At 56.4% G+C, this 115,343-nt stretch carries 93 protein-coding genes and 2 pseudogenes (2 of these 95 only partly in view); 77 read left to right on the forward strand and 18 right to left on the reverse strand.

The features are described 5' to 3' along the window. From HOP44_RS03880 to HOP44_RS03915, 8 genes are all read left to right on the forward strand, one after another. A protein-coding gene (locus HOP44_RS03880) for a YtxH domain-containing protein (RefSeq protein ID WP_172250718.1) crosses the window boundary here: on the forward strand, positions 1-94 show its 3' portion. Its footprint begins 212 nt before the window's first position; only the last 94 of its 306 coding nucleotides appear in the window; its start codon lies beyond the left edge, outside the window; the stop codon is at positions 92-94. A gap of 262 nt (positions 95-356) precedes the next feature. Beyond that, a complete protein-coding gene (locus HOP44_RS03885) occupies positions 357-932 on the forward strand; it encodes a hypothetical protein (protein WP_172250720.1) in 576 nt (191 codons plus the stop codon). A gap of 427 nt (positions 933-1,359) precedes the next feature. After that, entirely contained in the window at positions 1,360-2,328 is a 969-nt protein-coding gene (locus HOP44_RS03890; protein WP_172250722.1) for an ABC transporter permease, read from the forward strand. Positions 2,329-2,380: 52 nt separating this feature from the next. Then, entirely contained in the window at positions 2,381-3,256 is an 876-nt protein-coding gene (locus tag HOP44_RS03895) for a carbohydrate ABC transporter permease (protein ID WP_172193933.1), read from the forward strand. Between the two features lie 41 nt (positions 3,257-3,297). Then, the gene (locus HOP44_RS03900) at positions 3,298-4,923 is read left to right on the forward strand and encodes an extracellular solute-binding protein (RefSeq protein ID WP_172250724.1); all 1,626 of its coding nucleotides are present in this window, start codon (positions 3,298-3,300) and stop codon (positions 4,921-4,923) included. 96 nt (positions 4,924-5,019) lie between these two features. Then, entirely contained in the window at positions 5,020-7,488 is a 2,469-nt protein-coding gene (locus HOP44_RS03905; protein ID WP_172250726.1) for a heparinase II/III domain-containing protein, read from the forward strand. A gap of 68 nt (positions 7,489-7,556) precedes the next feature. After that, complete coding sequence (locus tag HOP44_RS03910; protein ID WP_172250728.1) at positions 7,557-10,883, forward strand: alpha-mannosidase; 3,327 nt, start codon at positions 7,557-7,559, stop codon at positions 10,881-10,883. Next, complete coding sequence (locus HOP44_RS03915) at positions 10,870-12,120, forward strand: glycoside hydrolase family 88 protein (RefSeq protein ID WP_246369562.1); 1,251 nt, start codon at positions 10,870-10,872, stop codon at positions 12,118-12,120. Before HOP44_RS03910 ends, HOP44_RS03915 begins: the two co-directional genes overlap by 14 nt. Before the next feature lie 341 nt (positions 12,121-12,461). Here HOP44_RS03915 and HOP44_RS03920 read toward each other — a convergent pair whose 3' ends face one another. After that, on the reverse strand, positions 12,462-13,262 hold the full coding sequence (locus HOP44_RS03920; protein ID WP_172250730.1) for an SDR family oxidoreductase: 801 nt from the start codon (positions 13,260-13,262) through the stop codon (positions 12,462-12,464). Between the two features lie 242 nt (positions 13,263-13,504). Between HOP44_RS03920 and HOP44_RS03925 the strand changes: the two genes are divergently transcribed. The 9 genes from HOP44_RS03925 to HOP44_RS03965 all read left to right on the forward strand — a co-directional run bounded on the left by HOP44_RS03925 (position 13,505) and on the right by HOP44_RS03965 (position 20,568). Next, a complete protein-coding gene (locus HOP44_RS03925; RefSeq protein WP_246369563.1) occupies positions 13,505-14,749 on the forward strand; it encodes a DNA polymerase IV in 1,245 nt (414 codons plus the stop codon). Continuing rightward, positions 14,746-15,087 carry a hypothetical protein gene (locus HOP44_RS22710; protein ID WP_246369564.1) on the forward strand — a complete coding sequence of 114 codons (342 nt, stop codon included), beginning with the start codon at positions 14,746-14,748 and terminating at the stop codon, positions 15,085-15,087. The genes HOP44_RS03925 and HOP44_RS22710 overlap by 4 nt, the downstream gene beginning before the upstream one ends. Before the next feature lie 45 nt (positions 15,088-15,132). Next, entirely contained in the window at positions 15,133-15,567 is a 435-nt protein-coding gene (locus HOP44_RS03935) for a YhjD family protein (protein ID WP_172250732.1), read from the forward strand. Positions 15,568-15,641: 74 nt separating this feature from the next. Beyond that, positions 15,642-16,688, forward strand: a complete 1,047-nt coding sequence (locus HOP44_RS03940; protein WP_172250734.1) for a phosphotransferase — start codon at positions 15,642-15,644, stop codon at positions 16,686-16,688. Between the two features lie 185 nt (positions 16,689-16,873). Then, entirely contained in the window at positions 16,874-17,392 is a 519-nt protein-coding gene (locus tag HOP44_RS03945; RefSeq protein ID WP_172250736.1) for a MarR family transcriptional regulator, read from the forward strand. Positions 17,393-17,678: 286 nt separating this feature from the next. After that, positions 17,679-18,188 carry a DUF2243 domain-containing protein gene (locus HOP44_RS03950; RefSeq protein ID WP_172250738.1) on the forward strand — a complete coding sequence of 170 codons (510 nt, stop codon included), beginning with the start codon at positions 17,679-17,681 and terminating at the stop codon, positions 18,186-18,188. 3 nt (positions 18,189-18,191) lie between these two features. Next, the gene (locus HOP44_RS03955) at positions 18,192-19,112 is read left to right on the forward strand and encodes a cytochrome c oxidase assembly protein (protein WP_246369565.1); all 921 of its coding nucleotides are present in this window, start codon (positions 18,192-18,194) and stop codon (positions 19,110-19,112) included. 74 nt (positions 19,113-19,186) lie between these two features. Beyond that, positions 19,187-19,813, forward strand: a complete 627-nt coding sequence (locus HOP44_RS03960; RefSeq protein WP_172250740.1) for a DUF4241 domain-containing protein — start codon at positions 19,187-19,189, stop codon at positions 19,811-19,813. 176 nt (positions 19,814-19,989) lie between these two features. Further along, positions 19,990-20,568 carry a hypothetical protein gene (locus HOP44_RS03965; RefSeq protein ID WP_172250742.1) on the forward strand — a complete coding sequence of 193 codons (579 nt, stop codon included), beginning with the start codon at positions 19,990-19,992 and terminating at the stop codon, positions 20,566-20,568. A gap of 74 nt (positions 20,569-20,642) precedes the next feature. On the opposite strand, the gene HOP44_RS03970 is transcribed toward HOP44_RS03965, so the two are convergent. After that, positions 20,643-21,563, reverse strand: coding sequence for a DMT family transporter (locus tag HOP44_RS03970; RefSeq protein WP_172250744.1), 921 nt, complete (start codon positions 21,561-21,563; stop codon positions 20,643-20,645). Between the two features lie 144 nt (positions 21,564-21,707). On the opposite strand from HOP44_RS03970, the gene HOP44_RS03975 reads away from it, so the two are divergent. From HOP44_RS03975 to HOP44_RS04000, 6 genes are all read left to right on the forward strand, one after another. Further along, on the forward strand, positions 21,708-22,598 hold the full coding sequence (locus HOP44_RS03975) for a LysR family transcriptional regulator (RefSeq protein WP_172250746.1): 891 nt from the start codon (positions 21,708-21,710) through the stop codon (positions 22,596-22,598). Between the two features lie 39 nt (positions 22,599-22,637). Next, positions 22,638-22,985, forward strand: a complete 348-nt coding sequence (locus tag HOP44_RS03980) for an Imm51 family immunity protein (RefSeq protein WP_172250748.1) — start codon at positions 22,638-22,640, stop codon at positions 22,983-22,985. A gap of 245 nt (positions 22,986-23,230) precedes the next feature. Further along, a complete protein-coding gene (locus HOP44_RS03985; protein ID WP_172250750.1) occupies positions 23,231-24,121 on the forward strand; it encodes a DUF6612 family protein in 891 nt (296 codons plus the stop codon). Between the two features lie 166 nt (positions 24,122-24,287). Continuing rightward, complete coding sequence (locus tag HOP44_RS03990) at positions 24,288-29,765, forward strand: diguanylate cyclase (protein ID WP_172250752.1); 5,478 nt, start codon at positions 24,288-24,290, stop codon at positions 29,763-29,765. Between the two features lie 428 nt (positions 29,766-30,193). Beyond that, a complete protein-coding gene (gene metE / locus HOP44_RS03995) occupies positions 30,194-32,632 on the forward strand; it encodes a 5-methyltetrahydropteroyltriglutamate--homocysteine S-methyltransferase (protein WP_172250754.1) in 2,439 nt (812 codons plus the stop codon). Beyond that, positions 32,632-34,539, forward strand: coding sequence for a bifunctional homocysteine S-methyltransferase/methylenetetrahydrofolate reductase (locus HOP44_RS04000; protein ID WP_172250756.1), 1,908 nt, complete (start codon positions 32,632-32,634; stop codon positions 34,537-34,539). The genes metE and HOP44_RS04000 overlap by 1 nt, the downstream gene beginning before the upstream one ends. A gap of 120 nt (positions 34,540-34,659) precedes the next feature. On the opposite strand, the gene HOP44_RS04005 is transcribed toward HOP44_RS04000, so the two are convergent. After that, a complete protein-coding gene (locus tag HOP44_RS04005) occupies positions 34,660-35,064 on the reverse strand; it encodes a CBS domain-containing protein (RefSeq protein ID WP_172250758.1) in 405 nt (134 codons plus the stop codon). A 198-nt stretch (positions 35,065-35,262) separates the two neighbouring features. Here HOP44_RS04005 and HOP44_RS04010 point away from each other — a divergent pair, with 198 nt between their 5' ends. Further along, on the forward strand, positions 35,263-35,538 hold the full coding sequence (locus tag HOP44_RS04010) for a hypothetical protein (protein WP_172250760.1): 276 nt from the start codon (positions 35,263-35,265) through the stop codon (positions 35,536-35,538). 157 nt (positions 35,539-35,695) lie between these two features. Next, the gene (locus HOP44_RS04015; RefSeq protein WP_172250762.1) at positions 35,696-36,583 is read left to right on the forward strand and encodes a DUF6612 family protein; all 888 of its coding nucleotides are present in this window, start codon (positions 35,696-35,698) and stop codon (positions 36,581-36,583) included. Positions 36,584-36,796: 213 nt separating this feature from the next. Here HOP44_RS04015 and HOP44_RS04020 read toward each other — a convergent pair whose 3' ends face one another. After that, positions 36,797-38,431: a PucR family transcriptional regulator gene (locus HOP44_RS04020; protein ID WP_172250764.1), complete on the reverse strand. Its 1,635-nt coding sequence runs from the start codon at positions 38,429-38,431 to the stop codon at positions 36,797-36,799. Positions 38,432-38,601: 170 nt separating this feature from the next. On the opposite strand from HOP44_RS04020, the gene HOP44_RS04025 reads away from it, so the two are divergent. The 7 genes from HOP44_RS04025 to HOP44_RS04055 all read left to right on the forward strand — a co-directional run bounded on the left by HOP44_RS04025 (position 38,602) and on the right by HOP44_RS04055 (position 48,244). Beyond that, entirely contained in the window at positions 38,602-39,846 is a 1,245-nt protein-coding gene (locus HOP44_RS04025) for a Zn-dependent hydrolase (RefSeq protein WP_172250766.1), read from the forward strand. A gap of 26 nt (positions 39,847-39,872) precedes the next feature. Further along, positions 39,873-41,117 (forward strand): pyridoxal-phosphate-dependent aminotransferase family protein, encoded by a 1,245-nt coding sequence (locus HOP44_RS04030; RefSeq protein WP_172250768.1) that lies wholly within the window; start codon positions 39,873-39,875, stop codon positions 41,115-41,117. A 493-nt stretch (positions 41,118-41,610) separates the two neighbouring features. Further along, entirely contained in the window at positions 41,611-42,957 is a 1,347-nt protein-coding gene (locus HOP44_RS04035; protein ID WP_172250770.1) for a uracil/xanthine transporter, read from the forward strand. Between the two features lie 3 nt (positions 42,958-42,960). Continuing rightward, on the forward strand, positions 42,961-44,235 hold the full coding sequence (locus tag HOP44_RS04040) for an amidase (RefSeq protein ID WP_172250772.1): 1,275 nt from the start codon (positions 42,961-42,963) through the stop codon (positions 44,233-44,235). Positions 44,236-44,237: 2 nt separating this feature from the next. Beyond that, on the forward strand, positions 44,238-45,113 hold the full coding sequence (locus HOP44_RS04045; protein ID WP_246369633.1) for a fumarylacetoacetate hydrolase family protein: 876 nt from the start codon (positions 44,238-44,240) through the stop codon (positions 45,111-45,113). A gap of 237 nt (positions 45,114-45,350) precedes the next feature. Further along, a complete protein-coding gene (locus tag HOP44_RS04050) occupies positions 45,351-46,757 on the forward strand; it encodes an NCS1 family transporter (protein ID WP_172250776.1) in 1,407 nt (468 codons plus the stop codon). Positions 46,758-46,849: 92 nt separating this feature from the next. After that, complete coding sequence (locus tag HOP44_RS04055; RefSeq protein ID WP_172250778.1) at positions 46,850-48,244, forward strand: allantoinase; 1,395 nt, start codon at positions 46,850-46,852, stop codon at positions 48,242-48,244. A 470-nt stretch (positions 48,245-48,714) separates the two neighbouring features. Here HOP44_RS04055 and HOP44_RS04060 read toward each other — a convergent pair whose 3' ends face one another. Further along, positions 48,715-50,706: a beta-galactosidase trimerization domain-containing protein gene (locus HOP44_RS04060; protein WP_172250780.1), complete on the reverse strand. Its 1,992-nt coding sequence runs from the start codon at positions 50,704-50,706 to the stop codon at positions 48,715-48,717. 169 nt (positions 50,707-50,875) lie between these two features. Between HOP44_RS04060 and HOP44_RS04065 the strand changes: the two genes are divergently transcribed. Continuing rightward, positions 50,876-51,751, forward strand: coding sequence for a helix-turn-helix domain-containing protein (locus HOP44_RS04065; RefSeq protein WP_172250782.1), 876 nt, complete (start codon positions 50,876-50,878; stop codon positions 51,749-51,751). Between the two features lie 130 nt (positions 51,752-51,881). Here the strand turns inward: HOP44_RS04065 and uxaC are convergent, their stop codons facing one another. From uxaC to HOP44_RS04085, 4 genes are all read right to left on the reverse strand, one after another. Next, positions 51,882-53,354: a glucuronate isomerase gene (uxaC, locus tag HOP44_RS04070; RefSeq protein ID WP_172250784.1), complete on the reverse strand. Its 1,473-nt coding sequence runs from the start codon at positions 53,352-53,354 to the stop codon at positions 51,882-51,884. Then, positions 53,351-54,838, reverse strand: coding sequence for a UxaA family hydrolase (locus tag HOP44_RS04075; protein WP_172250786.1), 1,488 nt, complete (start codon positions 54,836-54,838; stop codon positions 53,351-53,353). Before HOP44_RS04075 ends, uxaC begins: the two co-directional genes overlap by 4 nt. Continuing rightward, positions 54,826-56,268 (reverse strand): tagaturonate reductase, encoded by a 1,443-nt coding sequence (locus HOP44_RS04080; RefSeq protein WP_172250788.1) that lies wholly within the window; start codon positions 56,266-56,268, stop codon positions 54,826-54,828. Before HOP44_RS04080 ends, HOP44_RS04075 begins: the two co-directional genes overlap by 13 nt. Positions 56,269-56,367: 99 nt before the next feature. Continuing rightward, on the reverse strand, positions 56,368-57,381 hold the full coding sequence (locus tag HOP44_RS04085; RefSeq protein ID WP_172250790.1) for a LacI family DNA-binding transcriptional regulator: 1,014 nt from the start codon (positions 57,379-57,381) through the stop codon (positions 56,368-56,370). A 154-nt stretch (positions 57,382-57,535) separates the two neighbouring features. Here HOP44_RS04085 and HOP44_RS04090 point away from each other — a divergent pair, with 154 nt between their 5' ends. Together HOP44_RS04090 and HOP44_RS04095 are read left to right on the forward strand one after the other, a co-directional pair. After that, entirely contained in the window at positions 57,536-58,594 is a 1,059-nt protein-coding gene (locus tag HOP44_RS04090; protein WP_246369566.1) for a LacI family DNA-binding transcriptional regulator, read from the forward strand. A gap of 183 nt (positions 58,595-58,777) precedes the next feature. Further along, a complete protein-coding gene (locus HOP44_RS04095) occupies positions 58,778-62,032 on the forward strand; it encodes an alpha-mannosidase (protein ID WP_172250792.1) in 3,255 nt (1,084 codons plus the stop codon). A 143-nt stretch (positions 62,033-62,175) separates the two neighbouring features. On the opposite strand, the gene HOP44_RS04100 is transcribed toward HOP44_RS04095, so the two are convergent. Further along, positions 62,176-63,054, reverse strand: coding sequence for an AraC family transcriptional regulator (locus tag HOP44_RS04100; protein ID WP_172250794.1), 879 nt, complete (start codon positions 63,052-63,054; stop codon positions 62,176-62,178). A gap of 171 nt (positions 63,055-63,225) precedes the next feature. Between HOP44_RS04100 and HOP44_RS04105 the strand changes: the two genes are divergently transcribed. The 4 genes from HOP44_RS04105 to HOP44_RS04120 all read left to right on the forward strand — a co-directional run bounded on the left by HOP44_RS04105 (position 63,226) and on the right by HOP44_RS04120 (position 67,773). Further along, positions 63,226-63,912, forward strand: a complete 687-nt coding sequence (locus HOP44_RS04105; RefSeq protein WP_172250796.1) for a rhamnogalacturonan acetylesterase — start codon at positions 63,226-63,228, stop codon at positions 63,910-63,912. Positions 63,913-64,043: 131 nt separating this feature from the next. After that, entirely contained in the window at positions 64,044-64,547 is a 504-nt protein-coding gene (locus HOP44_RS04110) for a GNAT family N-acetyltransferase (RefSeq protein WP_172250798.1), read from the forward strand. An 85-nt stretch (positions 64,548-64,632) separates the two neighbouring features. Continuing rightward, positions 64,633-67,023, forward strand: coding sequence for a helix-turn-helix transcriptional regulator (locus HOP44_RS22615; protein ID WP_219915562.1), 2,391 nt, complete (start codon positions 64,633-64,635; stop codon positions 67,021-67,023). 84 nt (positions 67,024-67,107) lie between these two features. Next, entirely contained in the window at positions 67,108-67,773 is a 666-nt protein-coding gene (locus HOP44_RS04120) for a DUF4386 domain-containing protein (RefSeq protein ID WP_172250800.1), read from the forward strand. Positions 67,774-67,894: 121 nt separating this feature from the next. On the opposite strand, the gene HOP44_RS04125 is transcribed toward HOP44_RS04120, so the two are convergent. From HOP44_RS04125 to HOP44_RS04135, 3 genes are all read right to left on the reverse strand, one after another. Then, complete coding sequence (locus HOP44_RS04125) at positions 67,895-68,257, reverse strand: hypothetical protein (RefSeq protein ID WP_172250802.1); 363 nt, start codon at positions 68,255-68,257, stop codon at positions 67,895-67,897. A 141-nt stretch (positions 68,258-68,398) separates the two neighbouring features. Further along, positions 68,399-68,938 (reverse strand): PadR family transcriptional regulator, encoded by a 540-nt coding sequence (locus HOP44_RS04130; RefSeq protein WP_172250804.1) that lies wholly within the window; start codon positions 68,936-68,938, stop codon positions 68,399-68,401. A 221-nt stretch (positions 68,939-69,159) separates the two neighbouring features. Then, entirely contained in the window at positions 69,160-69,759 is a 600-nt protein-coding gene (locus tag HOP44_RS04135) for a beta-class carbonic anhydrase (protein ID WP_172250806.1), read from the reverse strand. 250 nt (positions 69,760-70,009) lie between these two features. Between HOP44_RS04135 and HOP44_RS04140 the strand changes: the two genes are divergently transcribed. From HOP44_RS04140 to glnA, 14 genes are all read left to right on the forward strand, one after another. Beyond that, a complete protein-coding gene (locus HOP44_RS04140) occupies positions 70,010-71,533 on the forward strand; it encodes a carboxypeptidase M32 (RefSeq protein WP_172250808.1) in 1,524 nt (507 codons plus the stop codon). A 185-nt stretch (positions 71,534-71,718) separates the two neighbouring features. Beyond that, complete coding sequence (locus HOP44_RS04145; protein WP_172250810.1) at positions 71,719-72,681, forward strand: aromatic acid exporter family protein; 963 nt, start codon at positions 71,719-71,721, stop codon at positions 72,679-72,681. 236 nt (positions 72,682-72,917) lie between these two features. Then, positions 72,918-75,704 carry a DNA mismatch repair protein MutS gene (gene mutS / locus HOP44_RS04150; protein ID WP_172250812.1) on the forward strand — a complete coding sequence of 929 codons (2,787 nt, stop codon included), beginning with the start codon at positions 72,918-72,920 and terminating at the stop codon, positions 75,702-75,704. A 33-nt stretch (positions 75,705-75,737) separates the two neighbouring features. Beyond that, positions 75,738-77,912 carry a DNA mismatch repair endonuclease MutL gene (gene mutL, locus HOP44_RS04155; RefSeq protein ID WP_172250814.1) on the forward strand — a complete coding sequence of 725 codons (2,175 nt, stop codon included), beginning with the start codon at positions 75,738-75,740 and terminating at the stop codon, positions 77,910-77,912. A gap of 350 nt (positions 77,913-78,262) precedes the next feature. Further along, a complete protein-coding gene (locus HOP44_RS04160; protein WP_172251568.1) occupies positions 78,263-79,039 on the forward strand; it encodes a class I SAM-dependent methyltransferase in 777 nt (258 codons plus the stop codon). Continuing rightward, positions 79,032-80,015, forward strand: a complete 984-nt coding sequence (miaA, locus tag HOP44_RS04165; RefSeq protein WP_246369567.1) for a tRNA (adenosine(37)-N6)-dimethylallyltransferase MiaA — start codon at positions 79,032-79,034, stop codon at positions 80,013-80,015. The genes HOP44_RS04160 and miaA overlap by 8 nt, the downstream gene beginning before the upstream one ends. A gap of 39 nt (positions 80,016-80,054) precedes the next feature. Continuing rightward, positions 80,055-80,297, forward strand: coding sequence for an RNA chaperone Hfq (gene hfq / locus HOP44_RS04170; protein ID WP_172250816.1), 243 nt, complete (start codon positions 80,055-80,057; stop codon positions 80,295-80,297). Between the two features lie 240 nt (positions 80,298-80,537). Beyond that, on the forward strand, positions 80,538-83,345 hold the full coding sequence (locus HOP44_RS04175) for a PBP1A family penicillin-binding protein (RefSeq protein WP_172250818.1): 2,808 nt from the start codon (positions 80,538-80,540) through the stop codon (positions 83,343-83,345). Between the two features lie 228 nt (positions 83,346-83,573). Then, on the forward strand, positions 83,574-84,125 hold the full coding sequence (locus HOP44_RS04180) for a ribonuclease FAU-1 family protein (RefSeq protein ID WP_037288804.1): 552 nt from the start codon (positions 83,574-83,576) through the stop codon (positions 84,123-84,125). 40 nt (positions 84,126-84,165) lie between these two features. Further along, positions 84,166-84,849 (forward strand): ElyC/SanA/YdcF family protein, encoded by a 684-nt coding sequence (locus HOP44_RS04185; protein WP_172250820.1) that lies wholly within the window; start codon positions 84,166-84,168, stop codon positions 84,847-84,849. Between the two features lie 52 nt (positions 84,850-84,901). After that, a complete protein-coding gene (hflX, locus tag HOP44_RS04190; protein ID WP_172250822.1) occupies positions 84,902-86,188 on the forward strand; it encodes a GTPase HflX in 1,287 nt (428 codons plus the stop codon). 209 nt (positions 86,189-86,397) lie between these two features. Continuing rightward, positions 86,398-87,651 carry a methionine gamma-lyase family protein gene (locus HOP44_RS04195; RefSeq protein ID WP_172250824.1) on the forward strand — a complete coding sequence of 418 codons (1,254 nt, stop codon included), beginning with the start codon at positions 86,398-86,400 and terminating at the stop codon, positions 87,649-87,651. A gap of 89 nt (positions 87,652-87,740) precedes the next feature. Next, entirely contained in the window at positions 87,741-88,154 is a 414-nt protein-coding gene (locus tag HOP44_RS04200) for a MerR family transcriptional regulator (RefSeq protein WP_018977629.1), read from the forward strand. A 112-nt stretch (positions 88,155-88,266) separates the two neighbouring features. Then, on the forward strand, positions 88,267-89,595 hold the full coding sequence (glnA, locus tag HOP44_RS04205) for a type I glutamate--ammonia ligase (RefSeq protein WP_172193882.1): 1,329 nt from the start codon (positions 88,267-88,269) through the stop codon (positions 89,593-89,595). A gap of 1,001 nt (positions 89,596-90,596) precedes the next feature. Here glnA and HOP44_RS04210 read toward each other — a convergent pair. Further along, positions 90,597-91,460, reverse strand: coding sequence for a LysR substrate-binding domain-containing protein (locus HOP44_RS04210; RefSeq protein ID WP_172250826.1), 864 nt, complete (start codon positions 91,458-91,460; stop codon positions 90,597-90,599). A 130-nt stretch (positions 91,461-91,590) separates the two neighbouring features. Here HOP44_RS04210 and HOP44_RS04215 point away from each other — a divergent pair, with 130 nt between their 5' ends. Next, the gene (locus tag HOP44_RS04215; RefSeq protein ID WP_343059750.1) at positions 91,591-91,956 is read left to right on the forward strand and encodes a cupin domain-containing protein; all 366 of its coding nucleotides are present in this window, start codon (positions 91,591-91,593) and stop codon (positions 91,954-91,956) included. 684 nt (positions 91,957-92,640) lie between these two features. Here HOP44_RS04215 and HOP44_RS23230 read toward each other — a convergent pair. The 3 genes and pseudogenes from HOP44_RS23230 to HOP44_RS23125 all read right to left on the reverse strand — a co-directional run. Beyond that, positions 92,641-92,874: pseudogene (locus tag HOP44_RS23230) on the reverse strand (transposase); the annotation flags it as partial. Positions 92,875-93,249: 375 nt separating this feature from the next. Further along, a complete protein-coding gene (locus HOP44_RS04225) occupies positions 93,250-93,663 on the reverse strand; it encodes a type II toxin-antitoxin system HicB family antitoxin (protein ID WP_172250830.1) in 414 nt (137 codons plus the stop codon). Between the two features lie 36 nt (positions 93,664-93,699). Continuing rightward, positions 93,700-93,810 (reverse strand): annotated as a pseudogene (locus HOP44_RS23125) (type II toxin-antitoxin system HicA family toxin); the annotation flags it as partial. Positions 93,811-94,791: 981 nt separating this feature from the next. Between HOP44_RS23125 and HOP44_RS04235 the strand changes: the two are divergent. The 4 genes from HOP44_RS04235 (at position 94,792) to HOP44_RS04250 (ending at position 97,884) form a co-directional block, all read left to right on the forward strand. Then, complete coding sequence (locus HOP44_RS04235) at positions 94,792-95,034, forward strand: hypothetical protein (RefSeq protein WP_172250832.1); 243 nt, start codon at positions 94,792-94,794, stop codon at positions 95,032-95,034. A 415-nt stretch (positions 95,035-95,449) separates the two neighbouring features. Continuing rightward, entirely contained in the window at positions 95,450-96,373 is a 924-nt protein-coding gene (gene coaA, locus HOP44_RS04240; protein WP_172250834.1) for a type I pantothenate kinase, read from the forward strand. 40 nt (positions 96,374-96,413) lie between these two features. Further along, entirely contained in the window at positions 96,414-97,382 is a 969-nt protein-coding gene (locus HOP44_RS04245; RefSeq protein ID WP_246369569.1) for a D-alanyl-D-alanine carboxypeptidase family protein, read from the forward strand. A gap of 112 nt (positions 97,383-97,494) precedes the next feature. Continuing rightward, positions 97,495-97,884 carry a hypothetical protein gene (locus tag HOP44_RS04250; RefSeq protein WP_172250836.1) on the forward strand — a complete coding sequence of 130 codons (390 nt, stop codon included), beginning with the start codon at positions 97,495-97,497 and terminating at the stop codon, positions 97,882-97,884. 118 nt (positions 97,885-98,002) lie between these two features. Here HOP44_RS04250 and lexA read toward each other — a convergent pair whose 3' ends face one another. Further along, positions 98,003-98,629 carry a transcriptional repressor LexA gene (gene lexA / locus HOP44_RS04255; protein WP_172193878.1) on the reverse strand — a complete coding sequence of 209 codons (627 nt, stop codon included), beginning with the start codon at positions 98,627-98,629 and terminating at the stop codon, positions 98,003-98,005. Between the two features lie 309 nt (positions 98,630-98,938). Between lexA and HOP44_RS04260 the strand changes: the two genes are divergently transcribed. The 19 genes from HOP44_RS04260 to HOP44_RS04350 all read left to right on the forward strand — a co-directional run. Continuing rightward, positions 98,939-99,340 carry a LysM peptidoglycan-binding domain-containing protein gene (locus tag HOP44_RS04260; protein ID WP_172250838.1) on the forward strand — a complete coding sequence of 134 codons (402 nt, stop codon included), beginning with the start codon at positions 98,939-98,941 and terminating at the stop codon, positions 99,338-99,340. 145 nt (positions 99,341-99,485) lie between these two features. Beyond that, complete coding sequence (locus HOP44_RS04265; protein ID WP_172250840.1) at positions 99,486-99,686, forward strand: DUF896 domain-containing protein; 201 nt, start codon at positions 99,486-99,488, stop codon at positions 99,684-99,686. A 157-nt stretch (positions 99,687-99,843) separates the two neighbouring features. Next, complete coding sequence (locus HOP44_RS04270) at positions 99,844-100,374, forward strand: hypothetical protein (protein WP_172250842.1); 531 nt, start codon at positions 99,844-99,846, stop codon at positions 100,372-100,374. Between the two features lie 61 nt (positions 100,375-100,435). After that, the gene (locus tag HOP44_RS04275) at positions 100,436-101,245 is read left to right on the forward strand and encodes an HAD family hydrolase (protein ID WP_172250844.1); all 810 of its coding nucleotides are present in this window, start codon (positions 100,436-100,438) and stop codon (positions 101,243-101,245) included. 148 nt (positions 101,246-101,393) lie between these two features. Next, positions 101,394-102,335, forward strand: a complete 942-nt coding sequence (gene rnz, locus HOP44_RS04280) for a ribonuclease Z (RefSeq protein WP_172250846.1) — start codon at positions 101,394-101,396, stop codon at positions 102,333-102,335. Between the two features lie 6 nt (positions 102,336-102,341). Further along, complete coding sequence (locus HOP44_RS04285; protein WP_172250848.1) at positions 102,342-103,148, forward strand: HAD-IIA family hydrolase; 807 nt, start codon at positions 102,342-102,344, stop codon at positions 103,146-103,148. A 28-nt stretch (positions 103,149-103,176) separates the two neighbouring features. Beyond that, positions 103,177-104,004, forward strand: a complete 828-nt coding sequence (locus HOP44_RS04290; protein WP_172250850.1) for an Fpg/Nei family DNA glycosylase — start codon at positions 103,177-103,179, stop codon at positions 104,002-104,004. Between the two features lie 27 nt (positions 104,005-104,031). Next, positions 104,032-104,400: a cyclic-phosphate processing receiver domain-containing protein gene (locus tag HOP44_RS04295; protein ID WP_343059754.1), complete on the forward strand. Its 369-nt coding sequence runs from the start codon at positions 104,032-104,034 to the stop codon at positions 104,398-104,400. Beyond that, the gene (locus HOP44_RS04300) at positions 104,397-104,705 is read left to right on the forward strand and encodes a thioredoxin domain-containing protein (protein ID WP_172250852.1); all 309 of its coding nucleotides are present in this window, start codon (positions 104,397-104,399) and stop codon (positions 104,703-104,705) included. The genes HOP44_RS04295 and HOP44_RS04300 overlap by 4 nt, the downstream gene beginning before the upstream one ends. Before the next feature lie 122 nt (positions 104,706-104,827). After that, complete coding sequence (locus HOP44_RS04305; RefSeq protein ID WP_172250854.1) at positions 104,828-105,904, forward strand: SAM-dependent methyltransferase; 1,077 nt, start codon at positions 104,828-104,830, stop codon at positions 105,902-105,904. Between the two features lie 210 nt (positions 105,905-106,114). Then, complete coding sequence (locus HOP44_RS04310; protein ID WP_172250856.1) at positions 106,115-107,518, forward strand: protein kinase domain-containing protein; 1,404 nt, start codon at positions 106,115-106,117, stop codon at positions 107,516-107,518. 51 nt (positions 107,519-107,569) lie between these two features. Continuing rightward, a complete protein-coding gene (locus HOP44_RS04315; protein ID WP_172250858.1) occupies positions 107,570-108,544 on the forward strand; it encodes an SAF domain-containing protein in 975 nt (324 codons plus the stop codon). 12 nt (positions 108,545-108,556) lie between these two features. Further along, on the forward strand, positions 108,557-109,228 hold the full coding sequence (locus HOP44_RS04320) for a hypothetical protein (RefSeq protein ID WP_172250860.1): 672 nt from the start codon (positions 108,557-108,559) through the stop codon (positions 109,226-109,228). A gap of 1 nt (position 109,229) precedes the next feature. After that, complete coding sequence (locus tag HOP44_RS04325) at positions 109,230-110,075, forward strand: CpaE/TadZ family protein (RefSeq protein WP_172250862.1); 846 nt, start codon at positions 109,230-109,232, stop codon at positions 110,073-110,075. A 3-nt stretch (positions 110,076-110,078) separates the two neighbouring features. Next, a complete protein-coding gene (locus HOP44_RS04330; RefSeq protein ID WP_172250864.1) occupies positions 110,079-111,974 on the forward strand; it encodes an ATPase, T2SS/T4P/T4SS family in 1,896 nt (631 codons plus the stop codon). Beyond that, positions 111,971-114,049, forward strand: a complete 2,079-nt coding sequence (locus HOP44_RS04335) for a hypothetical protein (protein WP_172250866.1) — start codon at positions 111,971-111,973, stop codon at positions 114,047-114,049. Before HOP44_RS04330 ends, HOP44_RS04335 begins: the two co-directional genes overlap by 4 nt. Positions 114,050-114,085: 36 nt before the next feature. Continuing rightward, on the forward strand, positions 114,086-114,550 hold the full coding sequence (locus HOP44_RS04340; RefSeq protein ID WP_172250868.1) for an ABC transporter permease: 465 nt from the start codon (positions 114,086-114,088) through the stop codon (positions 114,548-114,550). 62 nt (positions 114,551-114,612) lie between these two features. Continuing rightward, a complete protein-coding gene (locus tag HOP44_RS04345) occupies positions 114,613-114,993 on the forward strand; it encodes a hypothetical protein (protein WP_172250870.1) in 381 nt (126 codons plus the stop codon). 3 nt (positions 114,994-114,996) lie between these two features. After that, positions 114,997-115,343, forward strand: the 5' portion of a protein-coding gene (locus HOP44_RS04350) for a hypothetical protein (RefSeq protein WP_172250872.1). The gene runs 205 nt beyond the window's last position; the window shows 347 of its 552 coding nt (coding positions 1-347); it begins with the start codon at positions 114,997-114,999; its stop codon lies beyond the right edge, outside the window.

Raw genomic sequence — 115,343 nt, forward strand, 5'->3', positions numbered from 1 at the left:
GCAGGAATCCGTGGAAGTTGTTCGCGAGTTCAAAGACGAAGCGGCTTCGGCGGCTTCGGATATCAAAAGCGAAGTCAAAGCGTTCAAATCCTGAGCGCAAATGGTTCGGCATATCCGCTTCCAAAGTTCCGCACCCGATACGGGTGCGGAACTTTTTTTTGAAAAACGAATTGGCTGTAAAGGAATCTCACTTGATATTAGATCAGCCTTAAGAAGGCTGATGGCTTGTATGATCTTCCTGATGAGTCTATTAGAATGGATTAACCGGTCGGATACTGCTCGCAAAAGAAGCCGAATCATCATATAATTATATGCCGGGCAACTTGCTTTGTAAGAAAATGAGCGGAGGGGTTTTAATGAAAAAGAGAAAGATAGCACTGGCTTTGCTGGCAGTGGCCGGAATTACGGGAAGTGCTCTTGAAGAGCGGGGTGAGGCTAGAGAGATTGGCAAGGCAGTAAATGGAAACGAACAAACGCAAAGGCTCCAGCTCGCCATTAAATCCAAGGCGGCATTGAAACTGGACAAAAATTTCGGCAAGTTTTTTGTGAAAGGCAAAGTCCCCGGTTTGGGCGTGTATCTGGGAATGCCCGAAGCTCAGGTGAAAACCTTGTACGGAAAAAAAGTGGATAGATTTTACGATATGGGGGGAGAATTTTATCAATACGAAAAACTGGATCATGTGTACTTCTGTTATAGTTACAGCAAAAATGGTCCCATTCTGTCCACAATCTATGTCCAAACGCCTCCTGTACAAAATTTAAAAGCAAGTCAGGTAAAAAAGATTTTGGGAAATAAGGGGGTCACTTATTTCGACGACGCCGTAGGGAGTTATATGTTGGCGTACGAATACGAGGAATATCATCTCTCTTTTGAATTGGACTCGCCAGCAGGTAACGTTTTTCTGGTGAAGATGCAGCGGAAATACGAATAAAACCCGAGACTCGGAAAGTTTTCAGACCTTAAGCCGTTTTTAGGACAGTCCCAAACATGGTTAAAGAGCACCGTATGCCGTTGGCCCAACTATGAGGTTAAGCGACGAAGCCGTCGGTCTCGGCCGGATAATGAAAAAGAGTGGTCCTGTTTGAAGTTCCTTCACAACGGATCGCTCTTTTTCATTTTGCGTAAATCGGCCGCACAAAAATCGAAACCCCGTCAAAAAACGTGAATCCCGCGCCGCTGCAAGCTTCCTCGCTATTTTTACTCCGGATTCACTCGGCAATCGCAAAAAACGTTAACCGCTCGAAACCTGACCATTGCCGAAAATTTAATGCTTCGGTACAGTGGGGATGCAGCCGATAGAAAGCGCTTGCAATATCGTTTCGCTGCTGGACGTATCATTCTATTTCGGAGGTGGGCAGATGGGCAGCCTGAATATCGGGGCGCGCAAAGACAGCGAGAAGCAGAGCCGTCTAAGAGAGCAAAGCGCTCTGGGCAAACGCCGGCGCTGGAATATGAACAAGCCTCTTCTGATCATGTTCCTGCCGATCGCGATTTTCTTTATCCTTTTCAAATACGTGCCCATGTTCGGATTCATTATCGCTTTCAAGGACTACAACTTCGCGGACGGCATGTTCGGCAGCCCATGGGTCGGGTTCGACAATTACAGGTATCTGTTCCAGAACCCCGACACCCTGGGCATTATCCGCAATACGCTGGTGCTGAGCGCACTGACCGTGTTCGTCGGATTTCCGTTCCCGGTCATTCTGGCGATTCTGCTCAACGAAGTGCGGCGCTCCTGGTTCAAACGCTGGACACAGACGCTGCTGTATCTTCCGCATTTCCTCAATTGGGTCATCGTGGGCGGGCTGGTGCTGATGATGTTCTCGATCGAGACGGGCTTCGTCAACAATGTGCTGGAGCGGATCACCGGCAGCGCGTACCCGTTTCTGTTCAATGAAGGTTCGTGGATCACGATCTTCGTCGCTTCCGGGATCTGGAAAGGCGCGGGCTGGTCGGCGATCATCTATCTGGCGGCCCTTACGTCGATCGATCCGAGCCTGTACGAAGCGGCGGGCATGGACGGGGCGGGCAAATGGAAGCAAATTCGTCATATTACCCTGCCCGGGCTGATGCCGACGATCGTGCTCATGTTTATTCTCGGCATCGGCAACGTTATGGATGTCGGTTTCGATCAGGTGTACGTGCTGCAGAATGCGGTAGTCATCAACGTGGCGGAAGTCATCAGTACCTGGAACTTCAAAGTGGGCCTCGGTTCGGGTCAGTTCAGCTATGCGACGGCAATGGGATTGTTCGAATCGCTGATCGGGCTGACGCTGGTGCTGGTGGTCAACGGGATCGCCCGGCGGTCGGGACGCGGACTGTGGTAAGATTCCGTGTCCGAAATTGCTCGCATCCGTCATACGAAAGGGGAGAACGGGGATGAAGCCGACAAACGGCGAAAAAGTATTTTACGGCATCAACTATATCATTCTGGCGCTAGCCGCCCTCAGCTGCCTGCTGCCGATCATCCATATCGCCTCGCTGTCGCTCAGCGGCAACGAAGCGATCACGCTCGGCAAAGTGGGGCTGTGGCCGCGCGACTTCACCTGGACGGCCTACAGCAAGCTGATCGAGGATACGAATATCGCCGGCGCTTTTCGCAACAGTCTGGTCATTACGCTGGTCGGCACGGCGCTGAATATGGTCTTCACCATCCTTGCCGCGTATCCGCTGTCCCGCAAACATTTCTACGCGAGACGCACCTTGACGCTTGCGATCGTCTTCACCATGCTGTTCACCGCCGGTTTGATTCCCAATTATCTGCTGGCGAAATCGCTTGGTCTGGTCGGCAATTACGGAGCGTTGTGGCTGCCGGGTCTCGTAAGCGTATACAATCTGCTGGTGCTGAAGTCTTTTTTCGAAAATATTCCGGAAGAACTGGAAGACGCGGCGCGGATCGACGGCAGCGGCGAATGGCGGATCATTCTGCAGATCGTGCTTCCGCTGTCGATCCCGGTCATCGCAACGATCGCGCTGTTCTACGGGGTGGCGCACTGGAACTCGTTCTTCAACGTGCTGATCTATATCAACGACCCGGAGCGCTTCAATCTGTCGGTGCTCGTGCAAAATATGATCCAAAGCCAATCGCTGATGTCGGAACTGGCGATGCTCGATCCGGACGCGTTCCGCAAGCTTACGCCCGAATCGATCCGTTCCGCCGGGATTATCGTAATGATTCTTCCCATGCTGATCGTGTACCCGTTTTTACAAAAATATTTTGTCAAAGGCATGCTGATCGGATCGGTCAAAGGGTGACGGAAGGCGCATCTACTCAAACACAAGAGAGGGGTAAGGGTATGAGCAAACAGAACTGGAGCAAAACGATGATGGGCGGATTCGCGGCGGTCACGGCGCTGTCGATGGTGCTGGCGGGCTGCGGATCGGACAGCGAAAAGCCGCAGGCGGCGGACGGGGAAAAAAGCGAGGCCAAAGAAGAAATTTCCGTCTCCATTTACGACCGCGGGCAAATCCCCAAAGAGGAAGGCACGTATTCGGATAACCGCTGGACCAAATGGATCAATGAAAACGGACCCGTCGGCGTCGATTTCGTGCCGATTCCCCGGAACGAGTCGCAGCAGAAATACAGCATGCTGTTCGCTTCCGGCGACGCGCCCGATCTGGTACTGGAATACGATACGGATTTCCTGAACTCGCTGTGGACGCAGAAACAGCTGCTGCCGCTCGACGATCTGGTCGAAAAAAGCAGTACCGAATACAAAGCGCTGCTGGAGAAAGTTCCGGCACTGCGGACGCTTGGCACGAAGCCGGACGGCAAACTGTACAATATCGGCATGGTTACCAAACCGGAAGTGCTCGGAGCGATGGTCATCCGGCAGGACTGGCTCGACAAGCTGGGGCTTGAAGTGCCGCAGACGACCGAAGAACTGTACGCGGTCGCCGATGCTTTTGCCAACCAGGATCCGGACGGCAACGGGGTCAAAGACACGTTCGGGATGAATCTCAGCCAGTTCGCTTCCTTCTACGTGGACGCCATGTTCCAGAACGAGATGTTCATTATCGAAGACGGCCAGCTGGTGCGCCAATTCGACCGCATCAAGCCGGCGTACGAGTTCAAGAAAAAACTGTTTGAGAACGGCATCGTGGACAAAGACTTCCTGTCGGACAAAAACGGCCAAAAAGCGGAGCAGGATTTTGCCAGCGGCAAACTCGGCATTTACCTGGCTTACCGTTCGGTGATCAGCAAAAACTTCGATACGCTCAAAAACACCGATCCGAATGCGAAGATTACGCCGATGGCGTTCCCGGAAAGCGAATTCGGCCGGTTCGGTCCCGATTTCAATCCTTCGATCCAGATGACGGGCGCCGTAAACGCGAACGCGAAGAATCCGGAAGCGGTCATGAAATATATCGACTTCATGGTGACGCCGTCCACGGTCGAGACGCTGTCCAACGGGATTGAAGGCGAGCATTATACGAAAGAAAGCGACGGCAAGATCAAACCGATCGACGAAAAGAAAAACGAAACGGAAATGGGCTATCTGAACGACTACCGGATGTTCATGCCGAAATATATCGTGGAAAGCAACAATGTGGACGGACGACAGCTGGATTCGACCGACCCGATCGATAAGGAGTGGCTCGCGATCGCGGCCGAAATGGATACCCTGTATCTCGATCCGGCGCATCCGCACCCGGGCTTCACGCACGCCAAGTTCCGTCCTTCGCTCGACAAAGCGATGACGACGACGTTCAACGACGGCTGGAACAACATGAACGATACGATGGCCAAAGCGGTCGTCAGCGGCAGCGGCTACAGTGTCGATCAAGGTGTGGAAGACGTCAAAAAATCGTGGTACGCATCCGGCGGACAGGCGCTCGAAGACTGGTACAAACAATGGTACCAAGACAACAAAGATTCCTGGATCTTCATGGAACAGCTCTACACGATGAAATTCGAGTAATTCTTGGGTCTCGTCGGACGGAGCCGGACAGTCATACGCTAAAAAAACGGCTTCGGGCGAATCTTCGCACCGGAGCCGCTTGCGGGAGGACGGAATATGCTCGTATACGATGAAAAGACGCTTGAACGGACAAGGCGGCTGATCGCTTCGGAACCTTCGGTAAAGCGGGGCTGGGCGGCCTTTGCGGCCGACAGGTCCGCGCGCGGCGGCAGATGGCTGGAGGAAGCGCGTCAGCGGATCGCCCTGCTGCGCGAACGCTGGCTGACGTATGGAGGCAGCAAACGGTTTACGCTCGGCAACGAAGTGCGGGAGCTAGCCAAGGAAGCGCAGAACCTGGCTTTTTATGCCCGGGTGGAAGGCTGCGGAGCGGCAGAACCGATTGTGCGCGGACTGATCGCGCTGCTCGGCGAAGAAGAAAGCTGGGTTTACCAGAGCGGCGGAGGCCGGCATTCCGATCTGTGGACGGCGGATATCGGCGTCTATCTCTCGTCGGCGTACGACGCGGTCAAGGAGTCGTGCAGCTTGCAGGAGCGCGAAGCGATCGAAGAGATGCTGTACCGCAAAGCGTACCTGCCGCTGTACGGCGACTGGCTGCATCCTCTTCGCAGGATTCATGCGCTCGATACGATGGGCCATAACTGGTGGATCGTCTGCGTATCCGCGGCGGGTCTGCTGCTGCTGACGATTCGGGGCCGGGTTCCGCACGCGGAGGAAGCGCTGCATACGATTACGGAAGGCATCCGCGAATGGTTTGCGTATCCGGGCAATGTGCTGCAGAACAAACAGGCCAATTTCGGTGCGGACGGCGAATATATCGAGACGATGGGCTATCTGGATTATGCGCTGGGCAATTTCCTGGTCTTCGAAGCGGCTTACCGGCGGCAGACGGGAGATGCTTCGCTCGGAAGCCTGCCAGTACTGGCCCGGATTCCGGATGTTTATATGCAGACGCTGTATTGGAAAAAAGCGGAGGAGCAAAGCGCGGCGGGCAAAGAGGTTACGGGAAACGTCGGCACTTTTCATTTCGGTGACGAAGGCGACCGCAGAAAGCATGCCTATGTCTGGCTGGAATTGGCCGACCGCTACCGGCATGGCGGGCTGCTGGGATTGTTCAACGATCTCAAAAGCGATCCGTCCGAGGCGGCGGAGTTTGCCTGCTATCCGGAAGGGCTGGCCGCGGACAAGCCTGTGACCGGCGATGAAGAAGGCATCACCGTATTCGCCCATTCGGGCTGCGGCTTCGTCCGCTGGAAGAGCGGCCAAGAGCAGGCGGTGCTGGCGGTCAAGACGGGAGAAAGCTGGAACCACAATCATCTGGACGCCGGTACGTTCATTCTGACTCTCGGCGGGCGCATCTTTGTCGACGATTCCGGACACTGCGCCTACTCCAAACCGCTGTACAACGCCTATTACAGACAGTCGACCGCCCATAACGTCGTCCTGCTGGACGGCCGGGGCCAGGCGCCGGGACTGATCGAGGAAGGGACCAAATTTCCCGGCTCGCTGCCCGATCGCTTGGACATGCCGGGTTACAAGTATCTGCTTGCGGACTGTACAGGGCCTTATTCCGGATTGTACCGAAGATTCTACCGGCACTTTCTCTGCCTGGACGGAGCGATGATTCTTGTCGACGACCTGCAGTCGGAACGCGGCGGAACATTCGAATGGCTGCTGCATATGCCGGCCGGACTGAAGATCGGGCAGGGCAGGGCGGAGCCGTATTTGTCCGTGCGCAGCGAAGAGCGCGAGATGCGGGTGATGCACCCTTTTCCTCAGAAAAAAGAATACGTACAGGCTCGAGGATACCTGCATGCGAAGCTTCGCGGCAGCGGAGAGGAAGATGTATTTCCCCAAGCGGATTATGCCAAGATTCGTTCCGCGTCGGTGGATGGACGAATCAAGTGGGTCAGTGTGTTTCTGCTGCCGGCTGCGGGAGAGTTCTGGACAAGCGTACAGCGGCTGGACGAAGCGGACTACGGTGCAGGGGCGCCGACGCCGAACGCGCCGCTGCCGCGGGGCGGCGGAAGCGCCGCGTCAGCGGAAAGTTCCTCCGACGGCGAAGACATCCAGGCGCTTCGCTTGAACCGCCCGGATAGAGGAAGCCTCGATCTGTTCGTCAATCCCCGGGCCGACGGCCGGGTGATGCACGACAATTCCCACGCGGTCTTCGGCGAACTTGAGACCGATGCGTTCCTGAGTACGCTCTCTCGAGATGCGTCCGGACGCATCTGCCGGGTTACTCTGCATAACGGCAGCTATCTCAAGCTGGGCGGACAGTGTCTGTTCAGTTCGCTGCTCAAAGCCGGCGCCGCGCTGGATTACGAGAACGGGCTGCATGCGGAAGTGTCGCTGTCCGCGGATGCCTGGTGTTATTTTGCGCCTGCCGCACCCAAGCCCGGCACGCCCGATCTTTCCGGTACCGAGGCGGCGCTGCCGTTTGACGCGCAAGAGCGGGCCCGCGGCGCGGGACTGCGTTTCGATCCCGATTCGGGACTGTGGAAACGCCGGATGGAAGCGGGGCAAAGCGGGTTCCGTCTGGTCTTCGACCTTCCATACGGCCTCTGACGGAATGTAGCTACCTTGAACCTGCCGCTCCAGCAGGCCCTTACTTCAATCGAACGGAGGTTTATTCGATGTTCAAAACCGAAGAAAAATGCAAAGCGCGTCTGGACGAACTGGAGACGCTCCGGCATCGCGTCGTACACGCGTTCGGAGAGCTGGAAGTTCTGCCGGACGAAGCGGGCGAGATCGCCGCTGCGCCGCCGTCCGCCGATACGGCGGGCTGGACAGGGATGCCGATCGGCAGCCGCTGGACCGGACGCGACCGCTATCTGTGGCTGCGCCTGGACGTTCGGCTGCCCGAGCTGGTCCCGGGGCACCGGCTCGTCGGATTGTTCGATTTCGGTCTGACGCCGCACGGGAACAGCAGGGGCTTCGAATCTTTGCTGTTCGTAAACGGCCGGCCGCGCCAGGGGGTCGATTCCAATCACCGGGAAGTGTTTCTGGACGATCTGGCCGGACAGACGGCGCAGCTGCATTTCCGGCTGTGGTCGGGACTTGAAGGAGGCGGTCCGCGCACCGAGCAGGAGCATTCGCTGGCCCGGGCGGACCTCTCCCTGCTGCATGAAGAAACGGACGATCTGTATTATACCGGCCGTGCGGTACTGGAGACCGTGCACGTACTCGGCGATACCCGGGCCGAGCGCCACGATCTGCTGCTTGCGCTGGACCGCTCGCTGAGCCGGCTCGATTGGTCCCGGCCGGGTTCCGAAGCTTTTCGGGCTTCGATTGGGCTAGCGCTCGCGGAATTGAAGCGCCGGCTTGTCGCCCTGCGCGCGGATTATCCGCAGCCGGCCGATCCCGTTACCGTGCGCTGCATCGGGCATACGCATATCGACGTGGCCTGGCTGTGGCGTCTGCGCCATACGCGGGAGAAAGCGGCCCGGTCTTTTTCGACGGTGCTTGCGCTGATGGAGCAGTACCCGGACTATGTGTTTCTGCAGACCCAACCCCAGCTCTACGCCTATATCAAGCAGGATTATCCGCAGCTGTACGAACGAATCCGGGAAAAGGTGCGGGAAGGACGCTGGGAAGCCGGAGGCGCCATGTGGCTGGAAGCGGACTGCAATCTGACTTCGGGCGAGTCGCTGGTGCGGCAGATCCTGCACGGGACCGCTTTTTTCAGGCGAGAATTTCAAACGGAAAACCGTTATCTGTGGCTGCCCGACGTGTTCGGTTACAGCTGGGCGCTGCCGCAGATTCTGCGCAAGTGCGGGATTACGTCGTTCATGACGACCAAGATCAGCTGGAGCCAGTACAACCGGATGCCGCATGATACGTTCGTCTGGCGCGGGATCGACGGTTCCGAAGTGCTGACCCATTTTATTACGACGCCCGAAATCGAGTTTCCGCAGGAAAGCTATTATACCTATAACGGATATGTCGTGCCGGAGACGGTGCAGGGGATCTGGGAGCAGTATCGGGACCGGCCGATGAATCGCGAACTGCTGCTCTGCTACGGCTACGGCGACGGAGGAGGCGGCGTGAACCGCGACATGCTGGAGATGCGGCGCAGGCTTGAACATATGCCGGGCCTGCCGAGAACCGTCACGGGACGGGCGGACGAATATTTCGAGCGTCTGGAGCGCACGGCGGCGGAGACCGAAGCGTACGTGCATACGTGGGACGGCGAGCTGTATCTGGAAAATCACCGGGGAACGTATACGAGCCAGGCCTGGATCAAAAAAGCGAACCGGCACCTGGAGCTTGCGCTGCGGCGTTCGGAGATGCTGTCCATCGCAGCCGACAGGCTGGGCGCGGACGCTTCCCGGGGCGATGGGCGGCAGATTGCCGAAGCGTGGGAAATCGCGCTGCGCAACCAGTTTCACGATATCATTCCGGGATCGTCGATCGCGGAAGTGTACAACGATGCCAAAGAAGAATATCGGGAAGCGGAGCGGCTGACGCATTCGGCGCAGCAGGCGGCGATTGAGGTTCTGCTGGATGCCGGAGCGGACAATACGGACGGCGATACGGCAAAAAGAACCGCATACCCGGGTACGCTGCGCTTTACGCTGTTCAACGATTCTTCCTGGCCAAGCGAAGGTTTGGCGGAGATTGCAGACCCCGAAGCCGAAGCAGGCTTGGCAGCGCGGGGGCAGTGGCGCACGCAGGACGGACGCAGGCTGGACGCCCAGCGAAGCGGCTCGGGCTGGTTGGTGGAGACCGGCGGCGTGCTTCCGCTCGGGTTTGCGGAGATTGTCTTCGAGCCGTCCGGGGAGCAGGCGCCGATCGACAGCGCCGGAGGAGAAAAGGAAAATGCGGAGCAGGCGGAGAACGGATTCGTTTGGGCGGACGGCTGCCTGGAGACGCCGTTTTATCTCGTCGAATGGGACGAAGCGGGACGCCTGCGGCGTCTGTATGACCGCGAACACCGGCGCGAGGTGCTGGCTGCGGGCCAGGCGGGCAATGTGCTTCAGGTATTCGAAGACAAGCCGCTGCAGTTCGACGCGTGGAATATCGATCTTTTTTATACGGAAAAAATGCGGACGGTCGACGACCTTCAATCCAGGCGTCTAAAAGAAAACGGACCGCTGCGGGTATCGGTCGAATTCGAATGGATCTATGGCGATTCGAAGATTCGTCAGGAAGTGCGCTTGTACCGCCGCAGTCGAAGAATCGATTTTGTGACCGAAGTCGATTGGAGAGAACGCCGCCAACTGCTCAAAGCCGCTTTTCCCGTCGATATCCGCGCCGCCGAAGCTTCCTACGAGATCCAGTTCGGCAGCGTCCGCCGCCCGACCCATTGGAATACGAGCTGGGATTACGCCCGGTTCGAGACGGTGGGCCATCAGTGGGCGGATTTGTCGGAACGGGGCTACGGGGTGAGCCTGCTGAACGACTGCAAATACGGATACGATATCAAAGGAAACACGCTGCGCCTGAGCCTGATCAAATCGGCCGAATATCCCGATCCCGATGCGGATCTGGGCGAGCACGCCTTTACCTATTCGCTGCTTCCCCATGCCGGCGACTGGGCGGAGGGCGCCGCGGCGCAGGAAGCGTGGGATTTGAACAGTCCGCTGTCCGTATGGCCGGGTTCTTCCCGGTTGGCGGGACAGTCTCTGCTGCAGTCTTCGGCCGCGCATCTCGCGATCGATGCGATCAAACCGGCAGAAAACGGGGATGGAGCCATCGTACGGGTACACGAATGCGAAGGCCGCAGCGGAGAAACGGAACTGTCTTCAGGTCTGGGCACGGCATCCTGGCAGGAGACCGACCTGCTGGAGCGCCCGATCGCCGAAGAACGAACCGATGCCTGGACCTTTGCCGTCAAACCGTATGAAATCCGGACGTTCCGGGTGCGATTCGGCGGTTCAGCTTCTTCTCAAGCGGAAGATGCGGACAAGAAACGGATGCCCGGCGGGGCAGAAAGAGGGGTTCACCATGAAGCACGATAACACGAACCGTCCCGCGGCATCGGCAATCCGTCCCGCGGCACCCGAAGACTCCTCTTCAGCCGAGCACGGGGAGACGGCACTTGCGGGGCAGTCGTCAGACACCGGCGGAAAGCTCCCGGTGTTCGAGCGGGCCGCCGCGTACGCTTTGCGGCAGATCGATGCCGGATTGGATACATTCGGGCCGTGCGCGTATCCGGCTCCGTCCAGTATAGGTGGCGTGTATCCGGCGATTTCCAATTTCGAATGGACATCGGGTTTCTGGACCGGCATGCTATGGCTGGCCTACGAACTGACCGCAGAACCCAAATACCGCCGGGCGGCCGAAAGCCAGCTGCCGGATTATCGGCTCCGTCTGGATGAACGGATCGGGACGAATACGCACGATCTGGGCTTTTTGTACAGTTTGTCCGCGGTAAACGAATACCGGATTACCGGAAATCCCAAAGCCCGGGAAGCCGGCCTGATCGCCGCGGATCTGCTGGCCGGGCGCTATCTGCCGCAGGCCGGCATTATCCAGGCCTGGGGAGATCTGAACGATCCGTCCGAGCGCGGGCGCATGATTATCGACTGCCTGCTGAATCTGCCGCTGCTGTACTGGGCCGGCGCGGAAACGGGCGATCCCCGTTATGCGCAGTATGCGCTCAGCCATGCGAGGCAGTCGGCCCGCTATCTGGTCCGTCCCGACCGTACGACCTATCACACGTATTATATGGATGCCGAGACCGGCAGGCCGAAGTTCGGCACGACCCATCAGGGTCATGCCGACGACTCGTGTTGGGCAAGAGGCCAGGCTTGGGGGATTTACGGGTTCATGCTCAGCGACCGGTATGCCGGCGGATCGGAATTCCGCGAGACCGCGCAGTCTCTGGCCGATTATTTCGCGGAAAGAACACCCGAAGACGGAGTGGTGTACTGGGATCTGGCGTTCAAGGAAGGCCGCGAACAGGAACGGGATTCTTCCGCTTCGGCGGTAGCCGCCTGCGGCCTGCTGGAGCTTGCGCGCCGTCTTCCGCCCGGCAGCTCGCAGAGCCGCAGCGCCGAGCGCCGGGCGCTCGATATCCTGGCCGCGCTGGACGCCGACTATACGACGCGCGATCTTCCGGGATCGAACGGCATCCTCAAACACGGCGTATACAACAAGCCCCGCGGGATCGGGATCGACGAGTGCACGATCTGGGGCGACTATTATTATTTCGAAGCGCTGGTCCGGGTACTGAAGCCGGATTGGCAGCCCTGATTGGGAGATCCGAAGTTCCCGGCTTTCTTGCGGTGCTGCGGTCGGGAAGCGGGCGCGGCGGAAACGGCGGGGCGGGAAAGCCGACAGGCGCAGAAAAGGCGCAACGGCTGCACGAGAAAAAAGGTTTGCGAAAAGGGGCCATGCTGCCCAGACAAAATCGACTTATGCTATCTTTGACAACCGGCACACTGCTGCTCGGGAAGCAAAGAATGAATCAACGTGTTTCCGAAACGTACACGAACGAATAAAAAAAGGAAGCCCAAGCTCGAGCGCGGCTCGGTTTGTGCTTCCTTTGTTGTTATGGCTTCGAATCCGAAAGCAGATGCTCGAAGAGACGCTGTTCAGATCTTCTGTTCCCACAGCTTCGCTTGGTACTCTTTGACCTGCTGTTCGGAAGCTTCCGGCCAAACGGTACGGAATTCATGCTTGTCCTGCGGAATAATCTCGACCATCTTGTCGATCATATCCTGCGGATCGAACTGCTGGGCCAGCATCTGCTCGCCCTTGAGCAGATCCGAGCGTTTGGTAAAGTTCTTTTTCTCGTCGTACCATTTTTCTTTTTCCTCGAACATCATGTCGTTGAAGCCCGTCTTGTACGGACCCGGATTGATCGTGGCCACCTGCACGCCGTAATCTTCGAGTTCCTGCTGCAGAGCCTGTGCCAAGGCTTCGAGGGCATGTTTGGAAGCGCAGTACGGGCCGAGAAACGGATTGACGCTCAAACCGGCGATCGAACTGGTGAATACAATCTTGCCTTTCTTTTTGGCCACGAATTTGCGGGCTGCGATCTGCGCAAGTTCGATAGCGCTGAAGAAGTTCGTTTCGAACACCTGTCTGACATTGTCCACAGGCACTTCCGCAAACGGTCCGGTATGACCGATCGCGGCGTTGCTGACGAAAATATCGAAGTCATGCCCGTTCACCTGCGCGCGGTCGAGCGGATTATTGACGTCGAGCTTGAAAACTTCGATGTCGAGTCCTTCGGAACGGGCGTATTCGCGGAATTCGGGCACCTGCGAGATCGTCTCTACGGTTGCAATCACCCGGTGTCCGGCGCGCGCCAGGCCGATCGCGGTTCCTTTGCCGAGACCGCTGCCCGCGCCGGTGATGAATATCGTTTTTTTGTTCGAAAAAATTGCCATGTCCTTATCCTCCTTCATCGTTCTTCCGAAATGGGATGGTTGAAATCGAACCTTGTGTCGCGATCGAAGCGAAAGCGAATCTTTGAACTTTTACCCGGCATCGGAATTACGAATCAGGACCGCTGCCGAAAAAAGAACGGAAAACTTGTTTACGGAACGTGTGTTCGGTGTATAATAAAAGTAAAACGACGGGGCGGACGGAAGGCCCGGATGCCAACCGTCGACAGATCGGAGGAAACCGTTTGGCAGCGAATCGCATCGTCATGCTGGTGGACATGGAAAGTTTCTACGCGGGGGTCGAGAAGGCCGGGAATCCCGCACTTCGGAAAGTCCCGCTCGCGGTAGTCGGAGACCCCGAGGTGCCTTCAAGCGCGGTACTTGCGGCTTGTCCTATTGCCAAAAGGTATGATATTCGTACGGGAGAACGGCTGGATGCGGCGCTCGCCAAATGCCCGGCACTGACGGCGGTTCGCCCGAGGATGCTTGCCTACATCGAGGTGTCGGCGCAAATCGCGGGCATTCTCGAAGCGTATACCGATTTGGTCGAACCGTATTCAATCGACGAAATGTTTGCGGACGTAACCGGATCGCTGCATCTGTACGGGGGCGATCCGCAGGAGCTGGCGCGGTTGATCCAGAGCCGTATTGCGATCGAAACGGGAGTTCGGGCGAGATTTGGCATCGGCGGCAACAAGGTCCGCGCCAAGCTCGCCTGCGATCTGGTCGCCAAGCGAACCGGCGAAGGCATTTTCTTTTTACATAAGCAGGAAGACTGGGAGCAGCGGATCTGGAGCGAACCGGTTCGCCGGATGTGGGGCGTAGGCGGCAGGATGGAGAAACATCTGCGCAGCCTGCGGATTTTGACGATCGGCGATCTGGCCCGGACGCCGCCCGACAAGCTGCAGAGCCGCTGGGGCGTCAACGGGGAAGTACTGTGGAGAATCGCGAACGGACAAGACGATTCGCCCGTGTCTCCCTGGACGGCGAGAGAACAAAAAGAGATCGGAACGACGATCACGCTTCCCCGCGCTTACCGTCTGCAGAGCGAAATCGAAACGGTGCTGCTCGATTTGTGCACCGAGATCGGACGCCGGGCAAGGAGGATGCGCCGGATGGGCGAAGTCGTCTCCGTCGGCGCGGGAGGCGAAGGCGGCAGGCACGAAAGCCGGGGATTCCGTCTGCGAGCCGCCCTGCCCGACCCCAGCGATATGACTTCGGAGCTCTTCGAGACGGCGCGCCGCCTGTTCCGCGAAGGTTGGGACGGCTGGCCGGTGAAGCGGCTCAGTCTGTCGCTGTCCCGGCTCGGTTCTTCGGAGGTTTATCAGCCTTCGCTGTTCGAAGACCGGGCGCGCCAGCGCGCGATTGACCGCGTCATGGACGAAATCAAAGACCGTTTCGGCGAGACGGCTATTGCCAGAGGGCGTTCGTTTACGGACGAAAGCCGGTCCAAAGACCGCGCGGACAAGATCGGAGGACATTACAAATGACCAGGAAACTCGAAGGCAACGGACTGTGGGAATCGAGCCGGATGATCCTGCCGCAGTACCGGGAACGAATCGTGCGGGCGGCGGCGGAGAGGGACGCGGAACCGGAAGCCGCGGTACACGAAGACCGGCTGGAAGAAATCGCGGAAGCGGTCAAGCGTTCGCTGGCGCTTGGACTGACCGTGCGATTGGAACTTCGCCAAGAAGAGGGACATGGAGCGGAAGGGATCGTGGTCGACGCCAGCCCGCTTCAAGGCATGCTGAGGCTGCGGCAGGAGTCCGGCAAGGTTCGCCGGATCGCTTACCGCCATATCACGGGCGCGTCGCTAAAAGAATGTTGAACCGGACGGGGTCCGCGGCGAATCGGGCAAAAAGGAGTGCTGGCCATGCGAGCGACGGAAGAAGATTTTGCCCTGATCCGGGCGATGCTCGAACTGCCTTACCTGATCAAAGTGCTGGATGCCGATATGAAGCGGATCGAATCTTCCCCGCTGCGCACGAAAAAGGCGCTGCTCAGGCAGATGGACCGCCTGCGGGAAGAAACGCGGCTGGAGATGCGCGAACTGCGCCACTCGCTTCGCGTCCGCGGGATCAAGATCGTGAAGCAGGATCGGCAGGAAGATCGCTTGTGCGCCGATTATGTATGCCGCGGGCATCATGACCGGATGCTGTTGATGTGGAGCCGGATCAAGGCGGATGTGGAAGAAATCGCGGAAGAGTGTCTGGAGGTGAGGGCGCCGAGCGGCTTCGCCGGGCGAATCCGTACGGCAGTTCCGGCGCATTCGGAGCTGGCGGGACCTGCGCAGCGGCAAGGCGAATGAATCTCGGCCGCCGTCTTCCTTTTGCCGGACGCGTCCCGTTATAATAAGAAGAAAACGCGACGGGAGAGGTTGGCATGGGGGGCACGGCAGGAGGAACGGCAAACGGAGTATTGGAGCAGGCGGTGAGAACGTATTGGCCGAACTATTCGGGAATTCCGGAAGCGGGGGCAAAAGGATGGAACAATACGACGCGGTTTGTGAAGCACGAAGGAAGCAAATACGTGCTGCGCGTCTACGAGACCCATCGCGAACCCGACCGGATTCTGTTCGAACACGAAGTGCTTCTGCATCTGGCGGAAGCCGGGCTGACGTTCCGGACGCCGGTTCCGCAGTCCGGTCTTGACGGATCGACGCTCGTCCAACTGGAAGACGGAAGCGGCCGCTACGCCTGTTTGTTCGGATATATCGACGGAACGCGCCCGGCGGACGAAGACCGTCGTCCGCTGCGCGCATTCGGCCAAGCGGCGGGTGAACTGTCCGCGGCGCTGTCGCGGATCGAGACCCGGCTGGCCCCGGCTTACCGGCCGTATTATGAGCTGGAACAAGCCTATCCGCTCTGTACGCCGGAACGGGTAGCCGCTTTTGGCTCCGGCTCCGGGCTTCCTGCCGGACTGTCCGGCGTAGAACCGGAACTTGGATATCTGTCCGCCGTCTACCGGGGAATTCTGCAGCAGACGGACAAGCTTCGGCATCTGCCGCATCAGCTTGTCCACGGCGACCTGAATGCTTCGAATATGCTGATTCGGACAGGCGAGCCGGATACAATCGAAGCGCTGCTGGATTTCGAGTTCTGCACGTATGATGTCCGGGCGATGGAAGCGGCCGTTCTGTTGTCGGGGCTGCCCCGATGGGAACGCGGACTGCCCGATCCGATGGCTCTGTGCGGAGACGGGTTCCGCCGGCACGCCCCTTTGGAGGCGGCGGAGATCGAAGCGGTTCCTCTGCTGATGCGGCTGCGCAAAGTGGACGTCTTTTTGCACTTCCTTACCCGGTACTGGGAAGGGACGGACGGCATCGAGGTATTGGGCGAACAGATTCTTTCCTTGTCGGGCGATTTGAAGCGAATGGACGACGAAGAAGCGGAACTGCTGCGAAGACTAACCCGTATTTTGTCCAATTGAGAATAGAGAACCGGCCGGATACCTCGTGTATCTGCCGGTTTTCTTTTATTTTCAACCTATTTTTCCGTAAAGAAGCAAAAAAATTTTTTATATTTCTAGTTGATTATCATTCTCAATTGAGATATATTGGTCACATCGGCAGTTCAAATTCAGTTATCCCATTATATCGGCAAGGAGTGAAAGCGATGGAAACCAGCCTATACCGCCGTCATGCGGCACCGGGGGAATTGTATGCACAGATCCTCGACTTCCTGCACCGGTACGAAAGTCATAGACAAACCGAACCTTCCAGACTTCGCGCCATGATCGAAGACGAGGAAAAAGGCAGCCGGGTCGGCAGCCTCACGGTCGTCAATGCGATCCAATGCATCGGACGGCATGAACCGATCAACGGAACAACCATTGCGGAGAAAATCGGACTTTCGCGCGCGGGCGTAACCAAGATCGGAACCCGTCTGGTACGCGAAGGCCTGGTCAAGCGCGAACGGATGCGTCATAACCGCAAAGAAATCTATTACCGTCTGACGCCGGAAGGCCGTGAACTCTTCGATACCCATCGGCAGCTGCTGGAGAACGAAGAAGAGCGGTTCCGCGTATTCCTCGGCGCTTACAGCGGCGAACAGCTTGCTTTCGTCGGCGAATTTCTGCGGCATGCGGGTGCCGAATTCGAACGTCAGCCGCTGACGGCGGGTGACTCCCGCTGAGTTCGGCGAGTGCAGCCGGAGCAGCGGGAACGAATAGCCCCCGCCTTTTCCATATCTAGAGTAAAAAAACAGCCGTGCAGGACGGAAACGTCTTTGCGGGCTGTTTCTTTGTTCAATAAGTTTGTTCAATTCAAAATAAGAACGAAAACCAAATCCTCGATTTTCGACTCGAAAGCAGCCGGCTTGAATTCGACCTGTCTCGAAAAGGGTATACATAAGTTAGGGCTTTTTTGTCGGCCCACGGCGGCGGTCGCACACAGCGATCCCGACTCAAGGAGGACAAGCCATGACAACCTTTTCGGAGCCTGCGGCAGCCCGTGACAAACGGGAAGCCGTCAGAGGCCATTCCCGCAGCCTATGGTCCGGCATCCTGTTCGGACTCGGCTGCGTCGCTTTTATCGACGAAGTCGTTTTTCACCAACTGCTGCATTGGCATCATTTTTACGACAAATCCACGACCGCCGTCGGACTGGTGTCGGACGGAGTGTTTCACGCGTTCAGCTGGTTCGCTACGGTAGCTTCCTTGTTCATGCTGGCCGATCTGCGCCGCAGGCGTTCCCTGTTTGCCGCGCGCTGGTGGGGAGGCCTGCTGCTGGGCGCGGGGTTCTTCCAACTCTACGACGGCATCGTGCAGCATAAACTGATGGAACTGCATCAGATCCGCTACGGGGTAGATCTGACCGTATACGATTGGACCTGGAACATTGCCGCCGTTGTGCTGCTCGTGGCGGGAGTGACCGCCACGTTTCGCACACGCGGCGAAGCTTCCGCTTCCGGCGGGAAAGACCGGGATTAAGACATGAATCAGCTCGAAGAAAACGTCAATCTGCAAACCGTTCATTCTATGCATGATCACGGTTCGGGAGGCAGCGAATTCGATGCGGGATCCGGAATCCCCGGCGGACTAACGGATATGCTTCCGCTGGTTCTTGCGGCAGTCCTGCCGATCGCCGCGTATCTGACTGCGGTCGTACTCACCAACCGCAGGTATAAGCGCTGGCCGATTCGGCGCTCCCTGCTTGGCTGCACCGGCATTCTTTTATCGGCCGCGGCGATTGCGGGTCCGCTGGCCGAAGCTTCGCATCATAATTTCACGCTGCATATGCTCGGCCATCTGCTGCTCGGAATGCTGGGTCCGCTGCTGATCGTCTTATCCGCACCGGCTGCGCTGCTGCTTCGCTCGCTGCCCCGCAGGCAGGCGCGAATGCTGTCGCTGCTGCTTCGAAGCCGGGCGGCGGCCTTTTTGACTCATCCGATTACGGCGTCCGCGCTGAATATGGGAGGATTGTGGCTGCTTTATGCGACAGGACTGTTCGCAGCCATGCATACGTCGCCGATTCTGTATGCCTTGGTGCATATCCATGTTTTTGCCGCCGGTTATCTGTTCACCGCTGCGCTTATTCCGGTTGACCCCGCCCCGCATCGGCCAAGCTTCCCTCTGCGGGCTGCGGTCATGATCGCGGCGTTTGCTTCACACGGGATTCTGGGCAAGTTCATGTATGCGTATCCGCCGGCGGGTGTCGATCCCGAGGATGCGAAGAGAGGGGCGCAGCTGATGTATTACGGCGGAGACGCCGTCGATCTGCTGCTGATTGTTCTTTTCTGCTCGGCGTGGTACAAACAAAGCGGACGTACCCGTCCTTTCTTTTCCCGCAAGGATTCGAAAGAAAGGATGCAAGCTTCCGTTCAAAAGCCGTCTAAAGAGGGTATACATAGTTGAAACGCTTACGTCCGGACGCCGGCCTTCCGCCGCTTCCGGTATCGCCTATTCCCAAAGAGAGAGGAAGAGATCAAATGTCGAAATTTCTGCAGGATTTGCTGGAACCTACGGGCGGGGCGCTGCGCCCGCAGCCGCTGGAGCCCGTCAAGGTCGTATCGGGACGGATCGTAGCCTGCGACCTGCTGACGTCGCCCGTGGAGGCTTTCGAATACGAAATCGCGCCCGGAACGTATCCGGTATATGCCTGGCACAGCGAACAGGAAGGTACGATTGCAGGCGCGGAGCTTCGTCTGTCCGAGACCAAGCCGGTTCGCTGGGAACTTGCCGTACGTCCGGGGCAGGACAAAGCTTCCCTTAAAGAAGACGAGCTCTTCGGTTATCCGGTCGATGCCGGACTCGGCAGCTTTGCCGATGAAGAAGCGATTCGCGCCGTTGAAGCGCTGGATCAGCGTCTGCAGGAAGAACTTGGAGACGAGTATATCAGTCTGTACGACGATCTCGTAGCCGATGTCCTGGAAGAACACGACGGCGTATGGGGCAATCTGCCTGCGGATGAAGAAAGCGGCCTGAATGTGATCCTGTTTACTTCCGGATATGGAGACGGGTTTTATGCGTCCTACTGGGGACTGGACGAACAGGACAATGTGGTGTCGCTGCTGACGGATTTCCAGGTCGTGACGGACAAAGAAAAAGCGGTTTGAGCTGTGGCAAAATAAAGGAACGACAAAAAGGCAGGCAGCGGAAATAAAAACGCGGCCTGCTTTTTTGCGTCGGTGTGGATTGGCGCTTCCGAACAATCGGCAAATATTCGTGCTATAATGCAGAAAAATTAGGGACAGCCTCGGGCAGCAGGCTTCCGAGCAGGAGGAATAGATCAGTGACAAACGATTCGACCAAACAAGCGGGAACAGGAACAGAAGAAATGGCGGCCAAACTGCATACCCTGCACCGTATAACGCGGCTGCTGGAGCAATCCGGCGTCGATTATGTGATCGGAGGCAGCGGCATGCTCTACGGTCTGGGATTGGTAGACCGTGTACGCGACTGGGATCTGATGACCGACTCCCCGGTATCCGAAGTGCGTGCCGCGCTTGACGGGCTTCGGTTGACCGAAGACTCGGCGCCAAGCGAGCTGTACGGCAGCGGCTGCAAGCTGCGGATCGAAGAAACGGAGCCCGAAGTGGAAGTGATCATCGGTTTTTCCATACGGGCGGAGGCGGGTTTCTGTCGGCTGCCGGCGCGGACGGGAGGGATTTGCGGCGGCCTGCGCATCGCCAGTCCGACCCTCTGGTTTGCGGCTTACGCCTTGATGGGCCGAACCGAGAAGGCGGCGCTGCTCGAAACGTATCTGATGGATCGGGGCGCGGAACGGTCGGCGCTGTCGCATCTGCGCGGAGAGCCTCTGCCCGCGGAGCTGTCGGAGCGGTTAAACCGTCTGCCTTCAAGAGAAGTTTAGATAGGGCCCGAAGCGCGGATCACTTGGGTACGGGGCAGGCGTGATCTTTAGCCCGCCCAGGCCTCCACCTGTTCTCAGAGCCGCCTTGCAATAGAAGAGCCTTCGGCCGCCGGTTCCGGCAGTGGAGACTTGCGGCGGTTAACGAGCCTAATGCTTCCTGCGATCATCAGCAGGCCGATCAGCAGAGTAGCCGTAGCCGATTCGCCCAGCAGTGCAATGCTGAATCCATTGGACAAGACAGGGATCAGAAACGTGTAGGCGCCGACGGTACTGACTTCTCCGGCGTCAATCAGCAGAAAATAAATCATCCATCCCCCGGCGATCACGAATACGGAGATAAACAGCAGAATCAGGATAAAAGAAGGGGACCAAACGATAGCACTCCAGCTTTCCGTACCGGAACCGAGCAGAAGCAGGACAAAGCCGCCGAGCAGCAGCTGCAGGGTAACCGCCCAGATCGAGTCGAGTCGAGGACCCTGTTTCTTCATATATACAGTACCAAGCGCCCAGCACAGCGCCGAAGCCAGTGCCAATGCGATGCCCAGTGGAGACAGATGGCCTTCGAGTCCTCCGAGGCTGATTACGGCGACACCGGCAAAACCGAGCACAAGTCCGGCGGTTTTGAATCGATTCAAGCTTTCTCCAAGCCATAACCGGGAGAAAATGCCCAGCAGAATCGGCTGCAAAAATACGAGCGTGGAAAACAGTCCGGCCGGAAGGTAACCGATGCCAATCGTCTGCAGCCCGTAGTAGCCCACGACGTTAAGAAGAGCTAGCAGAAGATAAGGACCGGCATTTTGTGTCCAGCGAAATGCGCTTATTCGGCGCAAAGCGAATGGCAGCAGAATCAGACCGCCGATCAGTGTACGCAGTCCGGAGAACAGCAGCGGAGGAGTGTGCGGCAGCGCCATTTTGGTCAGCGGCCAATTGATGCCCCAGACGAGTACGAGGAATAACACCATCCCCCAGGTTTGTTTTGGCGAAAAAGTAGGCATGTTCCATCTCCTTTTAGACTTTCGGTGCGCGAAACGGCGGCCAAGCCGGCGGTCCGCGCTTTTTTTTGTAGGCTCACTAAGCGTATACTTAAAACAGATATAAAGAAAATGAATGTTTTGCATAAAGGAGATAACGATAACGTTATGTCTATTACTCAAATCGCGGTATTCGTCCGGGTTGCCGAAACGCTCAGCTTCACCCGAGCGGCAGAGGAACTGCATATGAGCCAGCCTGCCGTCAGCCATGCGATTGCAGCGATCGAGACGGAGCTTGCGACCCGGCTGCTGCTGCGCGATCGTCGGCGTGGCGTAGCCCTGACCGCAATCGGGGAGCAGGTACTGCCCCAATTTCGCGCCATGCTGCAGCGTATGGACAAAGTCCACCAACAGGTCGCCGCAGAAAAAGGGATCGAAACGGGCCGGGTATCGGTTGGGGCTTTTCCTTCGGCGTCCGCCTATTTTTTGCCGACCCTGATCCAGGAAATCCGTGCCCATTATCCGAATCTTCATTTCGATCTGCATGAAGGAACGGCCGACGAGATTCGCGAAGGGCTGCACGAGCGCAAATACGATATCGGATTTGTACTGCTACCGGCGCCGGGACTGGATACCGTACAGCTGGCCGACAGCCGGATGCTTCTGCTGCTGCCCGACAGCCATCCCCTGCTCGTCCAAGAAAAGGTGGCGATTGGTGATTTGGAAGGAGAAGATCTGATCCTCTGCCGGGGAGGCCACGAAGTTGCCGTACTGCACGCCTTTGAGCAGGCCGGGGTTGATGCGCAGATTACGTTTACGACTCAAAATGTGAGTACGATGGTGGGCATGGTCGACCAGAAATTGGGCATCGGGATCGTATCGGAAATGGCTCTGTCCACACATCCGCATACTCTGCAGGTTCGTGATATCGTGCCGCCGATCGTTCGCGGAATCGGCGCCGCTTTGTCTTCGATCGAAGAAGCTTCACCGGCGGTGCGCTTGTTTTTGGAGACAGCGGTCCGTAAATTCGTGCGAACGCATGATCCCGTTTTGCAATGACCCGGAAGCGTTTCATCCAGGCTTGAGGAGGCAAATACAATGACGGAGAATCAGCGGAATACAGAACCTTTCACACGGGTTACGCATGGCGAGATCCAGGCTTCGGTAATTCTGGAGGCGGGCTCCTACAAGAACGAATGGTTTGAAAGGCGGGCGGAAGAAGGGGTCACGGGCAGCGGGTCCGATTGGGCGTCACTGGCGGACGTTTTTTTGCAGGAGAAAATGCCCCATCTGGACGGAATCGTCAAATTCGACCCGGAGAGCAGTATGTTTGCCGCTTATTCGGGTGATCCCGAATCGTTGAGATTGTTCATCTACGGGTTCAAGGATGCGTGCGAAGACGATGTCCTGATTCGAAGTTTGTTTTCACGGGCAATATTGGACTGAAGGTTGAGCCGCCCGGGACAAACCCGGTACAAGCGGAGTCTTAATCCGTGTTTGTATGAGAAAAGTCCCGCGTACACAATTCGTTCAAATGTCCGTTGCCGTTTGGCAGCCGTCTTGATAGGATAGGAAAGCTTGGTTTTAAGCTCTTTTTGGGCGTATAGGATCAAAATTGCGTTGCAAAAAGCCTTTTGGTTTAATAACCCAAAGAGACCAACAAACAGAAATACATACAGGAGGGGTACATAATGAAGAAACTTTGGACGGCCGCATTTTCGGCCATGATCGTCGCTAGCCTGGCGGCATGCGGAAACAATGAGGAAAAAGCCGCCGAACCGGCAGCTGCTCCGGCGGAGACGCCGGCAGCGGAAACACCTGCAGCGGAAACACCCGCCGCAGAAACGCCTGCAGCCGAAACAGCCGGCGTTCCGACAGCGGAAGAGCTGCTCAATAAAGCCCAGGAAGCCAGCAAAGAACTGAAAAGCTACAACATGGTAGCCGACGTCGATCAAAGCTACACCCTGAACGGCGAAGAAACGGTTTCCAAAACATCGATGAATACGGATATGATTGTCGATCCGATCAGCGCTTATCAGCAAATCACGACTGAAAGCGCGGGAACAAAAAGCGAAATCAAACAGTACATTACGAAAGACGCGATCTATACGGGCATGGACGACCAGTGGACAAAGCTGCCGGAAGAAAACCGTGAACAGGTAATGGCTTCGCTGGAAAGCACAGCCAACCTGGAAAATTCGTTTGAGCAGTTCAAGTCGGTTGCCGAAGATATGAAAGTGACCGAAGAAGGCGACGATTATATCCTGACCGCGAATCTGTCGGGCGACAAGATCAAATCGATGGCTTCGAAAGTACTGGGTCAATCCGGTACGGACGAAGAGTCGGCCGCCGCTCTGGATCAGATGAATATCGAAGAAATGAAGTTGACGTATGCCGTAAACAAAGAAACTTCTTATCCGACCCAATCGGTTGTCGACATGACAATGTCGATGAACGGCGATGCGGGCGAAGGTACGGAGATGAATATGAGCATGCATATGGTTATGGACAGCACAATTTCCAAGCACAACGAGATTAAAGCGATTGAAATTCCGAAAGAAGTTGTCGACGGCGCCCAATAACGGGACGTTTCGCCGCTTTTTCCGGGTCGGACCGGCCGCGCGTCAAACGCGGCCGGTTTTTTTGTGCGTACCCGGGGCTTTGGGCACATGAATATCTTCCCACGGTGTAGGTTATCGGATATGCTAGAAAAAAGAAAGAATCGTGCGGCCAAAGGTGGAATCGGACATGAAAACAATCGATCATTTTGACATCATAGAAACTTTTTCCGAATGTGGCCGCAAAGCTGTATACCGCGCCGTACGTAGAGAATCCGGTGAGAAAGTCATCTTGAAGGTTCTTTGCGCGGGTACCGCCGATGCGGAAGAGGTGCTGCGCTTCAAAAGGGAGTACCGTCTGCTAAAACGTCTGAATGAAGAAATCCGGGGCGTGGTCCGTCCGCTTCGGCTGGAAGAACGGGGCGGGCTGCTGCTGTTGGAAATGGAAGATATCGGCGGCATTTCGCTGGACCGAATCGGCAGCGAAGGATCGGTCGACCAACAGACACGGCTTCGGACAATGATCGAATTCATCGATATTTTGGGCGAAGTCCATACCCGGGGGGTGATTCACAAAGACATCAAACCGGCCAATCTGATCTGGAATCGTGCGGCCGGCGAACTCCGGCTGATCGATTTCGGCCTGTCCGCCGAGGCTGCGCAGGGCGAAGAAGTTTCGCCTCACCCGGTGCAGCCGGAAGGAAGCCTCGCTTACATGTCTCCGGAACAGACCGGACGGACCAATCGGAGGATCGATTATCGCAGCGACTATTACGCCCTCGGCGTTACTCTGTACGAAATGGCGGCCGGACTTCGGCCTTACCGCGAAGAGACGGCTCTGGAGTACTTGTATTCGCTGTTGGCCAAGACTCCCGTTTCGCCGTATGAAGCCGCACCGCAGCGTGTCTCGAAAGCTTTATCGGGTATCATCATGAAGCTGATGAGCAAGTCGCCCGAAGATCGTTATCAGACCGCGTACGGGATCCGGTCGGATCTGCAGCGCTGCCTGGCGGGGGAAGAAGAATTCGAACCGGGCTCCCGGGACACGGCGGCTCTTTTTCGCCTGCCGCCTTCCCTGTACGGCAGAAGCGAAGAGCTGCGTCTGGCGGAAGAAGCGTTTGCCGCATCTGCCGGCGCGGCGCCGAGACTGGTTCTGGTGTCGGGGGAAGCCGGAGCAGGCAAGACCTCGTTCGTGCGCGAACTCCTTCCCGCCGTAGTACGGGAGAACGGACGATTTGCCGAAGGCAAATGCGATGCCTATCAGCGCAGCTTTCCGCATGCGGCTTTCGTACAGGCGCTGCGCGGCTTGATCGTGCAGATGGCCTCGGAACTTGACGGCGTAAGGCCAAGCGATTCGGAGACGGCGAGAAGTCTGCGCCGGGAACTTGATGGCAACGGCGCGCTCATGCTGCGGCTGATCCCCGAACTTGAAGCCTGGATCGGCAGTCAGCCGGAGCCTGCCGGACTCGGCCCGGCGGAAGATACGAACCGGTTCTTTATGACGGCTGCCGCATTTGTGCGCGGGCTGCTGGATGGAGGACGTCCGCTGCTGCTGTTTCTAGACGATATGCACCGGGCCGATCCCGCCGAATTTGAATGGATGGAGCGTCTGCTGCTTGATCCGCAGCTGCGCGGACTCTGCGTCGTCTGCGCTTATCGTGCGGACGAGATCGGGGAGAATCATGCGCTGCTTCAGGCCGAAACCCGTATCCGTGCGAGGCGCAGCGTCACCAAGCTTCGGATCGGGCCGCTGTCGAAGCGGGAACTGGAAGCGCTGGCTGCCGATACGCTGCATACGGATGTCGAACGCGTCGCGCCTTTGGCCGAGTGGCTTCGGCAGCAGACCCGAGGCAATGCGCTGTTTGCCAGAGAAATGCTGCGGGAGCTGCACCGGGACGGACTTCTCTTTTTTGCCCCGCTGCAGGGCGGATGGGAATGGGATGCCCGGCGTGCCGCCGAAATTGAAGTCGGAGAAGATGTGCTTGAACTGCTGATGGAACGACTGCGGCATCTCGGACGGGATACGCTTGGCGTTCTGGCCTTGGGGGCGGTGCTTGGCATAGGGTTCACCCGGGAGGGACTGGCCGGGATCGCGGACGGCGATGCCGATCTGATCGACCGCTGTTTGAAGGAAGCGCTGAGCGAAGAACTGATCGTCGCGGATTGCACCGGCGTTTCCGTAGGAGAAACCCTTCCGGCCGGCGGGATATACGGGGCGGCAGAACTTCGTTCCTCCGATCATCTGCAGGTGCGTTTCCGTTTCCGGCATGACCGTATTCAGCAGGCCGCCTACGAGCTGCGAACACCCGAGGAAATCGGCCGGCTGCATCTGCGGATCGGTCGTATGCGGCTTCGCGAGATCGAAAATCAGCCTTCCGGCAGCGAAGAGCAGCACCTGGAAGCGGCCGCCCATCTGAACGAAGGCCGCTTCTGGATCGAAACCGAAGAAGAGCGGCTCCGGTTGATCCGGTTGAATATTCGGGCTGCGGCAGCGGCCAAGTCCGCTTACGGTTACGATACGGCCCTGCGCTTCACGGGTACGGCTCTCGAAATGCTGGGTACGGACCGCTGGGAAAGACATGCCGGGTTTGCCCGCGAAGTTCTTGTGCTTCATGCGGAATGCGCTTACTTGTGCAGACAGGTTGAAGAAGCGGATACGGCCTGCGGCGAGCTGCTGGTCCGTACTCGCGATTCGCTCGAAGCGGCGAAACTTTACGAGATGCAGGCCGCCTATTACTTTTATCTGGGCTTGATGCAGGAATCGATCCGCGCGGGAAGACAGGGCCTGGAAAAGCTGGGAATTCGTCTGCCCGAACGGGCCGGCATGCCTTCGGTGCTGTCCGAACTGGCCGCAGTCAAGCTCAAGCTGGCCGGAACTTCGATTCGCAGGCTGGAGAGCGGCGCCGAGATGAGCGATATCCGGGTCAAATTGGCGATGCGGCTGCTGATCGGCATATTCCCGCCTGCGTTTATCTCGGGCGAGCAGTCTTTGTTCGGCTTGATCGTATTGAAAAAAACGGCACTGACGCTGAAATACGGGATCGCTCCCGAGTCGGCGCTTGCTTTTACCGGTTATGCGCTGCTGCTGTCGGGGATGGGCGATATTCGCGGCGCCTACGATTTCGGCAGTCTGGCTCTGCGCATTAACGAGCGCTTCGACGACCTTCAATCGCGCAGCGCGGCGCAGGTCCTGTTCGCGCTGTTCGCCAGAGTATGGAAAGAGCCTTGGGACCGGCTGCCGGAAGCTTTCGGGGAAGCGATCGACTCCGGTCTCCGGTCGGGCAATCTGCTGTATTTGGCGCATGCCTGTTTTTATATTCATTTGTGGCATCCCGATTTGGACCTGAACGCCCAGATCGAAGAAAGCGGCCGCTATCTGGCGCTGATCCAAAATACCGGGCATCAGGAAGCGTTGGCGACAGCCCGCCTGGCGCGGCAGCAGTGGCTCGGCCTTGCCGGGCAGCTGGACGATCCGCTGTCGTTCAACGGGCCGGACTTTAATGAAGAAGCTTGTCTGAAACAGTTGGAACAAGCGGATTACCAGTCGGGCATCGCCATCTATCATCTCTACAAAATGAAGCAGCGGTTCACCTGGGGCCGGTACGAAGAGGCGGCCGTATCGCTGGAGCGGGCCGAAGCGGTGATCGGAGCTCTGGCGGGTTCGGCGTTTATGGAAGAGTTCTCGCTGTACGCTTTCCTGATCTGCGCCTATGCCGCTCCTTCGACGGATGCAGGGGTCCGCCGGCGAAGACAAGCCCGGATGCGGCGCGAATTCCGCCGTTTTGTGAGATGGCAGTCGCACAATCCGGCGAATTTTGATTGGCATGTGCGTCTGCTTCGGGCGGAACGGGCCCGATTGGCAGGACGAACGGAAGAAGCGCGCCTGCTGTACGATTTGGCTGCGGAAGAAGCGGAGCGCCGTGCGCCTGTCCGTTACAAAGCGCTCGGATTCGAGCTGGCCGCGGCTTTTCATCTGGACAAGCAGCATGCCGATTACGGCCAGTATCTGTTCGACAAATCGGTTTATCATTACGCAATCTGGGGAGCCGAAGGCAAAGTCCGCCAGATGAACCCGCGTCGTCCCCGCCCGTCTCCTCTTCGCGAAAGCGGGCGCCTGCGTCCGGGAGTCCTTACCGCTTCTTCGGAGAGTCTCGATCTCGACGCGCTGCTGCTCGCTTCGCAGGCGATCTCGAAAGAAATCGAACTGGATCATCTGCTGCAGGTGCTGATGGAGATTGTCATCAAAAATGCGGGCGCCCAGCGGGGATGTATCCTGCTGAGGCAGAGCCCGATGATGGTCGAAGGCCGGTATTTGGCGGAGCAGGACCGGATTTCGGTTACGGTGCGGGAGACGACGCTGTACGATCGGCTGCCGGAAAAGCTGCTGAAGTCGGTTGAAGAGAACCGGCAGACGATCATTGTCGATGATGCCGGCTCCGACGGCAGATTGAGCGATGATCCGTATATCCGGATGAATCGTCCCCGCTCGCTGGTCTGTATGCCGCTGATCAACCAGAACAAGACGGTGGCCGTGATCTATTTGGAGAACAATCTGGTCACGGGCGCTTTTACGCAGGAGCGAATGAAGATTATCAATCTGCTGTCCCGGGATATGGTCTTTTCGCTGGAGAACGCCAGTCTATACGAAGAACTCGAACAATCCGAAGCGAAATACCGCGAGCTGGTGGACAATATGCAGGACGGCATTTTTATGATTCAAGGCGGACGCTTCGTGTATGTCAACAATGCTTTGGCCGATATGGTTGGCTATCGTACCGAAGAAATGCTGGGTGCGCGGTACGACGCGTTTATCCATCCGAGAGATACGGAGCGGATCCAACAGTACTACCGGAACCGAATCGAAGGCAAGGAAGCTCCGCAGGAATACGAATCGGCTCTGCTGCATCGCGACGGCATACGGATGATCATGGCGATCCATAAAGTGGCCGGCGTGTCTTATCGCGGACAGCCGGCCGTGCAGGGAACGGTCAAAGACATTACCGCGCGCAAAAAAGCCGAGCAGGAGCTGAAACGGCATAAAGACCATCTTGAGGAAATCGTGGCCGAACGGACAGAAGAGCTTGAGCGCAATAACGAAGAGCTGAACCGTTCACTGAATCTGATCGAGAAGCTATCCGTTACCGACGAGCTGACCGGATTGTACAATCGGAGACATTTTAATACCGTTTTTGCCGAAATTATCGTCCGGGCGAACAGCGGAAGCAAAGCGCTTGCTTATCTGATGCTGGATATCGATTATTACAAAAAGTACAACGATACCTACGGGCATTACGAAGGAGACCACGTACTGCGGCTCCTGGGCGAAGTACTGCAGGGGCTTTCTCCGGAAGAACGCCATTTTGCTTTTCGTCTGGGAGGCGAAGAGTTCGGCGTGCTGCTGCCCGGCATGGAAAAAGAAGAAGCATGGGCCTACGCGGAAAAACTGCGTGCAGGCATCGAAGCCCTGGAAATCGCACATGTACAAAATCCGCAGCAGGGCATCGTGACGGCTTCGGTCGGTGTCGTGTGGGGACGCGGTCCGGGGCTGGACGGGGAAGAGCTGTACAAATTGGCCGACGAAGCGATGTACGTTTCGAAGCACGGCGGCCGCAACCGGGTGACGATGATCGAAAAGGACGGCGGAAACGTCCGGACGGCTTCGCCGTGAATCCGGCAGGACGCGCACACAGAGAGGATGACTCTTTGTCGGCGCGTCTTTTTTGGCGCTTCAGGCGTAGAGGCGGCCCGACAGCGCAAAGCGCCGAGGCAAAGTCCGAATCGGCTTATGCGTCTTTGCTATAGTAAGCCATAGCCTGAGGATATAGACAGAAAAACGGGACTGGAGGATATGAGAGGCGATCAGGTGGGAGAAACCTTATAGGGCAAGGGATTGCAGGCCAAAGACGCCAAAAGCGGTTTATTTCCGTTATCGGTAATTCCGAGGGCTGAACATGGAATTCGCCTATAACGCCTGTTGAAGAGCTTTCGCAGCCGATTGACACTTCGCCGCACGCTGACCTATGATCATACTCAAAGTCCAGGACGGGCCGCCGGAAGGCAGGTACCTCCCAATAACCGGCAGAGAGGAAGATTAATATGAGTCAAGCGAAAAGTTCGAATTTGGGGTATCCGAGAATCGGCGAGAAACGGGAATGGAAAAAACTGCTGGAGGCGCATTGGTCCGGCAAGATCGACTCGGCCGAGCTGGAAAGCGAAACGAAAAAACTGCGGTTGGAGTACCTGAAAAAACAGCGCGACCTGCAAACGGAACTGATTCCGGTCGGCGATTTCTCGCTCTATGATCATGTACTCGACACGGCGTTCACCTTCGGCCTCGTTCCGCAGCGTTTTACCGGCGGAGCGAACACGGCTGCGCATGACGGTGACTGCGGCTGCGCGGCAGGCTCGCATGACGAAGAAGCGGCCGCATCGGCGGATGCCGGAACGAAAGTTTTCGCTCCGGACGGGAACGGCGCTTACGGCCTCGACGCTTACTTCGCCGTGGCCCGCGGAACCAAAGCGTTCGCCGCTTCACCGATGACCAAATGGTTCGATACGAACTACCATTATATCGTGCCGGAACTTCAGGGGCTGACACCGAAGCTCACGGTTAACCGCCCGCTGGCTTTTTACCTTGAAGCGAAGGAAGAGCTTGGGATCGACGGCAAACCGGTCATCGTAGGACCGCTCACGCTGCTCAAACTCGCACGCGGCATCGAAGAAGGCAAATTCGATGCGCTGCTGGATCAACTCATTCCGCTGTATGCCCAAGTCTTGAAAGAATTGAGCGAAGCCGGAGCTGCATGGGTACAGATCGACGAGCCGATTCTCGTACTGGAGACAAGCGACGAAGATATCGCCCGTCTCAACAAAGTTTATGCCGCTTTCCGCGCCGCGGCGCCGGAACTGAACATCCTGCTGCAGACGTACTTCGAATCGGTATCGCGCTACGAAGAAATCGTGCAGCTGCCGGTACAGGCGATCGGTCTCGACTTCGTGCATGACCGGGGCCGCAACCTTGCCGCTCTCGAGCAGCACGGTTTCCCGCAGGACAAAATCCTCGGTGCCGGCGTGATCGACGGCCGCAACATCTGGCGTTCGGATCTGCAGGTGAAACTTGATCTGCTGGGACGGATCCAGCAGGCCGCACAGCCGAAAGAATTGTTCGTGCAGCCTTCGTCGAGCCTGCTGCATGTACCGGTTACGACCCGCAGCGAACAGGCGCTCGAGAGCAAGATCCGCGACGGCCTGAGCTTCGCCGACGAGAAACTGACGGAAATCGCCGTATTGGTCAAAGCGCTGAACGAAGGCGCCGAAGCGGTGGGTGCCGAAATCTCCGAGAGCGTAAATGCCGTTGCCGCGCTGAACGCTTCCCCGGAACGCAATGACGAATCGGTCCGCGACGCGCTGGGCAAGCTGGACGCACGCCGTCCGGAGAGACGCTCTCCTTATGCGGTGCGCCGCGACGTACAGGCGAAGCACTGGCCGCTGCCGCTGCTGCCGACGACGACAATCGGCAGTCTGCCGCAGACGACGGAAGTTCGCCAAGCCCGCAGCAAATGGAAAAAAGGCGAGTGGAACGAAGAGCAGTACGTGGAATTCCTGCATGCCGAAACGGAACGCTGGATCCGGATTCAAGAAGAGATCGGTATCGACGTGCTGGTGCACGGCGAATTCGAACGCAACGACATGGTCGAATACTTCGGCGAGCAGCTGGCCGGATTCACCACTTCGGGCTTCGCCTGGGTACAGTCGTACGGTTCGCGCTGCGTGAAGCCGCCGATCCTGTACGGGGACGTGAAGCTGCTCAGCCCGATGACGGTGACGGAAAGCGCCTATGCGCAGTCGCTGACCGACAAGCCGGTCAAAGGCATGCTGACCGGTCCGATCACGATCTATAATTGGTCGTTCGTCCGCGACGATCTGCCGCGTTCCGTCGTGCAGAACCAGATCGCGCTGGCGCTTCGCTCCGAAGTAAACGCGCTGGAAGAAGCGGGTATCGGCATGATCCAGGTCGACGAACCTGCGCTGCGCGAAGGTCTGCCGCTCAAAGCCGAAGACTGGCAGTCGTATCTGGATGATGCGGTCTACGCCTTCCGCGCTTCGACGACAAGCGTACAGGATGAGACGCAGATCCATACCCATATGTGCTATGCGGAGTTCGGCGATATCATTCAGGCGATCTCCGATCTCGACGCCGACGTGATCTCGATCGAAGCGGCGCGCAGCCACGGCGATCTGGTGACCGCATTCGAAGACGGCACCTACGACAAAGGCATCGGCCTTGGCGTATTCGATATCCACAGCCCGCGTCTGCCGGAGCAGTCCGAGATCGAATCGATCGCACAGCGTGCGCTGGAAGTGCTCGATCCGGCCCAGTTCTGGATCAACCCGGACTGCGGCCTCAAGACTCGCCGCGAAGAAGAGGTCATTCCTTCTCTCAAAACGATGGTGGCTTCCGCGGTCGCCCTGCGCGAACAGTTCGCGAAGGCCGGAGCGGCAGGAGGCGCCGGAGCAGTCGGCGGCAGCATCTAATGGGCCTGCTCGACGAACTGCGAACAAGAGTCCTCGTCGCCGACGGCGCGATGGGCACGCTGCTGTACTTGAACGGCATCGACCGCTGTTTCGAAGAGCTGAACCTGACACGGCCCGAGCAGGTACGCCAGATTCACCAGGCGTATCTCGGCGCAGGCGCCGAAGTGATCCAGACCAATACGTATGCGGCGAACGACCACAAGCTGAAGCGTTATAATCTGGAATACGAGCTGGAAGCGATCAACCGGGCGGGGGCCCGGTTGGCCCGTTCGGCCGCGGAAGGAACCAGCGCTTATGTGCTGGGTACGATCGGCGGCATTCGAAGCACGAAGCCGGGAGAAGTGACGCTTGGCGAGATCAAACGCAGCAACGAACGCCAGATCGAGTCTTTGCTCGGCGAAGGCGTGGACGGGCTGCTGCTCGAGACGTTCTACGATCCGGAAGAACTGCGGGCCACGCTTGCGCTGGCACGGCAGAAGACCGATCTGCCGATCGTCGCACAGGTATCGACCCAGGATTCGGGATTTCTGCAGGACGGCAGCACGCTGACCGAGATGTTTGCGATTCTCGAAGGACTCGGTGCGGATGTCGTCGGTCTCAACTGCCGGCTCGGTCCGTTCCATATGACCCGTTACCTCAAGCAGGTCCCGCTTCCCAAGCATGCGTTTCTGTCGGCCTACCCGAACGCGGGTCTGCCGGAGTATAACGAAGGGCGTCTGCGCTATCGTTCGGGAGCCGATTACTTCGGCCGCAGCGCGCTGGAACTGCGCGGAGAAGGCGTTCGCCTGATCGGCGGCTGCTGCGGGACCACGCCGGAGCATGTCGCGGCCATGGTGGAAGCGGTCAAAGGCGCGGCTCCGATCACGGAGAAGATAACGGAACGGTCTACGGATACGGACCCCGTTCCGTTCGGCCGGATCGAAGTCCGGGAGAAAGCCGAAGAGTTGTCCGGTTCGGAAGACGGTCCGCCTGCCGAGATTCCGTTCCACACGGCCGCTGCCGCCAAAGACCATTCGGTTATTGTCGAACTCGACCCGCCGCGTACCCTGCGGACGGAAGGATTCTTCAAAGGCGTGCAGGCGCTCAAGGAAGCGGGGATCGACGCGCTGACCATGGCCGACAACTCGCTGGCCAGCCCGCGGATCGCCAACGAATCGCTCGCTTCGGTCGTCAAGGAGAAATACGGGGTCAAGCCGCTTGTCCATGTCGCCTGCCGCGACCGGAACATGATCGGTCTGCAGTCGCATCTGATGGGGCTTGCCGCTTCCGGTATCAACCAGATGATCGCGATTACCGGCGATCCGTCCAAGGTCGGCGACGTGCCGGGCGCGACTTCGGTCTACGATTACAATTCGTTCGATCTGATCAAGCTGTGCAAACAGTTCAACGAAGGCCGTCTGCCGTCGGGCCGTTCGCTGGGTCTTCGGGCCAACTTCTCCGTCGGCGCCGCTTTTGATCCCAATGGGCGTCATCTGGATAAAAGCGTGCAGCGCCTGGAGAAGAAGATTGCGGCCGGCGCGGATTACTTTATGACCCAGCCGGTCTACGACGAGCGCCGGATCGAAGAACTCTACCATGCGACCAAGCATTTGAAACAGCAGATCTTTATCGGCGTCATGCCGCTGATCAGTGCGCAGAATGCGGCTTTCCTGCATAACGAAGTGCCGGGAATCCGTCTGACGGACGAAATCCTCGAGCGGATGCAGCGGCACGAACACGACAAGGAAGCCGCGATGCAAGAAGGCATGGCGATCTCGCGTTCGCTGATCGACGCTATCTTGGAATACTTCGGCGGCGTCTATATCATGACTCCGTTCCTGCGCTACGAGCAGTCGGCGGAGCTGACGCGGTACGTGCACGAAGCCGCGGCCAAGCGGGCGCTGAGCAAATCCCGGTTGGTCCAGTGAATGGATCGACGTTTTTTCTATCCCTATCCTCAAAAAAAGCTTTCCGAACCGTCTGCCGAGGCAGATGGACGGAAAGCTTTTTATTTGGTGCGTAAGCTTACTTTTATCTGGGTCAAGGTGCTAGTCCATGATCCCGTCGTTGTAATAATTGATAATGTCCCGGCGCCGGATAATGCCGAGGAAGATGCCTTCATGGTCGGTGACCGGAACGAAGTTCTGATCGGCCGCGAGCGTCAGCATGTCTTCCATATCCGCGTCGATCACGACCGATTCGTTGTGCCGGTACAGCTTGATGCTGCTCAGCGGCACTTCGGCCATTGTCGACAAATCGAAATTGAACGTATGCTTGAGCTTCCAGAGCAGGTCGCCTTCGGACAGAGTGCCGACATAACGTCCCGTTTCATCGATGATCGGAACCGCAGAATAATGATTTTCTTCCAGCAAATCCATTGCTTCCATCATGGTAGCGGAAGAAGGGATATACTTGACCTTGTCTTTGGACAGCAGAAAGCGTGAAACTTCCATATATGTATACACTCCTTAAGCGTCTTATTTCCGAAACCCTCATCTCTATTAAAACATAGTTGAAGGCTTTTTTGAACGCTTGGCGGGTTATACGACAAAAGCGTAACTATTTCGCGAGGCGCTGCGTTTATCCGGTGAATATCGGATAGACAAATCCGTTCCGAAAAAAGGTCTGCCGAAAGAGGGAGAGAAGCCGGTATGTCGAACCTCTCTTTGTCCCTATTGAGTATTCGCAAGAAACGGCGTGAAGGATATCCTTGTACATTCGAGTACGGGGATTTTATGATCGACGGACTGCGGCTGTACGATCGAGTGCTGCAGCAGTACTCCAATCTTGACGATATAAGCTGTCTCGGATTCGGGGCGGAAGCGTTTCGGCGCAAACAAATCGAGAAGCTGCTGCTGATCGGGAATGTTCCGCATACGGACTCGGCGGTTTTCATTGGCCGGCATCGGCAGAATGAACTGCTTTGAACGACAGACACAGCGGCAACGATCAGCGGAATGTAAATTTTGCGTTAAACAATGAAAGAACCCGTCTGTTCCACTCAAGGCTCGGATAAAATATAAACAGGAACCTGTCTGTACGTCTAGGAATTCCAGGGCAATTCGAGCCGGGAGGAAAACGAACATGAATAAATCGATGACCAAAAGCAACTTTAGCGCCGTATCCGGTTTGCTGCTCATGCTCACGGCATGCGGTACCGAAAATTCTGCCGAAGGCATATCTCCGCAGAGCAGGCCCGCCGCCGCTTCCGCTGTGCAGAATACGGATATGCCGGTGCCGTCCGCGGAAGAACTGCTGAAGCTGGCCGAAGCCGCAAGCCGTGAAGTGACCGGCTACAAGCTGCATACCGACCGGGAAGAGCATGTCATGACCGCTCCGGACGGCAGCCCTGATGCCCATTACCGGATTGTGACAAAACTGACCCTTAATCCTCTTGCCGCTTACCGCGAACTGGATCTTCTGCAGGAAGGCGATGAGCCGAAGCAGCCGCTTAAACGTTATGTCGGCGAGGAAGCCGTATATAGCGCTTACCGGGAGACCGGTTGGGTAAAAGAGAAGCGGGAAGATCTGCCGGCAACGCTCGAAAATCTGCGAGGGGCCGTAGATTTGCCGCAGCAGCTGCAAGCTTTGGCGGAGGCGGGCGGCGACAGAAGCGTTGCTGTGCAAAACGGGAACCCGCTGTTGACAGTCGTGCTGGAAGGTAATGAAAAGCGTGAAATCGCCGAGCAGTATATGCGGCAGTCCGACGATTCCCTTCCCCGCATGCAGGGGAATATTTCCAGATGGGACGTTCATCGACTTGAAGTAAGCTACGAATTCGACCGGACAAGCCTGCTGCCCGTTTCAAGTACGGTGAAGTTCGAATTGGCGATTCCGGAAGACGCCGAATTGCAGCCGGGAGCGCAAAGAAAATTCAATATGCGGGCCGATTATTCGGACTACAACAAGATCGACAGGATCGAAATTCCTGCGGAAGTTATACAGCAGGCAGGCGGTTCGGAAGAACCGTAACCGGCAAACGAAGGAGCTGGACGGAGATGTCCGGAAATACGCGGACAGTTTCTCGGGTTTTCAGGATCGGCTGCTGGCAGAACGGGGATACTGGCTTCGTTTCATCCGCGCCGTCCCGAATACGAGCGTGACTTGACGCAGGGCAGTCCGTTTTCCGGACAAAAAGATCGTGTTCCCGATAAAAAGGAACACGATCTTTTTTATGGACCGCCTTCATTTCTCCGACAGTCCGCCTTCCGGCAGCAGTGCCTTGATCCGGAACGCCATGCGCAGTCGCAGCGTTTCTTCCGGGTCTTTCAGGCTTCGGCCGATAATCTCTTCGCATTTTTCGAGCCGGTAGATGACCGTATTGCGATGGATGTACAGCCTTTTGGCCGTCTCCGCGAGCTGACAGTGCGTCTCCAGATAAACGGACAGCGTCTGCAGCAGCATCTGATGGTCTTTGAGCGTCTCGTCGGTGAAGCCCTGCATGGTGTCGGCATAAAATTTGTACAGATGTTCATACGGGATCATGCGCAGAATTTCGGGAACTTCTTTGGGCTGGTACAGTTCGATGAACTTGGACTTGCCGGCCATGCCGCCGAAATACAGCGCTTCGTTCGCTTCTTTGTAGGAGACGGGAACATGTACAAGCGGCTGGGCGTAGCTGCTGAAGCCGAACGACAGCTCCGAGGCGTCATGCGCCGCGATCCGATGCTGCAGCCGCCCCAGCAGGGCGACAAAAGACGGCTCGACCATTTTCCATTCTTCGGCAAGCGGCATCAGCAGGACATAGGCGCGGTCATGGATAAACAGATGAACCGGATGGGGAAAGTGAACCAGCTCGGCTTCGAGATGTTCGGCGATCCGGTCCTGCTCGGCTTTGTATTGGACGAACGAAGTCGTTTTGTCCGTGCCGCCGAGTTTGCCGACCGCGCAGATGTAACGCTGGTCGCCGGACAGTCCGAACTCCCGTCCGCGGCTCGCGATCTCTTCGCTGCCCGAGAAGGCTCCGCCGATGAAGTTGGCAAAAAATTCGTTCTGGATGCGGCGTCGGTTCTGTTTAAGCGCATTCTCTTTCATTAGTTCGAACGCGATGACGTTGGTAGCCTGCTCAATCGTGAGGATACCCGAACGGTCGGAAAGCGGTAGCGTACCGGCGATACACAAATAATGGAGCTGCTTATGCGTATAGACCGGAAACAGGGTCAGCGTCTCGCGGCCGCCGTCGAGCAGGGAAAAAGCGGAGAAAACCGAAGGCGACGCGTGGAATCGGCTTCCTCCGGTGAGCAGCGCTTCCAGTCTGCCTGCGGTGGACGCATGCGGAAAGCGGCCGAACAGGGGCTGAAGATAGGGACCGAGCAGCAGAACGGGCAGGTGCAGCAGAGCGGACAGCTGGTCCAGCAGTTTGGGGATGCCCTGCCCGCTCATGATCTGCTGGGTGAACTGCCGATGCGTCTGCATGGCGTTATGCAGTTCCGTTGTCCGCACATCGAGGATACGGCTCAGGGACTTGTTGACGATATCGCCAAGCGAAGGCTCGGGCGGAAGCTCCAGCAGCGGCAGATTCAGTTCGTCCGCAAGCTGCGCCGCCGTTTCCGGGATACGGCCCAGGTAGCGCTTGCTTTTGATGCCGAGCGCGGCGCATTCCTGACGTCCCATTTCCCGGATCAGTTCGAGCAGGGAAGGCAGATCGTCTTTGAAATGAAAAGCGGTGGTAATGAGCAGTTCGTTTTTTTTCAAATACGGAATGATATCCGGAGCGTCCATCATATTCACGGTCAGCACTTCCCGATTCAAGCCTTTTGCTCCCGCGGCGATGGCAGTTCCGTCAAATACGGGCAGTTTCAACAGGTCATCCAATTTCATGATTTCGTGCCCCTTTAGTTAACATGTCCAACAAAATCACTGATTCTTCTACACTTCCGTGAATGCTTTCAGCGTTGTTTTATTCTACAATGGATGAAACGGCTTTGCCAAGTTAATTAAACTAACACCGGTTGGAAAGCTTGAACTGACGGAATGGGGGAATTGCATTGATGATTGAACAGCCGAAGCCGTCCGCCTTATCCGAGCAGGTCGAAAAAATGATCGATTGGCTGGCTGCGCATGGCGGAGGCCGGGAAGAAGGAGTTACCCGTCTGCTGTACGACCCGGCCTGGCGCTCCGCGCAGCGGGCAATCGAAGCGAAAATGGAAGAGATCGGGCTGCTGCCGCGTTACGACGACGCCGGAAATCTGTTCGGCCGGATGGCCGGCCGGGATCCCGAAGCGCGCGTGGTGCTGACCGGTTCGCATGTCGATACGGTGACGGGCGGCGGCAAATACGACGGCGCTTACGGCATCGTCGCCGCGCTGATCGCGGCGGAACACCTGCTTGCGCATCACGGAGCGCCGCTCAAGCCGATCGAAGTCGTCTCGCTGTGCGAAGAAGAAGGAAGCCGCTTCCCGATGACCTACTGGGGTTCGGGCCACATCACCGGCGTGAAAAAAAGGGAAGACGCGGCCGGAATCGCGGACGCAAACGGCGTGCCGTTCGAAGAAGCGATGCGCGAAGCCGGTTTCGGATACGGCCTTCACCCCGAACCCAAACGGGGCGACCTGGACTGCTTTATCGAACTGCATATCGAGCAGGGCCAGATTCTGGAACGCGAAGGACAATCGATCGGTATCGTCAGCCATATCGTGGGCCAGCGCCGCTATGACATCACGGTAACAGGCGAGAGCAATCATGCCGGCACGACGCCGATGCGCTGGCGCCGGGATGCCATGTCTACCGCGGCGGAACTGATCCGCGTGCTGATGAACCGGGCGAACGCGGACCAAACGGGGCTGGTGGCCACCGTCGGCCGGATGGACGTCCAGCCCAATGTCGGCAACGTGATCGCCCGGGAAGTGACATTCAGCCTGGACGTGCGCCATGAAGACAGCGAGACGATCCGTGCTTTTTGCGAAGAGTGTTTCGGAGAATTCGGGGCGATCGCCGCAGCGCAGGGAACGAGTGTTGAGATTCGCAAGTGGATGGATGAAGAGCCGGTTGCGATGGACGCCGGACTGGGAACGGCCGCGGAATCTATTTTGCGGCAGCAGGGCATTGCGTACCGCCGGATGACGAGCGGAGCGGGCCACGATTCGCAGGTATTCGGCACCTTTTGTCCGACTGCGCTGCTATTCGTGCCGAGCCGCGGAGGCCTCAGCCATTCGCCTGCCGAGTTTACGGAGACGGAAGATCTGGAACGCGGCGTAAAGCTGCTGATCGACCTGCTGTACAAGCTGGCTTATTGAACGATAATCGAGGAGGACGACGATACATGACCACATACCGCGAAATTCAAGCCCCTTTGAGAACGATCATGACGCCCGGACCGGTGGAAGCCGATCCGAGAGTGCTGCGGGCGATGACGACACCGATTCTGGGACAGTTCGATCCGGCTTTTACGCAAATGATGAACGAGACGATGGATATGTTGCGGCAGACGTTCCAAACGAAGAATCAATGGGCGTTCCCGGTCGACGGCACTTCCCGTTCCGGCATCGAGGCGGTCCTCTGCAGTCTGATCGAACCGGGCGACAAAGTGCTGGTTCCGATCTTCGGCCGCTTCGGCCATCTGCTGACCGAGATCGCCGAGCGCAGCGGCGCGGAAGTCCATCTGATGGAATGCGCGTGGGGCGAAGTGTTCGATCAGCAGGCCGTCATCGACGAAGTGAAGCGGCTTCAGCCCAAGATCCTGGCCATCGTGCACGGGGAAACGTCGACGGGCTGTATGCAGCCGCTGGACGCGATCGGTCCGGCCTGCCGCGAGCTGGGCGTGCTGACCGTGGTCGACGCCGTCGCTTCGATCGGCGGAGTACCGGTCAAGGTGGACGAATGGCAGCTGGACGCCGTTATCGGCGGGACGCAGAAGTGCATCTCCGTTCCGTCCGGCATGGCGCCGGTGACGTACAACGAACGCGTGGAACGGATTCTGGACAGCCGTAAAAGAGTCGAACGGGGCGTTGCCCAAGCCGGCGACCGCCGGGAAGTGGCGCATCCGATCCGCAGCAATTATTTTGATCTCAGCCAACTGCAGGATTATTGGGGACCGCGCCGCCTGAACCATCACACGGAAGCGACGTCGATGCTGTACGCGCTGCGCGAAGGACTGCGCCTTATTTTGGAAGAAGGACTGGAAGAACGGTTCGAACGCCACCGGCTGCATGAACGGGCGCTGATGGCCGGCCTGCGAGGCATGGGCCTGACGCTGTTTAACAACGTGGCGTGGAAGCTTCCGGTCGTCACGTGCATCCGTATTCCCGAAGGCGTCGACGGCGAATCGGTACGCGGCATGCTGCTGAAGCAGTTCGGTATCGAGATCGCCAGCTCGTTCGGCCCGCTGCACGGCCAGATCTGGCGGATCGGCACGATGGGCTACAGCTGCCGGCAGGAGAACGTACTGTTCGTACTGGCGGCGCTGGAAGCCGTATTGATCCGGCACCGAGCACCGATTACGGTCGGGCGCGGGGTGCAGGAGGCGTTGGATGTCTATGAGGGAGTGGCGGCGTCAGTGGTCGTCTAGCAGAGTAGGAAATAGGGAGGGTGAGGAACGGGGCTGCGGGGGAATCCGTTTCGGTCGCTTCCTGTCTTTGAGAAATTTGATTATATGTAAATGGTGAGTTCTCAAAAACAGAGGCGAACGCTCCGCTTATGCTTCCGAAGTGCCTTTCTTCGAAAGGCTTTAGCTCCTACACGAGTTCCCCCTCCGCCCCCGAACATCCGTGCTTGGAGTTGGGTAAGGGAAAAGAGCAAGAGAAAGAGCAAAGATTAAGGCAACAAAGTCCTAAAAAGGTTAAGAGCAAAAACAGATATAAAGAAACATAAAAAAGCAAAAGGATTGCGGATTTTTTGGGATCATGGTTGTTAAAGGAAGTTCGATTCAGTGTCGAAACGAATCCCCTTCGCAGCCTTGAGGCTTCCGTAACGAATAGGAACTTCACTAAACAACCAAGGATTCCGGAATTCTCCGGAATCCTTTTGCGTAAAACAAGCAAAAGAGGGACGGAAGGTGAAACATGCGGCATCAAATCGCGCTGCGGTCGGGGCTGGCGGGACTGCAGTGGTTGTTTTTCCTGTTTACGAATACGGTGGTCATTCCGATCACGGTGGGAGCGGCGTTCGGGCTGCCGCAGGGGAGAATTCAATTTCTGATCCAATGTTCGTTTGTGCTGACAGGGCTTGCCTGCGCGGTGCAGGCGTGGCTCGGGCATCGGAGATCGATTATGGAAGGGCAGTCGGGGCTGTGGTGGGGCGTGATCTTGAGCCTGTGCGCCGCGGCGCCGTCGCTCGGCATCACGCTGCCGCAGTTGGGCGGAAGCCTGGCGGCCGGGATTCTCATCTCCGGCGTGCTGACCATCCTGATCGGCGTGTGCGGACTGGCGGCACCGCTGTCGCGGCTGTTCACGCCGGGCGTGATGGCGGTGTTTATGTTCTTGCTCGGCTGCCGGTTGAATACGATTTTTCTCGAAGGCATGCTGGGGATTTCGGCGGGAGATGCCCCGGATTCGGCACTGATCCGGCCCGGTATTTTCGGTCTGGCGGCGGCTGTCGCGCTGTTCGTGGCGGTGCTGTCGGTCAGAGCGAGGCCGGCGATTGCGCAGTATGCGCTGCTGATCGGCATTCTCGGCGGTTGGGCGCTGCATAGACTTCTGTTCGGTCCGCAAGCGCAGGCTGCGGAGAATCTGGAATGGGGATGGTTTCCGCTCGGGCAGCCGAACGGCGGGCTGGACGTCGGCGTGATCGCGATCGCGGTCATTGCGGGATTGATCAATGCGTCGAACACGTTCGGCGCCTTAAAAGGAACGGATCGTATTTATGAACGGGAAGCGGACAGCGGGCAGTATCGGCGTTCGTTTACGATCAGCGGGATTTTGGCGGTGTTTTCGGGACTGCTCGGCTTGGTGCCGTATGCGCCGTATGTCTCGTCTGTCGGATTTTTGCTGCAGACCCGAATTCGGGATAGACTTCCGTTTGTGCTCGGCGGGCTGCTGTTTGCCGTCATCGGGCTGATTCCGGCGGTGAGCGGGGTCTTGACGGCGCTTCCGCTGAGTATCGGAAGCGCCGTGCTGCTCGTTACTTATTTGCGGCTGCTCGGTTCGTCGCTGCAGTATTTCGGCCGGATCCGGATAGATCCGGCCAATCTGTACCGGACGGCAGCCCCGCTGTTTGTCGGCATTATTTTGATGGGGATGCCTTCGTCGTATTTCGCTTCGCTGCCGCCGCTATTGCGTCCGCTGCTCGGCAACGGGCTGCTGGTCGGCATCATCCTGGCGCTGCTGCTGGACCGGATGCGGTCGGGCGCACGGGAACCGGAACGGTCTGAAGCATACAGCGGCAACGAATCCAATACCAAGGAGGAATAAGAGATGAGCGAAACGGGAAAAAGACTCGAACATCAATCGAAAAAGACTGCAAAGCCGGCCTCGGCGTTCAATCGGACGGAAAAGGAATACGGCGGCGCGTTCGTCGATCGGCATGTCGAACGGGCGCCGACCGGAAGCGGCCCGCTGGACGGTCTGACTTTTGCGGTCAAAGACGTATTCGATGTCGAAGGCGTGACCAGCGGAGCCGGGAATCCCGATTGGCTGCGTACGCATGAACCGTCCGGCCGGACGGCTCCGGCCCTGCTTAAGCTGCTCGAAGGAGGCGCCCGGCTTCAGGGCACCACGCACACCGACGAGCTGATGTACAGCCTGAACGGTCAGAACTCGCATTACGGCACGCCGGTCAACCCGGCTGCGCCGGAGCGGATTCCGGGCGGTTCTTCCAGCGGTTCGGCCGTCGCGGCGGCGGCCGGGCTGGTCGATTTTGCCGTCGGCACGGACACGGGCGGATCGGTACGCATTCCTTCGTCCTACTGCGGCTTGTACGGATTTCGGCCGACGCACGGCGCCGTGTCCGCAGAAGGCGTTATTCCGCTGGCGGCAAGCTTCGACACGGTCGGCTGGATGAGCCGCGATGTCTCCGTTTTGCGCCGGGTCGGTCAGGTCCTGCTCGGCGGCAACGGTGCACGCAGCGAACGAGCGCAGCCGTTTACCCGTTTTTTTGCCGCGGAAGAAGCATGGGCGCTGCCGGAATCTTCCGATCGCAGGAAGCTGCAGCAGCAGCTCTGCGTTAGCGAAGGATGGGAAAACGGGCGGATCGAAATCGCGCTTACGGCCGAAGGGGAATCGTTGGGCGACTGGTCGGCGGCTTTTCGCGTGCTGCAGGGGCTGGAGATTTGGGAGCAGCACGGGGCGTGGATCGAGCGCGAACGCCCGGCATTCGGTCCGGGAATCGCGGAACGTTTCCAATGGACGAGCACTTTGCGCGCAGGAGACAGCGGGGCGGAAGCCGAACGGCGTCGGCGCGTACGCGGCCAATTGATCGACCTGCTTGGCAGCGACGGGCTGCTGGCCGTGCCGACCGCACCGGGTCCCGCGCCGCTTCTTGGACTTGGAGGTCCGGAAGCGGAAGCCTACCGCGCCAAAACGATGCAGCTGTCCTGCATCGCGGGCCTGTCCGGACTGCCTCAGGTGACCGTTCCGGTGCTGCGCGAAGACGGGCTGCCGATCGGATTGTCATGGATCGGAGGCCCGGGCACCGACCTGCGGCTGCTGGACTGGATCGCGGAGCGATTCGGCGGGGAGGTAAGGCCGTGAGAATGGCGACGATTCGGTATGAAGGAAAGGAACAAGCGGCGCTGATAACCGAGGCCGGATTGCTTCCGCTTGCGGCAGTAAACGAACGGGAGGGCACGGACTGGGAAACGGATCTGTGGAATCTGCTGCAGGCGGGCCGACTGGATTCGCTGCGGGATTGGTACGATCGAGGCGGAGCGCGGCGGCTGACAGCCCTGCCGAAGCTGGCCGAGCATGAAGTGACCTACGGTCCGCTGTATCGCCGGCCGGGCAAGATCATCGGGATCGGCATGAATTATCTGGCCAAAGCCATTGAACTGTCGGGGCGTCCGCCTGAAGACGAACCCGTCGTTTTTCTCAAACCGGACACGTCGCTGATCGGACCCGGCGAATATATCGAATGGCCTGCGGGAATCGGAGAAGTGACGGCGGAAGCGGAACTTGCGATCGTGATCGGCCGTCGCTGCCGCTCGGTCGGGGAAGCGGAAGCGCTGGAGTATGCGGCCGGCTATGCTTCTTCGCTCGACATGACGGCCAAAGAGATTCATGCGCGCAATCCGCGCTTCATGCAGCGGGCCAAAAGCTATGACACTTTCGCAAGCCTGGGCGCTTCGCTCGTAACGCCCGACGAGTATGAAGATTTGAATACGCTTGAAGTCGTTACACGACTCAACGGAGAGCCGGTACACCGGAATACGGTGGACCGGATGATTTTTTCGCCGAGCTATCTGATTTCGTTCTTGTCAAAGATCATGACGTTGAATCCCGGCGATGTGATCCTGACAGGGACACCCGGTTCGGTCGTCATCGGTTACGGAGACGTGGCGGAGTGCGATATTTTTAAACAGGTAAGTCTGCGCAACCCGGTCATAGCTGACATGGAATACAAGCCGCTGTAGCCGGGTTTTATCCTTCAAGGCATAAATAAACCGCTTACACCATGACATCACACTTTGTGTGATGTTTTTTTGTTTAATTTCAACAGCAAACCCTGCGATAATCTACGTTTTTGTCAATGAATTGTGCGGGAGAGGTGATAAAATAAGAAATAAGAAATGAGAGTAAGAAAACATTACATAAACAAGTGACGTTATCTTACCGGATTCAAAATCGTCTATAGAGGGAGCGTGCTAAGGATGTCCACGAATTTGGCAGGTCGAGTGTTGGAGGAAACGCAGCTGCATGAAGAGATCGGGTTGGACGACTCCCTGAAACCCAAACGGGAAAACGAAAGAACGGTCGGTCCGGTAGCGTACATGTTTATGTGGATCGGAGACGGCGTCAATCTGGGGAACATGACGCTTGGAGCAAGCTTGATCGCGGCGGGGATGGCAACGCTCAATGTGTTCCAGACTTTCGTGGCCGCGATCATCGCGATCGGCATTATTTCCGTCATCTTCGCGCTCAACGATCGCTTCGGTTATCGCACAGGCATCCCTTACGTGGTTCAGCTTCGCATGTCGTTTGGCATCAAAGGATCCGTGATTTCTTCGTTCCTGCGCGGCGTGCCCGCTATCGTCTGGTACGGCTTCCAGAGTTGGGTCGGGGCGACGGCGCTGAACGAGATCGTCAAAGTCCTCAGCGGCGGCGGGTTCGACAGCATCCCGATCTGCTTCGTCATCTTGCAGGGGATCCAGATTGGACTGTCGCTTTACGGCTTTCATGCGATCAAGTGGGTGGAGACGCTCGCTTCGGTCGTCATCATGCTGGCTCTCGTCTACGTGTTCGGGGTTCTGCTGAATTCGCACAGCGCGGCCATTGCCGATGTGTGGGTCAACACCGAAGGCACCTGGGGACTTCCGTTCTTCGCTTTTATCATGGTCTTCCTGGGCAACTACGCGGCGATCTTCCTGAGCGCGGCCGACTATTCCCGTGAGCTCAAGACGGGCATCAGCGACAAAAAGCGCGGCATGCTCTACTTCCTGCCGATCGTGGTCGCCTACGGTTTCGTTCTGACGATCGGAGCGATGATGGCGGCGGCGACAGGCATCTCGAATCCGGTCAAAGCGTTCGCGATTATCGTCGATAACCCGTATATCACCGTCGCGGTATCGGCCTTTATCGTCATCGGCGCGGTGGCTGTCAACATGGTCGCCAACATCGTGCCTCCGGCTTACGTCATCTCGCTCGTGACCAAGATGAAATACAAAGCTTCGGTTGTCGTAACCGGTCTGCTGGCGCTCTGTTCGTTCCCTTGGGTGCTCGTACAGGATTCTTCGGCGCAGGGGTTGAACACGTTCATTCTGATCTACTCGGCTTTCCTCGGTCCGATCGTCGCGATCCTGCTCGCGGACTACTACATTCTGCGTCGCCAGAAGGTCGATGCCATGGAGCTGTATCGGGAAAACGGAATCTTCGCGGGCTACAATCCGAGCGCGCTGCTCGCCATGGCGATCGGAGCGGGTGCGGCTTTCCTGCTGGTAGACATCGGCTGGGTCATCGGTTTTACGGCGGCGGGCGCGTCGTATCTGCTGCTGAGCAAATACGCTTTCAAAAGCTCTTCGTTCAAAAAAGGGACGATTTACGAGACTCCTTCCCATTGATGGCCGATCGAAAAAACGAATAAAGATCGAACTCCGGGGCGCGGCGGGACGTATGCGCTTCGGACGGATCGATCCCTAAGGAGAGATGTACCATGGAACGTTTGGACCTGATCGTTCGCGGCGGCAGCGTGGTGCTGCCGGGCAGCGTCACGAAAGCTGATATCGGAATCAAAGACGGGAAAATTGTTGCAATCGACGAACAGCTGAAATTGGAAGCGGAACGGGAGTGGGACGCGTCCGGAAGGCATGTCCTGCCGGGGATGATCGACGTACATGTCCACTTCAGCGAGCCGGGGCGCGAGCATTGGGAAGGGTTTACGACCGGTTCGGCCATGATGGCCGCCGGGGGCTGTACCACCTTTTTCGATATGCCGCTGAACGGTATTCCTTCAACCGTGACGGAAGAGGCGCTGCTGGACAAAGCCCGTCTCGGCAGCGAAAAATCGCTCGTCGATTTCGGCCTCTGGGGCGGACTGGTGCCGGGCAACGAAGACGATCTGCAGCCGCTGGCGGAATCGGGCGTGATCGGGTTCAAAGCGTTTCTGTCCACGACCGGCAACAAGGAATTCGAAGCGGTGGACGATATGACGCTGCTGACCGGCATGAAAAAGATCGCGGCGCTCGGCAAGATTCTGGCCCTGCATTCGGAAAGCGCGGCGATCACCAACTGGCTTAAGGAAGAAAAAGAAAAAGCCGGCCTGTTCGGCGCCGACGACTATCTGGAGACGCGTCCGATCATCGCCGAAGTCGAAGCGGTGGAGCGTGCGCTGTACTACTCGGAAATTACCGGCTGTGCGCTGCATTTCGTGCATATCAGCTCGGCCGCGGCCGTCGCGAAGATCGAAGCGGCCAAAGCCCGGGGCATGGACGTAAGCGTCGAGACGTGCGCGCATTACCTGCTGTTCAACCATGACGATCTGCGGGAAAAAGGAACGATCGCCAAATGCGCGCCTCCGCTGCGCGAAGCGGACGAGCAGCAGCGGCTGATCGCCCTGCTCGCGGACAATAAATTCGACATGCTGTCGTCGGACCATTCGCCTTGTCCGTACGACATGAAAGATCCGAAAGACTTCAATCTGTTCCAGGCGTGGGGCGGGATCAGCGGCGGGCAGTTCACCCTGCTGTCGGCGCTGGAAACGGCGCTTGCGCAGAACATTCCGCTTACCCGGGTTGCCGCCTGGACCGCTTCCAATCCGGCCGCCCGCTTCGGCCTGTCGGATCGCAAAGGCGCGATCGCCGTCGGCCTCGATGCGGACCTTGCGATCGTCGATTTGAACGAAGCGTTCACCGTGACGGAAGACAATTATTACGCGAAGCATAAACAGACCCTCTACATGGGGCATACGTTCCCGTGCAGCGTCAGCGGAACAATCGTGCGCGGCGAGATCGTCGTCCGAGGCGGCGAAGTAACGGCGGCCCCGCCGACGGGAAGCTGGCAGAAGCCGGCGGGGCTCGGGGCTGCGGCGGAAGAACTGTCGGCGACGTAGTCAATTCGGGTACGAAAAAAAGATACACCACTTCGAAGACCGGACAGCCTGCTTGACCAACGTTTGCAGTCTGCTTAATCTGCCCGAAAAACCGCTCTTTCGCCGCTTTGGCGAAAGAGCGGTTTTGACGTGAGTTTTTTCCAGGGGAGCTGTCCGTCACCCCATTTTAACGAATCCTGAATTCGTTAGACGGTGTTTGGAGGCAGTTTGAAAAACGTAACGAATCCTGCGATCGCTATTTGCTGTGTACGGGCGAACAAACGCAGCTTTTCACCTGTTAGCGATATGAGGGTTCGTTAGAGTCGCAAAAGAGCTTAAAAAGCCGAAATAACGTGATAGCGATTCGTTAGCCTGTTTTTGATCGATTGGGATTGGGCGCTTCGGCTGCTATCCTCGCTCTAACCGTCTTCGCCAGCCCCGCGATTCCTGCCTACAGTGACACTCAGCGTGCTCCTCCTTCAACCCATCCCTCAGAACTCCGCAACCACCATCTGATGGCACGACCACTCGGGTACGGTGCAGGCGATTTTTCCGTTCTCCTGCACAAAATCGAGCAGTGTGCGCTGCGGAGCAAGGTACAGCCGCTTGACCGGACGCGTCTCGGCGAGCGTCACGTCGGTGCTTCGCACGCTCGGCAGATCCTCGATCACTTCGGTATCTTTGCCGCGGCGGATCGGAGGAGCGTACAACAGATGCAGCACGCGCCGGTTCGAGTCCGGCTGCTCCTGCAGCGTGACGATTCCCTGCGCGGGCAGATTGACCGACAATGTACGCCCGCCGGCCGACGATTCCATCAAGCAGTCGAGCAGATGGATCAGGATCTCCTTGACCGGGAGGCTGCCATAAAGCGCATAATCCGCAAACAGATTCCACGCCGCATAAATTCCGTCTGCTCCCTGGGTAAAGCCCGGTCCGGCATCTATGCCTTGGGACGGAGCATGGCGATGCGAAGTGAAGGCGAAGAGGTCGCGGTTAAAATACGGATTCTGCCGGCTGCCCAGCGGGGTACCGCCTGACGCCAATCCGACTTCATACCCTTTCGCATATACCAGAAACCCGGCGTTCTTCAGTGAAGGAAGTTCGAACTCCGGACTCGCATAAGTCGGGTTGAACGGCGACTCTCCGATCCATTCCGCTCCAAGATCCAACGTAAAGCGGTCTCCCGCCGGTGTGAGTCCCGAACGTCCCGTCGCCAAAATCTGTCCGCCCGCCGCCGTGAAAGCGGCAAGTTTCGCTTTCAGTTCGGGCGTGACGGCAATCAGATCCGGTAGAACCAGAATCCGGTAAGACTGCAGATCGCTCTGCATATCCACGACATCGAACAAATAATGTCCTTCCAGCAGAATACGCACCGCGCCGGTATCGGCCGCCGCGACGGCTTCCCGGTCGACGGTGCCGTCTTCGAACGATGATCCGGCCGCTTCGGCGGACAACAGTGCGATATCGGCGACCGCAGAGACGTTCCGGCACCATTCTTCTTTGGCTTCGACTTCCGCATAGGCTTCGCCGATCAAAGCATAAGTCGCTTCGTCCATTTCGCCGAGCGGATGCAGCTGGTCTCCGACCGAGCAGCCGGCACCGTTCGCCAGAGTCAGGGCCGCTTCGTAACGCAGGGCATTGGGATGCTTGAAGCCGCCGAATTCGCCCCAGAATTGATGGAACTTGCCGGTCATGCCGAGCACGTCCATGCCAAGCCCCTGGGCATAACGGGCCGAGAGAGGGAAGTGGTCGTAACCCCAGCCGCCGGTCGGCAGCGATTCCAGTTCCAGATGGGTATTGAACGCAGCCAGATCCCGGCGCCCGCGCGCAATATGGCCGTTGTTGTGAAACAGCGGCAGCCCCGGCTTGGAGGCGTGCACGGCTTCGTCCATGGCGGCTCCGTATTTGGCATAGGTCTCTTCCCAGAGCATACGCATGTCTTCCATGCTGCGGGGGTCGGAACCCCGGCGGCGAATCTCGGCGACGCAGAACTGGCAGTAGCATTCGCGTACGCCGACGATATCGAGGAAAATGCCGTCCGCGTCATACCGGTCGACCACTTCCCGAACCTGTGCCGCCAGCATCTCCAGATAAGGCGTGTTCATACAGAACTGATGGTAGCCGGGTTCCATAAAATCGGCGGCCCAGTTGGTGCGTTCCTGCCGGTCGCGAATCAGCCATTCCGGATGACGGCGTGCCAGCTTTTCGTCGAGGCCCGCGGAGAGGTAGACCGGCGTACGGACTCCGATCTCATGCGCAGCTTCGATCTGTGCGCCGAGCAGGTCGAACGACAGATTCGGGTGGGTGTCGTTGGCTTCGGACGGATGGTAAGCCCAGCCGTGATGGCATTTGGAGAAGACGGTGATCGAGTCCACATGGCCGAGCTTGAGCATGTTCTGAAACTGCGTTTTGGAAAAGTAGAGGCCGATATCGGGCAGCGCTTCGGATGTGTGGAAATCGAGATGAACCTGGCGGAATCTCATGGAAAGTCCTCCTGTACGAACAAAATGGATGCAGATTGGCAAAACGGCGAACCGTACGATCTCTACTACTGTAACCGATCTTTTTGCCGAAAAAAGCTGACAATCCCGACTCTGTATCGTACAATCTCTACATCATTTACCGATGGGTTCAACAGAACGGAGGGAAACTGTGCGCGTGTTGGAACTGGATATTCCGCCTCTGCCGGAGATTGCCGCCGTCGGACACGGCATTTGGCGCAAAGGGATGAGGCATGCCGAGCGGGTCTTCGAAGCTTACGATCTGATCGTATGCGTGTCGGGGACGCTCTACATCGAAGAAGAAGGGGAACGCTACGCAATCGCTCCCGGAGAGATGCTGATTCTGGAAGCGGGACGCCGACATGGCGGTTATCGGGCAGTCGAATACGACACCGAAGTGTATTGGATCCATTTTCGCCAAACAGCCGCAGCCCGGATCCGGGAGAGCGAAGAGCTTGCGCCCGGACAGCCGCTGCCGCCCCGTACAAGCCAGGCAACGCAGCCGGGCCCCGGCAGTATCGCGGTTCCGAAATATGCGGCCGTCGATCTGGCGGCGCTTCGGCCGCTGCTGAACGGTATGCTGCGTTTGTACGAAACGCTGACGCTGGCCCGCTCTTTCGAGCTTCAAGTCGAGTTCGGTCAACTGCTGCTTCATCTGCGAAAAGGATTGTCGATCTCGCCGGGCCGCTCCCGCGCCGATCGCCTCGGCGAAGAAACGGCCGCTTATCTGGCGCGCTGCCTACGGCAGCCGTTCGATTCGGCTGTGATGGAGCGCGATCTGCATTATCATTTCGATTACCTGTCCCGCTGCCTCAAACGGTACACCGGGATGAGTCCGCTCTCTTACCGGCATCATCTGCAGATTGAACGTGCCAAACGCCTGCTTGCGCATTCCGACGATACGCTCGGCATGCTGGCCGAACAATGCGGATTCCGCGACGCCAACTATTTCGCCCGTTTGTTCAAGCGCGAAACGTCGCTGACACCCGGCGAATACCGCAGGCGCTATTCGGTGTTCCGCACTTGATCTCCCGCAGGCAAATATCAAAAAGCCGTGCTTGCGCACGGCCGGGTGGAGCCATCAACCGAACTTTTCTCTGCCAATGCTTCCAGCCCTTCGTTCACGGACGCGAACTTTTTCCGGCTGCGGTTCTTGTTCAAGCCCCGCCGAATCCGAAATAAGCGGCCGCATTGCCGTAGGCGATATCCTGCACGATTCCGCCCAGCAGTTCCGGATCGTCTGGCGCTTCGCCGCGCTGCGCCAGTTCGCCGAACCATTCGCACAGGACACGTCGGAAATATTCGTGGCGGGTGTAGGAGAGGAAGCTGCGCGAATCCGTCAGCATGCCCACGAACCGCGGCAGCAGCCCGTTGTCGGCCAGCAGTGTCATCTGTCGGCGCATGCCGTCCCTTGTATCGTTGTACCACCAGCCGGAACCGAGCTGCATTTTGCCGGGAATATCCCGCTGATAGCAGCCCATCAGCGCAAGCAGCGCCGGATAATCGCCGGGGTTGAGCGAGTAGAGAATGGTCTTCGGCAGACCCGATTCGGTCTCGGCCCGGTCGAGCAGGCTGGATAAGGATACGGTCAGCGGCAGATCGTTCAGCGCATCGTACCCGGTATCCGGGCCAAGCTTACGGAACATCGGCGTATTGTTGTTGCGGTAAGCGTGCAGATGCAGCTGCATCGTCCAGCCCTGCTTCGTATAGGCGGCGATCAGGCGCAGCAGCAGTTCGGTACGGTAAGCGGTTACTTCCTGCCCGGATAGAGACCCGCCGGACAGCCGCTTGGCGAAGATCGTTTCCAGCGTCTGCGGATCGGCGGCCGCGTATTTCAGCGTATCCAGCGCATGGTCGGACAGGCGGCATCCCCGTTCATGGAAAAAGGCGACCCGTTTATCCAGCAGATCGGCGAGCGCCGCAAACGAAGAAACGGAACGTCCGCATGTCTGTTCCAGACGCGCGATCCAATCGGGAAAACCTTCGGCGTCGATATTCAGCGCTTTGTCCGGACGGAAGGTCGGCAGTACGGCGAATCGGGATTCTTCTTCCGCCAGCAGGCGATGGTATTCCAGATCGTCCGCGGGATCGTCGGTCGTGCAGACGATCCGGACGTTCGAGCGGGCGATCAGCGCGCGTCTGGTGAAATCCGGTTCCTGCAGCCGGGCGTTGGCCCGTTCCCAGATATCGGGTGCGCTCTGCCCATCGAGCGGCGTATCGATACCGAAAAAGCGGCGCAGCTCCAGATGGGTCCAGCTGTAGAGCGGATTGCCGACCGTTCTCGGAACGGTCTCCGCCCAGGCGGCAAAACGGTCGTAATCCGAAGCCGAGCCGGTAATCCGCTGCTCATCGATTCCGTTAGCCCGCATCAACCGCCATTTGTAATGGTCTCCGTACAGCCAGGCCTGCGTCAAGTTGGCAAACGGGCGGTCTTTGTAAATTTCCCGCGGATCGAGATGGCAGTGATAATCGATGATCGGCATGGGGCTCGCGTAATCGTGGAACAGTTTTTTGGCAATATCCGTGGACAGCAGGAAATCGTCGTTCAGGAAACCGCCTTTTGCCGATTGCGGCGTGCCGCCGCCTGCCTCCGAACGGACTTCGCCCGGTTTGTTCGTGTTTGTATTCATAGCGTAACCCCCGTTTTGAAAATGGCCAGCTCGCGTACCTGATTCTGCTCGTTGCGCGTCGGACGGCCGCTTGCGACTTCGATCAGATAAGAGACAAAGTCTTCAAGCACTTCTTCCATCGGCCGCTCCAGCAGGGGCCCGGCGTTGAAGTCCATCCAATGTCCTTTTTTGGCAAACAGTTCGTTGTTGGTGGCGATCTTCACGGTCGGGACAAAGCTGCCGAACGGCGTGCCGCGCCCGGTCGTGAACAGCACAATCTGGCAGTCCGCTGCGGCCAGCGCCGAAGAAGCGACGAGGTCGTTGCCGGGCGCCTGCAGCAGACTGAGGCCTTTGCGCCGCAGTTTCTCGCCGTATTTGAGTACGTCGACCACGGCCGAAGTGCCCGCTTTTTGCGTACAGCCAAGCGATTTGTCTTCCAGGGTGCTGATACCGCCCGCTTTGTTGCCCGGCGAAGGATTTTCGTAGACCGATTCGCCGTGCGACAGGAAATACTGTTTGAAATCGTTGATGAGCCAGACGATGTCCCGGAACACTTCTTCATTTTGCGCGCGGGCCATCAGCACTTTTTCGGCGCCGAACATTTCGGGAACTTCGGTCAGAATCGTGCTGCCGCCTTGGCCGATCAGGAAGTCGGAGAAAGCGCCGAGCAGCGGATTGGCCGTAATGCCCGAGAAACCGTCGGAACCGCCGCATTTGAGTCCGACGTTCAGTTCGCTCAGCGGCACGGGTTCGCGCTTGTCGCCAAGCGAAGCTTCGTACAATTCTTCGAGCAGCTGCATGCCCGCTTCAACCTCGTCGCCGACTTCCTGGGCAACAAGGAACTTGACGCGCGATTCGTCGAAACGGCCCAGTTTCTCCCGGAATTCCGCTACGATGTTGTTCTCGCAGCCAAGCCCGAATACGAGCACGCCGCCCGCATTCGGATGCTGCACGGCGTCAAGCAGAATATCGCGCGTCATGCGGTGGTCGTCGCCGAGCTGCGAGCAGCCGTAGGGATGCTTGAGCACCGTTACATTGTCGAACGCGCCGAGATCGGGATGAAGAAGCTTGAACTCCGCGACGATCTGTTCGGCGATGCCGTTGACGCATCCGACCGTAGGCACAAGGAACAGATCGTTGCGGATGCCGACCTTGCCGCTGCCGCGGCGGTAACCGTCGAAGGTCAACCCGCGGGAGGGGTAGAGGACGGGATGCATGTCCGGAACATATTCGTATTCTTCTTCGCCGGCAAGCGTGGTCCGGATATTATGAAGATGGACCCATTCGCCGGCTGCGATATCTTCGACCGCGTAGCCGATCGGCGCGCCGTATTTCATGACGACTTCACCCCGGGCAATCGGAGCCGTCGCGATCTTGTGTCCCTGAGGTACTTCGCGCAGCGTTTCGAGCTTCAGGCCTTCGGCTTCAAGCGGCTCGCCGCCGTTCAGCGGGCGAAGAGCGACAGCCACGTTGTCGCGCGCATTCATTTTCATCAAAGTTCGCATGTCGTTGTTCCTCCTTTTACGAGTCGGTGCAGCAGTTCGCGGGGGGCTGAAGTTTCCAACTCCCGCAGCCGGTTCTGCACCGCGGCAGCGAGACCGTCCAGTTCGTTCAAGTCGAGTCCCCAGAGGGAAGTGTCGCCCAAGATCACCGGAACGAAGTCTGCCGGATCGGATGGGGCACGGTCGAAAATAGCGAGTACGGAAGCTTCATCCTGGCGTACGGCCCGGTCGCCCTTGTAGCCGTAGAGCAGGGCGGACAAAGCGAGTACGATGCCATGCGGCAGTTCGCGGCGTTCCCGAACGAAGCGAAGCAGAATCGGCAGCAGGCGCGATCTGAATTTCGATACGCTGTTCAGCGAGATCGAACGCAGCTCGTGCCGGATCGAAGGATTGCGGAAGCGTTCCTGCACGGCTTCCGCGTAGGAGCGAAGCTGCTCGAGCGGCAGATCGAGCATAGGAATCAGTTCGTGTTCGATCAAGGAGCGGACGTAACCGGAGAAAGCTTCGTCGTTCATCACGTCTTCGACCGTTTCCAGTCCGGCCAGCAGACCCAGGGGCACCATGGCCGTATGCGGACCGTTCAGCAGATGCACTTTGCGCTCGCGGTACGGCGTCATATCTTCGGTTACGATAACGTTCAAGCCGGCTTGTTCGAAAGGCAGCTGTTCGCGAATAGAATCGGGTCCTTCGATCACCCAGAGCAGATACGGTTCCGCGGTTACCGCCAGATCGTCCCGATAACCGAGCCGCTGCTGCAGTTCCTGTTCCCGGCCGCGGGGGAAACCCGGCACAATCCGGTCGACCAGACTGCAGCAGAACGTATTGTCCGTATCCAGCCACTTCTTGAAGTCTTCGCCGAGACTCCAATCATCCGCATGCTTCTTCACAATTTCCAGCAGTTTCTCGCCGTTGCGGTCGATCAGCTCGCAGGGAATCACGGTGAAACCGGGTCCGCCCAGCGAAAATCGCCGGTACAGCAGGGCGGTCAGCTTGCCGGGAAAGCCTGCGGGCGGCTCGTCTTCGTACCGATCCTCCGGCCGATACACGATTCCCGCTTCGGTGGTGTTGGAGACAATCAGACTCAGCTGCCGGTCGTCCGCAAGCGCCAGATAATCGGCATAATCCGTATAAGGATTGACCAGACGGCTAATGCTGGAGACGACTTCGGCGGAATCGACCGGCTGCCCCTGTTCGATTCCGTTCAGCAGCACGGTGAACAGATAATCCTGCCGGGCGAATGCGAAGTTCGTCTCTTTCGAGATCGGCTGAACCAAAACGGCGCTCCCGCCGAACAGTCCGCGATCGTTCATCTGCTGCATCTGCCAGTTGAAGAAGGCACGCATGAAATTTCCGCCGCCGAACTGGATTGCTTTTTCGGGGAAAACGGTCAGGTCTGTTCGGATACTGCGCGACAATCCGGGGAAACTTGTCATCTTTTTTGCTCCTTTGGAGTCATTTTTGCACACGTGAACATTTCGGGATGAAAAAACGCCGATTCCGGCTGCGCCGGCGAATCCGGCGCCGAAACGGAATCAGCTCCCGCCGGTGTCCGCCGGTTCGGCGACGGAACGCCGCCGGACCAACCGGCTGCCGAGCAGATGCTGAACCGGCTTCAGATCCGGGTGCTCCATATGCCGCAGCAGCAGCTTCGTGCCTTCCTCGGCAATCTCCGCCACGGATTTGCGAATGGTCGTCAGCGGGGGATTCGTATACCGCGCGAACACCATATCGTCGAAGCCGATCAGCGATATGTCGCCGGGAATACTCACGCCGCGGTCGAAGCAGGCATTCATGGCGCCGATCGCCATGTCATCGTTGCCGCAGAAGACGGCGGTTGGACGCTGCGGCAGATCGAGCAGGCGGTTCATCGCGCTATATCCGCTCTCGATACTGTAGTCGCCCTGGACGAAATAATTCGGGTTCGGAGACAGCCCGTGCGCGATCAATCCGTCCATATAGCCGGAGCGGCGTTCGGACGAAGACTTGAAGCCCGGCTTTCCTTCGATGATGGCGATCCGCCGGTGTCCCTGTTCGCAGGCATGGTCGGCCGCGGCTCTTCCGCCGACCCGGTCATCGGAGGCGACATTCGGAATCGACGGATCGTCCAACTGACGGTTGAGCACGACCAGAGGGATCCCCGAAGCCCGCACATGGTAAATGAATCCGTTGTCGAGTTCGCTCTGGCTCATGACCAGGATCCCGTCGTAACGGCGGGGATTGACGCTGCCCAGACTGCCGGGATCGTCGATGCCGCTGACCGTCAGCATGTAGTTTTTGTCCAGTTCCCGCCGGATGCCTTTGAGCGCCTCCGCGAGGAAGCTGGACGAAGTGCCCTGCTCGATACTGGAGAAAAACAGCCCGATCGTGTTGGATTTGCGCGTGACGAGATTTTTGGCGCTGTAGTTGGGCACGTAATTCATATCCGAAGCGATCTTCTCGATCCGCTCCCGCGTTCCCGGCTTGATGAGCGAACTTCCGTTCAGCGCGCGGGAAACGGTCGTATGGGAGACTCCGGCCGCCCGCGCAATGTCTTTGATCGTAATCATGGTTTGATCTCCCGCCTTTAAATGTTAACGTTTTCATCATAAAGCCGTCGGCGGGGGTTGTCAACGCGGAGAAGAGTGCGAAAAGCCGGTTTTTTGAGACGTATTTCTGTCTGTACAGCCGCTATAACACGTGTTATATTGGGTGCGAGGTGCTATGATGACTCCCAAATCGACAAATTCCAAAAGAACGACCAGTCAGGATGTGGCGCGTCTGGCCGGCGTCTCGCGCAGCGTGGTCTCGGCCGTACTGAACGGGACGCCGGGAATCGGCGTGGGCGAGCAGACGCGCGAAAAGGTGCTGGAAGCGATTCGCCAGTTGGATTACCATGTGGACGCGCGCGCGCGCGGAATGAAGACGGGCCGCAGCATGACGCTTGCCGCATTCGGCGATACGGGCCATCCGCTGTTTATGCGGCTGCTGGAAGGCATGCAGCGGGCGGGGGAAGCGCAGGGCTACCATCTGCTGCTCAGCTCGCCGGGGCGGGGAAAGCCCGGCGAAGCGCGCGCCGAACTGCTGGAACTTTACCATCAGCGCAGAATTGACGGAATTGTGACGCTTGACGATACCAGTTATGCAGATCCGGAGTGGGCGGAGCGGATCCGCGCGATCGGCGTGCCTTACGTATCGGTGGAAGGATATGCCGAGACGGAAAATATTCATTCCGTGCATGCCGATTACCGGGGCAGTATAGAGACGGCGCTCGACTATTTGCGGGCGAAGTCTCCCCGGTCCGTCTCCGCTCCGGAGTACGCGGAAGTATTCAGCGCTTCGCACGGCGGCCGAATCAACGAAGCGGAGCGGCAGCGCAGGCAGGGCTATGAAGACTGGTGCCGGAGGCACGGTTTGCAGCCGGCCGTGTCGCGCCATCTGCAGCAGGCCGACCGGGTAGACTGGACCGGCTGGTGCCAACGGCGCAGCGGGCGCAAGCAGGCTCCGCCGGTTCTGGTGAATTGGTCCAGTGCGGTTCCCGATCTGTACCGCGCCGCGCGAACCTGCGGATTGACCGTCGGCGGCGATCTGCGCGTGATGGCCGCCGACAATACGATTCAAGGCGACGTATTGAGCGTGCCGACGCTCAGCTGCGTGGAGATTCCTTATGCGGCAATGGGCGAAGCGGCGGTCGCCGGCGTGCTGAGGCAGGCGCAGGGCGAGAGCGGATCGCCTTCCAAGCTGCGGCTGCCCGCCCTGCTGAAGCCGGGCGAGAGCGCGTAATTCCGTTCGCCCATGCGGGGGGACGAATATCGGGCGGCGCAGTCCGCAGAAGATCGGCCGGAGCTTTGGCGGACAGAATTGAGAGTAGATGGTTTGGTCGGCAGCTTCAGAATTCAAGGCGGCATTCTTCGGAAGCCGCCCATTTCTTGGTCACATAACACGTGTTATACAGGGAGCGATGAGATGTTTTCAACCGAAGAAAAACTGGCTGCACGCATTCAGGAGCTGGAAGCTTACCGATACAGGGAGCCGATCGAACTCGGCGAATGGGCCGGGATCGAAGATGAAGAAGGAGCCAATGGCGCTTATCCGCCGGTCTCGTTCCGCGAAGGGCGGACGTATGCGATCGGCGACCGCTGGAGCGGGCGGGATCGCTATATCTGGCTGCAGCGCCGCGTAGAGATTCCGGCCGAATGGAGCGGCCGCCGCATTGTCGGTTTGTTCGATTTCGGCCGCACGGGCGATTTCTACAACAGCGGCTTCGAATCGCTGTTGTTCGTGGACGGGCATCCGTATCAGGGCGTAGATTCGAATCATTTGGAAGTTTTTTTGGAAGCGGATACAATCGGCCGGACACTCGAGCTGTCTTTCCGGCTCTGGTCGGGACTTGAAGGCGGCGGCCTGCCTACCCCTCAGGAGCATGTGATCCGTGCGGCGAGGCTGACATGGCTCGACGAAGCGGCGGACGATTTGTATTACAGGGCGCGAGCCGTGCTTGGCGTCTGCCGGGAACTGCCGGAGAATAACGCGCTGAAGCCGGAGCTGCTGTCTGCACTCAACCGCGCGTTTGGCGCGATCGACTGGTCCAAACCGGGGAGTGCCGGTTTTTACGACAGCGTAGAGGCGGCGGGCCGGGAACTGCAGAGCCGCTTATCCGGCATCCGCAGCGCGGAACATCCGGTCACGGTCACGGCGGTGGGACATACGCATATCGATGTGGCCTGGTTATGGCGGCTGACCCACACCCGGGAAAAAGCGGCGCGTTCTTTCTCGACCGTGCTGCGTCTGATGCGCCAATTTCCGGAGTACGTCTTTTTGCAAACCCAGCCCCAGCTGTACGCCTACATGAAGCAGGATTACCCGGAGCTGTACGAACAAATCGCCGAGCGGGTCCGCGAAGGACGCTGGGAGGCGGGCGGCGCGATGTGGCTGGAAGCCGACTGCAATCTGACGAGCGGCGAGTCGCTGGTACGTCAGATTCTGTACGGCACACAGTTTTTCCGGGATGAATTCGGCGTGGAGTGCAAGCATCTGTGGCTGCCCGACGTGTTCGGTTACAGCTGGGCGCTGCCGCAGATTCTGCGCAAATCCGGGATCGGGACGTTCATGACGACAAAGCTCGGATGGAACCGCTACAACAAGATGCCGCACGATACGTTCTACTGGCGGGGGATCGACGGCAGCGAAGTGCTGACCCATTTTATCACGACGCGCGCCAAACCTTTGTCCCAGGGCGTTACGTACAACGGGGTGATCGAAGCTTTTTCCGTGCAGGGGATCTGGGATTTGTACCGGGACAAAAATCTCAATACCGAACTGCTGCTGGCGTACGGCTACGGCGACGGAGGAGGGGGCGTCAACCGCGACATGCTGGAAATGCGCCGGCGCTTGGATACGCTGCCGGGTATTCCGAGCGTCAAGCCGGGCCGCGCGGACGACTATTTCGAGCGCTTGAACGAGACGATCCGGACCACCGGCGAATACGTGCACACCTGGGACGGCGAACTGTACTTGGAGACGCATCGGGGGACGTATACGAGTCAGGCGCACAACAAGCGGATGAACCGGAAGCTGGAAATGACCTACCGGGAAGCCGAATGGCTGCATGTGCTGCTGGCGGCGGAGCAGGGAGATTTCGGGAGTTATCCGGCGGCGGAGCTGCTGGAAGGCTGGCAAATCCTGCTGCGCAACCAGTTCCACGATATCATTCCGGGCTCGGCGATCCGGGAAGTGTACGAAGATTCGCGCGTCGAATACGAACAAGCGGAGCGGATCGGCGGAACTCTGGTGGAGCTTGCGGCGCGGCAGTTAACGCAGGATTCCGCGGCGGAACAGGCCGCTGCGCACCCTTCGAATACGCCGGTTGTCGCCGCGCTGGATCCCGCGACCGCGGCCTCCGGCGAACTCCGGGAGACTAATGCCGAACCGTCTGCCGGGGAAACGGCCTATACCGTGTTCAGCGGCGCTTTCTTCGAACGGACCGGCTTGGTGGACGTGCGCTGCGAAGACGCCGCCAACCGCTCCTGGACGGATGCGCAGGGCCGCGGTCTGCGCGCCCAGCCTATGGAAGGCGGCGAATGGCTCGTCGAAGTGCCGTCGCTGCCGCCCATGGGGAGCACGGTCATTTACGCCTCGGCTGCTGCAAATCAAGCCGGGCAAGAAGAACCTTTCGCCCGGGAAGAAGCACGGTTGACGACGCCTTTCTATGTGCTGGAATGGAACGAAGCGGGGCAGCTCAGCCGTATCTTCGACCGGGAAGCGCAGCGCGAAGTGCTCTTCGACGGCGAATGCGGCAACGTGATGCAGGTGTTCGAAGACAAACCGCTGGAATACGACGCCTGGAATATCGATCTGGACGATATGCAAAAAAAGCGCGAAATCACGGATGTAATCTCGATGGAGTGGATCCGCACCGGGCCGCTTGCGGCCGTGCTGCGCACGGTCTGGCGTTATATGGACTCTTCCGTCACCCAGGACATGAAGGTTTACGCGAGCCGGCGGCAGATCGATTTCGAGACGACGGTAGACTGGCGGGAACAGCATCAACTGCTCAAGGTGTCATTCCCGGCTGCGATCCGTGCGACCGAAGCGACTTACGATATCCAGTTCGGCAACGTCAAACGGCCGACGCACTGGAATACAAGTTGGGACTACGCGCGCTTCGAGAGTGTCGGCCATCAATGGGCGGATTTGTCGGAGCGGGATTACGGCGTGAGCCTGCTGAACGACTGCAAATACGGCTACGATATCAAAGACCACACGATCCGGCTGACCTTGATCAAGTCGGCGACCGATCCGGACTGGAGCGCCGATCAGGGTGAACATGTGTTCACCTATGCTCTGCTGCCGCATGCCGGCGATTGGGCGGAAGGCCGCACGGCGGAAGAAGCATGGTCGCTGAACGATCCGCCGAGAGCGGTCCGCGGAGCGTATACCGCCGGAGCAGGCCGCTCGCTGATCCGGACGGATACGGCGGGAATCGCAATCGATGCGATCAAGCGTGCCGAAGACGGCGGCGGATTTATCGTGCGGCTGCACGAATACATGGGACGCCGGATTCAGGTCAATATTTCCAGCGATTATCCCGTTTCTTCGTGGCGGGTATGCGATCTGCTGGAACGCTCGATCGAAGGCGAGCCGGAGAGCCTTGGCGCGCACAGACGGCAGCTGTTCAAACCGTACGAGATCATCACGCTGCGCGTGAATGTGCAGCACTGAGGACCGAGCCGGCGCTTCATCGGAAAATAGTCTTCGGCAATACGCAGAGAAGATGGAGCGGGGCGGGAAGTTCGGCAAGAAGCCGGGCGGAAGAAATTTCCGCCCGGCTTCTTTTTCGTACACGAACAGGAGTCGGCAGGTCGTCAGTCCGCTCCGCCCGCTGTCCGCTCCATATTCCGATATTCGCGCGGCGAGACGCCCGACAGGCGTTTGAACATTTTGCCGAAATGCGAAAAGTTGTCGAAGCCGGCAAGTTCGGAGACGAGCGTCACACTGTGCCGGGTCTCCCGCAGCAGGCGCTGGGCTTCCCGGATCCGGGTCAGATTGACGTATTCCGCGAATCCGAATCCCGTGACTTCTTTGAACGTCCGGCTCAAGTGGCTGCGGCTGATATAGAAGCGCCGCGCCAATTCGTCCAGCTCCAGCGGTTCTGCGAAATGCCGGTTGATATGACGTACGATTTCCGCGACTTTGCGCCGGACGGGCGTCGGCTCGGGGCGGGGAAGGGTGTCGCTTCTGCCTGAAGCCCGGGCGGCGAGCAGCAGCAGTTCCCCCGCCATATGGCGAATATGCAGGCGATAGCCGGCCGGACGTTCATGCAGCTCTCGCAGCAGCGACAGCAGCAGTTCCTCGGCGCGCAGCTTTTCCTGTAAATTGAGCGAAACGAGCGCATCCCCGCGGGTAAAAGGCGTCCGCAGCAGCTCCCGTTCTTCCGGCGGATATTCGTCGAAATAAGCGGGCGAAAAATACAGCACTACCCGCTCGTGATCGGGAATTCCGGAATCGGTACTTTTGTGTACGGCGTTGGAATCGATCAGGACAAGATCGCCCGCGGAGACCCGGTAGGCGCTGTCTTTGACAAAATAGTTGCGCTCGCCGCTGAACAGGTAATACAGCTCACAGCCGGCATGGTAATGGTTCTGCAGCATGGAGAAGTGTCCGATGCGGCGGTCGAACTCGGCCCGAACAAGGTCGTGCGGTTCGCCGTAACGCATCAGGTCGGGAAGCTGCTGAAGCTGCATGGGAAGCTCCTTTCGGCGCGTAGGAAGAATACGCTTTCATATTATGGGACTATTTTAGCAAAAAAAGCGGGGTTCCTGTCAAAAAGGTGCGAAAAGCGGAGTCAGCATGCAAATGGTGGGATAGCCTTGCAGAAAGGAAAGATTCCATTATACGGAAGTAGGGCTGCGGACATGGGCAAAACCTTTTATTTGGCGGGCGATTCGACAATGGCGGAGTATCCGCCCGAAAGACTGCCGATGCAGGGCTGGGGCGCAAAGCTCGATTTGTTTTTGGACAAAGAAGTGCGGGTGGTCAACGAAGCGATATGCGGGCGCAGCAGCAAAAGCTTTATCGGAGAAGGAAGGCTGGAGCGGATTCTGGAAGCCATCGGCGAAGGGGATGTGCTGCTGATCCAGTTCGGACACAACGACGAGAAGGATGATCCCGACCGGCATACGAGTCCGTGGAGTACCTATGCCGACACGCTGAAGCAATATCTCGACGGAGCAAGGGAGCGGGGAGCGCAGCCGGTACTGATTACGCCGATCTCCCGCCGTTATTTCGATGCCGACGGGCTGCTGACGCCGACGCACGGCGATTATCCGCGGGCGATGGAAGCGCTGGCGCAGCGCGAACGGGTGCCGCTGATCGACCTGACGGGCCGCAGCGCTTCGATATTCAAGGAAATGGGGCCGCAGCGTTCGAGAAGCTGGTTTGCGCAGCTTCTTCCGGGCGAGCATGACAACTATCCGGACGGAATCGCCGACGATACGCATTTGAACGAGACCGGCGCGGAAGCGGTGGCCAAGATCGCGGCCCAGGCGCTTGAAGCGGCGGGATTGGCTGCAGGCCTGCGACGAAGTATCGGAGGAGCTTGAAGCCGGCGACCGGCAGCGGAATATTTCGGCGCACCGCCTTTCCTTTTTGCTGGAGAGGCGGTCTTTGCCGTGTTAAAATTCGGGTGAACAGCCAACCGAACAGAAAAGACCGATAAGGAGGGCATAGACCTATGGAAATTCGACTGCTGCATCCCGGCGATGCGGAAGATTACTTGAATCTGCGCCTCGAAGCGCTTCGTCTGCATCCGGAAGCTTTCGGTTCGAGCTATGAGGAAGAGTGCGGCGACACGCCGGTCAAATACGAAGAGCGTTTCGCCGGGGGAGCATTTTTTACATACGGAGTTTTTGTGGAGGGCCAATTGTGCGGTTCGGCGACTCTCGTTCCCGCGATGCGCCATAAGCTGAGGCATCGCGCGCAGATCGTCTCGGTGTATGTCTCGGAAGGCCTTCGAAGGCGCGGAGCCGCCCGTGCGCTTCTTGCCGCCGTCTGCGGCAAAGCGCTGGAACTGGATAACATCGAACAGCTGCATCTGAGCGTCACGTCGACGAACCTTTCCGCCGTTTCCTTGTATGAATCGATCGGATTCGAGACTTACGGCGAAGAGAAACACGCGCTTAAGATAGACGGGAGATATTTGGACGAAAAGCTCATGGTCCGTTTTCTGCGGGGCTAAACCCCGGTGAACGGACGATCCGAAGACGAAGCGTGTACGGAAACGGCGGCATGCTGCCCAAAAATGAATCGGAAAGGAGTGCGCCATGCGCCCACCGCTGATCGAGACCAAGCTGTTTGTCCCTCGCATTCTTTCCGGTACGGTGGATCGCCCGCATCTGATCGGGCTGCTGGAAGCCGGAAGCAGGCGGAAGCTGACCGTGATTGCCGCTCCGGCGGGATACGGCAAAACCACACTGGCTGCGCAGTGGCTGGCCGCCTGCGGCCTCCCAGCCGCTTGGATCACGCTGGACGAAGGAGATAACGACTTCGCACGGTTCCTGACGTATTTCACCGCAGCGGTCGACCGGCACTCCGGGCGCCGTTCGGGAGAAGCGCTGCGGCTGCTGGAATCGCCGCAGCCGCCTTCGCCCGAAACGACGGGAACGGTGCTGATCGCCGGTTTGGATCAATCCGCCGATCCGTGCGTTTTGGTGCTGGACGACTATCATACGATTCGTGCGGAGACGGTGCACCGTCTGATCTCGTTCCTGCTCCATTATCTGCCGCCCCACATCCGCTTGGTTCTGCTGACGCGAGAAGAGCCGGATCTTCCGCTTGCCCGGCTGCGCATTCAAGGCGAAGTGAACGATATCGGCACGGCGGAACTTCGCTTCGGACCGGACGAGACATTCGCTTTTCTGAACGAGGCGGCGGGAATATCCGTTCGCCGCGAAGAGCTTTACGCTCTGGCCGAGCGGACCGAAGGATGGATAGCCGGACTGCAGTTTGCCGCTGCGTCGCTTCGGGATCGTCCGTTATCCGGTCAACAGCTGCAGGATTTCGGCGGCAGCCGAAGCGGGTTGACGGATTATCTGATCGAAGAGGTGCTGCACAAACAGCCCGAGTCCGTTCAGCGGTTCCTGCTTCGGACTTCGTTTTTGGAACGTCTTTGCGGCTCGCTTTGCGATGCGGTTCTGCTGGATGCTTCTCTTTCGGGCCAAAAGATGCTGCGGCTGCTCGAACGCGCCCATCTGTTTGTCGTGCCGCTGGACGATGAACGGCATTGGTACAGATATCATCCGCTTTTTGCCGAGGCTTTGCGCAGAAGATGGCGATGGCTTACCGATTCAGTGCGGGAAAAAGACGAAGAAGCGGAGCGGTATGCCCGCGCCAGTGATTGGTACGCGGGCAGCGGGCTGCTCGGTGAGAGTTTCGCCTACGCGGTTGGATCGGGCCGGTTCGAACTTGCCGCGAAGCTTGCGGAAGGAGAAGGGATGCCGCTGCATCTTCTCGGTGAAATGCGTTCTGTGCTTCGCTGGCTCGAGTCTCTTCCGCCCAGCATGCTTGATGAGAGGCCTTCGCTCTGGGTCTTGTACGGTTCCGCTCTGCTGCTGGCGGGCAGACCGACGGAAATCGAATCGAAATTCCAAGCGGCGGAGGCGCTCATGGAAGAATGGGGATCGGATACGCGGACACGGAATCTGAGAGGGCTGATTGCCGCTACCCGGGCTGCGGCTGTCGGTGTAGCCATCGCAGGGCACGCCGGATCCGCCGATCGGCGGCTTGAAGCGGCCGAAGATATCCTGCAGGCCGGCGAAGCGGAAGACAAGACATCCGCGCTCATCGAGCGGATCGTGGGGGACGGCGGACGCGCTTTGCGGCGTACCGAAGAATTGGAGGCGGTCATTCGGCTGTCGCAGCTGGCTATCCGGGATTTGGATACCCGCATGATGCCGATTCGAATGACCATGTACTGGCTGATTGGTGCGGCATCCCGTTTCCTTGGGTATAACGGGCAGGCGGAGAAGGCGTATTCCGCGGTTCTGAACCTCGATCGTAAACTCGGCGGAAGCCTGATCGGGGCGATGGCGAATACGGATCTCGGCAGATTGTACGAAGAAGAAGCCCGCCTGCATGAAGCGGAAGATTGTTACCGCCGTGCACTGGACAACCTGAGAGAGCTGCCTCTTCAAGCGGCCTACGAAGCCTGCCTTGGGAGAGCCCGGATCTTCCGGAAACGGAAAGAACCGGAAAAAGCGCTGGAGTATGTTCGGAAAAGCCGGGAGCTGGCGCGGCGCAGCGGAAATCCGGAACTGGAATTGGAAGCCCTGCTTCTGGCGGGGAGGGTTTGGTTGGATAGCGGGCAGACGGAAGAAGCCGAAGCCATGGCGTCGGAAGCGGACAAGAAGGTACACTTTCATCGTCTGCCCGACGGCTCTGCCAAAGTTGCGCGGTTCCGAACGTCGATTCTCGAGTATCGCTCTGCCCGGCGAATCGAAGGCTTTGCGTATCCGACGCCCGAGCCGCTGACTCTCCGGGAAACCGAAATCCTGCGGCTAATCGCCGACGGTCTGTCGAACGCCGAGATCGGAGCCAGGCTGTTTCTGGCACTCGATACGGTGAAAGGGCATAACCGGCGGATCTTTGGGAAGCTGCAGGTCCAGCGCCGGACCGAAGCGATTGCCCGGGCGAGAAAGCTCGGCTTGATCGACTGATCCACACTTAAGTGTCTAGGCTTGTTCCGCTCTTTCCGATATGCTGACGGAGATCACGATTCGAGAAGCGAAGGGGAGCGGACGATGAAGACGGCAAATGACAGGAAAAAGGAACAGGCGGCGGGTTTATTGTTTCTGGTGGCGACAGCGGCGTATTTGACAGGAAGCGGATGGATCGGCGGTACCCTCGGGCAGTCCGATTTCTTGGTGCATCTATCTTCGGAATCCTCAAAAATTCGGATCGGTTTATTTCTGGAAACGATCAATTCCGCAGCGGTGATCGCCATATCCGTACTGCTGTTTCCGATCCTGAAGCGATACAGCGAAACGACGGCCGTAGGTTATCTGTCGGCGAGAATCGTCGAAGCGGTTCTGCTGACAATAGGGATCGGGCTGGTCTTCGCCCTGCTGGACTGGAGCGGTTCCGCTGCCGAAAATGCTTTACAGCCTGCTGCTCAGACTGTGGGCGATTTGGCGGCTGCGGTGCAGACCATGACTTTTCAATTGGCTATGCTGTCGCTCGGATTGGGAAGTCTCGCTTTTTGCTGGCTGCTGTATCGCGAGAGACTCGTCCCCCGGCTGCTGGCGGGGTTAGGGATAATCGGTTATATCGCGTTGACGCTCAGCAGCTGTTTTTCGCTGGCCGGCTTGGAGCCGGGCGCGCTTTTGTTCATCCCCGGCGCGGTGTTCGAGATCGTATTTCCTGTATGGCTGATAGTCAGGGGACTGGATACAGGCAGGACGAAATAAGACGGACTGTCGCACGCCAGGCATTGGCTGTCTGTACACGTACCGCAACATCTGCAAAAGCCATAAAAAGAAACCCGATTCTCCAAGGAGAACCGGGTTTTCGTCAAGGCCGCGCCGCCCCTTATTTCGAAGCGCTCAAGCCAGGACTCGATGGCGTATGGTATGGCTCAGTAACGTCTATTCCGTTCGCGCGAACGGCGGCCCCGCCGAAGAACAAGCCCCGGAAAAAGGTTCCGCCAAAAATCCCGCGGTGGTTTGCACGGGCGCGGGTATAGCCGCTATGGGAATAAGGATTGGAGTTCGAACGCATGCCTGAATGAACGCTGTCGGTATTTTGCGATTTGTTCGGCGTACCGGTGTACGTTCGCTGACCGGTGCTGAATCCGCCGCGGCGTGCACCGGCTTGTTCCGGCACAACCGCCGAAGCGGCGAACAAAATCAGGAAAGACAAGATTATGGAGAATATTTTCTTGGATCGGTGCATAATAACCAAAATTCCTCCTAATAAGATCAATAGCGAAAAGCAAGAGTAAAGACCCTTTGCCTTTGTTTGATCTTATACGGAGGAACGGTAAGACTGTTTCAATTTTTAACGATTATTTACAGGTTTGATTGGCTGCGCCAATCAAACCGGCGCGGTCCACTGCCCGTACTCCTGCTCGACCCAATCGATCCAGTCGACGCTGGCCTGGGTACGCATAATGGCTTTTTGCAGCAGAATGTAATCCTCGAATCCGATATGGCCGGGATGGCGGTGTTCGGCCGGAATGGCTACCTGAATATCTTTGTAGTACTTCATTCGATCGACGTGGTATTTCCGGCGTTCCGCGAACATGCGGCGTACCTCGGAAGGTTCGGCCAAGTGGATGCAGAAACACTTCAGGTTGAATTCGTCGCGCATGACCGGAGGTGCCGTCGGCTCCGACAGCCACTCGTGCAGCTTGAGGGTGCCTTCGGGCGTAATGGAATACAGCTTTTTGTCCGGTTTGTCCGCCTGCTGAATCCATTTTGCGCTGAGCAGACCCTGTTCTTCCATACTGCCGAGCAGCGGATAAATCTGGCTGTGCTTCGCCTGCCAGAAAGGCTGGATCTTGAGCATCAAATCATAGCCCGACGCTTCCGTGCGCGAGACCAGCGCAAGCAGGCCGTAAGAAAGTATATTCATATAAATCACCCGTTTTCTGTATTCAAGGCGCCCCACCAAGGGACGAACGTATTCCTCCACACAAGTGTACAACATTAAAAGAGGCCGAGGCAACCGGCAAGAACGCTCCGTTTGGACGAAAGACTGGATCCTGTTCATGGCAAAAAGCGCGTTTTCCGAAGAAAACGCGCCGGGTTGTACAAAGGATTACGTACGTAAGGCCGAAGGGTGGCTTTGCGGCATTAAGCCGTCGGCTGACCGCTTCCGTCCGCTTTTTTGATTTTTTCGTAACCGTCCGCGATGAGTTCGAGCAGCCCGGTTTTCGGATCGATCAGCATGCCGTGCACCGGAATGCCTGCCGGCATCAGCGGATGGTTGGAGATCATGTTGACGCTGTGCATGACGCCTTCCGTCTCGTTCTCCACGCCTTTGAACCATTGGCCGAGCTGTACGCCGGAGTGTTCGAGCGTATCGAGCACTTCCTGCGACACGCCGCGATCGAGCATTTGACCCATGATATGGTCGGCGTTAAGCGAAGCCATGCCGCATTCGTGATGACCGACTACGATCACTTCTTCCGCCTGCAGTTCGTACAGGGCAACGAGGATGCTGCGCATGATACTGCCGAACGGCGAAGAAATGACGGCGCCTGCCGTCTTGAGGATCTTGGCGTCTCCGTTGCGCATGTTCATGGCACGGGGGAGGAGCTCGGTCAGCCGGGTATCCATGCAGGTCAGCACGACGACTTTTTTCTCCGGGAACTTGCCGCTGATAAATGCCTCGTAGTCTTTGTTTTCGACGAATGCTTTGTTATGGTCCAAAATTTCCGTAATCTGGTTCAAAGTCCGCGCCTCCTTTTTCGCCCTCGGGCGTTATCACGAATTTTACATAAAGAAACGTCCAGAATTCAAGCCCGAATTTTGGCGAAAAATCGCGTAAGCGTTTCAAAAGCGTGTTTCGATGCAAAAAGGAGCGGCCCGAAAAGTATTCGTCCATATTGATTCTGTGTTCTTCAAAAAGTATGATCAATAGGGAAGCCCTGATATTTACTATATTTATGGAACGATCAAACAAACGAGGTGAACGATCCTAATGAATGAGCAGCTGCAGGAACAATGGAACGGATTTCGCAAATTGGTGGCCAAAATCGGAAGTTACAACGAAGCCGTTGCCCTGATGTATTGGGATCTTCGTACGGGAGCTCCAAGCAAAGGCGCGGAAACGCGGGCGGAGACGATCGGCCTGCTGTCGACCGAAGCCTTCAAGCTGGAAACGTCGGACGAAATGGGTACATATCTCGATCTGTTTACGCAGGAAGAGCATTCGGCGCAGCTTGACGATGTGGATCGCCGACTCGTAGAGACGGTCAAAAAAAGTTACGATCAGAACCGCAAAATTCCGGAAAGCGAATTTACGGCCTATACGATTCTTACCTCCAAGTCTGAAACGAAATGGGAAGGTGCCAAGGACAGCGGCGATTTCGATTCGTTCGAGCCTTTCCTGACGGAAATCGTGGCGACGCTGCGCAAATTTATCGGGTACTGGGGGGCGAAAGACACGCCTTACGACACCCTGCTCGACATGTACGAACCGGATATGACGGTCGAACGTCTGGATGCGGTATTCGATCGGCTGAAGCGGCGCTTGGTGCCGTTGGCCGAAGCGATCGCGGCTTCGGATATCCGTCCGGAGCTGCCGTTCCTGGATGCCGCGTATCCGAAAGAAGGGCAAAAAGCGTTCAGCCATTTCATTCTCAAGGAAATGGGCTACGACTTCGAGGCCGGACGCCTGGACGAAACCGTGCATCCGTTCGCGACGGGGCTTAACCCGGGCGACGTTCGTATCACGACCCACTACCACGAACGCGACGTATTGAGCGCGGCGTTCAGTTCGCTGCACGAAGGCGGCCATGCGCTCTACGAACAGAATATCGATCCGAAACTGACCGGTACGCCGCTTGCCCAGGGCACATCGATGGGCATTCACGAGTCTCAGTCTCGTTTTTGGGAAAATATGATCGGGCGCAGCCTTCCGTTCTGGCAGCGGTATTTCGGCGAGCTGCAGAAGCAGTTTCCGGATCAATTGATCGGCGTGACCCCGGAGCAGTTCCATTTTGCCGCCAACCGGGTAGAGAATTCGCTGATCCGGATCGAAGCGGACGAGCTGACTTACAATCTGCATATCATCATCCGCTACGAGATCGAGAAGATGCTCTTCAATGAAGATCTCGACGTGAAAAAACTGCCGGAAGTCTGGAATGCGAAATACGAAAGCTATCTGGGCATCACGCCGCCGAACCATTCGCAGGGCGTGCTGCAGGATGTCCACTGGTCGGGCGGCGCGTTCGGTTACTTCGCTTCCTATTCGCTCGGCAATATGTACGCGGCGCAGATCATGCATACTTTGCGTCAAGAGATGGACAATTTCGACGAATTGATCGAGCAGGGTAATCTGCTGCCGATCAAGGAATGGCTAACAAAGAAGATTTACCGCTTCGGCAAATCGAAAAAACCGTCCGAAATCATTTTCGAAGTGACCGGCGAAGAATTGAATCCCGATTATCTCGCGGATTATTTGGAACGGAAGTACTCGAGCCTGTATAATCTGAAATTGTAACCTTCGTTTCCGCATGGGAGCGGGCGGCAGCTGCGGCTGCTTGTCCCCGGTTCCGCGCGGAACCGATCGAAATCCTGCCGGTTCCTCCGAGGAACGGCGGGATTTTTGTCCCCGGAGAGAAATGTAAGGAGCATGGGAGTTTCTAAAATTCAGTGAACGTTTCTGAAAACGAGGGAAGGGATTCAATGGCTGGCCTATTTGGCTTTCGCGTGATCAAAACGGCGTTTGCGGCTTTTGCCGCGGTGATGATTGCGCACTTTGTCGGGATTCCGTCGGCGACTTCGGCGGGACTGCTGGCGATCCTGGGACTCGACACGACGATCAAAAGAAGTATCAAAACGGTCGTGGACCGCTTTTTCGCTTCGATCGTCGGATTGGCGGTCGCCTGTGTCTTGTTTGGGGGACTCGGCTTTCACTACTGGGTCATTCCGCTTTATATCCTGATCGCTTTTCCGGTTATCGTCAGAGCTTCGTTCAAAGGCGGAATCGTCACCAATGCGGTCGTCGTGTTCCATGTGTTTAACGCGGGGGAAATCTCCTGGCCGGTGCTGTGGACGGAACTCCAGCTTCTCGTCATCGGTCTGGGTTCGGCAATGCTGGTCAATCTGGTCTATATGCCGAATCCGGAAGAAAAGCTGTCGAAGATCCGCAGCGAAGCGGACGAATGTTTCTCGCGGATCTTCGCCCAATTTGCCCGTACCCTGCGCAATCCAGACTATGTATGGGACGGCCGGGAACTGATCGAAGCGGACAAAAAAGTGGAAGAAGGATTGGCGCTGGCAAGGCGTTCCCTGGAAAATCAGGTCATGAAAGCCGACGATTTCTGGAGCGTGTATTTCTACATGCGCAAGCAGCAGTTGGAATCGATCCAGACGATGGCGCAGTTGGTCTCGCAGGTCTACCGGCAGATCTCCCAGGCGGAGCTGACGGCGGAATTGTTCGACCGGTTGGAACGCGATGTCAAAAGCGAGTATTATACGGGCAGAGCCGCCGAGATGCTCCGGGAGCTGGAAGAGCGTTTCAAAGAAATGAATCTGCCGGATACCCGCGAAGAGTTCGAGGTGCGCTCGGCGATTTTGCAGCTCTGCCGGGAACTCAACCGCTACTTGGGCATGTCCAAAAAAGACAAGGCGCCGCATGTAACGTGAAAAGCCGGAGAATGAAGCGGGTCCGTACTAGGGCGTCCGAAAATGTTCACAAGGAAGAGGGCGGTGCGTCTACCGACCTCTTTTTGACGCATGCAGCCGGATGGGGTTGGAATTCGCGCTGTTTTTTTGTGAATGATTTGATGATAAAATGAACGTATGTTCGTATCCGCACGCTTTTTGCCGGAAGTCTGTTATAATCAGGGAGAGAAAAGAAGGCACGATGACGGAGGGGAATCATGGCCAAGTTAACGCCGATGATGGAACAGTATCTCAAGATCAAGGAAGAAGCCAAGGACGCGATCCTGTTTTTCCGGCTTGGGGACTTTTATGAAATATTTTTCGACGATGCCATTACCGCTTCGCGGGAACTGGAGATTACGCTGACCGGACGGAACGCGGGGCTTGAAGAACGGGCTCCGATGTGCGGAGTCCCTTATCATGCGGCCGAAGGGTATGTGCAGCGTCTGATCGAAAAAGGCTACAAAGTCGCCATCTGCGAACAGGTGGAAGAAGCGGGGGCCGGGCGCGGAATGATGCGCCGCGAGATCGTACGCGTCGTGACGCCGGGCACGCTGATGGAAAGCCGGGCGCTCGGGGAAAAATCGAACAACTACCTCGTCTGCGTAACCAGCAGCGGCGGCATGACGGCGATTGCGGCCTGCGACCTGTCGACGGGCGATCTGCATGTCACGTCCGCGCCGGACAATGAAGAATGGATCAAAGGCGAAGTGGGCGTTTACCAACCGTCCGAAGCGATCGGCGACGCTGCGCTGCTGGACCTGCTCTCCGCGCAGATCGCTCCGATGGAGCGGCGCCTGGTCTGCACGCCTTGGGACAAGAGCCGGGAAGAAGGAGCGCGGGAACAGTTCGGCGAAGCCGTCTGGGCCCGTCTCGACGCGGAGCGCCGCGTCTGTGTCGCCCGTTTGTTCGCTTATCTGGCGGAAACCCAGAAGAGAGCGCTGGGCCAGCTGACGAAAATCTCGGTCTACGAGCCTAATCATTATATGATTCTGGATTCGTTCACCCGCCGCAATCTGGAATTGACGGAAACGGTGCGCGAACGCTCCAAAAAAGGTTCGCTGCTCTGGCTGCTCGACCGGACCAAAACGTCGATGGGCGCCCGGACGCTGCGCCGCTGGATCGACAAGCCGCTGCTTCAGCGCGGTTCGATCGAAGATCGTCTGGAAGCGGTCGAACGGCTGCACCGCGATCTGATCCTGCGGGGAGATATCCAGGAAGGCCTGAACGAAATCTACGATCTCGAACGGCTTGTCGGACGGGTCGCTTTCGGCAGCGCCAACGGCCGCGATATGGTCGCGCTGCGGGATTCGCTGCTGCAGATCCCCCATCTCAAACGCATCTGTCTGGACTCCGGTTCGCAGACGCTTGGCACAACGGCTAACCGGATGGACGAATGCGCGGAACTTGCGCAGGCGATCTCCGCGGCCGTAACCGACGAACCTCCGGTATCCGTGCGCGACGGCGGACTGATTCGCAAAGGCTATCACGAGCATCTGGATCAGCTGCGCGAAGCGAGCGTCAACGGCAAGCGCTGGATCGCCGAACTTGAAGCCGAAGAACGCCGGGTAACCGGTATCCGTTCGCTCAAAGTCGGGTACAACAAAGTATTCGGCTACTATATCGAAGTGACGCGCGCCAACTTGAACCAACTTCCGGAAGGCCGTTACGAACGCAAACAGACCCTAGCCAACGCCGAACGTTACATCACGCCCGAATTGAAAGAAAAAGAGTCGCTGATTCTCGAAGCGGAAGAGAAAATGGCCGATCTCGAATACGGACTGTTTCTGGAACTGCGGGAGAAAGTCGCGGAGAGGATTCCCCGGCTCAAAGCGCTGGCCGAGCGGGTAGCCGAAATCGATGTGTATCAGGCTTTTGCGGAAGCGAGCGCGGAAAAGTCGTTCGTTCGTCCGCAGCTGCACGACGGTTACGACCTGACGGTCGAGAACGGACGCCATCCGGTTGTCGAAGCGGTGATGGAAGGCGGCTCGTTTGTGGCCAATGCCACGGATCTGGCGCGGGAAGGCGCGAATATCATGCTGATTACCGGACCGAATATGGCCGGCAAGAGCACGTATATGCGCCAAGTCGCCCTGATCTCGATCATGGCGCAGATCGGCTGTTTCGTTCCCGCATCCCGGGCGAATGTGCCGCTGCTTGACCGTATCTTCACACGGATCGGAGCGGCGGACGATCTGGTCGGCGGTCAAAGTACATTCATGGTCGAGATGGCCGATATCCAGGTCATGACCGAGCAGGCGACAAAAGACAGTCTGATTATCATCGACGAACTCGGGCGGGGAACTTCCACCAGCGAAGGCATGGCGATCGCCCAGGCGGTGATCGAGCATGTGCACGAGTCGATCGGCTGCAAAGCGCTTGTCTCTACCCATTTCCACGAACTCGCGCATCTGGAAGAAAGTCTGCCGCGTCTGCGCAACTATTGTATGGCGGTACGCGAGAGCGGCGACAATGTCGCCTTTCTGCGCAAACTCGTCGCGGGAGCGGCCAGTACGAGTTACGGCATTTACTGTGCCCGTCTGGCGGGGCTTCCGGGCAGCATCATCGACCGGGCTTACGGTCTGCTGCAGGGCTTCGAACAGGCTGCTGCGGTTGTCACCGTGGGCGGCGTTGAACAGGAAGGCAAGCGCCTGTATGCTCCGCCGGCGAACCAGGCGGCCGATCGCATGTCCGAAGAAGCGCGCGAACAGGCTCCGGCGGAATTTGCGGCCGCTGCCGATACGCGCCCGGCGCAGATTGTGACCGCTGCCGAGTCGCCGGAAGAACCGTCCGCTGCGAAGATGCCGGATAACGGCGTAGTGCAGCTCTCGATCTTCGGCGAAGAAGAACGGACGCCGCAGGCCGTGCCGGTTCCGGCAAAAGAAGATCCGAAAGTCAAAAAAATGCTTCAGCGCGTCCGGGAAATCGACGTGATGAATCTGACGCCGCTGCAGGCGATGCAGATGCTGAACGAACTGAAACTGGAAGCGCAGCGGCTGGGATAACCGTCGACAATCGCACGGGAAAGGAGAAATCATATGGCCAGAATCAAAGTACTGGACGAACATATCGCCAACCAGATCGCGGCCGGCGAGGTGGTGGAACGGCCGGCTTCGGTCGTCAAAGAGTTGGTCGAGAACGCGATCGACGCCGGGGCGACCAAAGTCGACGTATGGACGGAAGAAGGCGGACTGTCTTCGATCCGGGTGACCGACAACGGTTCGGGCATCGAACCGGACGACTGCGAGACGGCTTTTTACCGGCATGCCACCAGCAAAATTTCGGGCGGCCGCGATTTGTTCCAAATCACGAGCCTGGGATTTCGCGGCGAAGCGCTGCCGAGTATCGCTTCGGTCGCCAAAGTCGAAGTGCTGACCGCCTGCGGCGACGACGGAGCGGGACGCCGGCTTGTTATCGAAGGCGGTACGCTCAAGAGCAACGAAGACGCCCCCGCTTCGCGAGGAACGGATTTTCGCGTACGGGAACTGTTCTATAACACGCCTGCCCGCCTGAAATACATGAAGACGGTGCAGACGGAACTGGGACATATTTCCGATTATATGTACCGGATGGCGCTGTCGAATCCGGACGTCGCGTTCACGCTGCGCCATAACGGGAACTCGCTGCTCCAGACGCTGGGCGGCGGCGACCTGCTCCAGGTTATCGCGGCGGTGTACGGGACGACAAGCGCCAAAGCGATGCTGCCGCTCGAAGGCGAGAATCTCGACTTTTCCGTCGGAGGATTCGTCAGCCTGCCGGACTTCACCCGTTCGAACCGCAGCGCGATCACGACGGTCGTGAACGGCCGCTATATCCGCAGCCATGTGCTGAACCAGGCGATCATGCGCGCCTACCATACGCTGCTGCCGGTTGGCCGGCATCCGCTTGTCGTCCTGCGTCTGGCGATGCATCCTTCGCTCGTCGATGTCAACGTGCATCCGGCCAAGCTTGAAGTGCGCTTCAGCAAGGAAGCGGAGCTGACCGAATTCGTCCAGGATACGATCCGCGCCGCATTGGCCCGCGAAGTGCTGATTCCCAAAGCGATCAACCAGCGGATCGGCAAAAGCAGCAGCATGGTCCAGGAGCAGTTCCATTTCCCGAAACGGGAAGAGCTGCTCGGTGAAGCTGCGGAGGAACGGCCGCAAGGTGCAGCCGCGCCGCCCGCTCTGTCGCCCGGCGCGGCTGCGCCGGGCCGGGCCGAACCGTCGGACGATGCCGACGATTTCGTGCCGGGCGAGCCTGCGGCCGCACCGGCCGGCGCTGCGCAGCCGGCTTCGCCCCCGCAAGCGCCTGCGGCCGCTTCCGAAGAACGGGCCGGCGCGCGCTCCGCGCCGCGCGCCGCGGAACCCGGAGCGCAGTCTGCGCCGCGCTCCGGAGCGTCCGCTGCCGCGCACGCCGGGCAGCCTTCCGCTTATCCGGCCGAAGGCGGCAGGCGCGATCCGCTCCCGCAGGAGCTGCGGGAGCGCGGCCGCAGCAGCGGTTACGCCGGAGGACGCGAAGCTACCGGCGGTTCCGGCCGGCCGGCGGCGCCGGGCGCCCAAGGCAGCCGCCCCTCGGCGCCGGCTGGCCAGAACGCCGCGCTGGCCCGCGCGGCCGAACTCTATACCCGGGGCGAGGCGCCGAAACGACCCGCTTTCCCGGAAATGACTTTGATCGGGCAGCATCACGGCACGTATCTGATCGCGCAAAACGACGAAGGCTTGTTCCTGATCGACCAGCATGCGGCGCATGAGCGGATCAATTACGAGTATTATTACGAAAAGTTCGGGCAGCCGGAAGCGGCTTCGCAGGAACTGCTGCTCCCGATTACCATCGAGTTCACTTCGGCCGAGAGCGCCAAGATTCGCGACCGGATCGGTTGGTTTGAACAGGCCGGCGTCTATATGGAGCCGTTCGGCGGCCAGACGTTCCGCGTCACGGCTTATCCCCACTGGTTCCCGGCCGGAGACGAACAGTCCATTATCGAAGAAATGGCCGAGTGGGTTCTCAGCGAACGCGCCATCGATCTGGCCAAACTGCGCGAGAAAGCGTCCACGCTCTGCTCGTGCAAAGCTTCCATCAAAGCCAATCAGCGCTTGAGCGACATCCAGGCCCAGACCTTGATCGAACGCCTGGGCCAGTGCAAACAGCCTTATACCTGCCCTCACGGCAGACCGATCGTGGTTTCTTTTTCGACTTACGATTTGGAGAAATTGTTTAAACGGGTGATGTAAGACCTTCCCCCAATCCCCAAAGCGACTTTAATCCGATTTCCGAAACGGGACGCTTCAACCCGTTTCGGAAATGACCCGGGAGCGATTTAATCAATTGGGGGAAGGTCCGGCTTCGTCGCAAACAATCCCCAAAGCGACTTTAATCCGATTTCCGAAACGGGACGCTTCAACCCGTTTCGGAAATGACCCGGGAGCGATTTTTAATCAATTGGGGGAAGGTCCGGCTTCGTCGAAGCCCCGGTCTTCCGGCAGAATTGTATGCTGTCCCGAAGCCCCAAAAAAGAACCGAACCGACCGGCGTCTTCCCGAAGCCCGCCGCTCGGTTTTTCCAAAGGAGAACATTGTTCATGATGATCGTAACGACCGGCGATTCGCCTGCCGAGGCCGAATTGAACCGGGCCCGGAAGATAGCCGAGCAGTCGGGCATTCGTTTGGTGCCCCGCAGCCGAACTTCGATTCCCAATCTATTTCCGAAATACGGCGCGTCCGCGGTGCTGATTGTAACCCAGGGCAAAGTCCGTTTGTTTCGCGCGGATCAGCCCGTGCTGGAATATCATCCGAGCATGGGGTATGTGCGCGCCAAGCGGCTGCTCAAAGGCGAACCCGATCCGATGATCGATGCCGCCCGCGCCGTCGAGGGCGATTCCGTACTCGACTGTACGGCCGGGCTCGGCACCGATTCGCTGGTATTTGCCGTACGCGTCGGACCCGAAGGCAGGGTCTGCGCGCTGGAAGCGTCGCCGGAGCTTTCCGTGCTGCTGCGGGAAGGGTTGGCCAGCTACGAAGTCGAGAAGCCTTCCGTGACTGCAGCCATGCGGCGCGTGGAAGTGATTCATGCCGACCACCTGTCCTACCTTCGTTCGCTGCCCGACAACAGTTTCGATATCGTTTATTTCGATCCGATGTTCCGCAAGCCGGTGTACGACTCGTCGGCGATCTCGCCGCTGCGGGCGTTTGCCGATGCCCGGCCGCTGAGCGAAGAAGCGATTCGCGAAGCGGTTCGGGTGGCCCGCAAAACGGTTGTCCTGAAAGAAAAGAAAGGCAGCGGAGAAATGGAGCGGCTCGGCTTCTCGTCTGACGGCCGCAACCATGCCAAAATTACGTACGGAGTGATTCCCATTGATTGAAACAAGTCTGACCGAACAACAGCCGGCCCATGCAAAGCCCAAATTGCTCGTTCTGATCGGACCGACGGCGGTCGGCAAGACCAAACTCAGTATCGAACTGGCCAAAGCTTTTTCGTGCGAGATCCTGTCGGGCGATTCGATGCAGGTGTACCGGGGAATGGATATCGGTACGGCCAAAATTTCGCACTCCGAAACGGAAGGCGTTCCGCATCACTTGATCGATATTCATGAGCCCGACGAGCCTTTTTCCGTGTCCGAGTTTCAGGAACGCTGCGATGCGCTCATCCCGGAGATTGCTCAGCGCGGCCGTCTTCCGTTTATCGTCGGCGGTACGGGCCTCTATATCGAATCGTTCTGCTACCGGTACGAATTCGCGGAGAGCGGAGCCGACGAAGCCTTTCGTCAGGAGCAGGCGCGTTTCGCGGAAACCGACGGCACCGAAGCGCTGCACGCGCGCCTTCGGGCGATCGACCCGAATTCGGCGGAGCGGCTGCATCCCAATGATACGCGCCGGGTTATCCGTGCGCTGGAGATTCACAAACTGACGGGAGAAACCCTGTCGGAACGCTTGGCCAAGCAGAAAAAGACCACGCCTTACGACCTATGTTTGATCGGTTTGACAATGGACCGTCAAATGCTATATAACCGTATTGAAGAGAGAATCGACCAAATGATGGATAGTGGGCTGATCGAAGAAGTACAAGCTCTGCGGGATCGGGGGTACACCCCGGATATGGTCTCGATGCAGGGTCTGGGCTACAAAGAGATCTGGCCTTACCTGGAAGGCACCTGCTCGCTGGAAGAAGCGGTATATCGGCTGAAGAGAGACACCCGCCATTTTGCCAAGCGGCAGCTTTCCTGGTTCCGGCATATGCAGGACATCCACTGGGTCGACGTTTCCGAAACGGAAAACTTTTCTGCAAATTACGAGAAGATTCATGGTATAATCACAGGAAGATTTGGCTCCGATTTTTAAACAAAAATGACAGTAAAATGACAATTGGGGGTACCGGTTATGAACAAATCCATTAATATTCAAGACACGTTCCTGAACCAACTGCGCAAAGAGAATATCCCTGCCACGGTTTACCTGACCAACGGATTTCAAATTCGGGGCACGATCAAAGCCTTCGATAATTTCACGATTGTCATCGACAGCGACGGACGCCAGCAGATGGTATACAAACATGCCATTTCGACGTTTATGCCTCAGCGCAACGTTTCCTTGGCTCAGCAGGAAGGCACAACCGGAGAGTAACCAATTAAACCGGCTGTGCCGGTTTTTTGGCCGCCGCGCGGATCTGTCGAAGCCCCAAGCGGTAACGAAGGGATGACAAACCTGTAATGGCCATTCTTGAAACTTTTCGTGTATCCTTACGTTTAAACCAATAGCTTGCGAATAGGAGCAACCTTCAGGGGTTGTTCTTTTCATTAGCGAATAAAGCAGCGGAGAACGTTCACGGCTGCAAAGAAAGCAAAAGGGGTGTCACAAACCATCATGCCTAACCCACAACTGAGCCGCTCCAACCGGACGACCGGAGGAAGCGGAAGCGGCGGGAACGGCGGAGGCAAAAAACCTCCGGCGGCTGCGAAAAAGAAAACGTCCCCGAAAAAGAAAAAAATTACGGGAAAACGCGTGTTTTGGACTCTGTTTTTCACGGCTGCTCTGGCGGTGCTCTGCGCACTTGGCGGCTATCTGTTCATTACCATCAACGGCGAGAAGATCCTTGCGGAAAACAAAGACAAGATCGATATCAAGGCACCGACGGTCATCTACGACCGGACGGGCGTGCAGATCGGCGAGATCAAAATCCAGCGCGGAGAAGAAGTGGAGAGCGCGGATATTCCGAAACTTCTCCAGGATGCTTTTGTCGCAACGGAAGACAAGCGCTTCTTCGAACATTCCGGGGTCGATCTGCGATCGATCGGACGCGCAGCCGTACGGGATATTATCGCGCGTTCCGCCGTCGAAGGCGGCAGCACGATTACCCAGCAGCTGGCCAAAAATATCTTCCTGTCGGCGGACAAAACCTTTTTCCGCAAAGCGACGGAAGTGTCGATTGCCCTGGCACTTGAACGGGAGTTCAAAAAAGAAGAAATCCTGGCGATGTATCTCAACCGGATTTCGTTCGGGGGCCAATATTACGGGATCAAGGCCGCTTCCCAACGCTACTTCGGCAAAAGCGACCTGAACGATCTGAAGCTGTGGGAAATGGCGACGCTCGCGGCTATGCCAAAAGCTCCGACCCGGTACAATCCGATTGCCAATCCCGACAAGTCCAAAGAACGCCGCGCTGTGGTGCTCCAGCTTATGTATGAGCAGGGATACATTACGGAGGCGGAAAAAGACAAAGCGGCGGCCGTCGATTACAAGTATACGCCGCCGGAAACCAAAGAAACGCATTATCAGGCTTTTATCGATTATGTGCTGCAGGAAGCCGAAGACGCCACGGCGTTGACCGAGGACGATCTGAACCGCGGCGGCTACAAAATCTATACGACTATGGACGCCAAAGCCCAGCAAAGTCTGGAAGACGCGTTCAAAGACGACTCGTTGTTCGAGCAAAGTCCGGACAATCAGCCGGTACAGGCATCCATGACGATCACGAACAACCAGAACGGCAGTATCGTCGCCATCTTGGGCGCACGCAATTACCACAAAGGCGACTTCAACCGTGCCGTAAACAGCCGCAGGCAGCCGGGTTCGGCTTTCAAGCCGATCGCGTCTTACGCGCCAGCGCTTGAATCGGGCCAGTTTACGGTCGATTCGCGGCTGAGCAACGAACAGCAGAGTTTCGGCAAGTACAGTCCCAAGAACCTGCACGGGTACAGCCAATCCGTTTCGATGAAAGAAGCGTTGGCGGAGTCGATCAATATTCCGGCCGTATGGCTGCTGAATCAGATCGGCGTCGAGACCGGCTTCCAGTTTGCGGAGTCGCTCGGTATTCCTCTGACCGAGAAAGACCATAACCTGAGCCTTGCGCTCGGCGGTCTCAGCAGCGGGACCAATACACTCGAAATGGCGCAGGCGTACAACTCGTTCGCCAACGGCGGCAATTATGTCGGAGCGTATGCAATCAAGTCGATTCGAGACTCGAACGAGATCGAGATCTACAGCCGAATCGACGACTCCAAGTCGGTCATGAGCGAGCAGACCGCTTACGACATGACGCGAATGATGCAGAGCGTAATCACCGACGGTACAGGCAAAAAAGCCGATATCGGTCGTCCTCTGGCCGGGAAGACGGGTACGACGCAGAGCGGGATCGATGGCAACAGTGCCAACCGCGATGTCTGGTTTGTCGGGTATACGCCGGAATGGACCGGAGCCGTATGGATGGGCTACGACAAGCCGGATGCCGAGCATATGCTCAAGAACAGCAGCGGCCTTGCCGCCTCGATGTTCGCCCGGGTTATGAGCCAGGCTCTTGAAGGAACGCCGGTTACCGACTTCAAAGCACCGGATGCCCCGGCCCAAGAGCCGGTCGTCCAGGAGCCGGAACCCGAACCGCCGGCGCCTGCCGAGCCGGTCGGCGCACCGGCAGGGCTTGTCGCTTCCTACGATGTGGGCGGCGAGAAAATCGTTCTGTCCTGGCAGCCGGTACCCGGAGACAATGTCCGCTACCGTCTGTATCGCCAGGAGTCGTCCGAAGCCCAGCCTTCGATGCTCTCCGACGGCCTGATGTCCGCTTCGGCGGAAGATTCGGGAGCATTGGCCGGATTGACTTACAGTTATGCGGTTACCGCCTATCGGGCGGGTGAAGAACCGGTTGTGGAGTCCGCGGCTTCCAATACGGTCAGTCTGACCGTACCTGCTCAGGACAATCCGGAAGAGGTGGTGCCGGAAGAGACGGTTCCGCCCGAGGAAATTGAAGAGACGCCGCCGCCGGTTGATGAAGATCAAGAAGCCGTGCCTCCTCCCGTGGAAGACAACGGTCAAAACGGGAACGGAAACAACGGCGGCGAATCGGATAATGGAAATAACGGGAATAATGGTAACAACGGAAACAACGGAAACAACGGAAACAACGGAAACAACGGAAATAACGGAAATGACGGAAATGACGGAAATGACGGAAGTAACGGTGAGGGCGGCCAAACGACCGATCCGGGAACAGCGGTACCGCCCGAAGACGGCACGGAAAGCGAGCCAATTCCGGGTACCGTCGTTCCGGATGCTCCCGCCGATCAAGGGCAGCCCGATCCGACAGCCGAACCTCCGACCGATCCTAACGCCCAAACGACCGATCCGGGAACCGGTGAGGTTACGGACGGAACACAGGGCGACGCGACGACGCAGCCTTAAAAGAGGTCGGATAGGACGCAAAGAACGGCGCGTTGGCATCATTTTGTCCCTTCCAGGACATTCCAATCAAGCGGGCTCCGGAGCCGAAAACGGCTTTCCGGAGCTTTTTTGCGCATTTTTTGCTTAAATCGGGTAATGTACAGCAGGAGCAAGCCAGTTCTTTTGTGAAGTGGCCCAAGAATGTGATAAGCTTGATTCAAATGGAATAATGGAAAGGGTCGGTTCCCTATGAAACGTAAATTTGCTGACAGAGCCAACTGGCGGCGCGTAACCGACCGGAGATTCTTGTGCCGGTATATCGACAGCCGCCGTTTTACGGGCTACGTAACCTTGTACAACATGCTCAAGCTGAAGGAACCGCTGATGAAAACGTATGGGGGACTCACGTTTTGCGTGGCCGACAAAGGCTATTCTTGGCTGCAGTACTTTCCCAAGGATGCCCACTTTATCGTCACCACCATGTTTAACGAAAAAAGGGAAGTCGTGGAGTGGTACATCGATATCTGCAAATCTCAGGGCGTGACGGATCAGGGAGTGCCCTGGTTCGACGACTTGTATTTGGACATCGTGGTGTTGGGAGACGGAACCGTCTTTCTGCTGGATGAAGACGAATTGGACGACGCGCTTCGGCGCGGCGTGATCACGGAAGCGGACTATGCGTTGGCGACCAAGACGGCGCACGGGCTGCTGCGTATGATCGATGCCCATGCTTTTCCGTATTTCCGGCTTTCGATCGAACATCGCAGACGGCTGTTCCCGGCTTCGGCGCTGAAGGTCTGAACGTTGGCCGCGGTGTCGGGTGAAAGGGGAATCAGTGAACGTGGGAAACCTAGAGCGGGCGGGAGATTTTTGCGCAGAAGGACCCGGGCAAGAGCTTAAGCGGCAATCAAGCCGCGGCAGCCGTCGGAAGAAGCGCCTGCTTCTTGCGATTTTGGCCGGTATCCTTCTGTTTGCCTCCTGGACGCTGTATATTCAACTCCGAATCGGTCAGGGGATGACCCTGGATCATAACCACCAAACGGATGTGGGCATTGTGCTGGGAGCAAGCCTCTGGGACAACAAACCGAGCCCGGCGCTCCAGGAAAGACTGGAGGCCGCTTACGAAGGCTACCGGCGCGAGGAGTATCCGGTGCTGATCGTCAGCGGGGGCCTCGATCATCCGCAGATGAGATTGACCGAAGCGGAAGGCATGGCTGCCTATCTGGAAGAGCGCGGTGTACCGAAAGAACGAATTCTGCTGGAAAACAAAGCGACAAGCACTTACGAAAATCTGCTGTTCAGCAAAAAGATTATGCAAGAGCACGATATGCGGGACGCCACGATCGTGACCCATCGCTTCCATGGAGCAAGAGCTCTGGATATTGCGGAGTTTTTGGGTTACGAAGATCCCCAGTTTGCGCTTGCTCCGACCCGGGCTTTGAATTTGTGGCAGACACGCGGACGCGAAATGCTTGCTTTTACCAAATGGCTGTTCGATAAGCCGTCATTGCCAGTCGACAGCTGAACGGCGATAATGAAAGGTCCGAAACCCTAAGGAAGAGAAGGAGAACAAAAGCATGCAGAATACAACAACATACGATACGACTCCGGAAGAGAATTCGCGCGCCATTTTGGTGAGTCTCGTCACCGATGAAGTGAAGCGTTCGGGCATCGATCCGGTTTATTCGCTGGAAGAGTTGGTCGCACTCGCCGAAACCGCAGGAGTCCAAGTGCTGACGACTCTTGCTCAGAACAAAGAGAAGAAAGACACGAAATGGTTTATCGGCAAAGGGAAGGTTCAGGAACTAAAAGTGCTGGCGGACGAACTTGGTGCCAATACCGCTATTTTCGATCAGGAACTCTCCGGAGCGCAGGTTCGCAATCTGGAGCAAGAACTGGACTTGAAAATTATTGACCGGACCCAGCTGATTCTGGATATCTTCGCCCAGCGTGCCAAAACGCGCGAAGGCATTATCCAGGTAGAATTGGCGCAGCTCAGCTATCTGCTGCCGCGTCTGGCGGGACAAGGAGGCAACCTGTCGAGACTCGGCGGCGGACTGGGTTCGCGGGGCCCCGGCGAAACGAAGCTCGAGACGGATCGCCGGCATATCCGCGGACGGATCGACGAACTGCGCCGCCAGATCGGCGAAGTGGAGAAACATCGTACACTGCAGCGGCAGCGCCGCAAGAAAAGCGGAACGGTTCAAGTCGCGCTGGTCGGTTATACCAACGCAGGCAAGTCGACGCTGCTGCGTCAGCTGACCAATGCCGACGTGTATGTGCAGAATCAGCTGTTCGCTACCCTCGATCCGACGTCGAGAATGCTGGAGCTGCCGGGCGGCCGCGAGATCATTTTGACCGATACGGTCGGTTTTATCCAGAATCTGCCGCACAATCTGATCGCTGCTTTCCGGGCAACGCTTGAAGAAGTGAACGAAGCCGATCTGGTTCTGCATGTTGTAGACGCTTCCGCGGCCATGCTGGATGACCAGATGAGAGTCGTGGACCGAATTCTGGAAGAACTCGGAGCCGGAGGCAAGCCGCAGATCCGATTGTACAACAAGAAAGATCTCTGTGCGCCTGAGCAGCTGGAGCTGCTTCCGGAAGACGAATCGAATCTGCGGATCAGCGCCTACAGCGAATCGGATATGGAAAGGCTGCTGAATCGTCTGCAGGAAGAACTGACCGGAGGCACGGTAAGCTACCGCATTCCGGCTTCCCGCGGCGACTTGTCTGCCCAGCTCTACAAATTGGGCGAAGTAGTGTCCCAAGAGTTCGAGGAAGAAGACGTAGTGTACGAAGTGAGACTGCATAAAGGCGAGTCGGAAAAGTATGAGTACCTGCTCGAAGAATATAAAGTTTAAAAAAGCTCCGCGACTTTCCCGCTTCTTCCGAAGCGGGAAAGTCTGTCGTGGGACAAAATTCTGTTAGATAGTAAAGAGACAATCTTACACAGGAATAACGCACTAATGATGGGAAGCGTCAGCTTCCTGTCTGACACGGTCGGTGACGGCAGCGTCGGGCAGGTCCGGTTGGCGGATACTTTTGCGAAACAGAAGGACGGAATATAAAAATGAGAACATTCGATACAAGAATCGAGCAGTGGAAAAACGAAGCGGAAGCACGGGTTCGTCCCCGCTTCGACAGCATAGATGAAGTTGTGGAACATAATCAGTGGAAAGTGATCGAAGCTTTCCGGGCATGCAAAGTCAGCGATTATCATTTTAATCCTTCAACGGGCTACGCTTATAACGACCGGGGGCGCGAAGTGCTCGACGAGCTGTATGCCAAAGTGTTTGGAGCCGAAGCGGCGCTGGTACGCCCTCACTTCGCTTCGGGTACGCATACCATTTCGACGGCGCTGTTCGGCGTGCTGCGTCCCGGCGACGAACTGCTGTATATCACGGGCGCTCCCTACGATACCCTGCATAAAGTAATCGGCAAAAAAGGCGACGGAACAGGTTCGCTTGCCGATTTCGGAATCGGCTACAAGGAAGCGGCTCTGCTGGGCGACGGAGGAGTCGACTGGGACGAAGTGGCCCGGCAGATTACGCCGAACACCAAGGTCGTCGGAATCCAGCGTTCGCGGGGATATGCTTGGCGTCTGCCTTTTACGGTAGCGGAAATTGGCGACATGACACGTAAAGTCAAAGAAATGTGTCCCGGTGCCGTTGTATTCGTGGATAATTGTTACGGCGAATTTACGGAGAAGCTCGAACCTACCGAAGTTGGCGTCGATCTGATGGCCGGATCCCTGATCAAGAATCCCGGCGGCGGCTTGGCGGAAACAGGCGGTTATATCTGCGGCCGCGCAGACTTGGTCGAACGGGCGGCTTATCGATTGACGGCACCGGGAATCGGAGCGGAAGTCGGCGCGATGCTCGGTACGACCCGCGGAATTTATCAGGGGCTGTATATGGCGCCTACCATTGTGGGACAAGCGGTAAAAGGAAGCGTTTTTGCGGCGGCCATGTTTGAATTGGCGGGGTTTGCCAGCAGTCCGGCATGGGATGCGCCGAGAACGGATCTGATCCAGGCAGTCGTATTCGATCGGCCGGAGCAGCTGATTGCTTTTGTACAGGGCGTTCAGTTGGCAGCGGCGGTGGACAGCCACGTCGTTCCCGAGCCTTGGGATATGCCGGGATACGAACACCCCGTCATTATGGCGGCAGGTACGTTTATTCAGGGAGGAAGCCTTGAATTGTCGGCCGATGCTCCGATCCGTGAACCTTACATTGGCTACCTGCAGGGCGGTTTGACTTATTCCCACGTAAAGTACGGGGTGCTAAATGCACTCCAGACACTTTTTGACCGTAATTTACTGTGAGTTAATCTAACACATCATTGACGCTTCCTATCAGGATATGTACAATAAGAGAGAGAATAAGAAAAGTACATTGGAAGGTTGATGAAGATATGGGCGATGATATTCGCAGAAATATGGCCTTGTTCCCGATAGGGATCGTAATGAAACTTACCGATCTGTCCGCACGGCAGATCCGTTACTACGAACAGCATAGTCTGATCGTTCCCGCGCGGACATCCGGCAATCAGCGGTTGTTCTCTTTCAACGATGTCGAGCGGCTGCTCGAGATCAAAGCGCTGATCGAAAAAGGGGTCAATATTGCCGGTATCAAGCAGGTGATGAACCCGGTTACGAAAGAATCCGAAGAAGCGACGGTCCTGAACGCGGCGACCGAAGAAAAGCGCAAAGAGCTTTCCGATTCGCAGCTTCACCGTATGCTTAAGCAGCAGTTGGTTTCCGGCAAGAAACCGGGTCAAGTCTCGTTGATTCAGGGCGAACTGTCCCGATTCTTTAATAGAAAATAAGATCGACCTGCATCTTGTGCGCCGAAGCGGTATCCGCAAAGGTGCGTTCGACGCACGAGGTGCGTATACTTAAGCTTGTAAGGAATAAAAGAGAAGAAGAGGAGAGGGTATCTTGAGTTACAAAAAAGAGGACATCCTGCGTATTGCCAAGGAAGAGAACGTTCGCTTTATCCGCCTTCAATTTACCGATTTGCTCGGCGCGATCAAAAACGTCGAGATTCCGGTAAGCCAATTGGAAAAAGCGCTCGACAACAAAATGATGTTTGACGGCTCTTCCATCGAAGGTTATGTACGGATCGAAGAATCGGACATGTATCTGTACCCGGACCTTGATACCTGGGTCGTATTCCCTTGGGTAACCGAAAACCGCGTTGCCCGCATGATCTGCGATATCTACCTTCCTTCCGGCAAGCCGTTCCCTGGCGACCCGCGGGCGGTACTGCGCCGTGCGTTGGAAGAAGCCGAAGAAATGGGCTTCAGCGCGATGAATGTAGGACCCGAGCCTGAATTCTTCCTGTTCCGCACGGACGAGAACGGCAATCCGACCGACGAATTGAACGACCAGGGCGGTTACTTCGACTTGGCGCCTATGGATCTTGGCGAGAACTGCCGCCGCGAGATCGTCATCACGCTGGAAGAAATGGGCTTCGAGATCGAAGCTTCCCACCACGAAGTGGCTCCGGGACAGCACGAGATCGATTTCAAGTACGAGAACGCGCTCAAAGCGGCCGACCAGATCCAGACGTTCAAGCTGGTCGTCAAGACGATCGCGCGTCAGCACGGTCTTCATGCGACCTTTATGCCCAAACCTTTGTTTGGCATGAACGGTTCGGGTATGCACTGTCACCAGTCGCTGTTCCGCGGCGGTGAAAATGCGTTCTATGACGAAAGCGATACGCTAGGTCTGAGCGAGACGGCCCGTTACTATATGGCCGGTATCCTCAAGCATGCGCGCGCATTTGCGGCGATCACCAACCCGACCGTCAACTCGTATAAACGTCTCGTACCGGGCTATGAAGCGCCTTGTTACGTGGCTTGGTCCGCCAGCAATCGCAGCCCGATGATCCGGATCCCGGCATCGCGTGGAATGAGTACGCGTATCGAAGTCCGCAACCCGGACCCGGCCGCGAACCCTTACCTGGCATTGGCTGTGATGTTGAAGTCGGGTCTGGACGGAATTCGCAGACAGCTTACGCTGCCGGCTCCGATCGACCGCAACATCTATGTAATGTCCGAAGAGGAGCGGATTGAAGAAGGAATTCCGAGCCTTCCGGCCGACCTGAAGGAAGCGCTCAACGAGCTGATCCGCGACGAAGTCGTGGTACAGGCTATGGGCGAACACGCTCTGACCCACTTCTACGAACTGAAGGAAATCGAATGGGATATGTACCGCACGCAGGTCCACCAGTGGGAACGCGATCAGTACATGACTCTCTACTAGAACCTCAAACCCTTGGCGCTCTAAGCGTTGAGGGTTTTTTTGTGAATTGACTTCCGGCGAATATCCATGGCCGATTCGAATTTATTCATTGATGCTAAAGAACAAGTCGGTTTCCTCCTCGTTGGGTTCTCGACAATTGCACGATACCGGAGATGCGGCTTGTTTGCTATTTTTTAAGTTAAAATCTATGAAGGACATGTTGGGGTGAAGGGGCCAAAAATCGGGTAGAACTATTGAAACTCGCATCGCCGATTTCAACTAGGATCGTCAAGTAGAAGGGGTCTACAGAAGTTAGGTTCATCACAAAAACTATATACTCTTTCAGTGAGGAATGCTAAAAAGAAGATAAAGAGGTACTTAAAGATTCGGCAGATACAGTTGAAAATCCAAAGCGGAGATTATACAATTTTTATTATAAATTTCCGCCTGAACTTGTTAGGAGTGATCAAACTTGAAAGTATTTGCTTTAACAGTAATCGGCTATTTTCTTGCTTTGCTTTTATACAGACTCATAGTTCAACACTTCAAAAAATACAACAAAGAAAATATAGGTTTGTGCGGCATTATGATAATGATGTTAATAAGTAGCCGAAACCTTTTACAACTCAATATGTTCATTCTCATGCCTTTAATCATTATATGTCTTGTTTTTATGGTAATGAACAGCATGGTTTTATCAAACTATGATAAGAAGACGTTATGAAAATTTGAATGTACATAATTTTCGATTTCACAGGCGGAAACCTCGGATAATGAATCTCTAACAACTCTTTGATTGACAAAGCCTACTCCACCTTGGTTCGTCTGGCCGAAGTCTGAACATGACGCCAACCGGCAAGCGGTTCGGTGGACAGAATAAGGCTACACCTTCCTTTACGGACGTATTCGTCATCTTCTCGAAAGACTTGACCGGTTTCATCGCTTCCGGCGATCGAGAATGCTCCAGCATACGAAGCAATTCAATTCATTGATATATTCGAATTAAAAGCTTCTATAATTTTTCAGAATGTAACGATTCCGGCTGCTTCCATAAACCGCGAAAGCGCGGATGTTATATACGTGTCCCGTCGCTTTATAAACATCGTAGGTACGACCCGGTAAGGGTCTTCCAGCGGATAAGCATTCAATCTGTCTTCCATGCGCGATTCGATCATGGACATCGGCAGCACGGTGACTCCCAGCCCGTATTCCACGCATTTCAGCACGCCTTCCAATGTGCCGTATTCCATCACTTTCATCGGAGCATGCCCGTTATCTTCCAACCAGCGTTGCCAGCGTCCCAAATAGATGCAATGTTCGAACGAGGAAAGCAGCGGTTTGTCTAAAATCGATGTCCAAACAAAAGGTTTCGTTGAATGACTCGTAATTAACGCCAACGATTCTTCCAGCACGAGATATTCTACGATTTCGGGATGTCGAACAGGCCCGTCTACGAAAGCGCCGTCCACTTTGTATTTGAGAATATCTTCGATCTGATCGACGGTAGGCGCCATGTACATGCTCAACTCCACCTGCGGAAATCGTTCGTGATAGCGCGCGAAAATGAGCGGTAAATGTGTGGACGCCGTAGACTCCATCGCACCGATGCGCAGCGATCCGCGCGGTGTTGAAGAAGGATTAACCGCTTCAACTGCTTCTTCGAAATCGTTCAGCAGCTTGTTGGCATAGCGTAAAAATTCACGTCCCGCAGGCGTCAACGAGATTTTTTTGTGAGATCGATACAGCAAGGGCACGCCCAGTTCTTTTTCGAGGCGTTGGATTCGCGAGGTTACGTTGGACTGTACATAATTCAGTTTTTCGGCTGCTTTGGTAATGTTCTGTTCGATCGCTACTGCTTTGAAAATTTCCAATGATTTGATGTCCAAATGGATACGAGCCTCCTTGCATCTTAAAAAGTGATGATGAAGATACATTTTAATGATTTTACAAGATTCAAAACGATGTGTAAACTTGAGGACACAAAGCAAGCAAATATACTTAAAAGGTGGAATACATGTGGATTATCAAGCGATCAACCTGAACGAAAAGTTTTCTTTGCTGCATGAACAGTGGTCTCCGAGAGTGATTGGCGAAATGAACGACTACCAGTTCAAGATCGTCAAAATAGAAGGTCATTTCGTCTGGCATGTTCATCCGGATACGGACGAAGTGTTTGTCGTGATCGAAGGAGAGATGGTTATCGACTTTCGCGACGGACAAGTGAATCTGGCTCAAGGCGAAATGTTCGTGGTTCCGAAAGGCGTGGAACATAAGCCGTTTGCCGAGCGGGAATGTCGCGTCATGTTGGTGGAGCCGAGAGGGGTACTGAATACGGGGGATACGGAATCGGACCGCACGGCAGCCAACAATGTTTGGATCTGATGCTTCGCTTTATGACCAACTCCATTCTTCAAGTTTTGTGACTTGAGCCGGGTTTTGCATGGTTTTTTAAGACTCCAATAAATGCTTCAACTGCTTGTTTATAATCGACGTATGAGATCGGCGCATTGCGCGGAACTTAAAGTCGAAAGCATCGGCCTCGCCTGGCATCCGCCGGCGGGGCCGTTTTTCATTTTCAGAAGCGACAAGGTCACTTTTCTTCGTAAAATTTCTCAGGCAATATCATCAGATATTAACTTTCCTGTTTTTAGGCCGATAACTAGGGCCTGTACGCAACCTATTTAAGCCAGATCCGAATTGAAATTAAAGCTAAAAAAGCCTTGAACATGCTCGCTGCCTTATCGTAACAAGTCGCTAGGCGTCTGTAGTTTTTCATTTTATTGAAAAGCATTCGACCAAATGACGTTCTTTTTACACCGTACAGTCGTAGGCGTGCTGCACTCGGCGATTCTTCTTGCTGGAAATCACAGCGATCGCATTTTGTTCCCTTAAAAGAGTCCGTATCGCGTCCGTATCGTAAGCTCGATCGGCAAAACCTCACGGTTTGACAGGTCGAACTGGGCGAGCATTTCGTATCCTTGGACGGAATCGTGAGCTTGCCTCGGCGTCAGCTCGAACTTGAGCGGATTTTCCGAGGCGCATCGACGACCGTATGAATTTTGGTCGTCAATCTGCCTCGGGAACGTCCGATCGCTTGCTTGTGCTGCCCCCTTTTGCGCCCGTTCCATGCTGATGAACCCGGACAATTATTGTATCCAACATGATTTGTTCGAAATCAGGCTCAATCGCCACATGCTCCAAGATTTTCTCCCAAGTTTCTGACTTTTGCAGTCGCCAGAAAAAGCTGTAAGCGGAAGACCAAGGTCCATAATTGTCGGGTAAATCCCGCCAAGCTGCTCCGCTACGCGCAACCTAAAGGACCGCATTCAGTCGATACCTCCGATCTTTCGGAGGCCGTCCTCCTTGTGTTTTTCGTTCAGGGGGCAGAAAAGATTCAATGGCGTTCCATTCTTCGTGGGTTCAATCGTATCGTCGTCTCATGTCTTTAATTTAATAGATTTGAGGGCATTCTTGAAGTTTGTGTACAGGCCCTAAATAGTTTGAAAAAAAACTTCTCCACCTCTTTGCTGAGGGAGTTTGCTTTGACGATCTCAGTTTTAGGTTTTGGGTCTATAAAGGCTTTCTAAAAATACTCATATAAGAAAATAAGAATAAAAAATCCGCTTTAAACTAATAATTGAAAACAGCTTTTTCTAGTCTATAGTGTGTCTTAAATCACTTCTCAATCCCCAGACTTCGTTTCAAACCTTCCTGCAGTACCTGACTGAAATTGAGTCGTTGCGCTTCAGCGGCATCATTAAGCCACTTCGGCACCGTAAGTGTCTTTTTAACCGCTTTGATCGCCATCGCCTCACGGACGACTGGCATATAAACCTGAACCTCAATTGCGGCTTCTCCGGGCTTAGCCTGTTGAAGCACAACTTCGAGCGGAGACGGATCCGGAATGTCATCGCCGTCAGACTCCAATTCATACATAAAACCTTCGAGCGCTTCGCGCGCTTCGGCGTGTGCTTCTTCGGCGGTATCGCCAAAAGTCACGCATCCCGGAAGATCGACAAAACGCACGGACCCGCTTTCATCGGCAGTATCGAGCAAAGCCCAATAGCGATAAACGTCTTTCTTTTGCATATATATTAATCCTCCTTCGGGGAAGAAAGGGGCTTCTTAGCCCCACAATCCTGCAGATTTTAGGACACTTGCCACTGTCTTTGGCGGGTAACTCTTGACCGGATGTTTCACCGTTATCTTACCCAGCTTCGTCAGGTGTTTGAAATAGTGATGACTTCCTCAGACTGAACTGAGATACCAACCGTCTTTTTCCAGTAGAGCGATGACCTCTCGTGACGTGTATTGTTTCATCGCATTCCACCTTACACTTATCATCATACACGTATAATAAGCACGTGTAAACGTGTGAATAATACGTGTTAGCGTTGTTTTTTAAAAAACTTCTCTGTGTATAATAGGGACCAGGTGAACGTATAATGGAAACGAATGATAAGTTATATCGCATATTATAAGCGCACTGGACATCGTACGGATGTGCGCCTATACAGCATGAGCTTTTGGGGACAGGTCAGAGCTTGGAAGCGATCCGTGTAGCGCTTGTGGAATTACGCCAGGAAGGATATGTAGATTGCGATCCGCGCGGCGGAGCGAAGACGATTCGGCTGACGGACAAGGCGCCCTGGGACGAGTTCCGTGAGGATCGGTCAGGCAGCGGGATTGAAAATCGTAATGGCAATCTTTTGGTTTGTGAAATGACTGAAAAGATTCCTCTGGGAGTAGGATCCAGAGGAGTCTTCCTTCATTAAAAAGTAACCGTTTTGATGCCCACAAAACTGCCCACAAAATGCCCGCAAGATTTCGAAATCGTATGATAGAAGATGAAAAGTAAATTGTTCGAATCCGCTTTATATCAAGCTTTGCAGTAACCATACAATACAGTTTGAAAGCAGGGAACATAAACCGTACGCAGGTCCACCGATGGGAACGCGATCAGTATATGATTCTTTACAAGAATAGGTAATCGCGGCCGCAGCAAGGGTTTGTGCATTCCGCACATCCCTGCCGCGGCTTTTCTTGCGTTGTTTTACTTAAGATTGTGAACACATGTTGACCACGAACTTTTTCGGAAATACCATTGGTTTGGGTGAAAGTGAATTGAAATATCGAAGAAGGGGACTGGGCATTGATTTAAAGATTCCTAAAGCGAATGTTGAACATTAAAAATGATTGCATAAGGAGAACAGCCAAATGGAGAAAATCCTTAGAAAAGAAGAATTAACAGGACATGATGTTTTTGAGCTGCAACGAGGGTATTTGGAAGATCTACATTGGTTGGAGGATTCTATCTATCTTACGGAGGAATGTTTGGATCATACAGGTTTGAACAAGATGTTTGGGGAGTGTCTCGATAATTTCAATTATTATGGATTTAACAGGGTTTCCAAAGCGGAGTGGGACACAATCAAAAAGAGAATGGATCAAGCAAAGTGAGCTCCAATAAAGTGATTTTGGAACAAATTAATCATTGGGTGAACGAATGTTTTGAAAATCATGATTGTTTTAAAATTTTAGGACTCTAGGATGGTTTAATAAAAAGATTCTTTTTTCGGGAAAATCTTTTAAAAGATTTTTTTGTTGAATATTTATTTAAGAGAAGGGTAATGAACGGGGTGACACTTGAGTGTCACTCCAGCTTCGACTAGCGTCGGAGAAACAGCGGGAGTTCAGACGGGGAAACCCAGCGCTGGACTCTCTGCGTTTTTTTTGCCGGAATTTTGCCCCGATTTGCTCCTCTTCCTAAACAAGTACCTTTACAGCTTGCCTACCTAACCGATTCCGTCATGTTCAAACCTGTCGCAATTTGCTAGACTAGAAGTACTTTGTCATAGTGAGGGATCTGTCCAATATGAATGCGTACGGAAATTATATGGAATTCGACCGGGCCAGATGGGCCGCGCTGCGAAGCCGGACACCTCTGAGGCTGTCGGAAGAAGAATTGGAACGGATCAAAGGACTGAACGATAAAATTTCGCTGCGTGAAGTCGAAGACATCTATATTCCGCTTACCCGCCTGATCAATCTCAGAGTGCGGGCGGAGCAGTATCTGCGTGAAGTCACCGGTGCTTTTCTCGGCTGCGAGCCGGTACATAAGCCGTTTATTATCGGGGTTGCCGGCAGTGTCGCCGTAGGCAAGAGCACGGTTGCGCGCCTTCTGCGTACCCTTTTGTCCCGCTGGGAACACCATCCGAAAGTGGATCTTGTGACAACGGACGGATTTCTGTACCCGACCCGCGTTCTGGAGGCCAAAGGGCTTATGAGTCGAAAAGGGTTTCCGGAAAGCTACGACACGAAAAAACTGATCGATTTCCTGACCCGGATCCGAGCCGGCGAACGCGGTGTGGAAGCTCCCGTTTATTCGCACATCACATACGATATTCTGCCCGACCGCCTGGAAATCGTCGACAGCCCGGATATTTTGATTGTGGAAGGAGTCAACGTACTGCAGGTCAGCAAAGGGCAGCCATTGTTCGTGAGCGACTTTTTCGATTTTTCCATTTATATCGATGCCGAAGAACAAGAAATCCGAAACTGGTATATCGATCGTTTTCTGCTGCTGCAGCAAACCGCTTTCCGCGATCCGTCTTCCTATTTCCATCGGTATGCCGAGCTGACGAACGCGGAAGCGGTTGCCCGTGCCACAAAAATATGGGAAGAAATCAATTTGCTTAACCTGAACGAAAACATCCTGCCTACCCGGGGCAGAGCGGACCTGGTCTTGAGCAAAGGCCCGGATCATCAAATCCACCGCGTGTATCTAAAAGATTTGTAGCCCCGTACGGCAAAAAAGAATAAGGAAGGTGTCATTTATTTTGAGGTTATCCGGAAAAGGCTTTACACGGTTTGCGATTGGGAAAAGAAAACGTTCGACGCTGATTGCGGCTGCGCTGGCGCTGGTTGTAAGCGGCAGTGCCGCAGCACTCCAGCCGCCGCAGGCTGCAGCCCAGGTTTCATATACGCCTTCTTACGAAGCGGCCTCGCTGTCCGCATTCTCTTCGGAATTTGCGGCGGGGCTCTACAGCTCGAACGCCATCTTGATTGATCTCGGCGATGGCGAAGTGCAGTTGAAGAAAAATATCAATCAGAAGGTCTACCCGGCGTCCATGACCAAGATGATGACGGTGCTTGTCGCGTTGGAGAATCTGTCCGATCCGCAGAAAAAAGTCACGCTGCCCGCGTCGATTTTTCCGGATTTGAAAAAACAAGGCGCGTCGATGGCCGGATTTCTTCCGGGCGAAAAGGTGAAAGGTATCGATCTGCTGTACGGTTCGATGCTGCCTTCCGGAGCCGACGCTTCGATCGGGCTGGCTTATGCGATATCCGGGTCCGAAGCGGCATTTGTCAAAAAGATGAATGCCAAAGCCAAAAAGCTCGGCATGAAGCATACGCATTTCACGAACGTCACGGGGCTGCCCAATGCCGACCATTATACGACGGTGAAAGACATGTCGGTCTTGATGAAAGCCGCGCTCAAAAACCCGACTTTCCGTAAATTGATGACTACGCACAAATACTCGACCGCTCCGACCAACCTTCATCCCAACGGAATCACGGTCCGAAGCACCTTGTCCGAGAGTGCCCCGACATTGAATTTCAAAGGAGGCAGGATTTTGGGAGGCAAGACCGGATATACCCGGGCCGCAGGTCTTTGTCTGGCTTCGCTCGCGGTGAAAAACGGCAGGGAATATATGCTGGTGACGGCAGGAGCGGACGGCAGCCCCTGGTCGAAACCCTACCATATCCAGGATGCGCTGAACGTGTATCCGAAAATTAAAAATTAGAGTGGAAAAAGAACGCATGTTCGCTTATAATACAAACATACGTTCCGAACGATACGCCGAAGTTTTGGAAAAGGCGGAAGCGGGTCGGTCAAGGGACCGGGAGGGTGTGTTTGTGGAGATGAGTCGTCTGGAGCGGAAGATTCTGGGGATGCTGCGCCGCCGCCGTATGCTGTCTTTCGGGCAGCTGTCGATGTCGAGATTGATCCGCCGAAGCGGCGGCGCTTTTCGCGAAGTCACGATTGCCTTGATCAATCTGGAGCAGGAGGCTTATATTCGCTGGTCCGACAAATCGTCGCTCCAACACATTTCTTTACTTCGCAAAGCTTACGGTTGGAGGCAGCTGCTGCCGTCCGTTCGTCGAACCGATCCTTTTCGTCGAAGCCGGGGGGCTGCACTGCCCCGGGATAGCCAAACGCCTCCTTGCGCGCCGAGCGTCGCGCTTCGACCGGAACGCCGTTCGGGCAGCCAGGAACACTCGCCTAGGCGGCGTAGAGCCGATTAACGGCAAGTCTATTTGAAATAATCGTATACATGCAGACGCAGACATTCCAAAAAAACTCCTCCGAATTTCGGGGGAGTTTTTTAGTGCGAGCGATAGGCCGTAAAAGACCTTGTCGACCTCAATGGAAATTGCGGAACAAGCCGACGACTTTGCCCAAAATCGTAACGTGAGTCAGGCGAAGCGGTTCGTACGTCGGGTTTTCGGGCTGAAGGCGAATATGGTCTTTCTCCTTGTAGAAGGTCTTGACCGTCGCTTCGTCTTCTTCGGTCATCGCAACGACAATGTCGCCGTTGTTGGCCGTCTGCTGCTGGCGTACAACGACATAGTCGCCGTTGTTGATCCCGGCTTCGATCATGCTGTCCCCCATAACGGATAACATGAATACCTGATCGTCCCCGACCATCGTCTGAGGCAACGGGAAGTAATCCTCGATGTTTTCGGTAGCCGTAATCGGCACGCCTGCCGTAACTTTGCCGACAACGGGAACGCGCCGGATCGTCGAGGCGAACAAATTGCCGCTTTCCGATTCTTCAAGTCCAAGCAGTTCGATCGCACGGGGTTTCGTCGGATCGCGTCGGATCAGGCCTTTTTTCTCCAGACGGTCCAAGTGCCCGTGAACGGTAGAACTGGAAGCGAGGCCTACCGCTTCGCCGATTTCCCGAACGGAAGGCGGATACCCTTTCGACTTGACTTCGGTACGGATAAATTCCAGAATAGCCTGCTGGCGTATGGATATCTTCGACATGTCGTATCAACCCCATCCATTATTCGTTAGTAGTTGGCTTATAAGTACCCGGCAAGGAAGATGATGATTTCGAATGCGAATACGGGAAAATTATATCATAGAACTTCCGTTCGTACAAACGTAAGTTCTAAGATTCGGCTGCGCGTTCTGCCGAATCCGCTCGTTTTCGCTGAAAAGCGGGAGCAGAGCGGATGAGAGAATACGAACAAATTTTCCCGAACAAACGTTCCAAAAACGCTTGTCCAAAACGTATGTTCGTGCTATATTGGATTTCAGAAGGCAGAACAAACGTTTGGGAGAGTGTTGAAAATGCCAAAATACACGACTTATAAAAGTATCTATGAAGCGGCCGGTACACCCGACAAATCGAGCATGGGCGCACCTTATTCCATTTCTTCTTTTTTACATAGTCTGGGACTGTCCAAATCCCGGTGGACGAGAACGGGAGCTTCCCGGATCCGGCTAGTCCTGTTCGTTGTGATCGGACTGTTCGCGGGGACCGGAGTGGTTCATGCCCTGCAGAGCAGCGAACCTGCCGCGGAAGTGCACACGGTTATCGTGTCGCCGGGCGACACCTTGTGGTCCATCGCCGAACGAAGCAAACCGGCCGGAGCGGATATCCGCATTTTCATCACAGGCATTCAGCAGAAAAATGGCCTGACCGGAAGCGAAATTCACGTCGGCGAAGAATTGATTCTTCCCAATTTTTAACGGCTGCACGCAGGGCACTGTGACGGGTGCGAACCCTTGAAGCGTGCGGCTTGTAGAAACCTATAGAGCTTGCAGGGCTGTCGCCTTGACAAGCTCTTTTTTTCATGTGAAAGTATAAAGAAGTATGGTTACAAGGAGGGTGCACATGGATATCGATACTCTGGTAAGCCGGATCAACGAGCTTGCCCGTAAACATAAAGCCGAAGGCTTGAGTGAAGAAGAACATAAAGAGCGTACGGAACTGCGCAAAGTTTACTTGGGCAATATACGGCGCAATTTTCGTCAGGAGCTCGATTCGATCGAATGGGTCGATGGAGAGCCGGGCAGCGACTCGAAGCTGCATTAAGGACCGAAGTCACCCTGTACATCTTCATCCTGGCAGGCGGCGATATCGGGATACGCTTCACCGGAACGGAAACGGCTCGCCGGTTCGCGGAAAAGGGAGTGCCGCGGCTGGGCGGGTTTTTCTTGTATAGAGTCACCTATTTTAAGGGGGAAAACGAATGTCCCGTTCATGGGAGAGAAAGGTACGCCAAAATCAGCAAAAAACAAACAGCCTCAGACAGAAAACCGGGCAGGACCGAATCGGAAGTTCGGGAACAGGCAGCCAAACGTTCGATACGTTCAAAGGAAGAAACTATATGTTCCCATCCTTCCTGCTTATCGTTGCGATTTTCCTGACCATTATTACGGTAGCTGCTCAAACTTCGGGAGTTAAAGAAGCTTCGGGCGCTTCGTACTGGTTTATTATCGTCATGTATCTGATTCTGGCCGTGATCATGTTCCTGCGCCGTCCGTTTCTGCGGATCGGCAAAGACCGGATGAGTACGATTCGCTTCAACCGCGAACGGACGCTGATGGCGGGCGATATTGCCAAATTCCGTATCGAAAAAGGCTACGTGACCGTAGAAACCAAAGGCAAAGGCGCCAACTGGATTTTCTCGCGTTTCCTGAAAATGTTCAAGACGGAAGAGATTGCCCAGCGCGTTACGGAATTTGCGGCCCAGCACCAAATCCCGGTAGAAAAGAAATAGTCCGTTTTTTTGCGGGCAGGAGTCGACAGAACGATTATACGGAAGAGCGAGGGGACAACGAATGACGGTGAACAACGAAGTCAAAGCGGTGATTTTCGATCTGGACGACACGCTGTTGTGGGATGAGCGCAGTGTCAAAGAATCTTTTGTGGCAGCTTCCGAAGAAGCGGCAAGCCGCACGGGCATCGATGCGGATGCGCTCGAAGCGGCCGTGCGCGAGCGAGCACGCGACTTGTATGCGACTTACGAAACTTTTCCTTTTACCCAGATGATCGGCATCAGTCCTTTTGAAGGGCTCTGGGCAAACTTTGATAAAGGCGAACAGCCCGAGTTCCGCAAACTGCAGGAAATCGCTCCCGTTTACCGGAAAGAAGCCTGGCGTCTCGGTCTGGCGGATCTCGGTGTCGAAGACGAAGAGTTGGCTTTGGAACTTTCCGCTCTGTTCGCTTCCGAACGCCGCAAGCGCCCCCTCGTGTATGAGGAGACTTACGAAGTGCTGGATGAACTCAAAGGCCGGGTCAAGCTGCTGCTGCTCACGAACGGCTGCCCTTCGCTTCAACAAGAAAAGTTGGACGGCGTTCCGCAGCTTGTGCCTTACTTTGATCATATCGTGATCTCGGGTACATTTGGCAAAGGGAAGCCGGATACGTCGATCTTCCATCATGCCCTCGATTTGCTTGGGGTCAAACCGGAAGAAGCGTTGATGGTCGGAGACAAGCAAAGCACCGATATCCGCGGCGCATTGGATACCGGCATTCCGTCCGTCTGGATCAACCGCGGCGGGCGTTCGCCTCATTCGGGCATTGTGCCCGTTTATCAAATCGATTCCTTGCGCGACCTGCCCGAGCTGGCGGGAATCCGCGTTTCCTGAGAAATCGGCGACACGGTTTTCCGTCCGCCCGCTGCGGCGGGCGGGCTTTTTTTCGCCCTTTCGCCGAATAGGGGAGAAAAGGCACGGGACGACAACCGAAAATCGGGTATAGGATGCCTATAGAATGAAGAAAAGGAGGAGTGCGGCTGTGGAACTTTATTTTCTCGGCACCAATGCGGGGCTGCCGACCACGCAGCGCAACGTTACATCCGTCGCGCTCCGCATGTTGGAGGAGCGGCGTTCTTCGTGGCTGTTCGACTGCGGCGAAGCCACGCAGCACCAAATTCTTCATTCGCCGCTCAAGTTGAGCCGTCTGGAGAAAATTTTTATCACGCATATGCACGGCGATCATGTCTTCGGGCTGCCGGGGCTGCTGTCCAGCCGCTCTTCGCAGGAGGGCAGCCCGCCGCTTACCGTATACGGACCGCAGGGGCTGAAGCAGTTCCTTGAGGTAACGCTCGGATCGACGCAGAGCCGCGTCACCTTCGGGCTCGAAATCGTGGAACATGCCGGCGGATTGATTTTTGAAGACGAACGATTCAAGGTGGAAGCCCGGGCATTGGAACACCGGATTGAAAGCTACGGTTACCGGATTACGGAAAAAGACCGCCCCGGCAGTCTGAATCTGGAACTCCTGCAGGAATGGGGCGTGCGTCCGGGGCCCGAATACGGTAAGCTTAAGAATGGAGAGAGTCTCGAAGTGGGTGGGCGTCTCATTACGCCCGAACAGGTTCTTGGCCCGCCCAAACGCGGGCGCGTAGTAACGATTCTGGGCGATACGCGTCCAACACCGAATATCGATCCGCTAGCACACGGAGCGGATGTGCTGGTGCACGAGTCGACTTTCACCGACGAATTTTCCGATTTGGCCTATACGTATTACCACAGCACAGCTGTTCAGGCTGCCGAAGCGGCAAAAAAGGCGGGGGTGGGCGAGCTGATCTTGACCCATTTCAGTTCGCGTTACAAAGATCTGGAACAGCTCCAGCCTCTGCTGGATGAAGCAAAGGCCATATTTGTACACACGCAGCTGGCGATCGAACATCACGTGTATCCGATCCGCCTTGCGCACGAACAAGAAAAGGAATGAAGACAGATGCAGAGCCGAAATGCGCTTTTGATTGATCTGGATGGAACGCTTTATCACGGTGAACGCAGGGTGCCCGGCGCCGACGAACTGATTACGGCGCTGGACGAGCAGGGGATTCCGTTTCTTTTTCTGACGAACAATTCGTCCGCCGCACCGGAAACGGTTGCGCTCAGGTTGAATAAAATGGGAATCCCGGCCAAACCCGAACAGGTCTGCACCTCTTCAATGGCGGCCGCCGCTTATATGGCGGCGCGGAAGCCCGGAGCTTCCGCCGCTATCTTCGGCGAGTCGGGACTGCGCGGAGCGGTTGCTGCAGCCGGATTGACCGAGTTTACAGGCCAGACCGGAAAGCCGGATTATGTGATCCAGGGGATCGACCGCGAGTTTTCGTACGAAAAGCTGGCGCGCGCGGGCAGCTTGATTCTGGCCGGAGCCGAATTTGTTCTGACCAATCCCGACCTGCTGCTGCCTTCCGAAGGCGGTTTGATGCCGGGAGCGGGCACGCTTGGCGCTTCGCTGGAAGCGATGACAGGCGTTAAACCGACGGTTATCGGCAAACCTTCGCCGATTCTGATGAATTTTGCTTTCAATCTGCTGGGCGTCGGCGCTTCGCAGGTCACGATCATCGGCGATAATATGATGACCGATATCAAAGCCGGTGCCGATTCCGGCTGCCGCTCGCTGCTGCTGCTGACCGAAGAAGGCGTAACGACACCGGGCAATCTGGAGCGCCACAAGAAATTGTCCGGCGTAGAGCCGGATCTGGTCCGATCGACGCTGCAAGAAGTACGGGAATGGGCATTAAGCCGATAAAGACCGATAAAGAAAGGAACGATGCGCTATGCCGGAACTGCCGGAAATCGAACATTATCGCAGACAGCTTGGACAATGGATACTGGATCGACCGATCGAACACGTCCATCTGCATCATGCAAGCAGTACAGATGTCGTGCCGGAAGAGTTTGCCGCTGCACTGAAAGGAAGAAGTCTGCTCTTTTTGGAACGCCGCGGGACTTTTCTTGTTTTCCATCTCGACAATGGACATCGCCTTCTGATTGCTTTGGCCAAAGACGGAGCTTTATACTGCGGCGAAGCCGGGGAGGAGCCTCCGTTTGTCTCGCAAGCCGAGATCGGTTTCGGCGAACGGACGCTGTACGTTGCAGGCAAAGGCAGCGTGCTGCGCCTGCTTACGGTACGCGGACTCGACGACGTCTTGAAGACGCTGGGTCCCGATCCTTTTTCGCGTCAAGCCACGCCTGAATATTTCTTGACCCAACTCAAAAAACGCCGCGGCGCGCTGCGCAGTATTCTGACCGGGCAAAAACTCCTATCGGGCATCGGACCGCGTTATGCGGACGAGATTGCTTTTGCGGCCGGGCTTTTGCCTTCCGTCAAAGTACAGGACCTGAACGGCGAAAGCGCCGCACGGTTGTACGAAGCGCTTGAAGAAGTGCTGGAAGCCGCGATCGATTCGGGCGGCTGTATCGCGACTCCGCTGAGTGCGGAAGACACGATAACCGGCGGATACCTGTCGCAGTGCCGAGTCTACGAACGCGAAGGCGAAGCGTGTACCGAAGGCGGATCGTTGGTGCAGAAGATGGATGTAGCAGGCAAAAAAGCTTTCTATTGTCCGCAATGCCAGTATGAGCAGACGCCCGTTTTTTCTTGACCGAAGGCCTTCGAGAGGAGTGAAAAGGTGACGAATACGGAAAACAAACCGAAAATCCATCTCTACATGGACGATTGGCGTCCTTGTCCCGACGGCTTTGCTTTGGCCCGTACCGGCGAAGAATGCCTGACCCTGCTGCAGGAATGCGAAGTTGGCATTTTGTCGCTCGATCATGAAATGGGACCGGGTGAACCGAGCGGAAGCGAAGTTGCGGCGAGAATCGTAGCGAACGGCACCTTCCCTCAAGAAATTTATTTGCATACATCCAGTGAGTACGGCCGGCGCAGCATGTACGAAATTTTGTATGCGGGCAAACCGGATCATGTCGTGCTGCATCGCGGTCCTATGCCCGACGAGGTCCGCAAACGTACGGCGGACGAACAATCGAGCCCGTGAGAGAATCGACGGAAAAGGAACTGCTGCGCTGGATTGAAGCTGGAGAACGTCAAATTATCGTTTTCGGACATACCCCTTTTTGCGGAACATGCCGTGTCGCCCGCCGTATGCTTGAAGTGGTCGAACAGATGAATCCGGAAATCGACGTGTATGCGCTGGATCTTAACTTTGCGCCCGCGTTTATTCAAAAGTACCGGATCAGCAGTACGCCTTCGCTGAGCGTATTCGAGCCGGGCAGACGCGGCGAGCCCAGAACGGTCTACGCGATGCAGTCGGTTCCGCATCTGCTCGATTTTATCGGGTAACCGCAAATCGGCCTGACCGTGCGCAAAACGAAGTAAGAAGGAACGAACAAGACGAGACGCGGCGGGCGGGGATTTCCGGTCAACGGACCCTGCCGCCCGGACTCTGTGGAGGGTAACGTATTTTGAGTGAGCATGAAAAAGAAAACGTAGAGCAGGCCGATTTGGCGGAAACGGTCCAGGAAGAAAGTCTTTTTATTTGTACCGCCAACCGTGATTTCGCCGCTTACGCGCAGGAAGAACTTCGCCGGTTGTTCGGATCGGTCAAAAGCAGTGTGCTGAGCGATCGCGAAGTACTGCTGGTCCGGTTGAATACAGGGACGGAGGACGCGGTGCGTCAGATTGCGGACAGCCGTCCCGTTTTCCTGCGCCATATCCAGCCTGTCCAATTCGAGCGTCAAGGCGAAAATGTCGGCGAGCTGCTGAGCGAAGCGGCTGCGTTCGTGGCGGGCAGCGGATTGATCGGAGCAGGAATCAAAGCGGCGCTTCAGGTTCGCAAAAGCGAGGATGCCGGAGGCGAAAGCGCTCCGAAGCTCAAAGAATGGCTGGAAGAGCTTCTGCGCGCAACGGAAGCCGAGTTCGTCTCGGCGGGTGCCGATTGGATCGTGTCGGTCTATGTGACTGCAGGAGCCGTATATGCCGGTGTGTCGCGTCCCGAAGACAATCTGTCGGACTGGAGCGGCGGAGCGGTTCGTTTTCGCCGGGAAGAAGGACAGCTGTCCCGTGCCAAATTCAAGCTGCTGGAAGCCGAGCGCGAGTTCGGTCTGGATCTGTCGGCTTACCGCAGTGCGGTCGATATCGGAGCGGCACCGGGCGGCTGGACTTCGCTGCTGCTTGAACGGGGACTGAAAGTCACGGCGGTCGATCCGGCCAAACTGCATCCGTCGCTGCTCAAAATGCCGAATTTGACTTATATCCGCAAGAATGCGGCCGAAATGAAATTTCGGGAAAACGAGTTCGATCTGCTGGTATGCGACATGAGTTGGAGCCCCAAGCTGATGGTACAGCTGGTGACCGGACTGCTGCATGCGCTCACGCCTGGCGGTACGGCTGTCGTGACGATCAAATTGATGCACAAAAAGCCGATGGCGCTGATCAAGGAAGTCATCGCTTCGTTTGAAGAGTCGCGTCTGCAGGTACAGGGTGCCAAACAGCTGTTCCACAACCGGGAAGAAATCACGCTTTACATGATCAAGTATTAAGAAATAGGTCTTTACACTTGGCGAGCAATAGGTTTATAATGACCTCAAAATCATAAAAGCGACAATACAGGGAAAGCATCCCTCATGAACCCGGTCTTCGGACCCGGTTCGCGAGGGGTGCTTTCTTTTTTTGTCCGGAAAGGGGTGGGGTTCTTCATGCCGTACCCGTCAAATTTGGAACGAGGCGCCCTCATAGGAGAACGATATCGGGTGGAAGGCATATTGGGAAGCGGAGGGATGGGCAAGGTCTATCTAACTTCCGATGCCAAGCTTCCGGGCAAACGGTGGGCGGTCAAGGAAACGATGGCCGATACGGCGGATTATGAACGGATCGAAAATGAAGCGCGTATGCTGACCCGTCTGCGCCATCCGAGTCTGCCGCAGGTCGCCGATTTTTTTCCTCCGGATGCGGAGGGCCGCGTATTTCTTGTGATGGAATACATCGAAGGCATGAATCTGGGCGATTATGCGGAACGGTTGGGCGGGTATCCGGCTGTTCCTTTCATACTTGATCTGGCCCTGAGGATTTGCGAAGTGTTGGAGTATTTGCACGGACAGAGTCCTCCGGTCGTTTTTCGCGACCTGAAACCCGGCAATGTGATGATCGGTCCGGATGGAACGGTCCGCCTGATCGATTTCGGGATTGCACGCAGCGCAACTCCCGACAAAAATGCGGACACCGTGAAGCTTGGCACGATCGGTTTTGCGGCGCCTGAGCAGTATGAAGGAAAAAGCGACCCTGCCAGCGACCAATACGCTCTTGGCGCACTGCTGCTGTATCTGGGTACCGGAGGACGCTTCAGCGAATGGACGGCCGAAGCGCAGCGGGCACTTCGGCCGGATCTTCCGCCGCCGCTGATTCCGGCAATCCGCAAAATGCTCAGTTATCGCCGGGAAGACCGCTATCCGAATCTGTCGGAAGTGGAAAGGCTGCTGCGGCCCGCTCGGATCGAAAGCGAACAAGTTCCATCTGCCAAAAGCGGAGGAGGAACCTTGACGATTGCGGTGCTTGGGACTTTTGCCGGCTGCGGCACGACGCACACGGCCATAGCGGCGGCACATACGCTGGCAAAAGCAGGCGGCCGAACCGCCGTTGTCGAACTAGGCAGCCGTTTCGGCGCTTTTGAACGGCTTGCCGGAGAATGGATAGGCGAACCGCTGAAAGGAAAAACCAGCTTTACGGTTCAAGGGGTCGATTATTGGCCGGCAGCCAAACGCGAAACGCTGGCGGAGATTTTGGGCAGAGGTTACCGCCACGTGGTGCTTGATCTGGGGCTGTGCAGGGAGGAGCGGGATTTCGAAGAATTCCAGCGTGCCGATTTTGCCTGGATCGTCGGTTCGGGCAGCGAGTGGAGAAGCGGCGATCTGACCGCTTTTGCTCATCGCGAAAGTCTCCGCTTCCGCCCCAAATGGACGTATCTTCTGCCGCATGCGCTGCCGGAAACGGTTCGGGAGATGCGCGGCAGACTGGGACACAAAAAAGTCTTTTCGCTGCCCCCGCTGCCCGATCCGTTCGGAGGAGGGGCCGAATCGAAGAAGGCTTTTGAGCCGATGCTGGGTGCGCTGTATACACGCGCCGAGCGGCGTTCCCTGCTGAAGCGCAAGCCAAGGTAAAAAGGGCGGGAAACCGCGTTCAAGTGCAGGAAACGAAGGGAGAAACGAATCATGTCGAGAATCAAATTTCGCCAGCGTCAGCGTCTGTTGGCCGGCGTGGCGGGAGCCGCGGCGGCACTGCTGATCGGGGCGGCGGCGGTCATCCCGTATGTCCGTCATATTGAGAAGAAATACGAAGGAGAGCAGGTGGTGTACGAACGGCAGATCGAGGAGATGAACGCCGAACGAATTCCGGTCTTTGCGCTCAAGCGCGATATCCGGGCAGGAGAAAAAATCGAATCCGACGATCTTGCGGAAATCGAAGTGGTTAAAGCGACAGTGCCCAGCGATATGCCGGGCAAGGAAGACGCAGTGGGCCGTTACGCCAAGGTCTCTCTGCCTCGCAATACGCCGGTAAGCTCGTCCATGCTGTATGAAGGCGAAGTCACGCCCAAAGATTTGCGGAATCAGGAATTCCGTTTGATCGAACTGCCAAGTCGCCTGCAGACGGGAGAATTTATCGATGTGAGGGTCAAGTTTCCGACCGGCGAAGATTTTATCGTCCTGTCGAAAAAGCGCACCGAACAATTGGCATCCGGCACGGTGTGGTTACGGATGAACGAACGCGAGATTTTGACGATGTCTTCGGCTATTGTCGATGCTTACCTGAACGATGCTTCAATCTACGCGGTCACTTATGTCGAGCCGGGACTTCAGCAGGCGGCGGCCGTTACGTATCCGTCCAACGCCCGTGTGCTTGATCTGATCGAAAACGATCCGAATATTGTTCAGCGTGCCGTTACCGAACTCGAGCGCCGGATGCGCGACAAACTGGAAACCGGACTCGACCTGCTTACGCCCGAAGAGATCCAGAAGTATATCAACAACAAAGCCAACAGCGCTGTCATCAATCCGGGAACGCAGGACAATGCCTTGATCCCGGATGAACAGGCGTCTGCAGACGGCGGCGCAGGCAGCCAAACGCCCGCCGCTCCGCAGGAAGAACCGGCTGATCCGGGTTCGGCGGAAGCCGCAGCGGGCAACTGAGGAGGAATCGAATTGAACGAAGCTGTTTTTATAGGAGACTGCGACAAAAGCGATCTGCTGTTTTATCTGGGGAAACTGGCGGCGGAGGCGGGGCGCAAAGTGCTGATCGTCGATTATACGCTGCACCGAAATTACGAGTTTTCTTTTCCGGCTTTGGATATGCCCGGAGAGCCGCAGGAATATGACGGATTCGAAGTTTGGATTCCTGCGGACGGCATACAGCCCGGCAGACGGACGGACTATGATCTGGTTCTGTACGATACGGATGATCCGCGGCGGCTGCCGCAGCTTCCGGAGTCGGCATGCCGTTTTCTGGTCACGGGGTGTGAACAAACGTCTGTCCGACGGGGCATAAGGCTGCTGGAACATTTTTTCGCGGATCGTCCGATCGCCGAGCTGTGCGCTTTTCGCAAAGTGCTGATCGAAGGAGCGAGCGAGCCGGGAGAAGCTTATTTTTCCGAGCAGTTTGAGCCTTTTCCGGTCGACTGGAAAGAGTCTTTCGTTTATTATCCCGACGAACGCGATTTGGCGCTGAAGATTGGCAATCAGTATGCCGGAAGATTGAAGCTCAAAGGCCTATCGCCGGAAATGAAAAAAGCCGTACAGGGGATTGCATCGGTTTTGCTGGAAAAAGAACAAAAGGAAATACGCAAGCTCTGGAAAAGAGCCGAGAGGAGCAAATGAGATGGGGCAAATCGCATTTTGGAGCGTGGGACATGGAGCGGGGGTAACCGCATCGGTCGCCGCCGTCGCGTCATTGATCGGAAGCGAATATCGGATTCGGACGCTGGTTTCGCAGCCGCAGGGAGAAGAGAATACGCTGGAGCGGGGGTTTGCCCGCTCGATCAATACATACAGCCGCAACCTGTCTACGGAGGCGGGAACAGGGCTTGATGCGCTGGTCCGTCTGGCCCGCAGCGGGAAGCTGGAGCGGGAAACGGTCAAGAATAACGCGCTGCTGATCGAACGCGACCGTCTCGATCTGCTCAGCGGGTCGGAGCGGATGAATCGGCTGCAGTTTGAAAATGCCGGCGGCCTGATCGGAAACATCTATGCCCAGGCCCGAGGGTATTACGACTGCATTTTGCTGGATATCCGCTCGGGAACCGACAGTCCGGCTGCCGCCCAGGCGCTTGCGGACTCGGACTTGGTCGTCGTGTGTCTGAACCAGAATGCGGGGATGCTGGAGCGTTATTTCGACCGCAGCGGTTGGCCGGCCGAACTTCACGGCAAAAAGCAGCTGCTGCTGTTCTCCGGATACGATCCGCGTTCGAAGTACAAAGCGTCCAATATTTTGCGAAAATACGGCCGCAGGGAACCGACATTGACTCTGCCGTACAATTCCGATTTCCGTGACGCGGTCAACGACGGCGATATCAAAGGATTTATTGCGCGAAGCCGCCCGCTTGACCGCAGACACGACAATTACCCGTTTATCACGGAAGTACGCCGGACGGCGGAGAAACTGCTGGAAGAAATCGGCGTAAACACAAGATTGAAACATGTGAATGCCGCCAAAGGAGCGTCGTAAAGCATGGATTGGATAAATCTGCTCCTGATTGCCGGGATTCTGATCGGAGTCTTGTTAGGGCTGTTTCTGATCCTTCGCCAAAGTCCTTCGAACGAAGACCGGTACGGGCAAAATGCAGAGCCGTTCACCGTCGAAGGACTTCAGGCTTACGTTACAACGGCTGTCAATGCGTTCGTCAATGCCAACCTGCTTGATCTCGGTCTGTCTCCGGAAGAGTTCGAACGCAGAAGAAATGTGGTAGCCGAACTCAAAAACTCGCTCAAGGCTTGCAGTTCCGGCAGCCTGGCGGACAAAACCTACGTGAAGTCGTTTATTGCCGATCTGCTGCTTCGGGGCGGCGCTGTCAACGAAACGACCATCGATCAGGTACTGCCTTTCGGAGACGAGCGGCGGCTCAGCGATCCGGATAAGTTCGATATTCTGCTGCATGTCTACAAGCGGGAGCACGGGATGCAGGCTTTAAGCGTGCTGTTCGAAAAGTACGGGTTGGCGGAATTGAAATCCGTGATCGAAAACGGAGAAACCGAGTCGCATATCATCACTGCCGAAGAGATTCGGGATCTGTACGCCCGGGAATCTCCGTCCTTGTCGTTTGACGACAAACTGCAGATCGTAGTCCAGCGCATCTATCAGCAGTACAAAGGGTTCGGGCCGATCGACGAGCTGCGCGATCAGACGATCGACGGCGTATCGGGCGGAGTCTCCGGTCTGCCTTCGCAAATGCGGGAAATCGAGGATGAGGTAGAGCTGATGCAGTCCATGCGAGAAAAAGGGCCCAGAGGCTGCGACAGCGTCTGGATCTTCTATCGGGGGAAATCGATCCGTTTGGCTTTTCTCGGCTTTGGCAGCGACTTGGAACTCAAGCGGGTCTGCCAGAACATTTACAAGTTCGGAAGTCCCGGGCAGCTGTCCGAAGCCAAAGCGTACATGGTCAACGAAATGCAGGACGGATCCCGGGTAGTGGTTGTGCGGCCTCCTTTTTCCGAAAGTTGGGCGTTTTTCGTCCGCAAGTTCGATCTGCCCAATTTGAGTCTGGACCGTTTGCTTGCTTCGGAACGCGTAAGCGGAGCCGAGCTGCCGATCCGGATGCTGGATTACCTGATGAAAGGTGCCCAGGTAACCGCCGTGACGGGAGAACAGGGGTCGGGAAAAACAACGCTGTTGATGGCTATGGTCAAAAGCATCTACGGTACCTTCAACCTGCGGGTTCAAGAGCTGGCGTTCGAGCTGCACCTGCGCCGATTATATCCCGAACGCAACACGCTGGCTTTTCGCGAAACGGATAAGATCAGCGGTCAGGAAGGACTGGATCTTCAGAAAAAAACAGACGGTACGGTCAATATCCTAGGTGAGGTAGCCACGGATCCGGTAGCGGCGTGGGCGGTCCAGATGTCCCAGGTCGCAAGCAAATTCACGGTGTTCAGCCACCATGCCAAAACAACGAAAGACTTGATCTGGTCGCTGCGCAATTCGCTGCTTAAGACGGGAACTTTCCAAAATGAGCGTATCGCCGAAGAACAGGTGGCGAGTGTGATTGCCTTCGATGTGCATTTGGAAAAAGAACGAGAGGGTACCCGGTATATCGAGCGGGTAACCGAATGCCTGGTGCTCGACCCGGACGAAGAAGGGTTTGCGGAGCTTGGACGCAGACTTGCGAACGGCGCAGACGAGGCCGCGGCACTGAACGTCCTGGCGCAGGCGAATCTGAATTATTACCGCCGGATGACGGGGCGAACCTTCGAAGCCCGCAACATTATCGAATTCCGCGATGGGGTCTATGTTGCGCTTCACCGGCCTACGGCGAGAAAAGTCGAACAGATGGCGAGTAATATGTCAAAGGCGGACGCAGCGTCTTTCCGTGCTTTTCTGGAACGGTACTGGGGGAGCGAATCCGCATGAATATGAAACTGCCGATCCTGCTTGCGCTGGTTCTGTACCTGGTTCCCGCCGTACTCTGGTTTGTGCTGAAACGCCGCAGAACATCCGGCAGCAGCGAAGAAGAATCGCTGACCAGCTGGATGAATCGGCAGCCGGGTCTGAAGAAAGACAATCCCGCACTTACGCGCTTGTACCAGCGTTCCTACGTCCGTTTCTCGAAGATTCCGATTTTTCGCGGACAAGTCAAGCGGATCCGTCAGCGTCTTATGGTAGTCAGTCCGTACGACGAGATGACCCTGCGCAAAGAAACGATGAGAATTACGTACGCCGTGCTGTTGATCGTGCTCAGTCTCGTTCTGGCACTGGCCCTGTTTGGCCGGAATTATTCCGTGATGGTGTTGGGGTTGATCGGCTGTCTGGCTCTGAACGGCATGCTGATCGATCTGTTCGTTCATCGCGTGGAAAACCGTTTGTTAAAAGATTTCCGGGACTTTCTCGAAGATCACCGGCACCAATTCCAGGCGACCCGAATGGTGGATGAAGCCATTTACGAAGCGGCCCAGCTGTCCGGACACGATATGAAGCTGCACGGCGAGCGGATCCACGGCGTACTGACAGCCAAAGATCCGGCCCGCAGCCTGACTTCTTACTACGAGGTGGCGCCCAACCGTTATCTGAAAGGATTTACCGGAATTGCCTACATGATTATGGAATATGGAGACAAGGCTACATCCAAAGGTTCGCTGTACCTGAACGCCATCAGCAAATTTGTGCAGGACATCAACTTCGATCTGCTGCGCAGAAACCGGCTGAGTTATCAGCTGAACAGCCTGACCGTAATTGCTCTGGCTCCGATTCTGCTGTCTTTTCCGCTGCAGCGCTGGGCCGAGAACTATTTCCCCGTAATGGGTGAATTTTATGAAGGCCGAATCGGGACGGCGTCCAAACTGCTGCTGTATGCGGTGTCCGTTACCGCTTATGTATTGATCCGTAAATTGGCGGAAACGGAAGAATCGCGGTATACGCCCAAATCCGGAGGTATACGCTGGGAGAAAAAGCTGTACGCCTACCGCTGGATTCGTTATGTGGTCGATCGGTTCGTACCTCCGCCGCACACAAAAGCTCATCTTCACCTGTCCAGGCTGATCAAAGAATCGAATTCGCCTCTCATGCTCGAATGGCTGACGGTCAGACGTCTGCTGCTCGGACTGCTGGCGGCTGTATTTACGCTTGGTATGTTCCTTTCCGTACACGGGCATCAAGCGGAGAGGATCCGTGAAGCTCCGACTTATTTGAAAGGCGGTCTGATGATCGGGCGCGTGAACGACGAAGAACGCACGGAAGCCGAGCGCCGTACCGAATTCGACCGGGAAATCATGAACGGAATCGAAACCCGCGGAGCGTCGTGGGAAGAAACGGTTCGGCAGCGTATCCGCCAAAATTCGGGAGAGCTGCTGAGCGAAATTCAACAGAATGAAGCGGCTGTCCGGATTATTCAAAAATTGGACGAGGCGGATAACGAATACCTGAAATGGTGGGAGGTGCTGATTGCTGCGGGAATAGGGGCGGCCGCCTATTTCGTGCCGCTGGGTATCATGCATTTTCAGCGGCGGGTTCGGGGGATGGAGATGCAAAGCGAAGTCGACCAGTTCCGAATGCTGCTCTCGATTCTGAGTCAGTTCGACCGGATCAGTGTGGATATTATTCTGGAATGGCTGGAACGTTTCGCGATCATTTTCAAGCCGGCTCTTCAACGCTGTCTGCTCGATTTCGATGCCGGCGCTTCTACGGCGCTGGCCGAACTTAAGAACGAAGCACCGTTCCCGTCGTTTGTCCGGTTGATCGAACGGCTCGAGAATGCGCTGGAGCGTATTTCGGTTCTGGAAGCGTTCGACGATCTGGAGATGGAACAGGAATATTACCGGGAGCAGAAAAAAGAAACGATGGACCGTCTGATCGAAAACAAAGCGAGTTGGGGCCGCGATATCGGATTCGCTCCGATTCTTTTTATGCTCGGGGCCTATATTATTGTGCCGTTCCTGTACGTTTCGTTTATGCAGATGAAAGACCTTATCGCTCAACTGAGCCGAATTTAGATTTATCCAACTTCACTTAAAAGGGGATTACTTATTATGGGAAGCAATGCAACTTCGGGATTGAAATTGGCTGCCGGTATTTTTCTTACGCTCGCCCTGATTACGACGGTGGTCGTCATCTTTATTTCTTCGCAGGATGCGGCCAAGGAAGGGCAGACGCAGTTTTCGACGATTCAGACGCAGCTTTCGCAGACACGCTTCAATATTTACGAAAATACGACGTTGTCCGGCAGTCAGGTCATGAACGCCGTTCGCCAATACAACAATGATGCGCAGTTTGGCGTTTACGTATTGACCGGCAAAGGCGGCGCGACTTATTACGGCAGCCAGTTCAACCAAACGACCGGCGTGATCGCGGGGGAAGACAAGAACACGAACCTGAGCCCGGCTCTGAACGAAGCGGACAACAACTTTATCAATCCTTCGGGGAAATTCAAATCGTCCATTGTACGCGATGCCAACAACATGGTACGCGGAATCATTTTTACCCAAGCCAAATAAAAATCCGAGCAGAAGCGTTGGTTCTCCGGTAATGCCGGGAACCAACGCTTACGGGGGAAGACATGGGAAACGCAAAAAGTTTCATGATGCTGGCGGCAGTGTTCTTTTTGTTCATCGGTGCTTGTACCTATGCGGCGGAAATCGTGCATGCGATCGACGGAGGAACCCGCCTGCTTTATCGCGTGAACGAAAATAACGACAGCAAAATAAAAGCCAAGCTGGATGCTGCGGGAAGCGAAGCGTACAGCGCGGCGCAGATTGTCTGCATGATCCGGAATATCGAAGAACTCGACGCCGACATTGAGGTCGACGGCCTTCTTTATTCGCGCAGCATGGACTATGAAGGCCTGAATCCGGCTCTAGTCGATTCAAGCAAAATCTATCGTGCGGTCTATATGCGGGATATTTCCGGGTATTTGATCAAAATCGTATTTAGGGGCTGAAAGATGAAATATGTAACCGGCATATTCGCCGCCCTGCTGGCCGTTCTGCTGCTGTTTATGTATCCGATGTACGAACAGGCGAGAAGCCAGGACAAAATCGCCGGCAGTATCGTCCAGGGGGCCGCCGCTCGTCTTGTCGACAGCGCACGCACCAAAGGGATGCTGACTCCGCAGATGTACGAAGAGTTTAATGCGCAGCTGGCTGCGACCGGCAATCAATATGAAGTGGAACTGGAACATTTGCACAAAAAGTACAATCCCGATTACAGCGATCCCGCGCGCGCCGATACGTTCCAAAACAGTTTTACGATATTTTATGACGGGTTCTATAACGAACAGATTCTTCCAAT

Origin of the sequence: Saccharibacillus deserti (assembly GCF_013618475.1) — a bacterium.
In the GTDB taxonomy this organism is placed as follows: domain Bacteria; phylum Bacillota; class Bacilli; order Paenibacillales; family Paenibacillaceae; genus Saccharibacillus; species Saccharibacillus deserti.

Coding starts and splice junctions, on each gene's coding strand:
- HOP44_RS03885 (WP_172250720.1), top strand. CDS start 357: ATGAAAAAGAGAAAGATAGCACTGGCTTTGCTGGCAGTGGCCGGAATT.
- HOP44_RS03890 (WP_172250722.1), top strand. CDS start 1,360: ATGGGCAGCCTGAATATCGGGGCGCGCAAAGACAGCGAGAAGCAGAGC.
- HOP44_RS03895 (WP_172193933.1), top strand. CDS start 2,381: ATGAAGCCGACAAACGGCGAAAAAGTATTTTACGGCATCAACTATATC.
- HOP44_RS03900 (WP_172250724.1), top strand. CDS start 3,298: ATGAGCAAACAGAACTGGAGCAAAACGATGATGGGCGGATTCGCGGCG.
- HOP44_RS03905 (WP_172250726.1), top strand. CDS start 5,020: ATGCTCGTATACGATGAAAAGACGCTTGAACGGACAAGGCGGCTGATC.
- HOP44_RS03910 (WP_172250728.1), top strand. CDS start 7,557: ATGTTCAAAACCGAAGAAAAATGCAAAGCGCGTCTGGACGAACTGGAG.
- HOP44_RS03915 (WP_246369562.1), top strand. CDS start 10,870: ATGAAGCACGATAACACGAACCGTCCCGCGGCATCGGCAATCCGTCCC.
- HOP44_RS03920 (WP_172250730.1), bottom strand. CDS start 13,262: ATGGCAATTTTTTCGAACAAAAAAACGATATTCATCACCGGCGCGGGC.
- HOP44_RS22710 (WP_246369564.1), top strand. CDS start 14,746: ATGACCAGGAAACTCGAAGGCAACGGACTGTGGGAATCGAGCCGGATG.
- HOP44_RS03935 (WP_172250732.1), top strand. CDS start 15,133: ATGCGAGCGACGGAAGAAGATTTTGCCCTGATCCGGGCGATGCTCGAA.
- HOP44_RS03940 (WP_172250734.1), top strand. CDS start 15,642: ATGGGGGGCACGGCAGGAGGAACGGCAAACGGAGTATTGGAGCAGGCG.
- HOP44_RS03945 (WP_172250736.1), top strand. CDS start 16,874: ATGGAAACCAGCCTATACCGCCGTCATGCGGCACCGGGGGAATTGTAT.
- HOP44_RS03950 (WP_172250738.1), top strand. CDS start 17,679: ATGACAACCTTTTCGGAGCCTGCGGCAGCCCGTGACAAACGGGAAGCC.
- HOP44_RS03955 (WP_246369565.1), top strand. CDS start 18,192: ATGAATCAGCTCGAAGAAAACGTCAATCTGCAAACCGTTCATTCTATG.
- HOP44_RS03960 (WP_172250740.1), top strand. CDS start 19,187: ATGTCGAAATTTCTGCAGGATTTGCTGGAACCTACGGGCGGGGCGCTG.
- HOP44_RS03970 (WP_172250744.1), bottom strand. CDS start 21,563: ATGCCTACTTTTTCGCCAAAACAAACCTGGGGGATGGTGTTATTCCTC.
- HOP44_RS03975 (WP_172250746.1), top strand. CDS start 21,708: ATGTCTATTACTCAAATCGCGGTATTCGTCCGGGTTGCCGAAACGCTC.
- HOP44_RS03980 (WP_172250748.1), top strand. CDS start 22,638: ATGACGGAGAATCAGCGGAATACAGAACCTTTCACACGGGTTACGCAT.
- HOP44_RS03985 (WP_172250750.1), top strand. CDS start 23,231: ATGAAGAAACTTTGGACGGCCGCATTTTCGGCCATGATCGTCGCTAGC.
- HOP44_RS03990 (WP_172250752.1), top strand. CDS start 24,288: ATGAAAACAATCGATCATTTTGACATCATAGAAACTTTTTCCGAATGT.
- metE (WP_172250754.1), top strand. CDS start 30,194: ATGAGTCAAGCGAAAAGTTCGAATTTGGGGTATCCGAGAATCGGCGAG.
- HOP44_RS04000 (WP_172250756.1), top strand. CDS start 32,632: ATGGGCCTGCTCGACGAACTGCGAACAAGAGTCCTCGTCGCCGACGGC.
- HOP44_RS04005 (WP_172250758.1), bottom strand. CDS start 35,064: ATGGAAGTTTCACGCTTTCTGCTGTCCAAAGACAAGGTCAAGTATATC.
- HOP44_RS04010 (WP_172250760.1), top strand. CDS start 35,263: ATGTCGAACCTCTCTTTGTCCCTATTGAGTATTCGCAAGAAACGGCGT.
- HOP44_RS04015 (WP_172250762.1), top strand. CDS start 35,696: ATGAATAAATCGATGACCAAAAGCAACTTTAGCGCCGTATCCGGTTTG.
- HOP44_RS04020 (WP_172250764.1), bottom strand. CDS start 38,431: ATGAAATTGGATGACCTGTTGAAACTGCCCGTATTTGACGGAACTGCC.
- HOP44_RS04025 (WP_172250766.1), top strand. CDS start 38,602: ATGATTGAACAGCCGAAGCCGTCCGCCTTATCCGAGCAGGTCGAAAAA.
- HOP44_RS04030 (WP_172250768.1), top strand. CDS start 39,873: ATGACCACATACCGCGAAATTCAAGCCCCTTTGAGAACGATCATGACG.
- HOP44_RS04035 (WP_172250770.1), top strand. CDS start 41,611: ATGCGGCATCAAATCGCGCTGCGGTCGGGGCTGGCGGGACTGCAGTGG.
- HOP44_RS04040 (WP_172250772.1), top strand. CDS start 42,961: ATGAGCGAAACGGGAAAAAGACTCGAACATCAATCGAAAAAGACTGCA.
- HOP44_RS04045 (WP_246369633.1), top strand. CDS start 44,238: ATGGCGACGATTCGGTATGAAGGAAAGGAACAAGCGGCGCTGATAACC.
- HOP44_RS04050 (WP_172250776.1), top strand. CDS start 45,351: ATGTCCACGAATTTGGCAGGTCGAGTGTTGGAGGAAACGCAGCTGCAT.
- HOP44_RS04055 (WP_172250778.1), top strand. CDS start 46,850: ATGGAACGTTTGGACCTGATCGTTCGCGGCGGCAGCGTGGTGCTGCCG.
- HOP44_RS04060 (WP_172250780.1), bottom strand. CDS start 50,706: ATGAGATTCCGCCAGGTTCATCTCGATTTCCACACATCCGAAGCGCTG.
- uxaC (WP_172250784.1), bottom strand. CDS start 53,354: ATGAATACAAACACGAACAAACCGGGCGAAGTCCGTTCGGAGGCAGGC.
- HOP44_RS04075 (WP_172250786.1), bottom strand. CDS start 54,838: ATGCGAACTTTGATGAAAATGAATGCGCGCGACAACGTGGCTGTCGCT.
- HOP44_RS04080 (WP_172250788.1), bottom strand. CDS start 56,268: ATGACAAGTTTCCCCGGATTGTCGCGCAGTATCCGAACAGACCTGACC.
- HOP44_RS04085 (WP_172250790.1), bottom strand. CDS start 57,381: ATGATTACGATCAAAGACATTGCGCGGGCGGCCGGAGTCTCCCATACG.
- HOP44_RS04090 (WP_246369566.1), top strand. CDS start 57,536: ATGATGACTCCCAAATCGACAAATTCCAAAAGAACGACCAGTCAGGAT.
- HOP44_RS04095 (WP_172250792.1), top strand. CDS start 58,778: ATGTTTTCAACCGAAGAAAAACTGGCTGCACGCATTCAGGAGCTGGAA.
- HOP44_RS04100 (WP_172250794.1), bottom strand. CDS start 63,054: ATGCAGCTTCAGCAGCTTCCCGACCTGATGCGTTACGGCGAACCGCAC.
- HOP44_RS04105 (WP_172250796.1), top strand. CDS start 63,226: ATGGGCAAAACCTTTTATTTGGCGGGCGATTCGACAATGGCGGAGTAT.
- HOP44_RS04110 (WP_172250798.1), top strand. CDS start 64,044: ATGGAAATTCGACTGCTGCATCCCGGCGATGCGGAAGATTACTTGAAT.
- HOP44_RS22615 (WP_219915562.1), top strand. CDS start 64,633: ATGCGCCCACCGCTGATCGAGACCAAGCTGTTTGTCCCTCGCATTCTT.
- HOP44_RS04120 (WP_172250800.1), top strand. CDS start 67,108: ATGAAGACGGCAAATGACAGGAAAAAGGAACAGGCGGCGGGTTTATTG.
- HOP44_RS04125 (WP_172250802.1), bottom strand. CDS start 68,257: ATGCACCGATCCAAGAAAATATTCTCCATAATCTTGTCTTTCCTGATT.
- HOP44_RS04130 (WP_172250804.1), bottom strand. CDS start 68,938: ATGAATATACTTTCTTACGGCCTGCTTGCGCTGGTCTCGCGCACGGAA.
- HOP44_RS04140 (WP_172250808.1), top strand. CDS start 70,010: ATGAATGAGCAGCTGCAGGAACAATGGAACGGATTTCGCAAATTGGTG.
- HOP44_RS04145 (WP_172250810.1), top strand. CDS start 71,719: ATGGCTGGCCTATTTGGCTTTCGCGTGATCAAAACGGCGTTTGCGGCT.
- mutS (WP_172250812.1), top strand. CDS start 72,918: ATGGCCAAGTTAACGCCGATGATGGAACAGTATCTCAAGATCAAGGAA.
- mutL (WP_172250814.1), top strand. CDS start 75,738: ATGGCCAGAATCAAAGTACTGGACGAACATATCGCCAACCAGATCGCG.
- HOP44_RS04160 (WP_172251568.1), top strand. CDS start 78,263: ATGATCGTAACGACCGGCGATTCGCCTGCCGAGGCCGAATTGAACCGG.
- hfq (WP_172250816.1), top strand. CDS start 80,055: ATGAACAAATCCATTAATATTCAAGACACGTTCCTGAACCAACTGCGC.
- HOP44_RS04175 (WP_172250818.1), top strand. CDS start 80,538: ATGCCTAACCCACAACTGAGCCGCTCCAACCGGACGACCGGAGGAAGC.
- HOP44_RS04180 (WP_037288804.1), top strand. CDS start 83,574: ATGAAACGTAAATTTGCTGACAGAGCCAACTGGCGGCGCGTAACCGAC.
- hflX (WP_172250822.1), top strand. CDS start 84,902: ATGCAGAATACAACAACATACGATACGACTCCGGAAGAGAATTCGCGC.
- HOP44_RS04195 (WP_172250824.1), top strand. CDS start 86,398: ATGAGAACATTCGATACAAGAATCGAGCAGTGGAAAAACGAAGCGGAA.
- HOP44_RS04200 (WP_018977629.1), top strand. CDS start 87,741: ATGGGCGATGATATTCGCAGAAATATGGCCTTGTTCCCGATAGGGATC.
- HOP44_RS04225 (WP_172250830.1), bottom strand. CDS start 93,663: ATGCAAAAGAAAGACGTTTATCGCTATTGGGCTTTGCTCGATACTGCC.
- HOP44_RS04235 (WP_172250832.1), top strand. CDS start 94,792: ATGGAGAAAATCCTTAGAAAAGAAGAATTAACAGGACATGATGTTTTT.
- coaA (WP_172250834.1), top strand. CDS start 95,450: ATGAATGCGTACGGAAATTATATGGAATTCGACCGGGCCAGATGGGCC.
- lexA (WP_172193878.1), bottom strand. CDS start 98,629: ATGTCGAAGATATCCATACGCCAGCAGGCTATTCTGGAATTTATCCGT.
- HOP44_RS04260 (WP_172250838.1), top strand. CDS start 98,939: ATGCCAAAATACACGACTTATAAAAGTATCTATGAAGCGGCCGGTACA.
- HOP44_RS04265 (WP_172250840.1), top strand. CDS start 99,486: ATGGATATCGATACTCTGGTAAGCCGGATCAACGAGCTTGCCCGTAAA.
- HOP44_RS04270 (WP_172250842.1), top strand. CDS start 99,844: ATGTCCCGTTCATGGGAGAGAAAGGTACGCCAAAATCAGCAAAAAACA.
- HOP44_RS04275 (WP_172250844.1), top strand. CDS start 100,436: ATGACGGTGAACAACGAAGTCAAAGCGGTGATTTTCGATCTGGACGAC.
- HOP44_RS04285 (WP_172250848.1), top strand. CDS start 102,342: ATGCAGAGCCGAAATGCGCTTTTGATTGATCTGGATGGAACGCTTTAT.
- HOP44_RS04290 (WP_172250850.1), top strand. CDS start 103,177: ATGCCGGAACTGCCGGAAATCGAACATTATCGCAGACAGCTTGGACAA.
- HOP44_RS04315 (WP_172250858.1), top strand. CDS start 107,570: ATGTCGAGAATCAAATTTCGCCAGCGTCAGCGTCTGTTGGCCGGCGTG.
- HOP44_RS04325 (WP_172250862.1), top strand. CDS start 109,230: ATGGGGCAAATCGCATTTTGGAGCGTGGGACATGGAGCGGGGGTAACC.
- HOP44_RS04330 (WP_172250864.1), top strand. CDS start 110,079: ATGGATTGGATAAATCTGCTCCTGATTGCCGGGATTCTGATCGGAGTC.
- HOP44_RS04335 (WP_172250866.1), top strand. CDS start 111,971: ATGAATATGAAACTGCCGATCCTGCTTGCGCTGGTTCTGTACCTGGTT.
- HOP44_RS04340 (WP_172250868.1), top strand. CDS start 114,086: ATGGGAAGCAATGCAACTTCGGGATTGAAATTGGCTGCCGGTATTTTT.
- HOP44_RS04345 (WP_172250870.1), top strand. CDS start 114,613: ATGGGAAACGCAAAAAGTTTCATGATGCTGGCGGCAGTGTTCTTTTTG.